Annotated in this window: 102 protein-coding genes, 1 tRNA gene and 2 pseudogenes (2 of these 105 cut by a window edge); 69 read left to right on the top strand and 36 right to left on the bottom strand. The window is 71.3% G+C overall.

Annotated features, from left to right (window positions below; genetic code table 11):
• The 6 genes from folP to H4W31_RS10780 form a co-directional block, all read left to right on the top strand.
• Positions 1–424 carry the 3' portion of a dihydropteroate synthase gene (gene folP, locus H4W31_RS10755; protein ID WP_192772000.1) on the top strand. 386 nt of this gene lie to the left of the window's left edge, so the window shows 424 of its 810 coding nt (coding positions 387–810); its start codon lies off the left edge, out of view; its stop codon occupies positions 422–424.
• Entirely contained in the window at positions 421–816 is a 396-nt protein-coding gene (folB, locus tag H4W31_RS10760; protein WP_192766525.1) for a dihydroneopterin aldolase, read from the top strand. Before folP ends, folB begins: the two co-directional genes overlap by 4 nt.
• Before the next feature lie 2 nt (positions 817–818).
• A complete protein-coding gene (gene folK / locus H4W31_RS10765; protein WP_192771999.1) occupies positions 819–1343 on the top strand; it encodes a 2-amino-4-hydroxy-6-hydroxymethyldihydropteridine diphosphokinase in 525 nt (174 codons plus the stop codon).
• A gap of 72 nt (positions 1344–1415) precedes the next feature.
• Positions 1416–1895 (top strand): DUF3180 domain-containing protein, encoded by a 480-nt coding sequence (locus H4W31_RS10770; RefSeq protein ID WP_192772001.1) that lies wholly within the window; start codon positions 1416–1418, stop codon positions 1893–1895.
• Between the two features lie 364 nt (positions 1896–2259).
• Positions 2260–3474: an ABC transporter permease gene (locus tag H4W31_RS10775; protein WP_404825703.1), complete on the top strand. Its 1215-nt coding sequence runs from the start codon at positions 2260–2262 to the stop codon at positions 3472–3474.
• 90 nt (positions 3475–3564) lie between these two features.
• Positions 3565–3873 carry a hypothetical protein gene (locus tag H4W31_RS10780; protein ID WP_192766527.1) on the top strand — a complete coding sequence of 103 codons (309 nt, stop codon included), beginning with the start codon at positions 3565–3567 and terminating at the stop codon, positions 3871–3873.
• Between the two features lie 67 nt (positions 3874–3940).
• Here the strand turns inward: H4W31_RS10780 and H4W31_RS10785 are convergent, their stop codons facing one another.
• Together H4W31_RS10785 and H4W31_RS10790 are read right to left on the bottom strand one after the other, a co-directional pair.
• Positions 3941–6331 carry an IPT/TIG domain-containing protein gene (locus H4W31_RS10785; RefSeq protein WP_192766528.1) on the bottom strand — a complete coding sequence of 797 codons (2391 nt, stop codon included), beginning with the start codon at positions 6329–6331 and terminating at the stop codon, positions 3941–3943.
• A 216-nt stretch (positions 6332–6547) separates the two neighbouring features.
• Positions 6548–7579 (bottom strand): ABC transporter ATP-binding protein, encoded by a 1032-nt coding sequence (locus H4W31_RS10790; RefSeq protein WP_192766529.1) that lies wholly within the window; start codon positions 7577–7579, stop codon positions 6548–6550.
• A gap of 2 nt (positions 7580–7581) precedes the next feature.
• On the opposite strand from H4W31_RS10790, the gene H4W31_RS10795 reads away from it, so the two are divergent.
• The 4 genes from H4W31_RS10795 to H4W31_RS10810 all read left to right on the top strand — a co-directional run bounded on the left by H4W31_RS10795 (position 7582) and on the right by H4W31_RS10810 (position 12965).
• Positions 7582–8274: an ABC transporter permease gene (locus H4W31_RS10795; RefSeq protein ID WP_192766530.1), complete on the top strand. Its 693-nt coding sequence runs from the start codon at positions 7582–7584 to the stop codon at positions 8272–8274.
• Positions 8271–9005, top strand: a complete 735-nt coding sequence (locus tag H4W31_RS10800; RefSeq protein ID WP_192766531.1) for an ABC transporter permease — start codon at positions 8271–8273, stop codon at positions 9003–9005. The genes H4W31_RS10795 and H4W31_RS10800 overlap by 4 nt, the downstream gene beginning before the upstream one ends.
• Positions 9006–9315: 310 nt before the next feature.
• Positions 9316–10329 carry a glycine betaine ABC transporter substrate-binding protein gene (locus H4W31_RS10805; protein WP_192766532.1) on the top strand — a complete coding sequence of 338 codons (1014 nt, stop codon included), beginning with the start codon at positions 9316–9318 and terminating at the stop codon, positions 10327–10329.
• Between the two features lie 155 nt (positions 10330–10484).
• The gene (locus tag H4W31_RS10810; RefSeq protein ID WP_192766533.1) at positions 10485–12965 is read left to right on the top strand and encodes a hypothetical protein; all 2481 of its coding nucleotides are present in this window, start codon (positions 10485–10487) and stop codon (positions 12963–12965) included.
• Positions 12966–13012: 47 nt separating this feature from the next.
• Here H4W31_RS10810 and H4W31_RS10815 read toward each other — a convergent pair whose 3' ends face one another.
• Positions 13013–14176: an NADH-quinone oxidoreductase subunit D gene (locus H4W31_RS10815; protein WP_192766534.1), complete on the bottom strand. Its 1164-nt coding sequence runs from the start codon at positions 14174–14176 to the stop codon at positions 13013–13015.
• A 66-nt stretch (positions 14177–14242) separates the two neighbouring features.
• Positions 14243–15280: an SAM-dependent methyltransferase gene (locus H4W31_RS10820; RefSeq protein ID WP_192766535.1), complete on the bottom strand. Its 1038-nt coding sequence runs from the start codon at positions 15278–15280 to the stop codon at positions 14243–14245.
• 228 nt (positions 15281–15508) lie between these two features.
• Between H4W31_RS10820 and H4W31_RS10825 the strand changes: the two genes are divergently transcribed.
• The 7 genes from H4W31_RS10825 (at position 15509) to H4W31_RS10855 (ending at position 22332) form a co-directional block, all read left to right on the top strand.
• Entirely contained in the window at positions 15509–16408 is a 900-nt protein-coding gene (locus tag H4W31_RS10825; protein ID WP_192766536.1) for a Rossmann-like and DUF2520 domain-containing protein, read from the top strand.
• Positions 16409–16496: 88 nt separating this feature from the next.
• Complete coding sequence (panC, locus tag H4W31_RS10830; protein ID WP_192766537.1) at positions 16497–17360, top strand: pantoate--beta-alanine ligase; 864 nt, start codon at positions 16497–16499, stop codon at positions 17358–17360.
• Between the two features lie 4 nt (positions 17361–17364).
• Positions 17365–17790 carry an aspartate 1-decarboxylase gene (gene panD, locus H4W31_RS10835; RefSeq protein WP_192766538.1) on the top strand — a complete coding sequence of 142 codons (426 nt, stop codon included), beginning with the start codon at positions 17365–17367 and terminating at the stop codon, positions 17788–17790.
• 120 nt (positions 17791–17910) lie between these two features.
• On the top strand, positions 17911–18816 hold the full coding sequence (locus H4W31_RS10840) for a septum formation family protein (RefSeq protein WP_225945475.1): 906 nt from the start codon (positions 17911–17913) through the stop codon (positions 18814–18816).
• A 65-nt stretch (positions 18817–18881) separates the two neighbouring features.
• The gene (locus H4W31_RS10845; protein ID WP_192772003.1) at positions 18882–20579 is read left to right on the top strand and encodes an L-aspartate oxidase; all 1698 of its coding nucleotides are present in this window, start codon (positions 18882–18884) and stop codon (positions 20577–20579) included.
• A complete protein-coding gene (nadC, locus tag H4W31_RS10850; RefSeq protein ID WP_192772004.1) occupies positions 20576–21469 on the top strand; it encodes a carboxylating nicotinate-nucleotide diphosphorylase in 894 nt (297 codons plus the stop codon). Before H4W31_RS10845 ends, nadC begins: the two co-directional genes overlap by 4 nt.
• A gap of 104 nt (positions 21470–21573) precedes the next feature.
• Positions 21574–22332 (top strand): type III pantothenate kinase, encoded by a 759-nt coding sequence (locus H4W31_RS10855; RefSeq protein ID WP_192766539.1) that lies wholly within the window; start codon positions 21574–21576, stop codon positions 22330–22332.
• Between the two features lie 34 nt (positions 22333–22366).
• Here the strand turns inward: H4W31_RS10855 and H4W31_RS10860 are convergent, their stop codons facing one another.
• Positions 22367–23113 (bottom strand): class I SAM-dependent methyltransferase, encoded by a 747-nt coding sequence (locus H4W31_RS10860; RefSeq protein ID WP_192766540.1) that lies wholly within the window; start codon positions 23111–23113, stop codon positions 22367–22369.
• Positions 23114–23256: 143 nt separating this feature from the next.
• Between H4W31_RS10860 and lysS the strand changes: the two genes are divergently transcribed.
• The 3 genes from lysS to H4W31_RS10875 all read left to right on the top strand — a co-directional run bounded on the left by lysS (position 23257) and on the right by H4W31_RS10875 (position 28233).
• Positions 23257–24711, top strand: a complete 1455-nt coding sequence (gene lysS / locus H4W31_RS10865; RefSeq protein WP_225946417.1) for a lysine--tRNA ligase — start codon at positions 23257–23259, stop codon at positions 24709–24711.
• A gap of 110 nt (positions 24712–24821) precedes the next feature.
• Positions 24822–25172, top strand: a complete 351-nt coding sequence (locus H4W31_RS10870; RefSeq protein WP_192766542.1) for a histone-like nucleoid-structuring protein Lsr2 — start codon at positions 24822–24824, stop codon at positions 25170–25172.
• 529 nt (positions 25173–25701) lie between these two features.
• Entirely contained in the window at positions 25702–28233 is a 2532-nt protein-coding gene (locus H4W31_RS10875; RefSeq protein WP_192772005.1) for an ATP-dependent Clp protease ATP-binding subunit, read from the top strand.
• A 127-nt stretch (positions 28234–28360) separates the two neighbouring features.
• Here H4W31_RS10875 and H4W31_RS10880 read toward each other — a convergent pair whose 3' ends face one another.
• Positions 28361–29248 (bottom strand): A/G-specific adenine glycosylase, encoded by an 888-nt coding sequence (locus tag H4W31_RS10880; RefSeq protein WP_192766543.1) that lies wholly within the window; start codon positions 29246–29248, stop codon positions 28361–28363.
• Between the two features lie 318 nt (positions 29249–29566).
• On the opposite strand from H4W31_RS10880, the gene H4W31_RS10885 reads away from it, so the two are divergent.
• The 3 genes from H4W31_RS10885 (at position 29567) to H4W31_RS10895 (ending at position 31506) form a co-directional block, all read left to right on the top strand.
• Positions 29567–30079 (top strand): glycine cleavage system protein R, encoded by a 513-nt coding sequence (locus H4W31_RS10885; protein WP_192766544.1) that lies wholly within the window; start codon positions 29567–29569, stop codon positions 30077–30079.
• Positions 30076–30639 (top strand): peptide deformylase, encoded by a 564-nt coding sequence (locus H4W31_RS10890; RefSeq protein WP_192766545.1) that lies wholly within the window; start codon positions 30076–30078, stop codon positions 30637–30639. The genes H4W31_RS10885 and H4W31_RS10890 overlap by 4 nt, the downstream gene beginning before the upstream one ends.
• A gap of 126 nt (positions 30640–30765) precedes the next feature.
• Positions 30766–31506 carry a hypothetical protein gene (locus H4W31_RS10895; RefSeq protein ID WP_192766546.1) on the top strand — a complete coding sequence of 247 codons (741 nt, stop codon included), beginning with the start codon at positions 30766–30768 and terminating at the stop codon, positions 31504–31506.
• A 156-nt stretch (positions 31507–31662) separates the two neighbouring features.
• Here H4W31_RS10895 and disA read toward each other — a convergent pair whose 3' ends face one another.
• The 4 genes from disA to H4W31_RS10915 form a co-directional block, all read right to left on the bottom strand.
• On the bottom strand, positions 31663–32847 hold the full coding sequence (gene disA / locus H4W31_RS10900) for a DNA integrity scanning diadenylate cyclase DisA (protein ID WP_192766547.1): 1185 nt from the start codon (positions 32845–32847) through the stop codon (positions 31663–31665).
• A gap of 235 nt (positions 32848–33082) precedes the next feature.
• Entirely contained in the window at positions 33083–34525 is a 1443-nt protein-coding gene (radA, locus tag H4W31_RS10905) for a DNA repair protein RadA (protein WP_192766548.1), read from the bottom strand.
• A 117-nt stretch (positions 34526–34642) separates the two neighbouring features.
• Entirely contained in the window at positions 34643–35389 is a 747-nt protein-coding gene (locus H4W31_RS10910; protein ID WP_192766549.1) for a hypothetical protein, read from the bottom strand.
• A 279-nt stretch (positions 35390–35668) separates the two neighbouring features.
• The gene (locus H4W31_RS10915; RefSeq protein WP_192766550.1) at positions 35669–36508 is read right to left on the bottom strand and encodes a UbiA family prenyltransferase; all 840 of its coding nucleotides are present in this window, start codon (positions 36506–36508) and stop codon (positions 35669–35671) included.
• 46 nt (positions 36509–36554) lie between these two features.
• Here H4W31_RS10915 and H4W31_RS10920 point away from each other — a divergent pair, with 46 nt between their 5' ends.
• From H4W31_RS10920 to H4W31_RS10935, 4 genes are all read left to right on the top strand, one after another.
• Entirely contained in the window at positions 36555–37439 is an 885-nt protein-coding gene (locus H4W31_RS10920; protein WP_192766551.1) for a methyltransferase domain-containing protein, read from the top strand.
• Positions 37440–37485: 46 nt separating this feature from the next.
• Positions 37486–38655 carry an acyl-CoA dehydrogenase family protein gene (locus H4W31_RS10925; protein WP_192766552.1) on the top strand — a complete coding sequence of 390 codons (1170 nt, stop codon included), beginning with the start codon at positions 37486–37488 and terminating at the stop codon, positions 38653–38655.
• Between the two features lie 122 nt (positions 38656–38777).
• Positions 38778–39884: a type III polyketide synthase gene (locus tag H4W31_RS10930; protein ID WP_192772006.1), complete on the top strand. Its 1107-nt coding sequence runs from the start codon at positions 38778–38780 to the stop codon at positions 39882–39884.
• A gap of 35 nt (positions 39885–39919) precedes the next feature.
• A complete protein-coding gene (locus H4W31_RS10935; RefSeq protein WP_192766553.1) occupies positions 39920–40408 on the top strand; it encodes a hypothetical protein in 489 nt (162 codons plus the stop codon).
• 11 nt (positions 40409–40419) lie between these two features.
• On the opposite strand, the gene H4W31_RS10940 is transcribed toward H4W31_RS10935, so the two are convergent.
• Entirely contained in the window at positions 40420–41184 is a 765-nt protein-coding gene (locus H4W31_RS10940) for a hypothetical protein (RefSeq protein WP_192766554.1), read from the bottom strand.
• Positions 41185–41513: 329 nt separating this feature from the next.
• Between H4W31_RS10940 and H4W31_RS10945 the strand changes: the two genes are divergently transcribed.
• The 8 genes from H4W31_RS10945 (at position 41514) to H4W31_RS10980 (ending at position 46780) form a co-directional block, all read left to right on the top strand.
• Complete coding sequence (locus tag H4W31_RS10945; protein ID WP_192766555.1) at positions 41514–41999, top strand: CarD family transcriptional regulator; 486 nt, start codon at positions 41514–41516, stop codon at positions 41997–41999.
• 60 nt (positions 42000–42059) lie between these two features.
• Positions 42060–42788, top strand: a complete 729-nt coding sequence (gene ispD, locus H4W31_RS10950) for a 2-C-methyl-D-erythritol 4-phosphate cytidylyltransferase (RefSeq protein WP_192766556.1) — start codon at positions 42060–42062, stop codon at positions 42786–42788.
• Between the two features lie 18 nt (positions 42789–42806).
• Positions 42807–43283 (top strand): 2-C-methyl-D-erythritol 2,4-cyclodiphosphate synthase, encoded by a 477-nt coding sequence (ispF, locus tag H4W31_RS10955; protein ID WP_192766557.1) that lies wholly within the window; start codon positions 42807–42809, stop codon positions 43281–43283.
• Positions 43284–43616: 333 nt separating this feature from the next.
• A complete protein-coding gene (locus H4W31_RS10960; RefSeq protein ID WP_192766558.1) occupies positions 43617–44030 on the top strand; it encodes a hypothetical protein in 414 nt (137 codons plus the stop codon).
• Positions 44031–44192: 162 nt separating this feature from the next.
• Positions 44193–44969, top strand: coding sequence for a helix-turn-helix domain-containing protein (locus tag H4W31_RS10965; protein ID WP_192766559.1), 777 nt, complete (start codon positions 44193–44195; stop codon positions 44967–44969).
• Positions 44962–45144 carry a DUF397 domain-containing protein gene (locus H4W31_RS10970; RefSeq protein WP_192766560.1) on the top strand — a complete coding sequence of 61 codons (183 nt, stop codon included), beginning with the start codon at positions 44962–44964 and terminating at the stop codon, positions 45142–45144. The genes H4W31_RS10965 and H4W31_RS10970 overlap by 8 nt, the downstream gene beginning before the upstream one ends.
• A 49-nt stretch (positions 45145–45193) precedes the next feature.
• Positions 45194–45379: a DUF397 domain-containing protein gene (locus tag H4W31_RS10975; protein WP_192766561.1), complete on the top strand. Its 186-nt coding sequence runs from the start codon at positions 45194–45196 to the stop codon at positions 45377–45379.
• A gap of 363 nt (positions 45380–45742) precedes the next feature.
• Positions 45743–46780 carry a tetratricopeptide repeat protein gene (locus H4W31_RS10980; protein ID WP_192766562.1) on the top strand — a complete coding sequence of 346 codons (1038 nt, stop codon included), beginning with the start codon at positions 45743–45745 and terminating at the stop codon, positions 46778–46780.
• 42 nt (positions 46781–46822) lie between these two features.
• Here the strand turns inward: H4W31_RS10980 and H4W31_RS10985 are convergent, their stop codons facing one another.
• The gene (locus tag H4W31_RS10985) at positions 46823–48007 is read right to left on the bottom strand and encodes a homogentisate 1,2-dioxygenase (RefSeq protein ID WP_192766563.1); all 1185 of its coding nucleotides are present in this window, start codon (positions 48005–48007) and stop codon (positions 46823–46825) included.
• Between the two features lie 94 nt (positions 48008–48101).
• On the opposite strand from H4W31_RS10985, the gene H4W31_RS10990 reads away from it, so the two are divergent.
• From H4W31_RS10990 to H4W31_RS11010, 5 genes are all read left to right on the top strand, one after another.
• Positions 48102–48959 carry a hypothetical protein gene (locus H4W31_RS10990; protein ID WP_192766564.1) on the top strand — a complete coding sequence of 286 codons (858 nt, stop codon included), beginning with the start codon at positions 48102–48104 and terminating at the stop codon, positions 48957–48959.
• A 64-nt stretch (positions 48960–49023) separates the two neighbouring features.
• A complete protein-coding gene (gene fahA / locus H4W31_RS10995; protein WP_192766565.1) occupies positions 49024–50229 on the top strand; it encodes a fumarylacetoacetase in 1206 nt (401 codons plus the stop codon).
• Between the two features lie 165 nt (positions 50230–50394).
• Positions 50395–50592, top strand: coding sequence for a DUF397 domain-containing protein (locus H4W31_RS11000; RefSeq protein ID WP_192766566.1), 198 nt, complete (start codon positions 50395–50397; stop codon positions 50590–50592).
• A 153-nt stretch (positions 50593–50745) separates the two neighbouring features.
• Positions 50746–51279 carry an SRPBCC family protein gene (locus tag H4W31_RS11005; RefSeq protein ID WP_192766567.1) on the top strand — a complete coding sequence of 178 codons (534 nt, stop codon included), beginning with the start codon at positions 50746–50748 and terminating at the stop codon, positions 51277–51279.
• 110 nt (positions 51280–51389) lie between these two features.
• A complete protein-coding gene (locus H4W31_RS11010) occupies positions 51390–52733 on the top strand; it encodes an outer membrane protein assembly factor BamB family protein (protein ID WP_192766568.1) in 1344 nt (447 codons plus the stop codon).
• A gap of 44 nt (positions 52734–52777) precedes the next feature.
• On the opposite strand, the gene H4W31_RS11015 is transcribed toward H4W31_RS11010, so the two are convergent.
• The 6 genes from H4W31_RS11015 to hppD form a co-directional block, all read right to left on the bottom strand.
• Complete coding sequence (locus H4W31_RS11015; RefSeq protein ID WP_192766569.1) at positions 52778–53806, bottom strand: COG1470 family protein; 1029 nt, start codon at positions 53804–53806, stop codon at positions 52778–52780.
• Positions 53799–54353 (bottom strand): hypothetical protein, encoded by a 555-nt coding sequence (locus H4W31_RS11020; protein WP_192766570.1) that lies wholly within the window; start codon positions 54351–54353, stop codon positions 53799–53801. Before H4W31_RS11020 ends, H4W31_RS11015 begins: the two co-directional genes overlap by 8 nt.
• Before the next feature lie 213 nt (positions 54354–54566).
• Positions 54567–55709 carry a histidinol-phosphate transaminase gene (gene hisC, locus H4W31_RS11025; RefSeq protein WP_192766571.1) on the bottom strand — a complete coding sequence of 381 codons (1143 nt, stop codon included), beginning with the start codon at positions 55707–55709 and terminating at the stop codon, positions 54567–54569.
• Positions 55706–56887 carry an RDD family protein gene (locus H4W31_RS11030; protein WP_192766572.1) on the bottom strand — a complete coding sequence of 394 codons (1182 nt, stop codon included), beginning with the start codon at positions 56885–56887 and terminating at the stop codon, positions 55706–55708. The genes hisC and H4W31_RS11030 overlap by 4 nt, the downstream gene beginning before the upstream one ends.
• A gap of 28 nt (positions 56888–56915) precedes the next feature.
• Positions 56916–57614, bottom strand: a complete 699-nt coding sequence (locus H4W31_RS11035) for an RDD family protein (RefSeq protein ID WP_318783132.1) — start codon at positions 57612–57614, stop codon at positions 56916–56918.
• A 116-nt stretch (positions 57615–57730) separates the two neighbouring features.
• The gene (gene hppD / locus H4W31_RS11040) at positions 57731–58948 is read right to left on the bottom strand and encodes a 4-hydroxyphenylpyruvate dioxygenase (RefSeq protein WP_192766573.1); all 1218 of its coding nucleotides are present in this window, start codon (positions 58946–58948) and stop codon (positions 57731–57733) included.
• Positions 58949–59089: 141 nt separating this feature from the next.
• Here hppD and H4W31_RS11045 point away from each other — a divergent pair, with 141 nt between their 5' ends.
• Positions 59090–59758, top strand: coding sequence for an Lrp/AsnC family transcriptional regulator (locus H4W31_RS11045; RefSeq protein ID WP_404825577.1), 669 nt, complete (start codon positions 59090–59092; stop codon positions 59756–59758).
• Here the strand turns inward: H4W31_RS11045 and H4W31_RS42660 are convergent.
• Positions 59725–60012: pseudogene (locus H4W31_RS42660) on the bottom strand (ArsR/SmtB family transcription factor); the annotation flags it as partial. The gene H4W31_RS11045 and the pseudogene H4W31_RS42660 sit on opposite strands and share 34 nt — an antisense overlap.
• A gap of 85 nt (positions 60013–60097) precedes the next feature.
• Here H4W31_RS42660 and H4W31_RS11055 point away from each other — a divergent pair.
• Positions 60098–61531: an outer membrane protein assembly factor BamB family protein gene (locus tag H4W31_RS11055; RefSeq protein ID WP_192766574.1), complete on the top strand. Its 1434-nt coding sequence runs from the start codon at positions 60098–60100 to the stop codon at positions 61529–61531.
• Between the two features lie 151 nt (positions 61532–61682).
• Positions 61683–63362, top strand: a complete 1680-nt coding sequence (locus H4W31_RS11060; RefSeq protein WP_192766575.1) for a fumarate hydratase — start codon at positions 61683–61685, stop codon at positions 63360–63362.
• A 238-nt stretch (positions 63363–63600) separates the two neighbouring features.
• On the opposite strand, the gene H4W31_RS11065 is transcribed toward H4W31_RS11060, so the two are convergent.
• Complete coding sequence (locus H4W31_RS11065) at positions 63601–63873, bottom strand: hypothetical protein (protein ID WP_192766576.1); 273 nt, start codon at positions 63871–63873, stop codon at positions 63601–63603.
• Between the two features lie 245 nt (positions 63874–64118).
• On the opposite strand from H4W31_RS11065, the gene H4W31_RS11070 reads away from it, so the two are divergent.
• From H4W31_RS11070 to H4W31_RS11080, 3 genes are all read left to right on the top strand, one after another.
• Entirely contained in the window at positions 64119–67112 is a 2994-nt protein-coding gene (locus H4W31_RS11070; RefSeq protein ID WP_192766577.1) for an AfsR/SARP family transcriptional regulator, read from the top strand.
• Between the two features lie 56 nt (positions 67113–67168).
• A complete protein-coding gene (locus H4W31_RS11075) occupies positions 67169–68578 on the top strand; it encodes a class II fumarate hydratase (protein WP_192766578.1) in 1410 nt (469 codons plus the stop codon).
• Between the two features lie 68 nt (positions 68579–68646).
• Positions 68647–69330, top strand: a complete 684-nt coding sequence (locus H4W31_RS11080; protein ID WP_192766579.1) for an HAD family hydrolase — start codon at positions 68647–68649, stop codon at positions 69328–69330.
• A gap of 57 nt (positions 69331–69387) precedes the next feature.
• Here the strand turns inward: H4W31_RS11080 and H4W31_RS11085 are convergent, their stop codons facing one another.
• The gene (locus H4W31_RS11085; protein WP_192766580.1) at positions 69388–70176 is read right to left on the bottom strand and encodes an IclR family transcriptional regulator; all 789 of its coding nucleotides are present in this window, start codon (positions 70174–70176) and stop codon (positions 69388–69390) included.
• Here H4W31_RS11085 and cysS point away from each other — a divergent pair.
• From cysS to H4W31_RS11135, 10 genes are all read left to right on the top strand, one after another.
• A complete protein-coding gene (gene cysS / locus H4W31_RS11090; protein ID WP_192766581.1) occupies positions 70163–71584 on the top strand; it encodes a cysteine--tRNA ligase in 1422 nt (473 codons plus the stop codon). The genes H4W31_RS11085 and cysS overlap by 14 nt on opposite strands.
• Positions 71584–72843, top strand: a complete 1260-nt coding sequence (rlmB, locus tag H4W31_RS11095) for a 23S rRNA (guanosine(2251)-2'-O)-methyltransferase RlmB (protein ID WP_192766582.1) — start codon at positions 71584–71586, stop codon at positions 72841–72843. The genes cysS and rlmB overlap by 1 nt, the downstream gene beginning before the upstream one ends.
• 186 nt (positions 72844–73029) lie before the next feature.
• Positions 73030–74391 (top strand): erythromycin esterase family protein, encoded by a 1362-nt coding sequence (locus H4W31_RS11100; RefSeq protein ID WP_192766583.1) that lies wholly within the window; start codon positions 73030–73032, stop codon positions 74389–74391.
• 101 nt (positions 74392–74492) lie between these two features.
• A complete protein-coding gene (locus H4W31_RS11105) occupies positions 74493–75089 on the top strand; it encodes a GNAT family N-acetyltransferase (protein ID WP_192766584.1) in 597 nt (198 codons plus the stop codon).
• A gap of 194 nt (positions 75090–75283) precedes the next feature.
• On the top strand, positions 75284–78175 hold the full coding sequence (locus H4W31_RS11110) for an Hsp70 family protein (protein WP_192766585.1): 2892 nt from the start codon (positions 75284–75286) through the stop codon (positions 78173–78175).
• A 202-nt stretch (positions 78176–78377) separates the two neighbouring features.
• A complete protein-coding gene (locus H4W31_RS11115) occupies positions 78378–79796 on the top strand; it encodes an ATP-binding protein (RefSeq protein ID WP_192766586.1) in 1419 nt (472 codons plus the stop codon).
• 27 nt (positions 79797–79823) lie between these two features.
• Complete coding sequence (locus H4W31_RS11120; RefSeq protein WP_225945476.1) at positions 79824–80228, top strand: roadblock/LC7 domain-containing protein; 405 nt, start codon at positions 79824–79826, stop codon at positions 80226–80228.
• Between the two features lie 22 nt (positions 80229–80250).
• Positions 80251–80622, top strand: a complete 372-nt coding sequence (locus H4W31_RS11125) for a DUF742 domain-containing protein (protein WP_192766587.1) — start codon at positions 80251–80253, stop codon at positions 80620–80622.
• Entirely contained in the window at positions 80603–81241 is a 639-nt protein-coding gene (locus H4W31_RS11130) for a GTP-binding protein (RefSeq protein WP_192766588.1), read from the top strand. Before H4W31_RS11125 ends, H4W31_RS11130 begins: the two co-directional genes overlap by 20 nt.
• The gene (locus H4W31_RS11135) at positions 81238–82512 is read left to right on the top strand and encodes a cytochrome P450 (RefSeq protein WP_225945477.1); all 1275 of its coding nucleotides are present in this window, start codon (positions 81238–81240) and stop codon (positions 82510–82512) included. The genes H4W31_RS11130 and H4W31_RS11135 overlap by 4 nt, the downstream gene beginning before the upstream one ends.
• 79 nt (positions 82513–82591) lie before the next feature.
• Here the strand turns inward: H4W31_RS11135 and H4W31_RS11140 are convergent, their stop codons facing one another.
• From H4W31_RS11140 to H4W31_RS11160, 5 genes are read right to left on the bottom strand one after another with little or no spacing between them, the layout of a single operon-like run.
• Positions 82592–83236: a hypothetical protein gene (locus tag H4W31_RS11140; RefSeq protein ID WP_192766589.1), complete on the bottom strand. Its 645-nt coding sequence runs from the start codon at positions 83234–83236 to the stop codon at positions 82592–82594.
• A complete protein-coding gene (locus H4W31_RS11145; protein WP_192766590.1) occupies positions 83233–84126 on the bottom strand; it encodes a carbohydrate ABC transporter permease in 894 nt (297 codons plus the stop codon). The genes H4W31_RS11140 and H4W31_RS11145 overlap by 4 nt, the downstream gene beginning before the upstream one ends.
• Entirely contained in the window at positions 84126–85109 is a 984-nt protein-coding gene (locus H4W31_RS11150) for a carbohydrate ABC transporter permease (protein WP_192766591.1), read from the bottom strand. Before H4W31_RS11150 ends, H4W31_RS11145 begins: the two co-directional genes overlap by 1 nt.
• 36 nt (positions 85110–85145) lie before the next feature.
• Positions 85146–86492, bottom strand: coding sequence for an ABC transporter substrate-binding protein (locus tag H4W31_RS11155; RefSeq protein WP_192766592.1), 1347 nt, complete (start codon positions 86490–86492; stop codon positions 85146–85148).
• An 18-nt stretch (positions 86493–86510) separates the two neighbouring features.
• Complete coding sequence (locus H4W31_RS11160) at positions 86511–87674, bottom strand: LacI family DNA-binding transcriptional regulator (protein WP_192766593.1); 1164 nt, start codon at positions 87672–87674, stop codon at positions 86511–86513.
• 243 nt (positions 87675–87917) lie between these two features.
• Here H4W31_RS11160 and H4W31_RS11165 point away from each other — a divergent pair, with 243 nt between their 5' ends.
• From H4W31_RS11165 to H4W31_RS11205, 9 genes are all read left to right on the top strand, one after another.
• A complete protein-coding gene (locus tag H4W31_RS11165) occupies positions 87918–89243 on the top strand; it encodes a Gfo/Idh/MocA family protein (RefSeq protein ID WP_192766594.1) in 1326 nt (441 codons plus the stop codon).
• An 86-nt stretch (positions 89244–89329) separates the two neighbouring features.
• Positions 89330–90766, top strand: coding sequence for a glucuronate isomerase (gene uxaC, locus H4W31_RS11170; RefSeq protein ID WP_192766595.1), 1437 nt, complete (start codon positions 89330–89332; stop codon positions 90764–90766).
• A complete protein-coding gene (locus H4W31_RS11175) occupies positions 90763–92073 on the top strand; it encodes an enolase C-terminal domain-like protein (protein ID WP_192766596.1) in 1311 nt (436 codons plus the stop codon). Before uxaC ends, H4W31_RS11175 begins: the two co-directional genes overlap by 4 nt.
• Positions 92064–93560, top strand: coding sequence for a mannitol dehydrogenase family protein (locus H4W31_RS11180; protein ID WP_192766597.1), 1497 nt, complete (start codon positions 92064–92066; stop codon positions 93558–93560). Before H4W31_RS11175 ends, H4W31_RS11180 begins: the two co-directional genes overlap by 10 nt.
• Positions 93557–94822 carry a Gfo/Idh/MocA family protein gene (locus H4W31_RS11185; protein WP_192766598.1) on the top strand — a complete coding sequence of 422 codons (1266 nt, stop codon included), beginning with the start codon at positions 93557–93559 and terminating at the stop codon, positions 94820–94822. Before H4W31_RS11180 ends, H4W31_RS11185 begins: the two co-directional genes overlap by 4 nt.
• A gap of 253 nt (positions 94823–95075) precedes the next feature.
• Complete coding sequence (locus tag H4W31_RS11190) at positions 95076–96446, top strand: pectate lyase family protein (protein ID WP_225945479.1); 1371 nt, start codon at positions 95076–95078, stop codon at positions 96444–96446.
• A gap of 88 nt (positions 96447–96534) precedes the next feature.
• On the top strand, positions 96535–98157 hold the full coding sequence (locus tag H4W31_RS11195; RefSeq protein ID WP_318783134.1) for a pectate lyase family protein: 1623 nt from the start codon (positions 96535–96537) through the stop codon (positions 98155–98157).
• Between the two features lie 242 nt (positions 98158–98399).
• Positions 98400–101009, top strand: coding sequence for a pectate lyase family protein (locus H4W31_RS11200; protein ID WP_192766599.1), 2610 nt, complete (start codon positions 98400–98402; stop codon positions 101007–101009).
• Between the two features lie 189 nt (positions 101010–101198).
• Positions 101199–102785 (top strand): pectate lyase family protein, encoded by a 1587-nt coding sequence (locus tag H4W31_RS11205; RefSeq protein ID WP_225945480.1) that lies wholly within the window; start codon positions 101199–101201, stop codon positions 102783–102785.
• Between the two features lie 119 nt (positions 102786–102904).
• Here H4W31_RS11205 and H4W31_RS11210 read toward each other — a convergent pair whose 3' ends face one another.
• A complete protein-coding gene (locus tag H4W31_RS11210; protein WP_192766600.1) occupies positions 102905–103996 on the bottom strand; it encodes an ABC transporter ATP-binding protein in 1092 nt (363 codons plus the stop codon).
• Positions 103997–104320: 324 nt separating this feature from the next.
• Between H4W31_RS11210 and H4W31_RS11215 the strand changes: the two genes are divergently transcribed.
• Positions 104321–104397: transfer RNA gene (locus H4W31_RS11215), tRNA-Thr, on the top strand.
• 49 nt (positions 104398–104446) lie between these two features.
• On the opposite strand, the gene H4W31_RS11220 is transcribed toward H4W31_RS11215, so the two are convergent.
• From H4W31_RS11220 to H4W31_RS11245, 6 genes are all read right to left on the bottom strand, one after another.
• Complete coding sequence (locus H4W31_RS11220) at positions 104447–105037, bottom strand: hypothetical protein (protein ID WP_192766601.1); 591 nt, start codon at positions 105035–105037, stop codon at positions 104447–104449.
• Complete coding sequence (locus H4W31_RS11225) at positions 105034–105342, bottom strand: hypothetical protein (protein ID WP_192766602.1); 309 nt, start codon at positions 105340–105342, stop codon at positions 105034–105036. The genes H4W31_RS11220 and H4W31_RS11225 overlap by 4 nt, the downstream gene beginning before the upstream one ends.
• A 3-nt stretch (positions 105343–105345) precedes the next feature.
• On the bottom strand, positions 105346–106173 hold the full coding sequence (locus tag H4W31_RS11230) for a hypothetical protein (RefSeq protein WP_192766603.1): 828 nt from the start codon (positions 106171–106173) through the stop codon (positions 105346–105348).
• 194 nt (positions 106174–106367) lie between these two features.
• The gene (locus tag H4W31_RS11235; protein WP_192766604.1) at positions 106368–107342 is read right to left on the bottom strand and encodes a COG1361 family protein; all 975 of its coding nucleotides are present in this window, start codon (positions 107340–107342) and stop codon (positions 106368–106370) included.
• Positions 107343–107557: 215 nt separating this feature from the next.
• Positions 107558–108781: a hypothetical protein gene (locus H4W31_RS11240; protein WP_192766605.1), complete on the bottom strand. Its 1224-nt coding sequence runs from the start codon at positions 108779–108781 to the stop codon at positions 107558–107560.
• Positions 108778–109284: a SigE family RNA polymerase sigma factor gene (locus H4W31_RS11245; protein ID WP_192772014.1), complete on the bottom strand. Its 507-nt coding sequence runs from the start codon at positions 109282–109284 to the stop codon at positions 108778–108780. Before H4W31_RS11245 ends, H4W31_RS11240 begins: the two co-directional genes overlap by 4 nt.
• 274 nt (positions 109285–109558) lie before the next feature.
• Here H4W31_RS11245 and lhgO point away from each other — a divergent pair, with 274 nt between their 5' ends.
• The gene (gene lhgO / locus H4W31_RS11250; protein WP_192766606.1) at positions 109559–110758 is read left to right on the top strand and encodes an L-2-hydroxyglutarate oxidase; all 1200 of its coding nucleotides are present in this window, start codon (positions 109559–109561) and stop codon (positions 110756–110758) included.
• Between the two features lie 73 nt (positions 110759–110831).
• A complete protein-coding gene (locus H4W31_RS11255; protein WP_192766607.1) occupies positions 110832–111074 on the top strand; it encodes a hypothetical protein in 243 nt (80 codons plus the stop codon).
• Positions 111075–111165: 91 nt separating this feature from the next.
• On the opposite strand, the gene H4W31_RS11260 is transcribed toward H4W31_RS11255, so the two are convergent.
• On the bottom strand, positions 111166–112707 hold the full coding sequence (locus tag H4W31_RS11260) for a hydroxysqualene dehydroxylase (RefSeq protein WP_192766608.1): 1542 nt from the start codon (positions 112705–112707) through the stop codon (positions 111166–111168).
• Positions 112708–112713: 6 nt separating this feature from the next.
• Positions 112714–113214, bottom strand: coding sequence for an MSMEG_6728 family protein (locus H4W31_RS11265; protein WP_192766609.1), 501 nt, complete (start codon positions 113212–113214; stop codon positions 112714–112716).
• Between the two features lie 94 nt (positions 113215–113308).
• Between H4W31_RS11265 and H4W31_RS11270 the strand changes: the two are divergent.
• A pseudogene (locus H4W31_RS11270) lies at positions 113309–115227 on the top strand (NAD-binding protein); the annotation flags it as partial.
• 68 nt (positions 115228–115295) lie between these two features.
• On the opposite strand, the gene H4W31_RS11275 reads toward H4W31_RS11270, so the two are convergent.
• On the bottom strand, positions 115296–115343 hold the 3' end of the coding sequence (locus tag H4W31_RS11275; protein WP_404825578.1) for a DUF4032 domain-containing protein. 1209 nt of this gene lie beyond the right edge of the window; the window shows 48 of its 1257 coding nt (coding positions 1210–1257); the start codon falls outside the window, past its right edge — the gene reads right to left on this strand; it ends in the stop codon at positions 115296–115298.

Genomic DNA, 115343 nt, shown 5'->3' on the forward strand with positions numbered 1-115343 from the left:
GCGGATGCAGGAGCTGGCCCGGTACACCGACGTGGTGGTGGACGTGAAGGCCGAGTTGGCCGAGCGGATCGCCGACGCCCTCGCGGCCGGGGTCGCCGCCGACCGCATCGTGATCGACCCGGGACTCGGGTTCGCCAAGCGGGCCGGGGACAACTGGCAGCTCACCGCCCGCTTTCCGGAACTGCTCGGCCTCGGCTACCCGGTGCTCGTCGCGGCCAGCCGCAAGTCGTACCTCGGTGTGCTGCTCGCCGGGCCGGACGGCACCCCCCGGCCGACCGGGGAGCGGACCGCCGCGACGATCGCCACCAGCGTTCTCGCGGTCGCCTCCGGCGCCTTCGGGGTACGGGTGCACGACGTACGGGAGACCGTGGACGCCCTCGCGGTGTGGGTGGCCAGTGGGCGGCCCCGGCTGGTGACCGGATGACCGGCACCGGTGGCGCCCCGACGCCCGGCCCGCCCGGCGACCGGATCGTCCTGACCGGGCTGCGGGCGCGCGGCCGGCACGGCGTCTACGACTTCGAGCGGGAGCAGGGGCAGGACTTCGTGGTCGACGTGGTCCTGGAGCTGGATCTCCGGCCGGCGGCCCGCTCCGACGACGTCACCGACACCGTCCACTACGGCGAACTCGCCGGCCGGTTGGTCGACATCGTGACCGGCGAGCCGGTGAACCTGATCGAGACGCTGGCGGATCGACTGGCCGTCGCGTGCCTGGCCGACCCACGGGTGGCGGCGGCCTCGGTCACCGTGCACAAGCCACAGGCGCCGATCCCGCACGACTTCGCCGACGTGGCGGTCACGCTGACCCGGCGGCGGTGACGGTGACCCAGGCCGTGCTCTCGCTGGGCAGCAATCTCGGCGACCGGTTCGCGCACCTGCGGACGGCGGTGTCGGAGCTGCGGGACGTACTCCTGGTGGTGTCCGGGGTCTACGAGACGCCGCCGTGGGGCGACCTGGACCAGCCGGCGTACCTCAACGCGGTGGTCCTGGTCCGGGGGGACGGTGTCGCCCCGGGCGACTGGCTCGACCGGGCCCGGGCCGCCGAGGCCGGCGCCGGTCGGGTCCGGGATCCGACGCGACGGTTCGGCCCGCGCAGTCTCGACGTCGACGTCGTCGCGGTGTGGACCGACGACGGCGAGCCGGTGGTCAGCGACGATCCCGAACTGACCCTGCCGCACCCCCGGGCCCATCTGCGGGCGTTCGTGCTGCGGCCGTGGATCGACATCCAGCCGTACGGGCGGCTGCCCGGCCACGGCTGGCTGACCGACCTGATGTCGACCGAACCGGTCGCCAGCGACGTACTGGAGCTGCGCCCCCAACCGGATCTGCGGTTAGAGTCGGACTGACCGACGAGGCGAGGAGGGGTCGTGACCGAGCGGAGGCCTCCGACGCGTGGGCCCGCACCCGAGCAGGGACGGATGGGCCCGACCAGGCCCGCGACCCTGGTGGTGGCCGGGTTGGCCGCGGCGGCCGTGGCCTGGCTGCTGGTCAGCAGCTTCTACAGCCGGATACCGCCCCTGCCATGGTTACCCATCGTGACGCTGTTGGGGCTCGCGGTGTTGGAAGGCTACGCGGCGGCGAACACCCGGGCCCGAATCGCGCGCAAACCGGGCCGGGATCCGGTCGACCCGCTCGCGGTCGCCCGGTTCGTCGTACTGGCCAAGGCGTCGGCACTGGCCGGTGCCATCTTCGCCGGCTTCTACGCGGGACTGGACGCCTGGCTGCTCATCGAGCGGACCAGGGCCGCCGCGAACGACGTACCGGCGGCCAGTGCCGGCCTCGCCGCCTCGCTCGCGCTGGTCGGCGCGGCGCTCTGGCTGGAGCGGTCCTGCCGGGTGCCGGACCGCCCGGACCAAGACCCGGACGAGGACGACCGGCGTCGCCCCGACGATCTCTGAGGGGTCCGTCGAGCTCGCATCGACCAACACCGGGGGTGACGGCCGGGCGTAGACGCGGGTACGGTGCCTCCGACCGGGCCAGATCCAGCCGCCTCGCCGGATCGGCCCTTCCGTTCGACCGCTCCGGTCCCGGAGGCCGCCCCGGGTCCGGGCCTGCTCCGCGGGACGACATCAGGAGGCGCGCGAGATGGCGTACGACGATTCGATCTATCGGCGACGCGAGACCGGCAGCATGGATCCGGCCGGTGCCGGTGGGCGGGAGGATCCCCGGTACGGCGCTGCCGACCCCGGGTACGGCACTGCCGACCCCGGGTACGACGACACCGACTCGCGTGCCTCGTCCGGCCACGTCATGGGCCGGTTCATGGATGGCCAGCCGGCCGAGCCGGCCGGGCGCTTCGAGCCGGACGAGCCGGTACGCCGACGGACCGTCCCGCCGGCCGCGCTGGAGAACGTGTTCGACGATCCGGCCCACGGCGAGCCCGGGCGGGACCGGATTGTCGTGCACCTGCTCTGGGAACTGGTGCTGCTGGTCGCGGTGGCGGCACTGGCCTTCCTGTGCAATCGGGACTATCCCGACCTGGTCCGGGGTGCGCGACTGGAGAGCCTGCTGGTCTTCGGTGCGGCGATCGGGCTGCTCACCCTCGCCGCCGCACTGACCCTGCGGTCTGGCGCGCCCAACCTCGCTCTGGGGCCGGTCGCCGTCGCCGCCGCGCTGCACTTCGCGGAGAACTCCGATCGCGGAGTGGTCGCGGCGATGCTGCCGGCGACCGTGGCGGCCGTGGTGCTCGGGCTGGTGGTGTCCCTGCTGGTGGCGGGATTCCACGTGCCGGCCTGGGCGGCGACCCTCGCCGCCGGGCTGGCGGCCATCGTCTTCATCGAGCAGCGGACCGCCCCCGTCGACGTGCAGGGCGACTACGACCCGACCCAGCACGCGATCTACCTCTTCGGCGGGTTCGCCGCGGTCGCCGTGCTGGCCGGCCTGTTCGGCACCCTCAAGACCGTACGCCGCACCGTCGGGCGGTTCCGGCCGGTCGGCGATCCGGCGCTGCGCCGGGGCACCGCGGCCGGTGTCATCGTCACGCTCAGCACGGTGATCTCGATGGTCTTCGCGGTGGTGGCCGGAATGCTGCTCGCCGCCGGCTCCAGCGGGCCGGTGGCGCCGACGACCGGTATCGAGTGGACCGGTCTGGCCATGGGTGCCGCGCTGATCGGTGGCGCCAGCGCCTTCGGCCGACGGGGCGGGATCGCCGGCGGACTCCTCGCGACCGTCGCCCTCACCCTGTTCATCCAGTACGCCGACGAACGCAACCTCGACATCGCGCTGAGCGCCGTCGCCGCCGTCGTGGTGGCGGTCGGCCTGCTGGTGACCCGCCTCGTCGAGACGTACGGCCGGCCCCGGCCGGTGGTCGGCCGAACCGAGGAGTGGGAGGAGGAGCCGGCCCCGGCGAGTACGACGAGTTGGGAGGCGGCCCGGACCCAGCCACCGGAGCCGTGGACCTCCTCGCTGCCGAACCAGCCGACCGACAACCGGGCCGACCGGTGGGGCGGCGACCGGTGGGGCGGCTCGGACCGCTGACGTTCCGGCCGGCCAGCGGTGGGGTGGCTCGGATCGCCGACCTTCCGGCCGGGCGAAGCCGTGGCGTTTCGGGCCGTTAGGCTCGGCGTTATGACCGAATCTGGTGCCGAGTCGCGTACCACCCCCACCTTTGCCGAGCTGGACGCGTTGTCCACCGAGGAGTTGCGTGAGCGGGCGTTCACCCTGGCTCGGGAGCGCCGCGACATCGGCTTCTTCTGGTCCGTCATCCGGCACCTGCCGAACGCCGACGAGGCGGCGGCGCTGGACGGCTCGCCCAACTCCGCCGGCCCGACCGTGGACGAGGCGGTCGCGCTCTGGCGCGAGTTCACCGGGCACGGGTACGAGGAGACCGCGCCGCTGCTCCGGGCCGCCTTCATCGACTACCTGCAGAAGCACTGAGCGGGCCCCAAGGATCATCGTTCCCTGAGGCCCGCGCTGTGCCTTCCGGCGTGTTTGTGCCGGTGTCTCAGCCGAGGACGTGGTTTCCGCGACGGCGGCGGCCAAGTAGCAGCAGGACGACTCCGATGACGACCGCACCGGAGCTGTACCTGACCAGTGTGATGGTGGAGCTACCGGTGACCGGGAGGTTCTGGCCGACGTACCGGAAGGTGACCGCGTTGGAGACGCCGTTCGGCGTGCTGACGCTGATCGTGGTGTCGCCGGCCGGGCAGGGCGGGGTACGGAAGGTCAACGACGTGCCGTCCTGATTCACCGTGATCCGGCTGGCCGGGATGGTCTGCCCGCAGATGGTGACCGTGGTCTGGCCCGGTACGAACCCGCCGCCGTCGATGGTCACGGTCGTGCCGCCCGTCCTGGCGCCCCGGGATGGGTCGACCGACTCGATGGCCGGCGCCACGGCAAGGTATCGGAAGCCGTTCGCCTCGACCGCGTCAGCGCCGGGGACCTGCACCCGTACGTCCGCCGGGCCGGCCAGCCCGGGTGGAGTGACCACGGTGAGCGAGGTACCGCTCGGGTCGACCACCAGGTTGGTCCCGGGGTTGCCGTCGAAGGTCACCCCGGTCGCCCCGGTGAAGCCCGTGCCGGTGATGGTGACGGTGGTGCCGCCGGCGGCGGGTCCGGAGGTCGGGGTCAGCCCGGTGACGACCGCACCGCTGCCGTCCGGCAGGTAGGTGTAGTCCAGCGGCGGCGCGGATCCGCCGGGCGTGGTGACCACCACCAGGGCCGGCCCGACCGGGTTCGCCGGGGTGACGGCGGTCAGCGAGGTGCCGCCGGGAGCCACGACGACGTTCGTCGCCGGTACGCCGTCGAAGCTGACGGTGCTGCCGGGTACGAAGCCGGTGCCGGTGATCGTGACCGTCTGCCCGCCCGACTGCGGGCCCGAGTCCGGTGAGATCGCCGACGCCGTCGGCGGCGCGGCCAGATAGGTGAAGCCGTTGGGGGCGACCGCGTCCGCTCCGGGGATCAGCACGGTCACGTCGACCGGTCCGGGCGCTCCGGGCGGGGTGAACACGGTCAGCGAGGTGCCGCTCGGGTCGACCACCAGGTTGGTGCCGGGGGTGTCACCGAAGTTGACCCCGGTCGCTCCGGTGAATCCGGTACCGGTGATCGTCACGCTGGTGCCGCCGGTGCTCGGACCCTCGTCCGGGACGATCGAGGTGATCGTCGGCGCGACGTAGGTGAACGGTGGTGCCGTCACCCGGCCCGCGGGGAAGACGACCTCCACCAGGGCCGGACCGGCGGGGTTCGGCGGGGTCACCACGGTGATCGCCGTACCGGCCGGGTTGATGGTGAAGTCGGTGGAGGGCAGCCCGTCGAAGTCCACGGCGACCGCTCCGGTCAGGCCGGTGCCGGTGATGGTGACGGTGGTGCCACCACCGGTGGGGCCGGTGGGCGGAGTCAGGCCGGTGATGTTGGCGCCGCTGCCGTCGGCCAGGTAGGTGTAGTCCAGCGGCGCCGCGGATCCGGCGGGGGTGGTGACGACGACGGCGGCCGGTCCGACCGGGTTCGCCGGGGTAACGGCGGTCAGCGAGGTTCCGCCGGTCGCGACGGTGACCCCGGTCGCGGGTACGCCGTCGAAGGTGACCGTGGTGCTGCCGGCCACGAAGCCGGTGCCGGTGATGGTGACGGTCTGGCCGCCCGACTGTGGGCCGGAGTCCGGTGCGATCGTCGACGTCGTCGGCGGGACCGGGGCCGGCGGGCGTTCACAGCTCGCCTGCGCCACGATCACGGTGCCGACCGGGATCGTCACCAGTTGCCCGTTGACGATGCCGGTCAGGGCGAACGTGGCCAGTACGGCGGTCGCCGCGGCACCGGCGGCGGTGGTCGTCTCGGTCCGGGTCAGCGAGGCGTTCAGGGTGGCGCCGATCATCCCCGCCACGGTGACGACCGCGCTGCCGGTGACGCTCGGGCCGTTCACGATCAGCGTGACGGTCGTACCGAACAGCGACAGGCCGGTGATGGTGGTGTCGGCGGTCTGTGCTCCGACGAGCGGGCAGGTGGCGGTGGCGGTGATCTCGGCTCCGTCGAGTACGTCGACGCCCAGCACCGCCAGGTTGAGCCCGTTGACGCTGGAGAACGCGGACGAGGCGGTTGCGCCCCGGGTGGCGGTGACCTGTTCGACCGTGCCGCTCGCGGTTACCCCGAGGGCGCCGGGCAGGGCGATGGGTATCAGGGTGGAGGTGTCGGTGCCGCCGCCGGCCGGCGCTGTCGCGCTGCCGATGGTGGCGTCGGCGCTGATCACCATGTTGCCGAGGACCTCTGCGGACAGGTCGACCACCACGCCCCGGGCGTTGGCGCTGCCCGGTTGTGCCACGGCCGGCGTCGGCGGGCCGACCACGACGGCACCTACGACCAGTACCGCCGCAAGGATGGACAGGCTCTTCCGAATGGATCCCACGGTTCCCCCGCTTCGCACGTCAGCTGACCGGACGGGCCGGGAGTTCGCCTCCGGGACTGTCCTCCGGCTGAACGATGGAATATCGGGGCAAGTTACGCGAATCGCCACGGAAGGTACTTACAGGGTTACTTGGAGCGACGTCGGGCGCGATGGTGGTGCCGGCGGGCCGGGGCCCGGCTGGCGACGGCGCTGGAGGAGCCGGACCGGTAGGTGGGACTATCCGCCGATCGGGTCGGCCGGATAGTCGATGCTGAGGATCCGGTGCCGGCTCAACAGGCCGACCGGCTCGCCGTCCTCCGTCGTCACCCGGGCGTCGTCGGAGTTGGTGGTGAGCAGCACCGCCAGCGCGTCGTAGAGCGACGAGCCGATCGGCACGGTCGGCAGCCCTGCGGGGACGTTCCCGTCGGGCGGCAGCGGTTGCAGCAGATCCGGTGTGATCGGGGTGACCGCGAGCCGCCGGATCGCCCGGTCCGTGCCGACGAACTCCCGGACGAACGCGGAGGCCGGCTCGCCGAGCAGGGTGGCGGGGCTGGCGTACTGCTCCAGCTTGCCGCCCTGGGAGAGTACGACGATCCGGTCGCCGAGCCGGACCGCCTCGTCGAGGTCGTGGGTGACCAGCACGATCGTCTTGCGTACCTCCGCCTGCAACCGCAGGAACTCCTCCTGGAGCCGCCCACGGGCGATCGGGTCGACCGCGGAGAACGGCTCGTCCATCAGCAGTACGACCGGATCGGCCGCCAGCGCCCGGGCCACCCCGACCCGCTGCCGCTGGCCGCCGGAGAGCTCGTGCGGATAGCGCGGGCCGAAGGTGGCCGGGTCGAGACCGACCAGCTCGAGCAGTTCCGCGGCGCGGGTCTGGATCCGGGCCCGGGACCAGCCGAGCAGCCGAGGCACGGTGCCGACGTTCGCCGAGATGGTCTGGTGGGGGAAGAGGCCGACATTCTGGATCACGTAGCCGATCCGCCGCCGGAGCTGGACCGGATCGGTCCGGGTGACGTCCTCGTCGCCGAGCAGGATCCGCCCGGAGGTCGGCTCGATCAGCCGGTTGATCATGCGAAGTACGGTCGACTTGCCGCAGCCGGACGGGCCGATCAGCACGACCAGCTCGCCGGCCTTGACCTCCAGGCTCAGGTCGCCGACCGCGACAGTGCCGTCGGGATACTGCTTGCGTACCTGGTCGAGGGTGATCGCGGCGGCACTCACGGCACCGGCCGGCCCGGCGGAGTCGCGCTCCGGGGTAACGTCCACGTATGTCCTTCCGCGTGATCGACCGGGCTGACCCGGGTAATCCGTGGTTCTCCTGGGATTATGTGCAGAGCAATTCGGAGACGATCCTCGCCGCGCTGCGGGAGCACACCTGGCTGACCGCCCAGGCCGTGCTGATCGCCGCCCTGGTCGCGATCCCGCTCGCCGTGCTGGCGTACTGGTTCCGGCCCCTCACCGGGCCGATTCTCGCACTCTCCGGCGCCCTCTACACGATCCCGTCGCTGGCACTGTTCGCCTTCGCGGCTCCGTACCTCGGCACCGGCACCGCGACCGTGCTCCTCGGTCTGGTCCTCTACGCCCTGCTGCTGATCATCAGGAACTCGCTCGCCGGGCTGAACCAGGTGCCGGCAGAGGTCCGGGACGCGGCCCAGGGGATGGGGTACGGCAGGTTCGCCCGGCTGATCCGGATCGACCTGCCGCTGGCGCTGCCCGGCATCTTCACCGGCCTGCGCCTGGCCACCGTCTCCACGGTGGCGCTGGTGACCGTCGGCGTGCTGGTCGGGCACGGCGGCCTCGGTCAGCTCATCCTCGGCGGATTCCGCAACAACTTCTTCAAGGCCGAGATCATGACCGGGACCATTCTCTGCGTGGTGCTGGCCCTGATCCTGGACCTGATCCTGGCCGGTCTGGGGCGACTGCTCACCCCGTGGGCCCGACGTCGGGGAGCCGCCGGATGAACCCGATCGACCAGGCCGTGACCTGGATCAACGATCCGCTGAACTGGACCAACCCCGGCGGCATCCTCGACCGGCTGGTCGAGCACCTCGGCATCTCCGCGGCGGCGGTCGCGCTCGGCTGCCTGGTCGCCTGGCCGCTCGGGCTCTGGCTCGGGCACAGCGGCCGGGGCGGCGGCGCCGTCGTGCTGGTCTCGAACATCACGCTGGCCATTCCGACCATCGCCCTGCTGACCATCCTGCCGCTCACCGCGCTCGGTTTCGGCAAGCCTCCGGTGATCATCGCGTTGGCGGTCTTCGCGGTGCCACCGCTGCTCGCCAACGCGTACACGGGGATCCGGCAGGTCGATCCGGAGGTGCGGGACGCCGCGCGTGGGATGGGGCTCTCCGGCGGGCAGTTGCTGCGCCGGGTGGAACTGCCGCTCGCGGTGCCGTACCTCGCCGCCGGGTTCCGTACCGCCGCGGTGCAGGTGGTGGCCACCGCCGCGCTCGCCTCGTTCGTGAACGGCGGCGGCCTCGGGCAGATCATCAGCGCCGGTTTCGGGTTGGGCATCTCGGTCGGCGGCGGTCAGATCCTGGCCGGCGGGCTGCTCGTCGCGCTGCTCGCCCTGGTGATCGAGCTGATCTTCGCCGGAGTGGAGCGGATCGTGACCCCCCGTCCGCTGCGCCGGACCCGGCGCCGCGTCGCCCGGCAGGCCGACCAGCGGGCCGCGGCGGCGATCACCGGCTCCTGACCGGTGGGGCGCGGCGGCGCCCGTCGGCTCCCGACCAGCGGGTTGCGGCGGCGCCCATCGGCTCCCGATCGGCGGGTTGCGGCGGCGCCCATCGGCTCCCGATCGGCGGGTCGAGTCACCCGGAGTAGGCGGGCGTGCGCGCCTCGTACCTTTTTGCGTGACGATACGGTGACGAAGGTCGCCTCAGATTGTCCCGCCGGGCGAGAGGATGTTTCGTGGGAGGTCGCGGGCGACCATCACGGTTCGTCGCCCGTCGGACACGCGGCCGGCCCAGCGGGGTCGCGCCGGGACACAGGAGGCGGGCGTTTTGATGCGCACACGTACACGTCTGGCAATCGGCGCCACCGGCGCCCTCGTCGCGGCCGGTTTTCTGGCCGGCTGCGGCGGCGCCGGCTCGTCCGGTACCGAGGCTCCGGCGACCGGCGCCCAGGGCGCCGGCTGCGCGCCGGTGGCCGGGTCGAGGCTGGTCGTGCTCGAGGACGACAAGAAGCTCCAGAACACCGACAACATCATTCCGGCGATCAACAGCAAGGCGGCCCAGCCCCAGTTGGTCGCCGCGCTCGACAAGGTCTCGGACAGCCTCGACACCACCAAGCTGATCGGCCTGAACAAGGCCGTCGACGTGGACCGGAAGACGCCGAAGGTGGCCGCCGAGGAGTTTGCCTCGGCAAACAACCTGACCGCCGGAATTCCCACCGGCGGCACCGGCTCGATCACCGTCGGCGCCGCGAACTTCAGCGAGAACCAGACCCTCGGCGAGCTGTACCGGATCGCCCTCACCGCGGCCGGCTACCAGGTCAAGGTCCAGCAGATCGGCAACCGTGAGCTGTACGAGCCGGCGCTGGAGAAGGGCGAGATCCAGGTCGTTCCGGAGTACGCCGCGACGATGGCGGACTTCCTGAACGACAAGGTCAACAAGTCGGGCACCGCGACCCCACCCCCGATCTCCTCCCCCGACCTCAACCAGACGGTGACCGGGCTGAAGGCCGCTGGCGAGAAGGTGGGCATCAGCTTCGGCAAGCCATCCGCCGCCCAGGACCAGAACGCGTTCGCGGTAACCAAGGAGTTCGCCGACCAGCACGCCGTGCGTACGCTCAGCGAGCTGGCCGCGAAGTGCTCCGGCACGGCGACCGTGCTCGGCGGCCCGCCGGAGTGCCCGCAGCGGCCCAAGTGCCAGGCCGGGTTGATCCAGGTCTACAACCTCAACGTGGGTCGGTTCAGCTCGCTCGACGCCGGTGGCCCGCAGACGAAATCGGCCCTGACCTCGGGCGCGATCAGTGTCGGACTGGTGTTCTCCTCGGACGGCGCGCTCGCCGCGGGCTGACCCCCTCCCGGTCGACCAGCGGAACCGGTCCGGTTCCGGGGGGCGGACGATCACCGGACATCGCGGCCGGCGTCACCATGGGTGGCGCCGGCCGCGCTCGGATCGACCACGCCGGCATTTCGGTGACCGACAAACTGTGGGTAGGCTCGACTGCCATGTCAGCTCGCGAGGCCCCCGAGGAGTCACGCCGCAAGCCACTGCTGACCGTGCTCTTCTGGGTCGGCGTCGGATTGGCTCCGCTGGCTGCCCTGTTACTCCTGCTGGGACAGGGGAACGGGCCGCTGCGGATCGCCGCCGTGCTCGCCGTACTGGCGGTGGTGCTCATCGGACTGTCGATCACACTGCGTGGCAATTCCGATGGCGCCGGGCTGGATCTGGAGGAGACCCTCCTCGAGGAACTCGACGATCTGCGCGGCGAACTCCGTACCGATATCGCGACGGCGGCTCGGGCCACGCACAAGGCCTTCGGCGAGAAGCTGGAGGTGGTGCAGGGCAACGTCGAGGCGCTGCGTGGCCAGCTCGATGCCGTACGGGCCAGCGTCGACGCCCCGCGCGCCGCGGCTGCCGTACCGACGGCGACCGCCGCCGGTTCGGTGGTGGCCGGCGCGGCGGTCGGCGGCGCTGCCGTTGCCGCCGTCACCCCGGCCGGCGCGGGCCAGCACGAATCCCCTGGACAGACTGGCCGGACGCCGAAGGAGGCGCCCTCGGCCGGCTGGAGTCCGGCTGGCGCGGCACCCGCCGGCCCGGTCCGGGGTGAGGCCGGGTCACGGTCACGCGACGACGGCTCCCGGGGCGACGGCTCCCGGAGCGACGGATCGCGGAGCGAGCGATCCCGGGGTGAGCGATCCCGGAGCGAGGGAGCGCGGGGCGAGGGAGCGCGGGGCGACGGACCACGGGGCGACGGACCACGGGGCGACGGATTACGGGGCGACGGATTACGGGGCGACGGATTACGGGGCGACGGATTACGGGGCGACGGATTACGGGGCGACGGATTACGGGGCGAGGCAGCACGGGGCGACGGGCCACGGCGGGCCGCCGGCCCCGGGCCGTCCCGGGGGGCCGAGCACGGCGGTCCCGGCCACTACCAGGCAGCGCCCGCTCCGGGCTACGACGACCGGGGCGGCTATCCCGACGACGACCGGGCCGGCCCTGGCCGGAGCTACGGGCGACCCGACGTCGACCCGGACGGGCCACCCGGGCAGTACGGCCGTCCCGGGGGACAGCCGTGGGGCGCGGGCGGACGTCCCCAGCACGGTGCGCCGAACATGCCATCCGGGCCGCATCTGGGCGCCGGCGTGGTCCGGCACACCGAGACCGTCCAGGTCACCACCCGCCAGACCATCGTCGGGGCGCACAGCGACGACCCACGCTCCGGCAGCGGTTACGGCACCGGCGGTTACGGCGGCGCCGGCCAGGGCGGCACCTACGGCGGCGGTAGCTACAGCGGCGGCGTCTACGGTGGCGGCGGTGGTCGGGACGGCGGCTACGGCGACGGCGGGTACCACGGCGGTGGCCGGGACGGCGACTACGGCGATGCCGGCGGCGGAGGCGGCACCTACGGCGGTGGCCGGGACGACGACACCGGCCGGGGTGCCGGCACCTACGGCGGCGGTGCCCGGACCGGTGGCACCTACGGCGGCGGCGCCGGCCCGGACGGCAACACCTACGGCGGCGGCGCCCGGACCGGTGGAACCTACGGCGGTGGCGAGCCGGACGGTGGAACCTACGGCGGCGGCGAGCGGGCCGGCGGTACGTACGGCGGCGGTGGGGGCGGCGGCGGCACGTACGGCGGCGGCGGTGGGGGCGGCGGCGGCACGTACGGCGGCGGCGGTGGGGGCGGCGGCGGTACGTACGGCAGCGGTGGCGGGCGGGATCGTGACGATGGCGCCGAGGACCGGAGCGACCGGGGCCGGCGTGCTGCCCGGGGTCGACGGTCGGACGAGCCCGTCGACGGTCCGGGAGACGACCGTCGGGGCGACGGCGGCGGCTGGCGGGGCCGGTCGGAGGACCCGGATCCGGGGGAGGTGACCGGCGACCCGGCCGACGACTCGTACTGGGCCGAGTTGCGGGCCGGTGACCGGTGGACGTCGGTACGCAACGACGAGCGGGGCCAGGAAGTCCGGATGGGCGAGCGGCGGGCGTCGATGCGGGCCGACGAGAGCGGTACGGAGCTCCGGGTCGAGGACCGGTGGGCGGCGATCCGCCGGGAGGAGCCGAGGCCGGACGACGACCGCCGGTCCGACCGGCGCTGGCCGGAGCCTCGCGAGGACGAGCAACGCTGGTCGGAGTCCCGGGACGACGATCGTCGACGGGGTGGTCAGCCGGAGTCGGCGGACTGGGCCGAGACCGACGACGTCCGGCGCCCGGAGCGGCGGGGCGGGGGTCGTGGCCTCGATCCGGGGGAGAGCCAGGGCTGGGAGCGGCACAGCGGTACGCCGGCACTGCCCGTCGGCGGCGTGGACCAGGCAGCGGTGTGGGGTCCTCCCGCCCAGGAACCGGAGCCCGAGCCGGCCCGCCGGAGTCGACGGCAGCGGGAGGACGAGGAGTACGGCTACCCGCCGTTGGACGAGGTGCCCCGGGCCGGTGGCACCCGGCGGTCCGAGTACGGCTACCCCGAGGACAACTGGCGCTGAGCCGGCCGGCACCGTGGCCGACCGCGCCGGCCACTTGTCGATGCCGGTTACTTGTCGATGTCGCCGACCACGAAGAACATCGAGCCGAGGACCGCGATCAGATCCGGCACCAGGCAGCCGGGCAGGAGCGTGGCCAGCGCCTGCACGTTGGCGTACGACGCCGTGCGCAGCTTCATCCGCCACGGGGTCTTCTCGCCCCGGGACACCAGGTAGTAGCCGTTGATGCCGAGCGGGTTCTCGGTCCAGGCGTAGGTGTGCCCCTCCGGCGCCTTCACCACCTTCGGCAGCCGGACGTTCACCGGTCCACTGATCAGGTCGACCTGTTCGAGGCAGCGCTCGGCGAGGTCGAGGGAGACGTACGCCTGGTCGAGCAGGATCTCGAAGCGGGCGTGGCAGTCGCCGGCGGTACGGGTGACCACGGGAACGTCCAGCGACCCGTACGCCAGGTACGGCTCGTCACGGCGCAGGTCGAAGTCGAGCCCGGAGGCCCGGGCGACCGGTCCGGAGGCGCCGAAGGCGGCGGCCTCGGCGGCGGAGAGCACCCCGACGCCGACCGTACGGGCGAGGAAGATCTCGTTGCGCCGGATCAGGTTGTCCAGGTCCGGCAGGCGTCGCCGGACCTCGCCGATCGCCTCCCTGGCCCGCCGGGTCCAGCCGATCGGCACCTCCTCCTTGAGCCCGCCGACCCGGTTGAACATGTAGTGCATCCGGCCGCCGGAGACCTCCTCCATGACCGTCTGCAACGTCTCGCGTTCCCGGAAGGCGTAGAAGACCGGGGTGATGGCGCCGATCTCCAGCGGATAGGAGCCGAGGAACATCAGGTGATTGAGCACCCGGTTGAGTTCGGCGAGCGCGGTGCGCAGCCAGACCGCCCGCTCGGGTACCTCCATCCCCATCAGCCGTTCGACCGCGAGGACCACGCCCAGTTCGTTGGAGAAGGCGGAGAGCCAGTCGTGCCGGTTCGCCAGCACGATGATCTGCCGGTAGTCGCGTACCTCGAAGAGCTTCTCCGCGCCCCGGTGCATGTAGCCGACGATCGGCTCGCAGGAGATCACCCGCTCGCCGTCGAGGACCAGCTTGAGCCGGAGTACGCCATGGGTCGACGGGTGCTGCGGTCCGATGTTCAGCACCATGTCGGCGGTGTCGAGGCCCGCCCCGGTGCCGACGGTCAGCTCCCGCAGCGTGCCGGTGTCGGCAGTCATGACCGACATCGTGCCACGCCGCGGCCGTCGCGGGCGCGGCGTGCGCGCTCCGTACCCGGTTAGGAAGGGGCCCTTCTACAACGGAAAGCGATAACAGGGGGCCCTTCCTTGCAGCCCGACGGGTTGGAGCAGCCACCAGTGTCCGCCGAGGCCGGCGGGGTCGGTCAGTTCGGCCGCTGTGGAGGCCCGGGCCAGCGCGCGGACGTACCCGGCGGGGTCCGTCGACGCCAGGGCCAGCGGTGGCCGGCGGCCGTCGGTCCCCAGGGCGCGCAGCGCGGTGCGCTGACTGACCAGCGTGTACGGCAGACCGCTGGCCCGCTCGCCGGCCGCCGCCACGGAGTCGATCGCCACGTGTGCGGTCAGGTCACAGCTGCCGTCGGGGATCGGGGCGACCTGCCGGCCGGACCGGAACCCGGTGAGCGTGCCATCCGGTGGCCGGCGTTCCCGCAGGTGGCCGTAGTCGACGGCGAGGGCGAGGCCGCGCTCCAGGGCGGCGAGCGCGCTGGCCCAGGCGAGGTCCCGGGCCAGCCCAATCTCGACCCGCCCGCCCTCGACCCGCCCGACCTCGACCCGCCCGACCTCGGCTGGCTGGTCCGGCCACCAGCGGTCGAGCCAGTCCACCTCGTCCGGGTCGAGCGGCCCGCCGAGCGATTCCGTACCGGTGGCGGGGTCGACCAGCATCCGAAGCCAGCCGTCCGGTCCGGGCACCGCCACGTCCAGCGGTACGTTGTCCAGCCATTCGGTGCCGACCAGCAGCCCGACCACCCGGTCGGGCAGGTCCGGCCGCCAGGCGATCGTCCCGGGCAGTTCGTCGGGGCGCGGGGCGAGTTCGACCGCGGTCAGCCGGAGCCGGGCGGCGAGTTCGGGCGGGGCGAGCCGGGCCAGCGTGGTCAGCAGCTCACCCCGACCGGCGCCGACGTCGACGACGTCCAGCGGATCGGGCCGGTCGAGCGCGGCGTCGACCCGGTCCAGCAGCGCCAGCAGTGCGTTGCCGAGCACCGGTACGGCGTGCGCGCTGGTCCGGAAGTGCGCGGCCGGTCCGGCTCCGGCGACGAAGAACCCCGAGCTGCCGTACAGCGCGGTGGAGATCGCCGATCGCCAGGAGATGGGCACCGGCACAGGTTATGTGCCACCGGTCACCCGGGCCCGTCCGCCGGTCGAACCGCCGCCGGTTCCGGTGCCGGGCGGGCCTTCCCGGGCCCGTCGCCGAGCGCTTTCCGGGCACCGCCGGAAGGCGCCGGATCGGCCGTGAACGTTTTCACAACCTCTTGTTCCAGGCATGTTCCGACGGCGCATACTTGCGATCGACCGGTACCACATTTCGAGGACTGGATCATCGCTATGAGCGCATCACCGCGCCAGCTCACCGTCGGCGTGATCGGCGCCGGCCGGGTGGGAGCCGTACTGGGTGCCGCCCTGGTCGCCGCGGGCCATCGGGTGGTCGCCGCCGCCGGGGTATCGGCCGCGGCCAAGGACCGGATCGACAGCCTGCTTCCGGGCACCGACGTCCGGCCGGCCCACGAGGTGGCCCGGGCCGCCACCGACCTGCTGCTGATCGCCGTACCGGACGACTCGCTCGCCGCGGTCGTGGCCGGGCTCGCCTCCACCGGTGTGCTCCGGCCGGGACAGGTGGTCGCGCACACCTCGGGGGCGCACGGGCTCGACGTACTCGCCCCGGCGGTCGCGGTGGGTGCCCGCCCGCTGGCCCTGCATCCGGCGATGACCTTCACCGGTACCGCCGACGACCTGACCCGACTACCCGGGATCTCGTACGGGGTGACCGCCCCGACGCCGCTGCGGCCGTTCGCCGTCCGGCTGGTCGCCGACCTCGGCGGCGTACCGGAGTGGGTGGCCGAACGGGACCGTCCGCTGTACCACGCCGCCCTCGCGCACGGCGCGAACCATCTCGTAACCCTGGTCAACGAGGCCGCCGACCGGCTCCGCGACGCGGGTGTGAGCCGGCCGGAGAAGGTGCTCGGGCCGCTGCTCCGGGCCGCGCTGGAGAACGCCCTGCGGCTCGGCGACGCGGCGCTGACCGGGCCGGTGTCCCGGGGCGACGCCGGTACGATCGCCCGGCACCTGGACCGGCTCGCCGCGACCGCCCCGGAGTCGGTCCCCGGCTACCTCGCGCTGGCCCGGCGGACCGCCGACCGGGCGATCGCCGCCGGCCGGCTCCGTCCGGCCGACGCCGAGTCGCTGCTGGGCGTGCTGGCTGACCGGGACCGCGAGGTCGCCGCATGACCGGGCGGGGGCGACGGAGGGCCATGACCGGGTGGAGCGGGAGCACCGGACAGCTCGGCCGGCGGAACGAACTGCGCGAGGAGAGAGCATGACCACGGTGTTGCGGACCCGGGCGGAGCTGGCCGCCACGCTCGCGCCGTTGCCGGGTTCGCTGGCGGTGGTGATGACGATGGGTGCTCTGCACTCCGGGCACGAGGCGCTGCTGCGGACGGCCCGGGAACAGGCCGACTTCGTACTGGCGACGATCTTCGTGAATCCGCTCCAGTTCGGTCCGAACGAGGACTTCGACCGCTATCCCCGGACCCTGGACGCCGACCTGGAGGTGTGCCGGGCCGCCGGGGTGCAGTACGTGTTCGCGCCGTCCCGCGAGGAGCTCTATCCGGACGGCGAGCCGATGGTCCGGGTCGACCCCGGCAGCCTCGGTGAGGAGTTGGAGGGGGCCAGCCGGCCCGGCTTCTTCGACGGCGTCCTGACCGTGGTGCTGAAGCTGCTCAACCTGCTCCGGCCGGACGTGGCGGTCTTCGGGGAGAAGGACTACCAGCAGCTCACGCTGATCCGCCGGATGGTCCGGGACCTGGAGCTGGACGTGGAGATCGTCGGGGTGCCCACCGTCCGGGAGCCGGACGGGCTGGCGCTGTCCAGCCGCAACCGCTACCTCTCGGCCGAGGAGCGGCTCTCGGCACTGCGCCTGTCGGCGGCGCTGCGGGCCGGCGCGACCGCCGCCGGGGCGGGCCGGGGCGCCGACGGTGCCCTCGCCGCCGCGTACCGGGCCTTCGGCGAGGGTACGACCGGCGCCAAGCTGGACTACCTGGTGCTGACCGACCCGCAGCTGGGACCCGCCCCGGTCACCGGCCCGGCCCGGATGCTGGCGGCCGCCTGGGTCGGCGGTACCCGATTGATCGACAACCTGCCGGTCGAGTTGGCTCCGGCAGCCCGCACCACGGAGGAATAGTCAAATGTTCCGCACCATGCTCAAGTCGAAGATCCACCGGGCCACGGTGACCCAGGCGGACCTGCACTACGTCGGCTCGGTGACGGTCGACGCCGACCTGCTCGACGCCGCCGACCTGCTGCCCGGCGAGCAGGTCGCGATCGTGGACATCACCAACGGCGCCCGGTTGGAGACGTACGTCATCCCGGGCGAGCGGGGCAGCGGCGTGATCGGCATCAACGGTGCCGCCGCCCGGTTGGTGCAGACCGGCGACCTGGTCATCCTGATCTCCTACGCCCAGCTCGACGATGCCGCCGCCCGGTCGTACCAGCCCCGGATCGTGCACGTGGACGCGGCCAACCGGATCATCGAACTGGGCGGCGATCCCGCCGAGGCGGTGCCGGGAATGGCCGGTGACCTGGTCCGGGGCGACCAGGTGCAGAACGCGTGACGCTGCTCCAGACGCGGATGGCCGTCCCGACGCCAGGATGATCTCTACGCTCCGGATGACCGCGCCGGTTAACGTAGGGTGCAGCCATCTGTGACTGTTGGTCGCCCTGGGGAGGACGCGATGCGCCGTTGGATGACCGCCCTGGCGCTGGCCGGAGCCGTTGGCCTCGGTGCGGGTGGGTGCGCCGCGCCGGGCGGCTCGGATGGGGACCTGACCGACGACTGGGCCCGGGTCGGCGAGCCGAAGACCTTCTCCCCGAAGGCCGACGCCTGCCACGCGGCAGACTTCTCCGAGACCGTCTACCTGTCGTCGTACCTCCCGGTCGACTGTCCGACCAGTCACCGGCTGGAGACCGTACACGTGGGAGCGTTCACGGCAGCGGCGGCGAACGCTGCCGCGCCGCCGGCCAGGGGCTCGGCCGACTTCGGCAAGGCCTATGCGGAGTGTGACGGCAAGGCGCGGGAGTTCCTCGGCGCGGACTTCCGGACCGGCCGACTCTGGCTCGGGGTGGCGACCCCCTCGCCACACGGCTGGAGCGGCGGAGCCCGGTGGTTCCGATGTGACGTGACCGAACTGTCCAACGTCGAGGACGACGGCGACACGGTCACCCGGACCGGCAGTCTCAAGGGCGCCCTGCGTACCCCCGGACCGCTGCACCTGGGCTGCTACGCGGCGACGCTGACCCGGACCGAGAACATCGACCGGATGCCGACGGTCGACTGCGGCAAGCGGCACAACAGCGAGTTCACCGGGGTGTGGCGGGCGCCCGCCGGACTGAAGTACCCGAGCGCCGAGCGGGACTGGGCGGCGTTCTACGACGGCTGCTACCAGGTCACCGCGAGGTACGTCGAGGTGCCGCAGAACAGCATCCGGTTCCGTACCGGCATCATGGCGCTGCCCTCCGGAGCGGAGGAGTGGCAGGCGGGCAACCGGGGGGTGCGGTGCTACCTGTGGATCTCCGACGGCAGGTTCACCAGATCGCTCAAGGGCGCCGGCACCGCTGGCCTGCCGCTGCGGACCGGATAGCGTCGCAGGCCACTTCCGGGGGCCCTGCCCGGACCGTCGCCACCGGTACGCGGTTGACTGGAATGATGCAGTTTCCGATCGTTGACCTGCCGGAGCTACCCCGGCTGCTGGCCGCGCCGGAGCCGGGCTGGGTGGAGACGACCGATGTGATCGTGATCGGGTCGGGCATCGCGGGGCTGACCGCCGCGCTGCACCTGCGCGAGGCGGGACTGCACGTGACGGTGGTGACAAAGGTCAACATCGATGACGGCTCCACCCGGTGGGCGCAGGGCGGCATCGCCGCCGTACTCGATCCGTTGGACACGCCCGCGGCGCACGCCTCCGACACCGAGTTGGCCGGGGTCGGGCTCTGCGACCCGGCGGCGGTCCGGGTGCTGGTGGAGGAGGGGCCGACCCGGCTGCGGGAACTGATCCGGACCGGTGCCGAGTTCGACCGCAACGCGGACGGCTCGTTGATGCTCACCCGTGAGGGTGGGCACCGGGCCGATCGGATCGTGCACGCGGGCGGCGACGCGACCGGCGCCGAGGTGCAGCGGGCGCTGCACGCGGCGGTCGGCCGGGACCCCTGGATCCGCCTGGTTGAGCACGCTCTCGTCCTCGACCTGCTGCGCAGCCCGGGGTCCGGGCCGGCGGACCCGGGTCGGGCCTGCGGGATCACCCTGCACGTGCTCGGCGAGGGCAGCGAGGACGGGGTCGGCGCGATCCTGGCCCGCGCGGTGGTGCTGGCCACCGGTGGGATGGGCCAGGTCTTCGCCGCCACCACCAACCCGGCGGTCTCCACCGGCGACGGCGTCGCCCTCGCGCTGCGGGCCGGCGCGGCAGTGACCGACCTGGAGTTCGTCCAGTTCCATCCGACCGCGCTGATCCGACCGGCCGGGGCCACCGGGACGGGTACGACGACCGACGCCCAGCAGCCGCTGGTCTCGGAGGCGTTGCGGGGCGAGGGCGCCCACCTGGTCGACGCCGACGGCAAGCGGTTCATGGTCGGCCAGCACGAGTTGGCCGAACTGGCCCCCCGGGACGTGGTGGCGAAGGGGATCCACCGGGTCCTGCTGGCCACCGGCACCGATCACGTCTACCTGGACGCCCGGCATCTCGGCGCGGACTTCCTGGCCCGGCGTTTTCCCACCATCGTCGCCTCCTGCCTGGCGGCCGGTGTCGACCCGGCGGTCGACCCGATTCCGGTGGCCCCGGCGGCGCACTACGCCTCCGGCGGGGTCCGTACCGACCTGTTCGGCCGTACCTCCATCCCGGGCCTGTACGCCTGCGGCGAGGTCGCCTGCACGGGCGTACACGGTGCCAACCGGCTGGCCAGCAACTCGCTGCTGGAGGGGCTGGTCTTCGCCCGGCGGATCGCCCAGGACATCGCCCGGGACCTGCCGGCCCAGGCCGAACCCGCACCGGGCGGCGCGTGGCGCGGCGGTACCGGTGCGGTGGTGGATCCGGCGGTGCGGGCCGGGCTGGCCCGGGCGATGACCCGGGGTGCCGGGGTGCTCCGGTCGGCCGGCTCGCTGCGGGCGACAGCGGCCGAACTGGTCGCCTTCGGCGCCACCCGGGGCGCTCCCCGGACGGCGAGCTGGGAGGCGACCAACCTGCTCACCGTCGCCTCGGCCCTGGTCGGCGCCGCCTACGCCCGGCAGGAGACCCGGGGCTGCCATTGGCGCGAGGACCACCCGGATTCGCGCGAGGATTGGCTCGGGCACCTGATCAGCTCGATCGGACAGACGGGCAGTTTCGAACAGGATTGGGAGGCACTGTGCTGAAACTCTCGACCACGCAGGCGTTGCAGGCCGCCGGGCTCGATCCGGTGGTGGTGGAACGGATCGTACGGGGGGCGCTGGACGAGGACCTGGGGCCGGAGCGACGCGACGTGACCACTGTGGCCACGGTGCCGGACGAGCAGGTCGACACGGTTGACGTGGTGGCCCGGGCCGACGGCGTGGTGGCCGGGCTGGCCGTGGCAGCCGCCGTCTTCGACCTGGCCGCCAGCCGTACGGTGCGGGTGCTGCCGGTGGCCGTCGACGGCGACCGGGTGGCCCGGGGCGACGTACTTGCGACGGTGACCGGGCCGACCCGGTCGCTGCTCACCGCCGAGCGGACCGCCCTGAACCTGCTCAGCCGGATGTCCGGGGTGGCCACCCATACCCGGGCCTGGGTCGAGGCGCTGGCCGGTACGAAGGCGACGGTGCTGGACACCCGGAAGACCACGCCGGGCCTGCGAATGCTGGAGAAGTACGCGGTCCGGGCCGGCGGCGGCGCCAACAAGCGCCTGGGCCTGTACGACGTCGCCATGATCAAGGACAACCACAAGCTGGCGGCCGGCGGCATCGGAGCGGCGTACCGGCGGGTCCGGGAGGCGTTTCCGGACGTGCCGGTCCAGGTGGAGGTGACCTCGGTAGCCGAGGCGGTGGAGGCGGTGGAGCTCGGCGCCGACTTCCTGCTCTGCGACAACATGACCCCGGCGCTGCTGACCGAGGTGGTCACGGCGGTGGGTGACCGGGCCGAACTCGAGGCGACCGGCGGGCTGACCCTCGACACGGCCGCCGAGTACGCCGCGACCGGCGTCGACTACCTCTCGGTTGGGGCCCTGACCCACTCCTCGCCTATCTTGGACATCGCACTTGACCTCCGACCGACGGACACCGGCCGGTAGGGGGACGGACCACCCGGTCGGTCGGCTCCGGCCGGCCGGTCGGCGACAGACCTCCGGCCGCGGGCAGTGGCCGGCCGGCAACACCTCGGGCCCGGGACTGACGAATGCTGCTCTGTATCGACATCGGTAACACCAACACGGTCCTGGCGACCTTCGAGGGCGAGAAGTTGATCCACTCCTGGCGGATCAAGACCGACGCCCGGTCGACGGCCGACGAACTGGGCCTCAAGCTGCGCGGCCTGCTGGCCGGTGACGCGGTCGAGGTGACCGGCGTGGCCGCCTGCTCGACGGTGCCGGCGGCGCTGCGGTCGCTGCGGTCGATGCTGGCCAGGTACTACGCGGATCTTCCCCACGTGATCGTCGAGCCGGGGGTGAAGACCGGCGTGCAGTTGGCGATCGACAACCCGAAGGAGGTCGGCGCCGACCGGGTGGTCAACACGCTCGCGGCGTTCACCCTCTACGGCGGACCGTCGATCGTGGTCGACTTCGGCACCACCACCAACTTCGACGTGATCAGCGGTCGGGGCGAGTTCCTCGGTGGCGCATTCGCCCCCGGCATCGAGATCTCGTTCGACGCCCTCGCCGCCCGGGCGGCCCAGCTCCGCAAGGTGGAGCCGACGGTGCCGCGTTCGGTGATCGGCAAGAACACCGTCGAGTGCCTCCAGGCGGGGATGTACTTCGGCTTCGCCGGCCAGGTGGACCGGATCGTCGAACGGATGGTCGAGGAGCTGGGCGAGGTGCGGGCGGTCATCGCCACCGGCGGGCTGGCGCCGCTGGTGATCGGCGAGTGCCGGACGATCACGCACCACGAGCCGATGATCACCCTGATCGGGTTGCGGATGGTCTACGACCGCAACCGGTAGGGCTCCGGCCCGGACCGAAATCCCCGGCCGGCGGTCAGCGGCGCCGGGCCCGGAAGACCAGGGTCCGGTACGGCAGCTCGAACGTCTCCCGCCCGGCCAGGTCCGGATGGGTCGCCGCCAGCTTCCGGATGGCCGCGTCGACCTCCCGCTGCCGCTGCGGCGTGGCAGTGATGTGGTGCGAGCGGGTGCCGATCATCCCGACCAGGGTCTCCGGGGTGTGCGTGACCTGGTGCCGGAACTCGGCCCGCTCCACCGGTCCGTAGTGCTCGTCGTGCTCGGCCATCGACGCGCCACCCTCCCGGATTCCGCGCCCGCCGAGCATGTCGACGGTGAGCGCGGTCAGCGCCGCCACCCAGGGCACGGACTCGTCCCGCTCGTTGAACACCGCGGCGTACGTCCCGCCCGGGCGCAGCAGCCGGGCCCCCTCGGCGTGCGCCACCGGATGGTCAAACCAGTGGTACGCCTGTCCGGCGACGATCGCGTCGACCGAGCCGTCCGGCAGGGGTATCTGCTCGGCCGTACCGGCCAGCGGGGTGACGCCCGGGGTGGCGAGGGCGAGTTGGGCCCGCATCCCCGGGTCCGGCTCGACGGGTACCGGGTGGTGGCCGAGGGCCAGCAGTACCCGGGTCAGGATGCCGGTACCGGCGCCGAGGTCGACGACCTGAGCAGGTGCGGGACGGTCGACGGCCCAGGTGATCGCGGGCTCGGGGTAGCTCGGCCGGTACCGGTCGTAGGCGGTCGCGGCGGCGCCGAAGGAGAGCGCGTGGATCTGATCAACCATGCCTGGAGGTTATCCAGTGCCGGACCCGGTGGGCACTTGAGTACGCTCGGGGCCGAACTCAGCCGACACAATTCCCGAGGAAGCATGCCGTGACCCAGGAGATTCCCAGCCCTGCCGATCCCGTTGACGACGTCCCCGAGCAGATGCGGGTCCGCCGGGAGAAGCGGGAGCGCATGCTCGCCGAGGGCGTTGAGCCGTATCCGTTGGGATATCCGCGTACGGCGACCCTCGCCCAGATCCGGGCCCGCTACGCGGACCTGCCCACCGACACCCCCAGCGGGGACGTCGCGTCGGTGACCGGCCGGGTGATCTTCGTCCGGAACACCGGCAAGCTCTGCTTCGCCACCCTCCGGGACGGCGACGGCACCGAACTGCAGGCGATGCTCTCGCTCGACCGGGTCGGCGCGGACCGCCTCGATGTCTGGAAGCGCCAGATCGATCTGGGTGATCACGTCGGAGTGACCGGCGAGGTGATTACCAGTCGGCGGGGTGAGCTTTCGGTGCTTGCCGATTCCTGGGCGTTGACCGCGAAGGCGCTCCGGCCGCTACCGGTGGCGCACAAGCCGCTTAGCGAGGAGGCGCGGGTCCGACAGCGTTATGTCGATCTGATCGTGCGCCCCCGGGCCCGGGAGATGGTACGCACGAGGGCGACGACGCTGCGTAGTCTGCGCGATTCGCTGCACGGCCGGAGTTTCATCGAAGTCGAAACCCCCATGCTGCAAGCGCTGCCCGGTGGTGCTACCGCGCGGCCATTCGTGACGCACAGCAATGCGTTAGACACGGATCTGTATCTGCGAATCGCCCCCGAGCTTTTTCTCAAGCGGGCGGTGGTGGGCGGCATCGACCGGGTCTTCGAGATCAACCGCAACTTCCGAAATGAGGGGACCGACTCTTCGCACTCGCCCGAGTTCGCCATGCTGGAGGCGTACGAAGCGTACGGGGACTATGACACCATGGCGACCCTCACTCGTGAGTTGGTGCAGCGTGCGGCACTTGCGGCCACCGGGTCGCACGTGGTCGCGCACGCCGACGGCACCGAGTTCGACCTCGGCGGCGAGTGGACGTCGACGACCCTCTACGGGGCGCTTTCCGAGGCCCTGGGCGAGGAGGTGACGGTCCGGACCGGGATGACCGACCTCCTCGGGTACGCCGAAAAGGTGGGGCTGGCGGTCGATCCCAAGTGGGGGCCGGGCAAGCTCGCCGAGGAGCTTTTCGAGGAACTGGTGGTGCCCACGCTGCGGCAGCCCACCTTCGTGCGGGACTATCCCGAGGAGACGAGCCCGCTGGTCCGGGAGCACCGGTCCGAGCCGGGGCTCACCGAGAAATGGGACCTGTACGTCCTCGGATTCGAGCTGGCCACGGCGTACTCCGAGCTGGTCGACCCGGTTGTGCAGCGGGAGCGTCTGGTGGTCCAGGCGCAGCGGTCGGCCAAGGGCGACGACGAGGCGATGCGGCTCGACGAGGACTTCCTGCGGGCCATGGAGTACGGAATGCCGCCGTCCGGGGGCATGGGAATGGGAATCGACCGGCTCCTGATGGCCCTCACCGGCCTCGGAATTCGGGAAACCATCCTCTTCCCGATGGTCCGCCCCGAGTAGTAGTCGGCCCCGGCCTGTCGCATAGTTTCGCGATCCTATTGACGAAGCAAGCATCTCGCGGGCTATTGTGCTCTTGTTTGCGGAGAACCTGCTCGAAAGGATAGCGACACGTGGCCAAGCAGATCATTCACAAGCTGGTCGATGACCTGGACGGCGGAGACGCGGACGAGACCGTCAAGTTCTCGCTCGACGGCGTTCAGTACGAGATCGACCTGTCGGACAAGAACGCCGGCAAATTGCGGGACCTATTCGCCCCGTACGTCGCGGCCGGCTCCAAGGTGGGTCGGGGCGGCGTCGTCGTCGGCGGTCGCGCCGCTCGCGGTCGAGGTGGCGCCACCGCCGACCGGGAGCAGAACAAGGCGATCCGGGCGTGGGCCAAGAAGGAAGGCAAGGACATCTCCGACCGCGGGCGCATCCCCCAGGAGATCGTGGATGAGTACCACGCGAAGGCGGGCCGCTAGTCGTAGTGCTTCTCGACGCCCCGGGCGGGGTGGGTGGACGGCCGGCCGTTCGCCCACCCCGCACGTTTCATCCCGATACTCTAGTTATTTGGCAAATGGGGTAATTCGCCCTAACGGCGCATCGGCGGCGAATCTCCTCCGTGCCGGGCCTGTGTCGGAGTGTGTGGCCAGGTGGGCCCGGCAACCGGCCCGGTCCCGGGAACAACCTGGCGGCCCAGACGTTGTCCACAACCAGTGGACGGAGTTGTCCACAGCCTGTGGACGATGCGGGTCCGCGTCGTCAGGGTAGGGGCCTGAAATTTCGCTCTGCGCGTACAGCGGGCGGTCTGGGAAGCATCGCTGAGCGTGGGCAGTTGGTAAAAACGTCGCGTACGTGGCTCATTCCAGGAACACACGACCTCAGGAGAGTCGGCTCGCGGCGATAGAGTAAGGGAGCACGGGCGTCCGCCTCGGACGTCCGGGTGGTGGCCCCGCCACGATGCTTGGCCATCAAGATCGAGTGCGCACGGCACGTGAGGAGCACGAGGGCATGTTCGAGCGGTTCACCGACCGAGCGCGGCGGGTTGTCGTCCTGGCTCAAGAAGAAGCCCGGATGCTCAACCACAACTACATCGGTACGGAACACATCCTGCTAGGTCTCATCCACGAGGGTGAAGGCGTCGCGGCGAAGGCCCTGGAGAGTCTGGGCATCTCGCTGGAAGGCGTCCGCCAGCAAGTCGAAGAGATCATCGGCCAGGGTCAGCAGGCGCCGAGCGGGCACATCCCGTTCACGCCGCGGGCCAAGAAGGTGCTGGAGCTGTCGCTGCGCGAAGCGTTGCAGCTCGGCCACAACTACATCGGCACGGAGCACATCCTGCTCGGGCTGATCCGCGAGGGTGAGGGCGTCGCCGCACAGGTGCTGGTGAAGCTCGGCGCCGACCTGAACCGGGTCCGCCAGCAGGTCATCCAGCTGCTCTCCGGCTACCAGGGCAAGGAGCCGGCCGCGGCCGGTACCGCCCCGGGTGAGGCCGCGCCGTCGACCAGCCTCGTGCTGGACCAGTTCGGCCGGAACCTGACCCAGGCCGCCCGGGAGGGCAAGCTCGACCCGGTCATCGGCCGGGAGAAGGAAATCGAGCGGGTGATGCAGGTGCTCTCCCGCCGTACCAAGAACAACCCGGTCCTGATCGGCGAGCCAGGGGTCGGCAAGACCGCGGTCGTCGAGGGCCTCTCCCAGCGAATCATCAAGGGTGAGGTGCCGGAGACGCTCAAGGACAAGCAGCTCTACACGCTTGACCTGGGTGCCCTGGTCGCCGGCTCGCGGTACCGCGGTGACTTCGAGGAGCGCCTCAAGAAGGTGCTCAAGGAGATCCGCACCCGCGGCGACATCATCCTGTTCATCGACGAGATTCACACCCTGGTGGGTGCGGGTGCCGCCGAGGGCGCGATCGACGCGGCGAGCATCCTCAAGCCGATGCTGGCCCGTGGCGAGCTGCAGACCATCGGCGCGACCACCCTCGACGAGTACCGCAAGCACCTGGAGAAGGACGCCGCCCTTGAGCGGCGGTTCCAGCCGATCCAGGTGGGTGAGCCGTCGCTGGCGCACACCATCGAGATCCTGAAGGGTCTGCGGGACCGTTACGAGGCACACCACCGGGTCTCCATCACCGACGCCGCCCTGGTGGCGGCGGCGACCCTGGCCGACCGGTACATCTCCGACCGCTTCCTGCCGGACAAGGCGATCGACCTGATCGACGAGGCCGGTGCCCGGATGCGGATCCGTCGGATGACCGCGCCGCCAGACCTGCGCGACTTCGACGAGCGGATCGCCCAGGTCCGTCGCGACAAGGAGTCCGCGATCGACGCGCAGGACTTCGAGCGGGCCGCGCAGCTCCGGGACAAGGAGAAGCAGCTCCTCGGCCAGAAGGCGCAGCGGGAGAAGGAGTGGAAGGCCGGCGACCTGGACGTGGTGTCCGAGGTCGACGACGAGCAGATCGCCGAGGTGCTGGCGAACTGGACGGGTATCCCGGTCTACAAGCTCACCGAGGAGGAGACCTCCCGGCTGCTCCGCATGGAGGACGAGCTGCACAAGCGGGTCGTCGGCCAGGAGGACGCGGTCAAGGCGGTCTCGAAGGCGATCCGGCGTACCCGGGCAGGCCTGAAGGACCCGAAGCGTCCGTCCGGCTCGTTCATCTTCGCCGGTCCGTCCGGTGTCGGTAAGACCGAGCTGTCCAAGGCGCTGGCGGAGTTCCTGTTCGGCAGCGAGGACTCGCTGATCCAGCTCGACATGTCCGAGTTCCACGACCGGTACACCGTGTCGCGGCTGGTCGGGGCGCCCCCCGGCTACGTCGGCTACGACGAGGGTGGCCAGCTCACCGAGAAGGTGCGGCGTCGGCCGTTCTCGGTGGTCCTCTTCGACGAGATCGAGAAGGCCCACCCGGACGTCTTCAACACCCTGCTCCAGATCCTGGAGGACGGGCGGTTGACCGACGGCCAGGGCCGGATCGTCGACTTCAAGAACACCGTCATCATCCTGACCACCAACCTGGGCACCAGGGACGTGGCCAAGGCGGTGTCGATGGGCTTCCAGGCCTCCGAGGACTCCGAGTCGAACTACGAGCGGATGAAGCAGAAGGTCAACGACGAGCTGAAGCAGCACTTCCGGCCGGAGTTCCTCAACCGGATCGACGACACGATCGTGTTCCACCAGCTCAAGCAGGGCGAGATCCTGCACATCGTGGACATCATGATCCAGCGGATCGAGACCCAGCTCCGCAACAAGGACATGGGGCTCGAGCTGACCGACAACGCCAAGAAGTACCTGGCGAAGAAGGGCTTCGACCCGGTGCTGGGCGCCCGACCGCTGCGTCGGACGATCCAGCGCGACATCGAGGACAACCTCTCCGAGCGGATCCTCTTCAACGAGCTCACGCCCGGTCAGATCGTCGTCGTGGACTGCGAGGGCGACCCGGAGGACATCGACAAGTCCAAGCTGGTGTTCCGCGGTGCGGAGAAGCCGGTTGAGGTGCCCGACGCGGTGCCGGCCGACCTGGGCAACACCGCCCCCGCTGGCGCGGACGAGTAAGCACGCGCACTAGAAGGTCCGGCCCGGCGACTTCGTCGCCGGGCCGGACTTTTCTATGCAGCAGTGCAAGGAAGGGCCCCTTCTTATCGTTTTCTGTAGAAGAAGGGCCCCCTCCTAACACCTCAGCTCAGTCGACGGCGTGATCGCCGGCAAGTACGCAGGTGTCGCCGACCATCTCGACCAGGCCGTCCTCGATCAGGCCGGCCAGTGCGCGGGACCGTTGCAGATCGTCGGCCCAGACCAGGTCCAGCCGGTCCCGGGGTACCGGCCCGGTGGTCTCCCGCAACACGGCCAGGAGCTTGCCCCGGACCTGCCGGTCGGTGCCGGCGTACCGCTGGGGACGCCGGGTCGGGCCGGGCGGCGCGGTTCGGCCGGACGCCCGCCAGGCACAGCGGGTGGCCAGTGGACAGTCGACGCACCGGGGGGACCGGGCCGTACAGATGAGCGCGCCCAGTTCCATGAAGGCGGCGCTGGCCCGGGCGGCCGTACCGGGATGTGCCGGCAGAAGTGCCTCGGTCGCGACCAGGTCGGCCGGTCGGGTCGCCGGACCGGCGTCCGGCTCACCGGCGACCGCCCGAGCGACGAGCCTTCGTACGTTTGTGTCCACTACCGGGTAGCGCTGGCCGTACGCGAAGGCCGCCACCGCCCGTGCCGTGTAGCTGCCGACGCCGGGCAGCGCCAGCAACTGCTCCAGGTCGGCCGGTACGGCGCCATCGTGCCGCTCCACCAGCGCCGAGGCGCACTCGTGCAGTCGCAGGGCCCGGCGTGGATAGCCGAGGCGTCCCCACATCCGGATCGCCTCGGCCGGAGTGTCGGCGGCCAGCGCTGCCGGTACGGGCCACCGGGTCAGCCACGCCCGCCAGGCCGGCAGCACCCGTACCACCGGGGTCTGCTGCAACATGACCTCGCTGACCAGGATCGGCCAGGCCCCGACACCGGGCTCTCGCCACGGCAGGTCGCGGGCGTTCTCGTCGTACCACCGGATGGCCGCGGCGGCGAGCTGTGTCTTCGACATCGCGCCGTCGATCCTGTCACGCCCGCCGGTCCGGCCGCGTGGCGGCATCCGGCGGGCCGCGCCGGAGTGCTGCGGAGAGTGGGACCTCCGCCGTCGGGGCCTCCATTCGTCGGGGCCTCCATTCGTCGGGGCTCCATCGTCGGGCCTCCGCCGTCGGGCCTCCGTCGTCGGGCCTCCCCCGTCGGGACGGCCAGCGTCGGCACCGACGCCGACGGCAGCCGGACCCGGTCGACGGTCCGGCGCACGGTTCCGTCCCGGAGCTTGGGCCGGTCGTCGGGTCGAGCCCCGGGGCGGGCGTGGATCGGGCAGACTGCCCGGATGAGCGAGCTGGCGATCACCGTCATCGGTCCGGACCGACCCGGCATCGTGGCTGACGTCGCGGAGGCCCTGGCCGAGGTCGGGGCGAACCTCACCGACTCGACCATGACCCGGTTACGTGGACACTTCGCGATGACGCTGATCTGCGTGGGCCCGTCCGGGCCGGAGGCGGAGGCGGCGCTGGCCCCGGTCGTCGCCGACGGACCACTGGTGGCGACGGTACGTCAGGTCGGCGCCGAGGCGTCGAGTACGCCGTTCGGCGAGCCGTACCTGATGGCCGTGCACGGGGCCGACCGGCTCGGGATCGTCTCGGCACTGACCCGGGTGCTCGCCGAGGCCGGCGGCAACGTCACGGACCTGACCACCCGGCTCACCGGGCCGCTCTACGTCCTCCTCGCCGAGGTCGAGCTGCCGCCGGGTACGGCGGAAAGCCTCGCCGACCGGCTGTCCGAGGTGGCCGTCGGGCTGGACGTGGAGGTCACCCTGCGCCGAGCCGACTCGGATCTGTTGTGACCGCCGAGCAGGACTGCGGTCTGGGCGGCTGGACGACGGCGGTGCTCGGCGATCCGGGTGAGGTGCGGTCGGTGGTCACCGCCCCGGCGGGGGTGCTGAGCCGGGCCGGCGCCGCCGTCGATCCGCTCGCCGAGGACGTGGTCCGGCTCGCCGCGGACCTGGTCGCCACCATGCGGGTGTCACCCGGCTGCGTCGGGCTGGCCGCACCGCAGGTCGGGGTCGGCGCCAGGGTCTTCGCCGTGGACGTGACCGGTCACCCCAAGACACTGACGTCGCACGGCATCTTCGTACTCTGCAACGCGGAGGTGGTCGAGGCCAGCCGGTGGCGGCTGGGCCGGGAGGGCTGCATGTCGGTCCCGGACCTGACCGGTGACGTCAAGCGGGCCAGCCGGGTGGTGATCCAGGCGGTGCTGCCGGGCACCGGTGCGGCGGTGCGGCTGGTCACGGACGGCTTCGAGGCGCGGGCCCTGCAACACGAGATCGATCATTGTCGGGGTCGGTTGTTCCTCGACCGGGTGGCCGGCGCGCACGCGGTCTACCAGCGCAAGGTCTACCTGTGACCACCGGCGGAGGAGGCGCCGCCGCCGGGTCCGCGCACCGGCACCCAGACCGATCGGGTACGCCTGCACCGGCGCCCGGCGCGTCGTGAGGGTCGGCGGCGCGGGTCCCGATACGGTGAGGACATTATGCGTTTGACGGTTGGCCCCCTGCCGCCCGCCGTGTACTGGCGGCGTCGAGCCGTCGTGCTCGGTGCCGGGCTGCTTTTCCTGATCGTGCTCCTGTACTCGTGCTTCGGGCCGGGCGACAAGGACAACACCGGTAAGGGCGCCGGTAGTGGTCAGTCGACCGAACCGACTCCGTTGCTCACGCCGGAGGTCGACCCCTCGCAGTCCGGCACGCCCGAGTCCGGTGCTCCGGTGGAGCCCGCGTCGAGCGGTGACCCGACGGGGGAGCCGGACGGTGGCGGCGACGAGGCTCCGGTCGCACCTGTCGGCGGTGGACAGGTGCCGACGGCCCCGCCTCCGGTGCAGAACGAGTGCACCGACGCGGAGATGTCGGTCATCCCGGTTCCGTCCCAGACGTCGGCGCAGCGTGGTGAGCCGGTCAGCCTGCGGATCAAGATCAAGAACCTGTCAGGGCGGACCTGCAACCGGGACGTCGGCGCCGACCTTCAGGAGCTCTACCTCAAGCTCGGCGCCCGCAAGGTCTGGTCGTCCGACGGCTGTAGCACCGTACGGGCCAACGACGTACGGCCGTTCCCGCCCAGCCACGAGAGCACGTACACGATCGACTGGAACGGCAGAGAGAGTTCCAAGTGCGACAACGGGCTCGCCGCGGGCAACTATCCGCCGGCCGGCACCTACCAGCTCTTCGGCCGGCTGGGCGACAAGCTCAGCGAACCGGTGCGACTCACCATCACGGGCTGAGCCGGGGACGCGGCGGGCCGGGATCGGGGTCCGGCGGACGCTAGGTCGAGGACGCGGCGGCCGAGTCGGGGGCGCGGCGGGCGCCGGGTCGAGGGCACGTACCCCACCGGGAGTCCCTCGGGGCTCATCGGATGAGCCCGAGGGTCCCGGGGTTGTTCAGACGTACCGCTCCAGGATGGACGCCTCGGCGAGCCGGGACAGCCCCTCCCGTACGCCCCGGGCCCGGGCGTCGCCGACCCCGTCGACGGCCTGGAGGTCTTCGACCGTCGCACCGAGCAACCGTTGCAGGCTGCCGAAGTGGCCGACGAGCCGGTCCACCACGAGGCCGGGCAGCCGGGGCACCTTGGCGAGCAGCCGGAACCCGCGTGGGCTGACCGCCGCGTCGAGCGCGTCCGAGGCGCCCGGGTAGCCGATCGCCTTGGCGACCGCGACCAGGTCGATCAGCTCGGTCGCGGTGAGCAGGTCCAACTCGACCAGAGCCTCGTCAAGGGTCCGTGCCTTGCGCCCGGTCGGCAGGTAGTCCCGGATGACCAGGGTCCGGTCCGCGTCCACGCCCGCCATCAACTCGTCGAGCTGGAGCGCGAGGAGTCGGCCGTCGGTGCCCAGTTCCACCACGTAGCCGGCGATCTCGTCGGCGATCCGACGTACCATTTCCAGCCGCTGCACCACCGCCACCGCGTCGCGGACCGTGACCAGGTCCTCGATCTCCAGTGCGGACAGGGTGCCGGAGACCTCGTCCAGGCGGAGCTTGTACCGCTCCAGGGTGGCCAGCGCCTGGTTGGCCCGGGACAGGATCGCCGCCGAGTCGTCAAGTACGTGCCGCTGGCCGTTGACGTAGAGGCTGATGATCCGCATCGACTGGCTGACCGAGATCACCGGGAACCCGGTCTGCCGGCCCACCCGCTCGGCGGTGCGGTGCCGGGTGCCGGACTCCTCGGTCGGGATCGACGGATCGGGCATCAGATGCACGGCGGCGCGGACGATCCGGGTGCCGTCACTGGAGAGCACCACGGCGCCGTCCATCTTGCACAGTTCACGGACCCGGGTCGCGGAGAACTCGACGTCGAGCGGGAAGCCGCCGGTGCACAGCGTTTCGACGACCTTGTCGTAGCCGAGCACGATCAGGGCCCCGGTACGGCCACGCAGGATGCGTTCGAGGCCGTCGCGTAGTGCCGTACCCGGCGCCATCAGCGCGAGATTGGCCCGCAACGGATCCCCGGTCAGCCCTCCGCCGGTCACGGTCATTCCGACGTTGACGGGGCGTGCCGCCGAACCGGCGGCGCTGGTGCGGACAGGGGAGGCCGCGCTGGCGGGTCGGTTCGCTTCGCGGTCGATCGGCACTCGGACATTCTACGGACCGCCCTGCGTTGGGTGCTGCCGCGGTTACTGTGACGTGCCACTGTGCCTGTTTCCTCCCATCGACGCGCCGTCGGTACCCCTTCGGAACCGGCTGCGAAGTGTCCAGTTTGCACCTTAATGGCGAGCCTTGTCGGGCATCGTGGTTCCTGTCGGCCCCGGGTAGCAACGGCCGTAAGCATGACACGGCGCGGCGTGCCGCAGCTCCGTGACCGTATGGTTACTCAGCCGATATCCGCGCCACGGATTGCAGCGCCGAGCGGACGTCGGTGACTTCCGTCACCCGCATGTTCTCCGGGCCCGCGCCGCTCGCCGCCGGCCCACAGCCGGTGGGCACCAGCGCGAAGCGGAAGCCGAGTCGGGCCGCCTCGGCCAGCCGTCGGGGTACGGCGGCGACCCGGCGTACCTCCCCGGTCAGGCCCACCTCCCCGATCGCCACCAGGTTCGGTGCGATGGCGAGGTTCAGGCCGCCCGAGGCGACGGCGAGCGCGACCGCGAGATCGGCGGCCGGCTCGACCACCCGGATCCCGCCGACCGTGGCGGCGAAGACCTCCCGGTCGTGCAGGGTCAGCCGCTCGGTCCGGCGTTGCAGCACCGCGAGCACCATCGCCAGCCGGGCACTGTCCAGGCCCGAGACGGTCCGGCGGGGCGAGCCGGCGACCGTGGCGCCGATCAGTGCCTGCACCTCGGTGACCAGCGCCCGCCGGCCCTCCATGGCGACCGTCACGCAGGTCCCGGGGACCGCTTCGGTGGACCGGGTCAGGAACAGCCCGGACGGATCGGCCAGGCTGCTGATCCCGCCCTCGTGCATCTCGAAGCAGCCGACCTCGTCGGCCGTGCCGAACCGGTTCTTGACGCCCCGGACCATCCGCAGCGAGGAGTGCTTGTCGCCCTCGAAGTGCAGCACCACGTCGACGAGATGCTCCAGCACCCTCGGACCGGCGACCTGGCCGTCCTTGGTGACGTGCCCGACCAGCACGGTCGCGACACCCCGCTCCTTGGCGATCGAGACCAGGGCGGCGGTGACCGCCCGGACCTGGGTCACCCCGCCGGGTACCCCCTCGGTACCGGGGGTGGAGATCGTCTGCACGGAGTCCAGCACCAGCAGGCCCGGTTTGACCGCGTCCAGGTGCCCGAGGACGGCCCCGAGGTCGTTCTCGGCGGCCAGGTAGAGCTGCTCGTGCAGCGTGCCCATCCGCTCGGCCCGGAGCCGGACCTGGCTCACCGACTCCTCGCCGCTGACCACCAGCGACGGGCTGCCGGCACCGGCAGCCCAGTGCTGCGCCACGTCGAGCAGCAGGGTCGACTTGCCGACGCCGGGCTCGCCGGCCAGCAGGACCACCGCACCGGGCACCAGACCGCCGCCGAGCACCCGGTCCAGCTCGGGCACGCCGGTGGGGACGGCCCGGGCCGGTGCCGCGCTGATCGTGGCGATGGGGCGGGCCGGCTCGGCCGGAGCCCGGGAACTCACTACCCGGCCGGAGACGGTGGGCCCGGTGAGCGTCGACTCGACGACGGCACCCCACTCGCCGCACTCCGGGCAGCGCCCGACCCACTTGGGCGGCTGGTGGCCGCAGGCGTCGCACTCGTAGGCGGGCCGGGGCTCGCGGGTGGCGGCCCGGGTGCGCCCGGCGGCGGGACGTGGTGTGGCTCGGCTGGTCACCTCAGCACGCTATCCAACTCGTACGACGAAACGCGTTCCGACCGCACGCCAACCTCGCCAGTACGCCAGGAGGTGCCGGTACGCCAGGAGGTGACCGGGCCGGACGGAGGCCGGTTGTCAGCCGCCGTGGCCCTCTTCGCCTTCTTCGCCCTCACCGGTGACCGGCGTGCCGACCGGCGCCGGGGTCATCGGCACCGCGACGGGCGCGTCGACCTGCACCTTGCTGCCGCCGAAGTCGAACGTCAGCGGAACCGACTCGCCCGGGGGCAGCGCCTCGGTCAGCCCGGCCAGTTGGAGCCAGCTGCCGACGGTCTTGTTCAGGATGACGAACCCGCCGGCAGGAAGCCGGATCTCGGCCGCCGACTCCTGAACCGGAGTGGGGGTCGGGGTCGGGGTGGCCGACGCGCCCCCGGTCGGCGTGGCGGAGGCCGAGCCGCCCGGCTCGGGGCTGCCGGAGGTCGTTCCGGGGGACGGGCTGCCGGAGGTGGCGGTCGCCGACGGGCTGGGCGAGACCGTACCGCCCGGGGTGGGAGCGGCCGAGGGTCCGGTGAGCACCACGGCACGGGCACCTTCGGGCATGATCTTGACCGTCACGGGCTGGCCGGAGTCGTTGTAGAGGGCGACGTTCATCGGCGCGTTGCCGCCGGCCGGGTAGCCCTCGAGACTCAGGTAGTCGATCGACAGGTTGCGGACCTTGAAGTTGTTGTCCGCCGACTGCGCGTTGGCGCCGACGCTGGTGGGCACCTTCGCGGCGGTCTCCGCGATCTGGCCCGTGCCGCACCCGGACAGCAGCAGGGTGGTGGCGGCTGCCGTACCGGTCAGCATCGCCGCGGCTCGCCGGGCCCCCCAGATCGAGCGCGTCACCTGGTCCTCCTCGTTGCGAATCCGGTCGCCCTAGCGATCTCCGGCTGGGCGGAACGGGCACGGTCGTCGTACCCGGGCCCAACGGGCTCCAGGGTAGTGGGCGGTGATCGCCTCCCGTACGCCGACCCGGTATCCCGGCCGCGTCCCGACCCCGTCCCGACCGCCCGGCTCAGGCCACCCGACCGCTCCGCTCAGGCCACTCGACCGCTCCGCTCAGGCCACTCGACCGCTCCGCTCAGACCACCCGAGCGCCCGGCTCAGACCACCCGAGCGCCCGGCTCAGACCACCCGACCGCTCGCGACCAGCAGCACGACGTCGATCAGCGCGACCAGCATGACGGCCCGGAAGACGGCCACGGGGCGGTCGCCCCGGGCGGCGGCGGCCCGGCTCGCGTACCAGCCGGCCGGCGGCACCACGGCAGCGACCGCGATGGCGGTCAGCCCGGCCCAGGACGGCGGGCCGGGCGGCCCGAGGACCAGCGTCGCGGTCGCCGCCAGGAGCAGCCCGGCGGCGGCCACCCGGGACCCGGTCGGACCCAGCCGGTGCGGCAGCCCACGTACCCCGGTCCGTTCGTCGTCGGCCAGGTCCGGCAGCACGTTCGCGAAGTGCGCCCCGGCGCCGAGCAGCGCCCCGGCGGCCACCAACCAGGCCGGCGGGGCCGGCGCGCCGGGCAACGCGAGTACGACGAAGGCCGGCAACGTCCCGAACGAGACCGCGTACGGCAGCACCGAGGCCGGGGTGGACTTCAGCGGCCAGTTGTAGAGGAGCGCGGAGACCAGGGCGACGGTGGCCCAGACAGCGGCGGTGGGATTGAGGGTGAGCGCGGGCAGCGGGGTCAGCACGGCGGCCACCGCGCCGGCCAGCCCGACCGCGCGTCGACTGATCATGCCGCTCGCCACCGGCTTGTCCCGCCGGCCGACCTCGGCGTCCCGGTCGGCGTCCAGGCAGTCGTTGACCCAGCCGATGGCGAGCTGACTGGCCAGCACGGTGAGGCCCACCGCCACGATCCCGGCGGGTGGATGCCCGATGCCCCAGGCGAGCAGGGCCGACACCGTGGTCACCGCGACCGCCGGCTCCGGGTGACTCGCCCGGACCAGCCCTAACACCACATGCGACATATGGGAAGTCTGGTTGTTACCGCTCGGTCGTGCCAGGCTCGACCGCATGCGGTACGAACGGGCCGGGCAGGGAACTGGGCACCCGACGCCCGGCGTCCCGGGCCGTACCCTGCCGCCCAACGATCCACGCCAGTACGACGACCTGGCCGACGAGTGGTGGGATCCGGACGGCGCCTTCGCGATGCTGCACTGGCTGGCCGAGGCCCGGGCGGCGCTGGTGCCGCCGGCCACCGGTCCCGGGGCGACCCTGGTCGACCTCGGCTGCGGTGCCGGCCTGCTCGCCCCCCGGATCGCCGGCAAGGGCTACCGGCACGTCGGGGTCGACCTGGTCCGCTCCGCGCTCCGGCAGGCCGCCGCGCACGGGGTCCAGCCGATCAACGCGGACGTCGGTGCCGTGCCGCTGGCGGACCGGTGTGCCGACGTGGTCGCCGCCGGCGAGGTGCTCGAACACGTTCCGGACTGGCCGAGGGTGGTGGCCGAGGCGGGCCGGGTGCTCCGGCCCGGCGGCACGCTGGTGCTGGACACCCTCAACGCCACCGCGCTGAGCCGGCTGTTGGCGGTCCGGGTGGCCGAGCGGCTGCCCGGGGTGCCCCGGGGGATCCACGATCCACGGCTGTTCGTCGACTCGCGGGCGCTGGTCCAAGAGTGCGCCCGGCACGGGATCCAGCTGCGGATCCGGGGCGTACGGCCCGGGGGTTGGTCGGTGGCGCGCTGGCTGGTCGGCCGCGCTCTGCGGCGCTCCGGGCCGGGGCCGTCCGCGCGGGCACCGCAGGGCCGTTCGGATCTGCCGGGTCAGGGCGCGGTCCCCGGGCGGATGGCCACGGATCGGGAGGTGGCTTCCGCCCGGACGGCCGGGCGGAACCTGCCACGGATCGTGCCGACCTGGTCGGCGGCGGTGCTCTACCAGGGGTGGGGGACCAAGGAGCGGTAGCGCGAGCGGCAGCGCCGGCTCTGGGCCGGTGCGGAAAGGGACACGGATGACAGTGGATGCCCTCGCAGCGGCGCGTCGATTGGCGCCGCGACTGGCGGCCAGGGCGGCCGAACACGACCGGGACGGCAGCTTTCCGGTCGAGGACTTCGCCGACCTGCGGGCCGCCGGACTCTTCGGCCTGATGGTCCCGCCGGCCCTCGGTGGTCTCGGTGCCAGCTTCGCCGGGTACGCCGGGGTCGCCACCGAACTCGCCCGGGGCAACGGCGCGACCGCGCTGGTCTTCAACATGCACGCCTCGGTGACCGGGGCGCTGGGCGCGCTCACCCAGGAGCTGGCCGAGGCGCTGGGCGTACCGGACGAGGCGCTGGCCGCCCGGGACCGGCTGCTCGCCGAGGCGGCGGCCGGTGCCTGGTACGGCGTGGCGATGAGCGAGCGCGGCGCCGGGTCCCGGCTGTCCAAGCTGACCACCACGTACGAGGCGGTGGACGGCGGCTACCACATCAAGGGCGCGAAGACGTTCTGCTCCGGTGCGGGTCACGCCGACGCCTACCTGGTGGCGGCGCGCAGTGCCGCCGACGGGTCGATCGTCTCGCAGTTCCTGGTGCCGGCCGGCCGGGACGGGCTGCACGTCGAGCCGACCTGGGACTCGCTCGGCATGCGGGCCACCGCCTCGCACGACCTGCACCTGGACGTGACGGTGCCGGCCGACCGGCTGCTCGGCGGGGTGGAGGGACTGGCCCTGGTGGTCGCCCAGCTCATGCCGCACTGGCTGGTGGCCAGCTACGCGGCGGTGTACGTCGGGGTGGCCCGGGCGGCGGTGGACGCCGCGGTCGAGCACCTGACCGCCCGGGGGCTGGACGGCCTGCCGGCGGTACGGGCCCGGGTGGGGCGGGCCGACGCCGCGACCGCCGCCGCCGAGTTGGCGGTGGCCGAGGCGGCACGTCGGGTCGACGAGGCGCCGGGGGACGTCGAGACGAACCGTTGGGTGTGGCGGGCCAAGCTGCTGGCCGGTACGACCGCCGCCGAGGTGGCGGCCTCGATGGTGGAGGCGGCCGGCACGTCGGCGACCCGGCGGGGGCATCCGCTGGAGCGGCTCTACCGGGATGCCCGTTGTGGATCTCTGCATCCGGCGACCTCGGACGTCTGCGCCGACTGGCTCGGCATCGCGGCGCTGGGCGGCGACCCGGACCGGGACGGTTCGGCCCCGCGATGGTGACCTGCCCGGTGCCGTTCGCGAGTCCCGGAGTCACGCTCGGGGGTTGGGCTCGGTGAGCGCGCCAAGCGCGGGCGGGTCCGCAGTCGCGATCGGAGGGCGGCAAGGTGAGTGGTCGTAGGGAGATCGGATCTGGAGTGATCGTCGGTCTGGGCGTGGCGCTGCCGCCGGGCGCCAGGCAGGACGAGCTGTGGAAGGGGTACTTCGCCCAGCACTTCTCCGGTACCACCCGGGCGCTCGCCCAGCGGATCTTCGCGAACTCCGGCGTCACCCGGCGGCACGCGGCGGTCAATCCGCTCCTGGAGGACGTCTCCGACTGGCCGACCGAACGCCGGATGCGCCGCTACCAGATCGAGGCGCTGCCGCTGGGCAAGGAGGCGGTCGAGCGGGCCCTGACCGATGCCGGCCTGCGGGCCGGGGACATCGGCCTGTTCGTGGTCTGCTCCTGCACCGGGTACGCGACTCCGGGCCTGGACATCCTGCTGGCCCGGGACATGGGGATGGCGGCCGACACCCAGCGGATGTTCGTCGGCCACATGGGGTGTTACGCCGCGCTGCCCGGCCTGGGTGCCGCGAACGACTTCGTGGCGGCCCGTGGCCGTCCGGCGCTGCTGCTCTGCGCCGAGCTGACCAGCCTGCACATCCAGCCGTCCTCGGCCCGGGTGGACACCCAGCAGATCGTCTCGCACGCGCTCTTCTCCGACGCCGCCGTCGCCGTGGTGGTCGCGCCCGGGCACCGACCGGGGTACGCGGTCCGCGAGGTCACCGCGGTGACCGACACCTCGACGGCCGACCACATGACCTGGGAGCTGACCGACACCGGCTTCCGGATGGGGCTCTCGCCCCGGGTGCCGCAGGTGCTCGCGCTGCACGTGAGCGGTCTGGTGACCTCGCTGCTGGCCCGGCACGACCGGCAGATTTCCGACGTGGACGGCTGGGCGGTGCATCCGGGTGGGCCCCGGATCCTGAACGTCGTGGAGGAGGAACTCGGCCTGCCACCGGAGGCTCTGGCCGCGTCCCGGGCGACCCTCGACGAGTACGGCAACTGTTCTTCTCCCACATCCCTGCTGATTCTGGAACGACTCCGGCGTTCCGCCGCTCCACCCCGTACCGTGGTAATGCTCGCGTTCGGACCCGGGCTGACCCTCTACGCGGTACTGCTGGACCTCTCCTCCGGTGCCGCGCCGACGGGTGGCCCGTTGCCGGGCGAGGTTGGGCGGGGTGACTACTAGGACGTACCCGCTGGACCGGCGAGGGAGGCGGTCGAGTGCGCAGGTTGGCGTTGACGATGGTGGCCGTGGTAACCGTCGGAATCGGCGGCTGGTGGTGGGCGAGGTCGGCACCAGCGCCGATCGCTCCGGCGCGGGGCGTGACCGGTGCCTCGAAGGTCGCGCCCGGGGTCGGTGGTGCGAACCCACCCGTCGAACGGGGCGCCGCGATCGCCCTGTCGGCCCTGCCGCGCTTCCCCGACACGGTGTGGCGGGAGACGGCGACCCTCAACGAGCGCAGGTTCGTCACCTGGTCGATGGCTTCCCGGCCGGGTGGCCGCTATCTCCTCCAGTACGTCTGCCTCACCCAGGGGGAGTTGCACGTCCGGGTACGCGGCGCGATGGACAGCTGGTCGAAGTCGGTCAGTTGCCCGGGACCGTTCCGCAGCGTCCGGGTCGTCGCGTCCGGGGACTACCTGACCATCATGGCGAGGCGGTTGAACCACCGGCATGTCGAGGTCGCGTTGCAGGTGGTGGCGCTCTCCTGACTTGGTCGGCGTCAGCGGACGGTGGTTGTCGCCAGGCGGTCCAGGTCGGCCTGGTAGTCCGCGACCGAGGTCAGTGCCGGTACGGTCCGGACGATCTCCCCGGTCCGGCTGACCAGGATGGCGGTGGCCGCTCCCGGCCGCTGTACCAGTTGGATCGTGCCCCGTATCTCCGAGGTCGGATCGGTCAGGTAGCGGGGTGTGCCACCGGTGCCGGGCGGTCGCATCGTCTGTGGGCTCGGCACGGTCCGGCGCCCGCTGACCGCCACCACGCTGACCCCGGGCGGTACGGCCCGTACGGCGGCCTCCAGTTCGTCCGCGCAGGTGCAACCGTCGATCAGGATGACCACGGCCGGTAGCAGCCCGCGCAGCGGTACCAGTCGGCCGTCCTCACCGACCAGGTCCAGGGCGGGCAGGGTCCGGCCGGGCGGGTTGCTCGGAGTCGTACGACCGGTGGTGGCCGGACGTGGCTGGCCGGGCCAGGCGATCGCGAAGAGGCTGGTCAGGGTCGCCAGTAGGGCGATCGAGATGACGAGCAGGCAGATCCGCAGCGGCGACGGGCCGGAGGTGGCCGAGGGCAACCCGAGGCGGCGGCGCCAGTCCTCGCGGCGGGCCTGCTGCCGCAGCTCGCGGCGTACCTCTGCGGCCTCGGTGGCGAGTTCGGCGGGATCGTCGGGGATCACGATCCGGCCCCACTCGGCCGGCAGGTCGGGCACGCCATCGAGCGGGCCGTGCTCCGGGCCGTTGTCCGGCCGGCCGTCGTCCGCAGACGTGCTCATAACGCACCCCCTGGCCGGTCACCTGAGGTGTGAATCGGGCTCTGCTCCAGCCTCCCCCACCGAGGGTCGTATGGCCAGTGGCCGGCTCGGTTCGCGTCGAAGAGATATGCTGGTAGAACCGCAACGCCCTACATCCGATTTTTCCGATCCGCCTTGCCGGCCGGTGATCCGCACGTCACACAGCGTGGCGAAATCTACGGATCACTGTCCTGTCAAGCCGAAGAAAGACCTCTCACAGGGCCTCTGAGCTGCGCTAACGGTCAGGACTGCGGTGGGACATCGGTGCCTGAGCGTGTTACCCTAGACACAGCGAAAGGGGTTTCGAACCTATGGTTTTCAGTGTCGGCGAGACCGTTGTTTACCCCCACCACGGGGCCGCACTCATCGAGGCAATCGAGACTCGGGTCATCAAGGGCGAGCCCAAGCAGTACCTCGTCCTCAGGGTCGCTCAGGGTGATCTGACGGTCCGGGTGCCCGCAGAGAATGCCGAGATCGTGGGCGTGCGCGAAGTGGTCGGCGAAGAGGGCCTGGGCAAGGTCTTCGATGTCCTCCGTGCTCCGCACACCGAGGAGCCGACCAACTGGTCGCGACGTTACAAGGCAAATCTGGAAAAGCTGGCCTCGGGTAACCCACTCAAGGTGGCGGAGGTTGTTCGCGACCTCTGGCGCCGCGAGCGGGAGCGGGGCCTGTCGGCGGGTGAAAAGCGGATGCTCGCCAAGGCCCGCGACATCCTGGTCGGTGAGGTCGCACTCGCCGAAAAGAGCACCAAGGACGAAGCGGAATCCCTGCTCGACAAGGTGCTCACCGAGGCATAGCCCCCAAGCTGGCACGTTCCGCCCGTGCCTGCGTATCGGAGAAAGTCCGAGGACCGCGACGTGACCGCGCAGCTCAATCCGCGCGGTGACGTCGCGGTCCTCGTTCCGGCTGCGGGTGCCGGCGTACGACTCGGTCCCGGCGGCCCCAAGGCACTCCGTCGGATCGGCGGCGAACCACTGCTGGTGCACGCCGTACGGCGGATCGCGGCGGCCCGCTCGGTACACACCATCGTCGTCGCGGCGCCGCCCGGCGACGTCCGGGCGGTCCGGGAGCTACTCGCACCGGTCGCCGAGTTGATCGTGGTGCCCGGTGGCGCCACCCGGCAGGAGTCGGTCGCCGCCGCGCTGGCCGCGGTGCCACCCGGCCCCGAGATCGTCCTGGTCCACGATGCGGCCCGGGCGTTGACCCCGGCAATACTGGTCGAATCGGTGGCCGCGGCCATCCGGGGCGGCGAGGACGCCGTGATCCCGGTGCTGCCGGTCGTCGACACGATCAAGGAGGTCTCGGCCGACGGAGTCGTGCTCGGCACCGTCGACCGGTCCGCGCTGCGCGCGGTGCAGACTCCGCAGGGCTTCCGCCGCTCGGTCCTCGCGGCCGCACACGCCGCCGCCGTCGACCCGCTCACCGACGACGCCGGCCTAGTCGAGAAGCAGGGCGTCCGGGTGGCCTGCGTTCCCGGTTCCGAGTACGCCCTGAAGATCACCCGTCCGTTCGACCTGGCGCTGGCCGAGCACCTGCTGAACGCCGAGCACCTGCCGGATGTGGCGCCGGCTGCCGAGCGCGGCTGATCGCCTACGCTTCCGTACATGATCCTTCCGCTGGTCGGCGTCGGCACCGACGTACACGCCTTCGAGTCCGGGCGGGCCTGCTGGGTGGCCGGCCTGCACTGGCCGGGGGTTGACGGGCTGGCGGGCCATTCCGACGGCGACGTCGCCGCGCACGCGGCCTGCGACGCGCTGCTCTCCGCCGCCGCGCTCGGGGATCTCGGCAGCAACTTCGGGGTGGCCGAGCCGGAGTGGGCCGGCGCGGCCGGGGTGACCCTGCTGGCCGAAACCGCCTGCCGGGTCCGGGCCGCCGGATTCGAGATCGGCAACGTCTCGATCCAGGTGATCGGGGTACGCCCGAAGATCGGCCCGCGCCGGGCCGAGGCGCAGCAGGCGCTCACGGCGGCGGTCGGCGCCCCCGTGACGGTCTCCGGCACCACCACCGACGGGCTCGGACTGACCGGCCGGGGCGAGGGCCTGGCCGGCATCGCCGTCGCCCTGATCCACCCGCAGCCCTGATCACACGTCTGGTGTCCCCTTGCGATAGCTGACTATCGTTCCTTCCGATGCGCAGACGGACGTTGCTGGCGCTGCCGCCCCCGACTGACCGTACGAATTGATCGGTTGTCGCCTGCCCGGCCCGGATTGAACGACGACGGCATAGGGATCTTGGAGAGTTCTGGTTCGCTACGAACCCTTAATCAACAAGAATCTTGGTGAGGTCGGTGGCGGGGTACCCAATAGACGATCCGGGCGGACAATTCGCGGGGGTCGGTGGTGGGTAGATCCTGTAGGGCGCGCTGGAGTTGGCTCGCGAGATAGATCAGGAGCCCGATCCGGTTGTTCCGGTAGATGTGCAGCAGGCCGAGTCGGGCCGGCTGGCACGGCCAGGGCGCCCCGCAGGCCCGGCACCGGAACGACGGACGCGCGGGCGTGTGTGGCCGGAACCGGCTGTGCGGACGGTACGACACGACACGGCCACCCGACTACCGGTACTCGACCTGGCGGGCGTGGCTGTCCTGGTCGGGTGCCGGCCATCCGGCCCGGCTGTTCCCGGCGCGGGTCCGCAGGGGCGTACCCCATGAGGCACGGCTGTTGGTGTGGCGGGTGCGGGCCGGTGGCGACGGGATGGCCGGAGGCACCATGGCGAGCGCGGTCCGGGGCGCCGGACGTGGGCCGGGGCGGCGTACGGCAGCCCGGGTACGGGGACAACGCCAGCGGCGCCCACAGGCGCAGAAGATCCATAGGAAATACCAGGCGCGGTGATGCCGGATACGGGCGCGGTGTCGTCTGGACATCGGTCGGCCTTTCCGTCGATGGCACGGTTTCGCTCTCTCCACCCTGGACCGCCGGACGGAAGAGGAGAAAAATGGACCGACGGCAATAGCCAGAGATAACGAGTGGCGAATCCTTACTAAGGGGGAATAGGTGAGTGACCTCCGGCAAATTCTCAGAAGGCTCCGGTCCGCGAAGAAGATGACCCAGGACCAGACCGGCGCGGCGATCAACGTCAGCGGATCACTGATCGCGGCGATCGAGTCCGGTCGACTGGTGCCACAGCCGGACACCGCCGAACGGCTCGACGCGTTCTTCGGCACCGGCGACGAAATCCAGCGGGCGGCCGACGCCGTACGGGAGGACGCGCAGGCACCGTGGCTGCGCCCATGGACCGAGAACGAGCGCCGAGCCGTACTGCTGCGGGCGTTCCAACCCAATCTGATTCCCGGTCTGCTCCAGACCGAGGCGTACACCAGGGCGGTGCTGAGTGGGGGCCGGCTTCCGGACGAGGCCGTCGAGCGGACCACTCAGGTTCGCAAAGAGCGGCAGGCGGCAACCGTTGATCGGCCCGAGCCACCCATGGTGACCGCAGTGCTCGGCGAGAGCGTACTGCGGTGCGGGCCGCCGGAGGTGATGAAGGACCAGCTCGAACATCTGGTCGACATCGGCCACCGAAACCGGGTACAGGTGCTGGTGGTGCCGCGCACCGCCGGGCTACATATCGGAATGTCCGGTCCGTTCGTGTTGGCGGCGCTACCCGGTGGGGTGCGGGCTGGCTACCTGGACGACCAGTTGCGCGGCCGAGTGGTGACCGATCCGGCGGAGTTGACCGGGCTAGAGTTGGCCTGGGAGATAGTGACCGGGCTGGCTCTACCGGTCGACCAGTCGCGAGACCTGATCGTGAAGGCGGTTGAGGAGCATGGCTGAGCAGCCGATCTGGCGTAAGAGCAGCCGCAGCAGTGCTAACCAGGGGGACTGTGTGGAGGTTGCCGGCAACCTTCCGGGCCGGGTGTTGGTGCGGGACAGCAAGGACCGACAGGGGCCGGTGCTGGCCTTCGGTCCGGGGGCGTGGCGGGCGTTCGTTAAAGACGCCGCCAACTGAGCGTAGGTCGACCAGTCGCGGGACCTGATCGTGAAGGCGGTTGAGGAGCATGGCTGAGCAGCCCATCTGGCGTAAGAGCACCCGCAGCAGCTCGAACCAGGGCAACTGTGTGGAGGTTGCCGGCAACCTTCCGGACCGGGTGCTGGTGCGGGACAGCAAGGACCGGCAGGGGCCGGTGCTGACCTTCGACCCGGCGGGATGGTGGGCCTTCGTCCGGGCCGTTCCGGCCAACTGATCCCGGAGAAAGTCACGGGTAGCTGACCGGGGACGTCACGGGTAGCTGATCCGAATCGAGCAGACCGCCCCCACGCCCGTGTGGCAGCACGGTGTGGGGGCGTAGCTCTGGGCGGGATCGGTACCGAGTCCACCGGCTGGCAGTAGCCCTGTCACCAGTGGGAATTTAGGGACCAAGCCTGACGCCACGGGGGGAGCGCCAGGCTTGGTCCCGTCTACGGTACCGCGCATCACCGCGCCTGGGGAGTGGGCATTCGGCGGGTCGCCGTCAACCCGCCGGAAGTCGACGGTTGTCCGGCCGGCGGGGGTGTGCACCGGGTTGGGCGTGAACATCGGACGGGACAGCGCCGGATAGGCTCGGGCCGTGTCCAGCGACGCCGAATCCGACCAGTCCTCGTCCGCCGAAGGGTACGTCCAGCGCGCCGAACTGCTTGCCGAACTCGGCCGGTACGACGAAGCTGCCGCCGAAGTCGGATTCGCGATCGCGCTCGAGCCCGACAATGTGCCAGCGCTGGTGATGCTGGCGATGGTCAAGCTCGCGGCCGGCAAGTCGGAGGAGGCGTTGACCGCGGCCGACATGGCGATCGCCGCCGCGCCGGCACTGGTCCACGCACTGGTGCTCCGGGGGCACGCCCTGGCCGACCTGCGCCGCTTCAAGGAGGCGGCGGCGGTGGCCGACGAGATCCTGGCGCTCGGCCCCGACGACGCGTACGCCCAGCGCAGCGCGGCGGCGATCCTCGCCGAGTCGCGCAACGGCCAGCAGGCGATCAACGCCGCGTGGCGGGCTGTCGAGCTGGCGCCGGAGGAGCCGCAGGCGCATCTGGTGCTCGGCCTGGTGGCGGCCCGGATGCAGTTGTTCGACCTGGCCGAGCGGGCGTACCGGGAGGCGCTGCGGCTGGACCCCGAGCTGGCCGAGGCGCAGCACAACATCGGGGTGATCCGGCTGGAGCAGCGGCGCTACTCGGAGGCGCTGGAACACCTCGCCGACGCCGCCGCGATCGCACCGACCAGCAGCGACAGTCGTCAGACGATCGGCGACGGCCTGCGCCGCCTGGTCATGTACGGCGCCGGCTACGTCATCGTGGTGTCGGTGCTGATCGCCTGCATGGCGGCGATGAGCCCGGTGTCGTCCCGGCTCTGGGCCGGGATCGCGGCGGCGACCGGCGGGGCGCTGCTGTGGCGGTTCAGCCGCCGGGTGCCGAACCTGGCCCGGGGACAGCTGCCCGCCCTGATGCGCGCCGACCGGACCCTGGGCCTCGCCGTGTACGCGGTGGCCGCCGGGCTCTGCCTGCTCCTGCTCTACGCGCTCGTCGGCTCGCCCTGGCCGCTGGTGCTCGCGATCGTCACCACCACCGCCGCCGAACTGGCGGTGCTCTTCGGCGGGTCCCGGGATCGCGACTGACGTGGTGACCGACGGGCACCCGTCGTACCCAGGAGGCGGGTCCTACGACCGGTCGGTGCCGGACGTACGACCGGCCCAGGTCCAGGCGTACCCGGTGTCCTCACAGGAGAGCGCGGGGGCGCAGAGGTCGAGTGGGCGGAAGGTGTCGACCATGACCGCCAGCTCGTCGAAGCTTTCCGCCCCGATCGCTCGCTCCGGCGCACCGGGCTGGGGACCGTGGGTGAAGCCGGCCGGATGCAGCGAGATCGACCCCTGCTCGATTCCGGAACCGCGCCGCGCCTCGTAGTTGCCGCCCGTGTAGAAGAGCATCTCGTCGGAGTCGACGTTGTGGTGGTTGTACGGCACCGGGATGGCCAGCGGGTGGTAGTCGACCTTGCGGGGCACGAAGGAGCAGATCACGAAGTTCGGGCCCTGGAAGGTCTGGTGCACGGGCGGTGGCTGGTGCACCCGACCGGTGATCGGCTCGAAGTCGTGGATCGAGAATGCCCACGGGTAGAGGTGGCCGTCCCAGCCGACCACGTCGAACGGGTGGTTGGCGTACACGTGACGGGTCCAGCCCCGGCGGTGCTGGACGTACACCTCGACGTCGGTCTCCTCGACCAGCAGCGGCGCCTCCGGCCCGCGTACGTCCCGTTCGCAGTACGGCGAGTGTTCGAGGAACTGGCCGCGTACCGAGAGGTAGCGCTTGGGCGGGCCGATGTGCCCGGACGCCTCGATGGCGAGCAGTCGGAGCGGGTCCGGGGCGACCGGCACGATCCGGTACACCACCGAGGTGGGGATGATGACGTAGTCGCCGGCGGTGACCCCGAGCACGCCGAAGGCGGACTCGATCCGGGCCGCGCCGGACTCGACGTAGAGGCACTCGTCCCCGACCGCGTTGCGGTAGAGCGGGCTGGGCCGGTCGGCGACGACGTACGAGATCCGGACGTCGTCGTTGGCGAGCAGGTGCTGCCGGTCGAGAATCGGGTCGGCACCGGTGCCGTCCAGCTTGTGGGTACGCAGGTGCCGGGGCTTGAGCGGCAGGTTCGGCACCCGGGACCAGGTCGGTGGCGTGTACTCCTCGGCGGCGACGATCGCCGTCGGCAGGTAGCGGTGGTAGAGCAGCGACGAGTCGGACGAGAAACCCTCCTGCCCCATCAGCTCCTCGGCGTACAGGCTGCCGTCGGGTTGCCGGAACTGGGTGTGGCGCTTGCGGGGTACCTCGCCGACGCTGCGGTAGTACGGCATGATCGCCTCCGTTTTGTCCCAGTCACCGGCCGGAAACGTCCGATAATCGGACGCTGTTGTCCGCTAGTCGTAGCGTCCCGTAAGTTCTCTGTTCGTGTCAACGCAGGTGCCCCGGCTCTTCGACGGGCTGGTCGACGATGCCGCCGTCTTCCCGCCCGGCAACGCCACGCTGCCCGACGCGCTCGCCGCGCACCGCCGGCACCGGACCGCCTGGTACGCCGACCTGGTCGGACCGTTGCTGCTGCCCGCCTCCGCCCTGGCCGACCTGCCGGCGCTGCTCGGCGCGCAGGAGCGGATCGAGGTCGGAGTGATCGGCGACGTACCGATCCCCGACCTGTACCCGCTGCGGGACCGGGTCGACCCACGAATCCGGATCCGCCAGGTCGAGGCGGCCGTGGCCAAGCGCGGCGAGGACCCGCTGCCCGGCCTGGCCGCGCTTGCCGGGCTGCCGGCCCACCTCGACGACGCCGACGTCTACGCCGAGATCCCGCTGACCTGGGGACTGCTCGGCGCGCTCGACCGGCTGGCCGGAGAACGGGCCGCCGGCAAGCGGATCGCGGCGAAGTTCCGGACCGGCGGACTGGCCGCCGAACTCTTTCCCACTCCGGTCGAACTGGCCGCCGTCATCGGCGCCTGCCGGGACCGGAACCTGCCGTTCAAGCTCACCGCCGGGCTGCACCACGCGATCCGGCACATCGACCCGGAGACCGGCTTCACCCACCACGGCTTCGTCAACGTCCTGGCCGGCGCCGCCGTCGCGCAGACCGGTGCCGAGGTGGCCGAGGTCGCCGAGGTGCTGGCCGCCACCGACCCGTTGCCGCTGGTCGAGACGGCCCGGTCCCGTCGGGACCAGGCACGTCCACTCTGGATCGGGTTCGGGTCGTGCAGCGTGATGGAACCGCTGATCGACCTGGTCCGGCTGGGCCTGGTGAACGGCGGCTACCAACCGTGAGCCGCACGGGCGTGAACAAGACGAGCGTGACGAGCGCGACGGGCGAGAAGAGCGAGGAGACGGCGTGAGCTGGGTCGAGGGTGCGGCAGGTTCGCCGTACGGGGTGCACAACCTGCCGTACGGGGTGTTCGTACAGCCGGGCCGGGTGCCCCGGATCGGCGTACGGATCGGGGATCTCGTCCTCGACCTCGACGGCGCGGAGGCGGCCGGGCTGATCCTGGCCGGCGGCGCGCTGCGCGGTCCGACGCTGAACGCGTTCCTGGCGCTCGGCCATCCCCAGTGGACGACGGTACGGCGGCGGATCGTCGAACTGCTGACCGACGAGGAGCATCGGCCGGCCGTGGCGCCGCTGCTGATTCCGCTAGACCGGATCGACCTCGTCCTGCCGTTCGAGGTGGCCGACTACGTCGACTTCTACTCCTCCGAGCAGCACGCCGGCAACGTGGGGAAGATCTTCCGACCCGGTGCGGCGCCGCTGCTGCCGAACTGGCGGCACCTGCCGGTCGGCTACCACGGCCGGGCCGGCACCGTCGTGGTCTCCGGTACGCCGATCGTCCGACCGCAGGGCCAGCGGGCCACCCCGGACGGGCCGGCGTACGGTCCGTCGACCCGGCTGGACATCGAGGCGGAGGTCGGCTTCGTGGTCGGCGTACCGTCCGCGCTCGGCGGGCGGGTCGGGGCCGAGGACTTCGCCGCGCACGTCTTCGGGGTGGTACTGGTCAACGACTGGTCGGCCCGGGACATCCAGGCGTGGGAGTACCAGCCGCTCGGGCCGTTCCTCGGCAAGTCGTTCGCCACCTCGGTCTCGCCCTGGGTGGTGCCGCTTGAGGCGCTGGCGGACGCCTGGGTGCCCGCCCCGAACCAGGAGCCCGAGGTGCTCGACTACCTCCGCGACGTACCGCACCTGGGGCTGGACCTGCGGCTGACGGTGGACTGGAACGGCGACCGGGTCAGCGAGCCGCCCTTCGAGGGGATGTACTGGACGCCGGCCCAGCAACTCGCCCACCTGACCGTGAACGGGGCCGCACTGCGTACCGGAGACCTGTACGCCTCCGGCACCGTCTCCGGGCCCCGGCGCGACCAGGTCGGCTCGTTCCTCGAACTGACCTGGGGCGGGGCCGAGCCGGTGAAGCTCTCCGACGGGACCGAACGGACCTTCCTCCTCGACGGCGACACCGTGCGGATCGGCGCCACGGCACCGGGACCGGACGGCACCACCGTCGGACTCGGTGAGGTCGCCGGCACCATCGCTCCCGCTCAACCGTCCTGAGCCGCCGGCTTCCGGGCAAGGCGGCGGTGTTCGAGTTCTGCGTCATCGGACGGACTGTGCGATCGATGGGCCGGAGGGAGTAACAGGATCGGTTCATGACGCGTTGAGTTACCCGGGCGGGGACAAACCCGTCATCAAGTGTGTTTGACCTTGAAAGGGTACAAAATGTTCAACGCGGATGCTGCGGTGTGGCGTAAGAGCAGCCGATCCAACGACCAGGGTCTGTGCGTCGAAGTCGCCGACAACCTCCCCGGGGTCGTCGGTGTGCGCGACTCGAAGGACCCCGACCCGGTGCTGGCGTTCCCGCCGGCCAACTGGGCGGCATTCGTCGCCGCGACCAGGACCGGTCGCTTCGAGAGCTGATCGGGGCAGGGTTGCCGATGGAGCGGTTCCGGCCGGTTGCTGTGGGGGCCGGAACCGCACCTGTGTCGACTCGTCACTTTCTGGTCACTCTGCGGCGGCGCGGGCGTGACCAAGCCTGCTCCGCGTCGTACCGTGGTCCTGGGGGAGGCGCCCATGTCGACGGTGGCGTTCAGCCGGCTGATCGAGGCACCCGCAGACGAGGTGTGGCGGGTCTTCACGGACCTGCCCTCCCGCCCTCGGTGGCTCTGTCCGGTCGACGAGGTCGAGGTGCTGCCCCCGAGCGTGCCGCCGAGCCCGGCCGGGGTCGACGCGGTGCCCAAGTTCGGGGTCGGAACGGTCTGGCGGGAGAGTCGTACCGGACCGGGCGGCAGCCGGATGGTCGAGGAGTTCTCGGTGGCGGAGGTGGCGCCGCCGCAGCATCTCGTCGTCATCTCGTCCGGGGACGGGGTGGACTACCGGACGACGTACACGTTCAGCGCGATCAAGGCACGACGGCCGGATCGTGGCCGAACGGTGGTGACCGTCAGCCACGAGGGCGTGCCCACCGCCCGGTACGGCCGGTTGCTGGCGGTGCTCTTCGGCGGACTTGCCGCCAGGGCGGGTGAGGGCGCGTTGCGCCGGGATCTGGACGACCTCGCCGCCGCCACCGAACCCGGCCGCCGGATCGGTCCGGCCGCTGCCGCCTGACCAGCACCCCAGCTCCCGAACCACCAGCGGACTCCCGAGGTCCGGCGCGCACACCTGCCAGCCGTCGGCCGGGCGCTGGTCGGTAGGGTGCCCGACGGAGGTGTGCGGGCATGCAACGCCGAACGGGTGTGTCTGAGCGCAGCGAGGGCACCGGCTGGCGCGGTCGTGGTGGCCACGACGAGGAGCCCGGCGAGGCAGCGGCGCCGCGCTGGCTCCGGCGGGCACTCGCCGCCGCCGTGGCGGTGCTGGCCGTGGTCGCGTCCGCCGTGATCGTGCACCGGGTCCTGGCGCCCGCCGAGGTGATCACCCCGGCGCGGGCCGGATATCCGGCTCCGGTGACCGTCCAGCCCGGCGTGATCGGCACCCTGAACGCGGCACCACTGATCGTCGACGGCCGGCTCCGGGTCTACGCCACCGCCCGGCAGGTCCGGGCCGACCAGCCGCTCGACGCCCCGACCAGGCGTACCCCGTACTGGTCGTTCCGGCGCTGGCCGGCCGAGGTGACCGGGTTGGTCGCGGACGGCGGCATGGTGGTCACCCGGTGGTCGGACGGCGAACTGGTCGCCCTGGAGGCCCGCACCGGCCTGGTGCGGTGGCGGGCCGGCGGACCCCGACCGGAGCACGGATATCTCGGCCGGCGCACCGGCGGCGCCACCGTCTACACGCCCAGCGGGCTCTATCCGGCGCAGACCCGGGACGGCACCTACGTGCTGGTGGTGATCGGCACGACCGAACGTCGCGGGTTCGACCTGGCGTCGGGCCGGGAGCTGTGGCGGGCCGACGTCGACCCGGCCTGTCGGGCCGTCGACCCGGCCGAAGGGCTCACCACCACCGCCGGTCAGTTCGTCGTGGTGGACAGCTGCGCCGGGTCGCCCGCCGTCGGCTTCTACGACGTGCGGACCGGCGCCCCGATCACCCGCTGGCAACCCGATCCCGCGACCTCGGCGGTCGAGGTCACTCCGGTCGGCTGCGCGGTGGGCCGGTTCCGGTGTCCGGCGATCCGGACCAGCGGCGGCGGTGTCATCCGGGGCTGGCTGGTCGGCGGTCCGAGCCCGGTGCCGGCCCCGACCCTGGACGCCCCGGAATCGGTGCTCGTCGGCGAGGTCGCGGTGGCGTCGCGGGGGACCGGGCTGGTGGCCCGGTCGGTGCGTACCGGTGCGGCGCTGTGGCAGTGGTCCGGCACCGGACCGGCCCGCATCCTCGCTGCCCAGTCGGGGCGGGTGCACCTGCGTACCGAGGCGGGGGAACTGCTCACGCTGGACTCGGAGACCGGCCGGGAGCGGTCCAGGTTCCCGTTCACGTACGGACGGGACTCGACCACGTGGTCACCCGGCCTCGTCTACGCGGCCAACGGGTTCGTGGCGGTGGAGCGGCTCACCGAGCCGGTGGACCCGGCCGCCGCCGACAGCCGCTACTACCTGGCCGCCCAACCGGTCATCCTCGCCGCCACCTGACCAGGGCACCGGCTTCGCGTCGGACCACTCCACAGCCGGTCCGATCAACCGACTCCGACCTTTGTCCTGCGGCGCGACCGGCGGGCGGCGATGACCAGCCCGGCGGCGATCAGTAGCCCCACCACCAGTGACGTCGCGATCAATCCCCATGGTGTGGTCAGTCGGTCGTACAGGGTGCTGGCCTCGCCCACCTGACCCGGGTCGGGGAAGGTGACCTGACCGGTGGCGCTGTGTTTGACCATGCCGCTCTGTAGGTCCACGTCGATCCGCCATGGTCCGTTCGGCACTTCGCGGGGGAACCTGGCGGTGACCGTTCCGGTCTCGCCCGGTGCCAGGGTGGTGCCCTTCAGCACCTCGAACGGGCCGGCCCGCATCCCGGCCGGGCCCTCGGAGAGGCGCACCTGCCCGCCCATGTCCAGGGCCCGTTCCCCGGTGTTGCGGACCTTGATGGCGACCGACGGCACCCCCTGGGTGTCACGGGCCGGAACCAGGTCTCCGATGGCGAAGTCCGAGGCCGGCTCGCCGCCGGGGCCGATGTTCAGATACAGCCGGATGCCAGCCCGATGGGTCCTGCCGACGTTCGCGCTCGAGGTCGCCTTGGCGGTGACCGACGCCCAGACCATCCCATACCGTTCGCCGGCCGAGGCGGTTGGCGGTACCTGGACAGTGACCTTGATCGGGGCCTTCTGACCGGGATTCAGATCCACGTGGTCACGCTCGACCGATATCCATGAGGTCAGCTCGTTGGTCGCCCGGCCCTCGGCCGGCTGGAACCGCTCTTTGCCGATGCTCGCGGCAGCCGGATAGACCTCGATCCGAAGCCGCCGGTCGGTGTGGTTGGCGAGCTGCACCCGGCGCCGGATGACGGTGCCGGGCGGGAGGTGGTCCACGATGGAACGCCGGGCGCGCGGATCCTTTCGCCGCTCGGCCGGGGCCTCCATCAGCTGGACGCCGAAGCCGCCCTCGTCGAGATCCGGATCCGGCGCGCTGGCCTGGGCGGGAACGCCCAGGCCAGCGACGCAGAGGACGATGAGGGCAGCGAGATCTGCCCATCGTCGATGAGGCTTACGCATCTGCCACCGAATGGGTGACCGTTCCGGTGTAGGTGCCGGCCTGGTTTGTGACGGCGGTCTGGATCTCCAGGGTCGGGTTCCAGGAGACCGAGTTGATACCCGTGCCACCGTCGTGGCTGAATGCCACCGGCGCGGTGGAGAGCGGAACCGCGTCCGTGGCGTCCGTCTGGCCTTCGGTGAAGGTCCCGTCGCCGACCGGCGGGGCAAGTTCCACCCCTGACCAGTAGAGGACGGCGCTCGCTGGCACCGTCAGGCTGGGGTCGGCCCCGCAGACTCCGATACAGAAGGCGGTGGAGCTGACGGTGGCGGTCCAGGTGGCGTCCGCGGCGCCCCGGTTGTCGGTGACCGTGACGACTCCCATCTGCCCCGCAATGAGGCTGCCCGGTGGCTGTGAGTCGCCATCGACGTCGCCGAGAGTCACGGCCGCAGGCGCACTGATCTCCAGCAGGCCTTCCTCCAACAGGAATGTCACGACGGTGTCCGCGGTGTCGGTCACCGCCGCCTTCGCGGGGGCCGCCATGAGCCCGACCGCTGCAATGGCGGCCACGCCGCCCACGAGGATTCTGCTGATTCGCACGTCGTCCGTACCCTTCTCGAAGTGATGACCCCCCGCCGCGCGCCGGTATCCCGACGCCACGGGTCACTCCGAAATATAGGGCGACTCACTCATAAGCAGGTCGAAAACGTCTAAATCCGACATCGTCCTTGTTGTGCCTGAAGCGCGGAATGGGCGCCGTCGAACTGATATCGCCTTGAAGCGCTACAGGACGGACTCGGCAGCGGCCAGGAAGGCGTCGTTCTCGGCCGGCGTGCCGATGGTGACCCGTACGCCCTCGCCGGCGAACGGGCGGACGATGATCCCGCGCGCCTCGCAGGCCTGCGCGAACGACACCGACCGGTCACCCAGCGGCAGCCAGACGAAGTTGGCCTGGCTCTCCGGCACGGTCCCGCCGATCGGTCCGGCCGGCAGCCGCTTGCGCAGCGCCTCGGTCACCCGCTCCCGCTCGGCGATCACCAGCGCGCAACGTCGGCGTACCTCGTCGGCCTGGGTGAGCGCGGCCAACGCCCCGGCCTGGGCGGCCAGGCTGGTGGAGAACGGGGTGACCACCTTGCGGACCGCGGCGGCCACCTCCGGCTGCCCGACCAGGAAACCGATCCGCAGCCCGGCCAGCCCCCACGCCTTCGACAGGGTGCGCAGCACCACCACGTTGGGCCGGTCGCCGTACGCCGTCAGGCCGTCCGGCACCTCGGCGTCGGTGACGAACTCCCGGTACGCCTCGTCGAGCACCACCAGCACGTCGTCCGGTACGGCGTCGAGGAACCGGTCGAGTTCGGCGCGGCGCAGACTGGTCCCGGTCGGGTTGTTCGGGTTGCAGACCAGGATCAGCCGGGTACGGTCGGTGACCGCCGCCGCCATCGCGGACAGGTCGTGCCCGTGGTCGGCGGTGTTCGGCACCCGTACGCTGGTCGCGCCGCTGGTCGCCACGATGATCGGGTACGCCTCGAAGGAGCGCCACGAGTACACCACCTCGTCACCGGGCAGGCAGGTTGCCCGGACCAGGTGCTCGGCCAGCGCCACTGATCCGCAGCCGGTGGCGATCCGGTCCGCGTCGACCCCGTACCGCTCGGCGAGAGCGTCCCGCAGTGCCAGCACGCCCATGTCGGGGTACCGGTGTACGCCCGCGACCGCCTCGGCGACCGCCTCGACCACCCCGGGCAGCGGGCCGTACGGCACCTCGTTGCTGGCCAGCTTGATGGCCTCGGGCAGGCCCAGTTCCCGGGCCAGGTCGGCCGGACTGCGCCCGGGGACGTAGTTGGGCAGTGCGTCGAGGTCGGCGCGGGTCAGCCGGGGTCTGCGGGGGCGCCGGTCGGGGCCGGGGGTCGAACTGGTGGAGCCGGTCATGACGCGGTGCCTCCGGTGCGGTCGTTCGGGGTGTCGGTCGAAGTGTCGGACGGGCCGGGCTGGTTGTCGGACGGGCCGTTCGAGGAGTCGGACGGGCCGTCCGAGGTGACGGACTGCCGGGGCATCCGCACCACGACGGTCTGGCCCCGCTTGTCGTGCAGCGCCTGCCGGAGCGGCCGGTCGAAGAACGGCAGCGCACAGTCGACCAGTTGGATCAGGAAGCCGATGCCGCAGCAACTCCAGAGGAACACCGGCAACCCGAGCATGTTCCAGCGCCGGAAGGACCGGCCGAAGCCCAACTGCTCGGTCTCGGCCAACGCCACGACCTTGATCCCCATCACCCGCTTGCCGAAGGTCTGCCCGCCGTTCGCCACCGACGGCACCTCGTACGCGAACCAGAGCGCGACCGCGATCAGCAGGATGACCACCTGGAGCCCGTCAGCCTGGGCACTCGCCTGGGGCAGCCCTTCGGTGTTGGATTCGCCGTTCAGCAGTCGCCGGGTGATCTCCCGGGAGACCGGCTCGATCTCCTGCACGAAGCGCCAGACGAACCAGCCGTTGACCAGCACGTTCAGCAGGAACACCAGGCCGATGTCGATCAGCCGGGCGACCACCCGGGCACCGAGCGGCGCCAGTTCCAGCCCGTGTGGCCGGGGCGGTGGCGGCGGTCCCCAGTACGGCCCCGGCCAGCCCGGCGGCGGCGTTCCGTAGTGCGGTGTCCCGGGCGGCGGCATCCCGTACGGAGGCATCCCGGGGGGCGGGGCCTGTCCGGGGTACGGGGGCATTCCGGGGGGTGGCGCCTGTCCGGTACCCGGCCAGCCTGTCCCGGCCGGCCCCGGCTGCCCGTACGGAGCCGGTGGCGCGCTCGACGGTGCTCCGCCGGCCGGTGGGCCGCTCGACGGGGGGCCACCAGTCGGCGGCGTACCCCAGGTCGGCGGCTGCCCGGTCCAGGGCGCCGGGGAGGCGCCCGGAGCTCCGGGCGGGGCGGACGAGCTGGCCGGGCTGCCGACACCGCTTGACGGCGGAGGGGCTGGCTCGGGCTCGGGCTCGATCGGCGGCGGGCCCTCTGGCGGGGTGGCGTCGACCGGCAGCGGCGCGCCGAGCCAGCCCTCACCGTCCCAGTACCGCTGGGTGGTCGGTTCGGCGGGATCGGCGTACCAGCCCGGTTGTACCGTCACCGGAACGACCTCGGTTGCGTCCTGACGTTCACGCTGGAACCTTAACCACCACGGTTTTGGCGAACTTGTCGTGGAGGCACTGCTGGTACGGCTTGTCCCAGAGTTGCCACAGGCCGTCGAGGTAGGTCAGGCCCGGTATCAGGCTGCCGCCCCACTGCACGAGGAAGCGCTTGGCGAGGAAGGCCCGGCTGATCGAGCCGGCCGGATCGAGCGGAGTGATCTTGACTTTCATGATCCGTTTGCCGATGGTCTGGCCGGTGCGCTTCGCCATCTCGACGTGGTAGACGTACTGGAGGATCATGGCGACCAGGAGCAGGCCGGCCTCCATCAGCAGCAGCGGCACCAGGATATCGAGGAAGTCCGGTGCCGGATATGTGCCGTCCGGACCGGGGGTGGTGGTGAAGAAATCCGACCCGGCGGTGGCGAAGAAGATCACGAACGCGGGAATCGCGAGCACCATGACGGTCCCGCCGAGAATCGCCCCGTCGATCAGGACGGCCAGCAGTCGGTCGGTGAACGAGGCGAGCGGCAGACCGGCCGGGCTGGTCGGCTGCGGCGCCGCCAGCTGGTAGCCGGGCGGCGGACCGTACCCGGGACGGAGGTACCCGGGCGGGACCGGTGCGGCCGGCGGCGGCCCGTACCCGGGCGGGCCGTAGCCGGACGGCCTCGGCGGGCCGGCGTATCCCGGCGTCCCCTGACCGGGCTGGCCAGGCTGACCGGGCGGCACACCGTAGCCAGGCTGACGTGGCTGCGGAACGGGTCCGCCCTGGGGAGAGCCGGCGACTGGCCGATTCTCCCCGGACGGCGGCATGGGCGGAGGCTGCTGGGTCACGCAGGACAGTGTTACAGGTTTCCCCTGGCCTCTTGTTCCCGCTCGATGGCTTCGAAGAGCGCCTTGAAGTTCCCCTTGCCGAATCCGAGCGATCCGTGCCGCTCGATAAGCTCGAAGAACACCGTCGGCCGGTCCTGTACGGGCTTGGTGAAGATCTGCAACAGGTAGCCGTCCTCATCCCGGTCGACCAGGATCTTCCGGGCCTTCAGCTCCTCGATCGGGGCCCGCACCTGGCCGATCCGGGCCCGCAGCTCCGGGTCGTCGTAGTACGAGTCGGGCGTGTCCAGGAACTCCACCCCGGCCGCGCGCATCGCGTCGACGGTACCCAGGATGTCGTTGGTGGCCAGGGCGATGTGCTGGGCGCCCGGACCGCCGTAGAACTCCAGGTACTCGTCGATCTGCGACTTGCGGCGGGCCACCGCCGGCTCGTTGAGCGGAAACTTGACCTTGCGGGTGCCGTTGGCCACCACCTTCGACATCAGCGCCGAGTAGTCGGTGGCGATGTCGTCGCCGATGAACTCCGCCATGTTGGTGAAGCCCATGACGCGGCGGTAGAACTCCACCCACTCGTCCATCCGGCCCAGTTCCACGTTGCCGACCACGTGGTCGACGGCCTGGAAGAAGCGCTTCGGCTGGAGGCCGGCGTCGATCATCGGCTGCCGGTCGACGATCGGACCCCGGGCGACGAAGTCGGGCAGGAACGGACCGGAGTACCGGGACCGGTCGACCAGGGAGTGCCGGGTGTCGCCGTACGTGGCGATGGTGGCGACCCGGACGGTGCCGGAGGAGTCGGTCACGTCGTACGGGGCGGCGAGTCCGGTGGCGCCCTGTGCGATGGCGTGCGCGTACGCCGCGTCGACGTCCGGAACCGCCAGCGCGATGTCCAGTACGCCGTCGCCGTGCCGGGTCACGTGGTCCGCGTCCGGAGCGTCCGGGCGGACCGCACCGGTGAAGACGAACCGGGCGGAGCCGCTGGTCAGCACGTACTCGGCGTGGTCCCGGTGCCCCTGCTCGGGACCGCGGTACGCGACCATGGTCATCCCGAACGCCGTCGAGTAGTAGTGCGCGGTCTGCTTGGCGTTGCCGACCATGAACCGGATGTGGTCGATGCCCTGCACCGGAAAGGGGTCGTCGGTGCTGCCCTGGTCGACGGCGCCGACGAGTCGGTCGACATCGACGTCGAGGTCCAGATCCGAGCCGGTGGGCGGCGGGTGGAGCGCGCTGGTCATCGTCGTACCTCCCTGGCGTCCTCGGCCGATGCCCGTGGTGTGTGGCACGGCCGTCTTCCCGAAGCATCTCGGCCCGGCGTCCCCTGGGCAACCCATTCGAAAAACGCTGGGCAGGTTGTGCATCTAGTACGGTCATCAACCATGACCGCTGTACAAGTTGTCCAGCTTGATGCGCTCGACGTGAAACTGATCGACATGCTCGCCGCCGAGCCCCGGATCGGGGTCCTGGAGTGCTCGCGCCGGCTCCAGGTCGCCCGGGGCACGGTGCAGGCCCGACTGGACAAGCTGTTCGCCCGGGGAGTGATCCGGGGACTCGGGCCACAGCTCGACCCGGCGGCCATCGGGTTCGGGGTGACGTCCTTCGTCACGCTGGAGATCAACCAGCGGCCGGGCCACGATCCGGTGACCGCACACCTGCGGGCCATCCCGGAGGTGCTGGAGGCGCACACCATCACCGGCTCCGGCGACGTGCTCTGCCGGATAGTCGCCCGGTCGAACGCCGACCTGCAACGGGTACTGGACCGGATCGTGTCGCACGAGGGCATCGCCCGCGCGTCGAGCATCATCGCGCTGGCCGAGAAGATCCCCTACCGGGTACTCCCACTGGCCCGAGCGGCCGCAGACGGATTGCCGGCCGAGGACCGGCCGGGCACCACCGCATCCGTGGACTCGTCGAGCACCACCGCGTCGCCGGCCGAGGACCGGTCGGGCACCACCGGATCGCCAGGCGGGGACCGGTCGGGTTCCGCCGGCTCGCCGGGCGGGCCGCGAACGGCGGCCAGTGCCTCGCCGAGCGAGGTGCGTTCGTAGCGGACCGATCGGCCCAGCCGGGTCCGGCTGACCAGGCCGGCGTCCCGGAGCACCGCGAGGTGTCCACCGACGTTGCCCAGACCCGTACCGAGCTGGGCGACGAGCTGACTGGTGGTGGCGGGGACGGCCAGCGCCCGCAGGATCGCCGCCCGGGACGGCCCGATCAGCCGGTCGACGGCTTCCGGGGTACGGCCGGCCGGCGGTGGGCCGAGCAGGTCGGCGACGCCCCGGGCCGGGTAGACGATCGCGTACGGCGGGACGACCCGGTGCCAAAATAATTCGCGACACGGACATAACGCCTTAGCGGCATTGCCAGATCGCGTCGTCTACGGTAGCCGAATGGCGAAGGGGAGCGCCCGGGGCCTGGGCGCCAAGTCCGCCCTGGCCATCGCGCTGATCGTGGTGATCGTCCTCGCCGCGACCAACGTCTGGAACCCCTTCCCCGGAGTCTGGGACTGGGTCAACCGTGACGACCCGTTGTCCGAGCCGGACGTGGTCTGGCAACAGCGGGTCGGCGGCACCCCGCAGAACGTGAACATCGCCGGCAACACCGTGGTGATCCGCTACCGGACCAGGGTCGAGGCGCGCAGCCTCGCCACCGGGGTACGACTCTGGGAGCGCAAGGCAGACTGGGCCGCCGTCGCGGGCGGCGAACGGGACTCCGTCGTCGCGGTCGGCAAACTGCTCAGCAAGGGCTACGAACTGCTCGACCCCGAGACCGGGGCGGTACGCCGGAAGGACACCTCGGCGGTCGGCGTCTGGACGTACCGCAACGCGCTGCTCGACGTACGCTGCCGGGAGCCCAAGGACTGCACGCTGACCGCACGGGATCCACGGGGCAGCGATCCGATCTGGACGGCGTACCTGCCGGGCGTGCAGACCGGCCCGCTCGCCGGCAACCCCGAGGTGCTGGGTACCCGGGAGTTGACCGCCCGACAGGTACACGAGGACGCCGCCGGTCCGGTCGAGATGCCACCGCTGATCGGGCTGCCCGTGGACGGCCGGGTGCACATCGTGGACACCGCCACCGGCCGGGTGATGCAGGACCTGAAGCCGGGGCAGGAGGACCGGATCGTGGTGGTCGGTGGTCGGATGCTCCGGATCGAGGCCCGCAGCGCGGACGGCAACTGCTACTTCACGGTGGTGGCCCGGGACCCGGCGACCGGGCAGGAGGTGTGGCGCCGGGACGGGCTCAACCTGCGTACGGCCGACGGTGCCGGCTGCGCGCAGCGGGAGGACCCGCAGGGCGGGGAGAACGTCTTCGTCGGGGTCGCCCCGGACTCCCGGGAGACGGTCGTCGACGCGTACGACGGGCGGCTGCTCTGGGTCGGTCCCAAAGGCGAGAAGCTGCTCGCCGTCGACGACCGGTACACCCTGTCCCGATCGGCCGACAAGAAATCGATCATCGGCAGTGAACTCGCCATCGATCGCCCTCGGTGGACCCGCCCGGTCAACCCGGAGGGCGGTGGTGTCCTCACCCCCTTCGCCGCCGTGCTGATCGACCGCAGGCCCGACCGGATCGTGGCGCTCGACCCGCGTAGCGGACGCGAACTGGCGAACGTCCGGTCCCGGGCCGAGGTCCTCGCGGTCGGCCCCGGCGGCATGGTGATCGGCGAGGGCCGCGATCTCGGGTACGTCCGGTTCAACGGCGTCGCCGCGCCGCCCGGATCGGGACCGAGCGCCGGCCCGGGCGGCCAGAACCCGGAACCCGGCGTGGACTGCGGTGGTCCGAAGCAGCCGGAGTGCCCGGCGGCCAACGGCAAGGCCGGCTGAGCACCCGCCCGGCTGACTGGCATCGGGGGCCGCAGCGGCGTCGGAGTTGATCATCGCCGGAGCGCGGCGGAGAGGGTCGGATGAGAGCGGCATCGCACGGTGTACCCGGCGGGTGGGCCGGGCACGGTCGGCTGGCCTAGGCTTGCCGGCTATGAGCAGTGGCGCCCCGTTCTCGTACTCCCCCCTGTTGCCCGTCGGCGCCGACCAGACCGAATATCGCCTGGTCACCGACGAGGGCGTCGACGTGGTCCACGGGCCGGGCGGCCGCCGCTTCCTGACGGTGGAACCCGCGGCGCTGACCGCGCTGACCGCCGAGGCGATGCACGACATCGCCCACTACCTGCGCCCCGCGCACCTCGCCCAGCTGCGGGCGATCATCGACGACCCGGCGGCGTCGCCGAACGACCGGTTCGTCGCGCTCGACCTGCTGCGCAACGCCAACATCGCCGCCGGTGGCGTACTGCCGATGTGCCAGGACACCGGTACGGCGATCGTGATGGGCAAGCGGGGCCGGCACGTGCTGACCGACGGGGCCGACGACGAGGCGCTCTCCCGGGGGGTCTACCAGGCGTACACCCGGCTCAACCTGCGGTACTCGCAACTCGCTCCGCTCACCATGTGGGAGGAGCGGAACACCGGTAGCAACCTGCCGGCCCAGGTCGAGATCTTCGCGGAGGACCCGGACGGGCACCCCGACGCGTACAAGTTCCTGTTCATGGCCAAGGGCGGCGGGTCGGCGAACAAGTCGTACCTCTACCAGGAGACCAAGGCGCTGCTCAATCCCACCCGGATGATGCAGTTCCTGGAGGAGAAACTGCGGCTGATCGGCACCGCCGCCTGTCCGCCGTACCACCTGGCCGTGGTGATCGGCGGCACCTCCGCCGAGTACGCCCTCAAGACCGCGAAGCTGGCCTCCGCGAAGTACCTCGACAACCTGCCCACCAGCGGGTCGATGCTGGCGCACGGCTTCCGCGACCTGGAGCTTGAGGCCGAGGTGCTGGAGCTGACCCGACAGTTCGGAATCGGCGCGCAGTTCGGTGGCCGGTACTTCTGCCACGACGTACGGGTGGTCCGGCTGCCCCGGCACGGCGCGTCCTGTCCGGTCGCGATCGCCGTCTCCTGCTCGGCCGACCGGCAGGCGGTCGGCAAGATCACCCCGTCCGGGGTGTGGCTGGAGCGGTTGGAGACCGACCCGGCCCGGTTCCTGCCCGACGTCACCGACTCGCACCTCGACGAGGGCGCGGAGGTGATCCGGGTCGACCTGAACCGGCCGATGTCCGAGATCCGGGCCGAGCTGTCGAAGTACCCGGTGAAGACCAGGCTGTCCCTGACCGGCCCGCTGGTGGTCGCCCGGGACATCGCGCACGCGAAGATCGCCGAGCGGCTGGACGCGGGCGAGCCGATGCCGCAGTACCTGCGGGACCACGCGGTCTACTACGCCGGGCCGGCCAAGACACCGGAGGGTTACGCCTCCGGCTCGTTCGGACCGACCACGGCCGGCCGGATGGACGCGTACGTGGCGAAGTTCCAGGAGGCCGGTGGCTCGCAGGTGATGCTGGCCAAGGGAAACCGATCGAGCCAGGTGACCACGTCCTGCCATGAGCACGGCGGCTTCTACCTCGGCTCGATCGGTGGGCCGGCGGCCCGGCTGGCCCAGGACTGCATCAAGCACGTCGAGGTCCTGGAGTACCCGGAACTCGGCATGGAAGCGGTCTGGAAGATCGAGGTGGAGGACTTCCCCGCCTTCATCGTGGTCGACGACAAGGGCAACGACTTCTTCGCCGAGGTGATGAAGCCCAAGAGTGTCCTTCGGATCGGCGCTCGACCCTGATCTTCCGGCGCTCGTTCCCTCGCCGATGGCGGGGACCGAGGCGGCGATCGGTCCGGCCGGACGCTGTACAGGTGTTGACATCACGTAGCGCGGTTGAATTTGCCCTGCGTGATTTAACGTCGCGGGCAGAAAACTTCAAATCTTGGGCGCCGCATGAGGGTGCACGTGAAAAGCCAGGCCTACTTTTCAAGCTTCCTGTGCGCGGCGTTGACCGGCGGGCCGTGGCGGGCGGTTCGGGTCAGGCGGTCCGGGGCAGTACGCCGGTGCGGGGCAGGGCGCTCGTCCGGACCAGCACCTGCCGCTCGGGGCCGGTGCTGCCGTCCCGGCGCAGTTCGACGCCGCGCAGCGACAGCCACTCCAGTTGCGGGTACCTGCCGAGGTCGGCACCGACCCCGGTGACCCGGAGGACGAGCGGACCGATTCCGTAGCAGTAGTCCGATTCGGCGAATTGCAGTACGTCGCCGGTGCTCGGTACCGGACCTGACGGCGGGGCTGCGCTAGAGGCGTCCATCTCCTGGCGTCTCCTCAGGTGTGGGAGGCGGCGAAACCGCTGCTCCGACACGGTGCGTCCGTCGCCCGGTACGGGCCGCCGGACGCACCGCCCCCGTCGATGCGTTTCACCTGCTCTGTTGCATCCGTCGGAAAGTTTGTTGCCTGCCGCTCTCAATCCGCTGCCACCTCACTCTCAACCCGTTTCTGCCGCGAGTGATTGTCGGGTTACTCTGCTGCCGGACGCGACCTCGGTCAGGAGCTGACATGCGGTTCGGGATCCTTGGGCCGCTCCAGGTGGGCGGCGGAGAATCGACGGTTACGGCCGGCCGGGACAGGGTGGTTCTGGCGGTTCTACTGCTGCATGCTCGTCGGGTGGTGCCGGTCGACGAGCTGGTCGACGCCGTCTGGGACAGCGATCCACCGGCGACGGCCCGGGGCCAGTTGCAGACCTGTGTCTCGCGGCTGCGCCGGCTGCTCGCCGCCGCCGGGGTGCCGGGCGAGACCATTGTCACCGGACCGGCCGGCTACCGCGTCGTACTCGAATCCGACGACCTCGACGTCCAGCTGTTCGAGCGGTTGGTCATCCGGGCCCGGGCCGCCGTGGCCGAGCAGAACTGGCCCGACGCGCGAGCGGAGTACCAGGCGGCGCTCGCCCTGTGGCGTGGTCCGGCGCTCGCCGGGATCAGCGGTACGGCGGTCCGGCGGGCCGCTGCCTCCCTCGACGAGCAGCACATGCTGGCGCTGGAGGACAGCTTCGAGGTGGAGCTGCGGCTCGGCCGGGCCGGCGACGTCGTCGCCGAACTGACCGACCTCGTCGATCGGCATCCACTCCGGGAGCGGCTGCGCGGCCAGCTGATGCTGGCGCTGGCCGACAGCGGTCGGCGCGCCGAGGCCCTCACCGTGTTCCGGAGCGGGCGGGAGATCCTGGCCGGAGAACTGGGGATCGAGCCCGGCGCGGCCCTGGCGGAGATCCAGCGGCGGGTGCTCGCCGGTGAGGTCGGGTCCGTTGGCGTCAACCTGTCGATCAGGCCGCCGGTGCGCTGCCTGCCCCGGGCCATCGAGGACTTCACCGGCCGGCTCGAGACGGTCACCCGGCTGCGGAAGGAGATCGAGGATATCGGTCCGGACTTCTCCGCCGTGTACGTCATCGACGGCATGCCGGGCAGCGGCAAGACCGCACTCGCCGTACATCTGGCCACCGTGCTCGGCAACGAGTATCCGGACGCCCACCTCTTCGTCGACCTGCACGGGCACAGCCTGCACAGCCCGCTGCCGCCGGCCACCGCCGTCGGCGCGCTGTTGCGCCAACTCGGCGTACCGGGAGAGCGGTTGCCGTCCGACCTCGCCGACCGGCTGGCACTGTGGCGTACGGAGCTGGCGGGCCGGCGTGCCCTGCTGGTACTGGACAACGCGGCCAGCGCGGCTCAGGTGGGCCCGCTGCTGCCGGCGGCTGCCGGCTGTCTGACCGTGGTGACCAGTCGGCGTCGGCTGATGGGACTCGACGGGGTCCGGGCGCAGTCGCTCACCGTGCTGGAGCCCGCCGAGGCGATCGACCTGCTGGCCCGGATCGTCGGCGTGGAGCGGGTCCGGGCCGAGCCGACGGCCGCGGCCGAGGTGGTACGTCGGTGCGGCTACCTTCCGTTGGCGATCCGGCTGGCCGGGGCCCGGCTGGCGCACCGGTCCCGCTGGCGGGTGGCGGATCTGGCGCAGCGGCTCGGCGACGCGGACCGGCCGGTTCTCGCCGAGTTCGCGGTCGAGCACCGGAACCTGGCGGACGCGTTCGCGCTGTCCCACGCGCAGTTGCCGGAACCGGTCCAGCGGACCTTCCGGTTGCTGGGCCTGCATCCCGGCGAGGAGTTCGACGAGTACGCGGTGGCGGCGCTGACCGAGCTGCCGATGACCGTGGCGCAGGAGCATCTCGACGAACTCGTCGACGCCCATCTCGTGGACGAGGTGGGCGCCGGACGGTTCCGGTTCCACGACCTGATCCGGGAGTACGCCGCCGAACTCGTCACCGTCGTCGGCGGCGAGCCGGAGCGGCGGCGGGCGCTACAGGCACTGCTCGACTTCTACCTGCACGCCGCCGCCTCGGTCAGCCAGGCCTTCGAACCGACCGGGAACCTGCGGGTCGCCATACCCGGTGAACCGGCCCGACCCGATCTGGTCGAGGCGGCGGCCGGGGGCGGCCGCGACTGGCTGGAGGGTGAACGGCGCAACATGGTGGCGCTGGTCCGCACGGCGGTCGAGCAGGGCCTGCACCGGTACGCCTGGCAGCTAGCCCGGGCCAACTGGCGGTCGCTCTTCGTCGGTGGACATCTGGACGAGCTGATCCAGACGCACACCGACGGGCTACGCGCCGCGGAGGCGCTCGGCGACGACTTCGGCATCGCCACCATCCAGAACTACCTGGCGTCGGCGTACTTCCGGCTCGGCGAGTTCCAGCGGTCCGCCGACGCGCTCCGCGTCGTCATCGCGCTGTGGGAGCGGCTCGGCGACCTCCCGGGACAGTCGGTGGCGACGGTGAACCTCGGCCTGCCGCTGATGATGCTCGGCCGGGTCCGCGAGGCCGTGGAGTGCCTGGAGCACGGGATGTCGCTGGCCCGCCGGATCGAGGAGTGGCACTCGATGCCGACCGTCCTGGTCAACCTGGGCACCGGCTACCTCCAGTTGGGCCGCTATCCCGAGGCGTTGCGGGTGCTGCGGAACCGGCTGTTCATGGCCCGCCAGTGGGGCAGGATCATCCTGGTCGCGGACACCATGGGCGCCCTCGGCGCGGTCTACAACCGGCTGGGCAGGTACGACCTGGCGTTGCGCCGGATGTACCTGGCGCTGCGGCTACAGCGGCTCCGGGGCAATCCGTACGCCATCGCCGACCTGCTCAACGAGATCGGATATGCGGAGCGGGCGTGTGGCCGTCCGGACGTGGCGGTGGACCTGCACCGGCAGGCGCTCACCACGATGCGGGACGCCGGGGACCGGGGCGGGGAGTGTGCCGCCCGCAACCACCTCGGGCGGGCGCTGCTGGACCTGGGAGACACCTCGGCGGCGCTGGAACTGCACCGGCAGGCCCTGGTCGGCGCGACCCGGATCCAGCACCTGTTCGAGCAGGCCCGCGCACTGGACGGGCTCGCCAGCTGCCTCCGGACGACCGATCCGGCCGCCTCCCGGTCGTACTGGACCCGGGCGCTGGCACTGCTGATCCAGATCGAGTCACCGGACCAGCACGCGGTACGGCAGCGGCTGGCCGAACTCGACTGATCGGAGCCCGGCCGGGTGACGGCGATCATCTGCGGACCGGGCCGGCTCGGGGCAGGATGGTACGCGTGACCAGATCAGAGGCGACCGGTTACCGGATCGAGCACGACACCATGGGCGAGGTCGAGGTGCCCGTCGACGCGCTCTGGCGGGCCCAGACGCAGCGTGCGGTGCAGAACTTCCCGATCTCCGGACGAGGGCTGGAGCCGGCACACATCCGGGCCCTGGCCCAGATCAAGGGCGCGGCGGCGATGGTCAACGCCGAGCTGGGCGTGATCGGCGCGGATGTCGGCGCGGCGATCGCCACCGCGGCCGCGCACGTCGCCGACGGCGGGTACGACGACCAGTTCCCGATCGACGTCTTCCAGACCGGCTCCGGCACCTCGTCCAACATGAACGCGAACGAGGTCATCGCCACCCTGGCCGCCCGCGAGCTGGGTCGCGAGGTCCATCCGAACGACGACGTCAACGCCGCCCAGTCCAGCAACGACGTCTTTCCGTCCTCAATCCACCTGGCGGCCACCCACGCGGTGGTGCACGACCTGCTGCCGGCGCTGCGGCACCTGGAGTTCGCGCTGGAGTCCAAGGTGGACGAGTTCGCCGAGGTGGTGAAGGCGGGGCGTACCCACCTGATGGACGCCACGCCGGTGACGCTGGGGCAGGAGTTCTCCGGGTACGCCACCCAGATCCAGTACGGCATCGAGCGGCTGGAGGGCTGCCTGCCCCGGCTGGCGGAGTTGCCGCTCGGCGGCACCGCCGTCGGCACCGGGATCAACACTCCGGCCGGCTTCGCGCCCGCCGTGATCGCGAAGCTGTGCGAGATGACCGGGCTGCCGCTGACCGAGGCGCGTAACCACTTCGAGGCGCAGGGCGCCCGGGACGCGCTGGTCGAGGCGTCGGGCCAGCTGCGTACCGTCGCGGTGGGGCTTTACAAGATCGCCAATGACATCCGCTGGATGGGTTCGGGGCCCCGGGCCGGCCTGCGGGAGCTGGCCATCCCGGACCTGCAACCCGGCTCGTCGATCATGCCCGGCAAGGTCAACCCGGTGGTCTGCGAGGCGGCCCGGCAGGTCTGCGCCCAGGTGATCGGCAACGACGCCACGGTGGCGTTCGCCGGCTCACAGGGCGACTTCGAGCTGAACGTGATGCTGCCGGTGATGGCCCGCAACGTCCTGGAATCGGTCCGGCTGCTCTCCTCGGTCAGCCGGCTCTTCGCCGACCGCTGCGTGGTCGACCTGGTCGCGAACGTCGACGTCTGCCTGGCGTACGCCGAGGGGTCGCCGTCGGTGGTCACCCCGCTGAACCGCTACCTGGGCTACGACGAGGCCGCGTCGATCGCGAAGGAGGCGCTGGCCAAGGAGTTGTCGATTCGGGCGGTCGTGGTCGCCCGGGGGCACATCGAGGCGGGCCGGCTGACCGAGCAGCAGCTCGACGAGGCACTCGACGTCCTGCGGATGACCCACCCCTGACCGGGCCGGCCCGCCCGGCACCTGCGGCGTGTTCCGGCCGTCGACCGGGGCTCGAATACCCTCGTCGGATGCTGACCACCGTGGTGTTCGACGCGGACGAGACCCTGATCGACCTGCGTCCGGCGGTGGACGCCGGGCTGCGCGTGGTGCTGGCCGAGATGCGTCGGCTGACTCCGGCGGCGGACGAGGTGTCGTTCGCCGACATCGCGGGGGACTGGGACGCCGTCTACGCCGACCTGGTCGACGAGCCGGTCATGCGGATCCGCCGGGCCGCGCTGGCCCGGTCGCTGGCCAGGGTCGGGCTGACCGACGAGTTGGACCGGATGGCGGAGCTGTTCTTCGCCCGCCGGTTCGCGCTCAGCCGGCCGTTCGACGACGCGCTGCCGATGCTCGGCACACTGCGCCGGTCGTACGTGCTCGGCTTCGCCACCAACGGCAACAGCCGGGCGGACCGGTGCGGGCTCGCCGCCGAGTTCTCCTTCGAGGTCTACGCCCACGTCCGAGGGGTACCGAAGAAGCCCTCGCCGGCCTTCTTCGCCGCGGTGCTGGCGGAGGCCGGGGTGGCGCCGTCGTCGGTGGTGCACGTGGGCGACTCGCCCGACAAGGATGTCCAGGCCGCCCAGGAGGCCGGCCTGCGCGGGGTGTGGCTGAACCGCGACGGCCTGCCGCGCCCTCCCGGCCTGCGGCCCGACGCCGAGGTGCGTTCGCTCGCCGAACTGCCGTCGGTGTTGGAGCGCTGGCAGTACAGCTAGGGCAGGCCAGCGGGACGATCAGGATGATCGAGGCGGACCTCGGCGTTGTGGCCGGCGTCAGGCCAGCGCGGCGGTGATCTCGGCGGCTGCGGCGGCGACCTGCGCGCCGACCAGCGCGACGTCGAGCGGTGCCAGCGCCACCACGCCCACGCTGGCCTCCAGCCCCGGCACCCCGAGTACGGGCGCGGCCACCCCGAACGCGCCGGCCTGTAGTTCGCCGCTGGTCGACACCGGGTCGGCCCGTCCGGCCCGGCCGGCCAGGATCGCCCGTCCGGCGGCGCCCCGCTCCAGGGGATGCCGGGCCCCGGTCCGGTACGCGACGTGGAACGCGGTCCAGCTCGGCTCGACGACCGCGAGCGCCACCCCCTCGCCGCCGTCGACCACGGTCAGATGGGCCGTCGCGCCGGTCTGCTCCGCCAGTCGGCGCAGGGCCGGTAGCGCCCCGTCGGCGAGCAGTGGCTGGGCCCGCCTGGCCAGGTGCAGCAGCCCGGCACCGAGGCGCAGCCGGCCGGTGCCGTCCCGGCGAACCATGCCGTGTTCGGTGAGCGCGCCGAGCAGCCGGTACACCACCGCCCGGCCGACGCCCAGCCGCGTCGCCGCCTCGGTCACGGTGAGTCCACCGTTCGCGTCCGCGACGAGTTGCAGCAGCCGCAGTCCCCGGTCCAGGGTCTGCGCCGTCTCGCCGGGCCGGCCAGCGGTTCCGCCTGCCGTACCGGCCGTACCGCCTGCCGTCGTCGCCACACCAGGGAGCGTACGACCGGGCGCCGGCCCGGCGGCACCGCGGCCGGCCGCGGGGCGAGCCCGGACAGGGCGCAATCGGTACCCTTGTGCGGTGACGCTACGCATGTATGACACCGCCACCCGATCGGTACGGGACTTCGTCCCGAAGGAAGCCGGCAAGGTGGGGATCTACCTGTGTGGTCTCACCGTCCAGTCCGCGCCACACATCGGTCACCTTCGAGGTGGCGTCAACTACGACGTACTGCGTCGCTGGTTGACGCGGAGCGGTTTCCAGGTGACCTTCATCCGCAACGTCACCGACGTCGACGACAAGATCCTCATGAAGTCGATCGACCAGCAGCGCGCCTTCTGGTCCATCGCGTACGCCAACGAGGTGATCCTCGGTGCCGCCTACCGCAGCCTCAACGTGCTGCCGCCGACGTACGAGCCCCGGGCGACGGGGCACATCCCGGACATGCACGAGCTGATCAAGAAGTTGATCGCGGACGGGCACGCCTACCAGGCCGACGACGGCTCCGGCGACGTCTACTTCGACGTCCGGTCGTACCCGGAATACGGCGCGTTGTCCGGTCAGCGGCCGGACGCCACCCAGACGCAGATCGCCGACGAGGTCCTGGAGCGGGGCAAGCGGGATCCGCACGACTTCGCGCTCTGGAAGGGCGCCAAGCCCGAGGAGCCGGCGGACGCGACCTGGCCGTCGCCCTGGGGACCCGGCCGTCCCGGCTGGCACATCGAGTGCTCGGCGATGTGCTGGCGCTACCTCGGGGCGGAGTTCGACATCCACGGCGGCGGACTCGACCTGACCTTTCCGCACCACGAGAACGAGTTGGCCCAGTCCAGGGCCGCCGGCCTGCCGTTCGCCCGCTACTGGGTGCACAACGGCCTGCTCAACCTCGGCGAGGCCAAGATGAGCAAGTCGCTGGGGAACGTCGTCGACCTCGACCACGTCGCCTCGATCGGCGTCCGTCCGGTCGAGTTGCGCTACTACCTGGTGGCCTCGCACTACCGCTCCCGGATCGACTACTCGGACGAGTCGCTGCGGGAGTCCGCCGTGGCGTACCGGCGGATCGAAGGTTTCGTACGCCGGGCCGGCGAGCGGGTCGGCGCCGGGACGATCGGGGAGATTCCCACCACCTTCGCCGAGGCGCTGGACGACGACCTCAACACCTCCGCCGCGACCGCCGTACTGCACGAGACGGTCCGGGAGGGCCAGGTCGGCCTGGCCGGCGGCGACGACGAGGTGACCCGGGCCACGCTGGCACAGGCGCGGGCGATGCTCGACGTACTCGGCGTCGACCCCCTCGACGTAGCCTGGGCCGGGTGCGGGCAGGATGATGACCTGCGAGCCGTGGTCGACTCGCTGGTGGCGCTGGCCCTGGAACAGCGGGCGCAGGCCCGTGGTCGTAAGGACTGGGCCGCCGCCGACTCGGTACGTGACCAGCTCAAGCATGCCGGCGTGGTGGTCGAAGACACCCCGCACGGCCCGCGTTGGACGATCGGAGAACAGGACTGATGGCCGGAAACTCGCAGCGTCGGGGTCGGCGGGTCACCCCGAAGAGGGGCGCCGCGAGCGGCTCGGGCGGCAAGAACCGGGGCAGCCTCGTGGGCCGGGGTAAGACTCTGCCCGCCGACGAGCGCCCGTGGCACAAGGGCTACTCCGGCACCGAGGACCTGCCCCGACGTACCGCCTGGAAGCAGGAGAAGGAGCGTCGGAGCGCCGCCGAGGAGGGCCGGGTGCCCAAGATCGGCATGCCGGGCAGCAAGGACACCACCTGGGGCGCCGGTGGTGGTAGCGCGAAGAAGAAGGGCGGCCGTCCGGCCGTCTCCGCCGGTCGGGGCGCCGACACCGCCGGGCGGAGCACCGCCGGCCGGGGCGCCGCGACCGCTGGCCGGAGCACTGCCGGGCGGAGCGCCGCGACCGCCGGGCGGGGTACTGCCGGGCGGGGCGCCGGTGGTCGTACCGGAGGCAAGCCGGCACCCCGGTCCGGGCCCCGGGTGGCGCCCGGCCGTCGCTCGACGCCGGGTCGGGAGGCCGCCGAGCTGCTCGTCGGCCGGAATCCGGTGGTCGAGGCGCTGCGCGCCCACGTGCCGGCGACCGCGTTGTACGTCGCCCAGGGCATCGACATCGACGACCGGGTGAACGAGGCGCTCCGGACCGCCGCCGACCGGGGCATCGCGATCCTGGAGATCAGCCGGGCCGAGCTGGACCGGATGACCGGTGGAGTGCTGCACCAGGGCATCGGGGTGCAGGTGCCGCCGTTCGCGTACGAGCCCTTCGAGGACATGCTGGCGATGGCGCTGGAGCAGCCGGCACCACTGCTGGTCGGGCTGGACGGGATCACCGATCCGCGCAACCTCGGTGCCGTGATCCGTTCGGCCGCCGCCTTCGGCGCCCAGGGGGTCTTCGTACCGGAGCGGCGGGCCGCCGGGATCACCGCCACCGCCTGGCGGACCAGTGCGGGTGCGGCGGCCCGGGTTCCGGTCAGCCAGGTGACCAACCTGACCCGGTCGCTCAAGCTCGCCCAGCAGGAGGGGTTCCTGGTCGTCGGCCTGGACGCCGACGGCGAAACCGACCTCTACGACCTGGAGGCGGCGGTCGGGCCGCTCGTGGTGGTGGTCGGTTCCGAGGGACGCGGTCTGTCCCGGCTAGTCGGCGCCACCTGTGACCTGCGGGTGAGCATCCCGATGGTCTCCGAGGTCGAGTCGCTGAACGCCAGCGTCGCGGCGGCGGTGACCCTCGCCGAGGTGTCCCGGCGCCGGTCGGCCGCCTGACCTGACCTGACCGCCCGACCGTCCGTCCGCCCGGCCTACGTCGAGTTGCGTACCGCGATCGTCGTCGCCGGGCGGACGCGTCGGCACCGTCCGATCGCGACGATTCCGGATGACAGCACGTCCGTCGCGAACGGACGGGCGACGCCGGGCTCACCGACGTGTCGCCCGTCGGTGAGGAGACACATCATGGTCACCCGACGCAGCATTCTGACCGGTCTGGGCGGGGTCGCGGCCTCGGTCGGCGCGGCGACACTCGTACCGGGCCGGCAGCCGGCGTACGCCCGAGCCGTCGTACCGGCTGGCGGGGTGCGATCGGCCGGCGGGGCCGTACCGTCCTGGATCGACCGGTACGCCGTCCCGTTGTCGAGCATCGAACCCGGCGCCCCGCTCGACGACCTGGCGCCGCTGGGCCGGACGGTCGGCGACGCACTGGTCGTCGGGCTCGGCGAGTCGGTACACGGTTCACACGACCAGTTCACCCTCAAGCACCGGGTGCTGCGGTACCTCGTCGAGCGGCGGGGCTTCCGCACCCTCGCCCTGGAGGAGGACTTCGCCTCCGGGGTGGCCCTCGACCGGTACGTGGTCTCCGGTGCGGGCGACCCGGCGGCACTGGTCGGGGTGACGTCGCACATCTGGCGTACCGAGGAGATGCTGACGCTGGTGCGCTGGATGCGGGCGTACAACTTGAGGCACCGGGAGAAGCTGCGGTTCCTCGGCACCGACATCACCCAGTTGCGCGCCCTCAGCTTCGACGAGGTGACCGGTTTCGTCCGGCGGGTCGCGCCGGACCGGCTCGCCGAACTGGAGCAACATCTCGGGCCGATCCGGCCGCAGGGCGATCCGTGGGAGCACATGGCCTGGTACTTCCAGCAGCCGGACCGGCAGCCGTACGTCGACAGTGCCCGCCGGGCCGAGGAACTGGTGGCGGGGCTGCGGGGAGGATCCCGGCTCGACCGGGCGTACGCCCAGCGGCACGCGGCGGCGGTGCACGGCTGGTACACCTTCTACGCCGACGGCCAGGTCCGGCACCGGGACCTGTTCATGGCCGACACGATCGGCTGGTGGCACCGGCTCGGCGGAGGAAAGGCCGTCTACTGGGCGGCGAACGCACACACCGCCGCCACCCCGACCGTGACGTTCACCCTGCCGCCGGTCACCAGGACCGAGGTGATGGCCGGATCCCTGCTGCGCCAGCGGTACGGCCGGTGCTACGTCTCGATCGGTACGGTCTTCCACCAGGGCGAGATCTTCACGGGGTGGACGGCGCCGAGCGGTCCGTCGCCGCACCGGGTGGGTCGACCCGCCCCGGGAACCGTCGACGAGATCCTGGGCGGCGCGCGGCTCGCCGACTACCTGCTCGACCTGCGTTCCCCGGCGTCCGGGCCGGTCGACGCCTGGCTGCGGGCACCGGGCACGATCCGGCTGATCGGCCACGAGTACGACGCGGCGAACGATCCGGCGCACAACATGGTGGTCGACCCGCTCGCCGGTGCCTTCGACGCGATCCTGCACCTGGGGACGACCACGCCGACCCGGCCGTTGCGGTAGCCCCCCCGAGCACGGCCGCCCCGATCGCCGTAGGCCCGCTGTCCGGTGCCGCTGTGGTCAAATGAGCCGTGACCAGCCAACCCCCTCCGGCAAGCAGCGAGATGACCGTCGTCCTGCGAGCCGAGGCGACCCCGTCCGCGCCGGCCCTGCTGCTGCGCCCCTGGCAGGACGAGGACGTCGTACCGTTGATCGAGGTGTATCGCGACCCGGCGTTGCGGCGCTGGACGAGGGTTCCGGTGGAGAGCGTCGACGACGCGTACCGGTGGCTGGCGCTTCAGCGGGTCGGCTGGGAGAGCCGGAAGCGGATCAGCTTCGCCGTCCTGGCCGACGATTCGGAAGGCGGTCCGGACGACGGTCCCGGCGGCGGTCCGGGCGGCGATCGGAGGCGCCTGCTCGGCAACGTGGTGCTGAAGTCGGTCAACCCGGCCGTCGGGTCCGCCGAGGTCGGCTACTGGACGGCGGCGTACGCCCGGGGTCAGGGGGTGGCTCCGCGCGCACTCGAAGCGCTCACCGGCTGGGCCTTCGACACCTTCGGCCCGGAGGGACTGGACCGGCTCGCGCTGCTGCACCAGGTGGACAACCCCGCGTCGTGCCGGGTGGCGGAGAAGACCGGCTACCGGTTCGACCGGCTCATGCCGGCCCGGCCGCCCTTCCCCCGGGACGGCCACCTCCACGTCCGGTCGATCCGGCCGGTCTGACGGCGGCAGGTCCAACGCGCCGTACGTCCGGCCCGCGCACCGGTTCGGCGGTGAGGCGATCGGGACTCTCCGTGACCGGGTACGGGGTGCTGCCGCGCGGGCTGGCGAAGGGGCACCGGCGTCCCGGCCGGTGCTGGGCACTGCCCCGTAACATGCAGGGCCGGGCAACCCCTCGCCTGCGGAGGAGTCGGTACATGGCAGGGCAGGACGCAGGCTTCGGGCTCGGCGTCGATCTCGGAACCTCACACACCGTGGCGGTGCTGCGCTGGCCGGACGGGCGTACCAGGCCACTGCTCTTCGACGGGCAGCCGATCCTGCCGTCCGGCGTGTTCCTCGACTCCGCCGGGCGGGCGCACGTCGGGCGGGACGCCCAGCGGCTGGCCCAGGCCGATCCGGCCCGGTACGAGCCGAATCCCAAGCGACGGATCGACGAGTCGGCCGTACTTCTCGGCGACCGCGAGTTTCCGACCGTCGACCTGCTCGCCAGTGTGCTGGGCGCGGTGGCGAACGCGGCGGTCGAGGCCGTCGGCTTCCTGCCACCGGCCGTGCTCAGCTACCCGGCCACCTGGGGCGCCCGTCGGCGCGAGGCGCTGGCCGCCGCCGTCGGCCGGGCCGGCTGGCCGCCGGTGACCGGTACCGACGCGTCGTCCCGGCCCTCCGACAGCGACCCGTCGTTCCGGTCCACCAACGGAACCCTGCTGGTGCCGGAGCCGGTCGCCGCCGCCCGCTACTTCGCCGACGTGCTGCGCCGACCGGTGCCGGTCGGTTCGGCCCTCGCGGTCTTCGACTTCGGCGGCGGCACACTGGACATCGCGGTGGTCCGCAACGAGGGCATCGACGAGACGGGCCGCGCCCGGTTCGTGGTGATCGGCTCGGGCGGGGTCGCCGACCTCGGCGGGCTCGATCTCGACGCGGCACTGGTCCAGCACCTCGGTGGGGTGATCGGCACCGCACACGGACCCGTCTGGCAGCAGCTCAGCCAACCGGTGACGGCCAGTCAGTGGCGCAGCCGCCGGCAGTTCTGGGACGACGTACGCGGGGCCAAGGAGATGTTGTCCCGGGCCACCACCGCCCCGGTCCCGGTACCCGGTGTCGAGCAGGCGTTGCACCTGACCCGGGACGAGCTGGAGAGCGTGGTCACCCCGCTGCTGCGCCGGGGCGTCTACGAGGCCGCCTCGGTGCTCGCGAACTGCCGGTTGAGCGTCGACCAGCTCGCCGGGCTGTTCCTGGTCGGCGGATCGTCCCGGGTACCGCTGGTGGCCCGGCTGCTGCACGCCGACCTCGGGATCGCGCCGACCGTACTCGAACAGCCGGAACTGCCGGTCGCCGAGGGCGCGCTCGCCGAGCTGTCCGGTACGGCGCTCGCGACCGTCGCGGCGCCGACGGTCCGGGATGCGGCCGGGGTGCCGACCAGCCCGGCCGCGCTCGGTACGGCGGCCCTGTCGGGGCAGGCCGGGCCCTACCAGGGCGGCCCGGTCGCGACCGTCTCCGCCCCACCGTCACAGAGCCCCGGTCCGCACCAGCAGGGCACCGGTCCGCACCAGCAGGGCGCCGGTCCGCACCAGCAGGGCACCGGTCCACACCAGCAGAGTCCTGGGCCGTACCCGGCGGGAGTGCCGGCCGGCCATTCGGGACGGCCGGACGGCTCGCCGCCGTACGGGGCCGGCTCGGCGCCCTCGTCCCCGAGCGGGCTGGCCGGGCTGGTCAAGCGCCCGCCACCCCGGGCGATCTGGATCGGCGCGGCTGCCCTGGTCGCGCTCCTCGCAGTGGTCGGCGCGGCGGCGTTGTACCTGACCCGCGACCGTCACCCCGCCATCGACTTCGCGCCGTTCGCGGAGATCTCCCGGGTAGCCGCCCGCGTCGAGAACCCGACGTCACCGTTCACCGCGATGGCCGGCGACCGCGCGTACGTCGCCTATCAGCGGGAGGACCAGCAGCTGGACATCGCGGTGGCGCAGGTACAGGCGGATACGGCGGAGGTGTCGCGCTGGTTCACGACGGGCGCCCGTGCGGAGCGCTGGGACGGGATCAAGGCGCTGCCGGACGTACTGCTGGTCCGGGCGGACGCGGCCAGTACCAGCGCCCTCCGGGACCTGATCGCGTTCGACCCGGACAACGGCAAGCAACTGTGGAGCCGGCAGGTCCGCGGGGACGACCCCGTCTACTACTTCGACCAGTACGTCGTACTGCTCGACAGGACCGCCGCGACGGTGGTCGGGATCAACGCCCGTACCGGGAAGGAATGGAGCCAGCCGAGCCCCCAGGGCCAGTACGACAACGCCTCGGAGATCTATGCGATGAACACCGCCGAAGAGGTCGGCGGGGCGGCATTGAACCCCAACGGTGATCCGGCGTTGCCCAACCGGGGCGACGACCCACGGCTGGTCCAGATCGGCGCGGACGGCTCGATCCGGGTGCTCGACGTGACGAACGGCCGGGTGCTCAAGACCCGTGCCAACGCGGCCGACACCGACGACTTCGTGCTGGCGTACGACGGTCAGCTCTTCGTGGCCTCGCCGACCGACGGCTACGGACTCGCCCGGTACGACCTGGCAACCCTCGGATCGCCGACGAACGTCTACACCGCACCGGACAAGAGCCGTCGGCCCCGGGCATTGGAGCCGTGCGGCGAGGAGCAGGTCTGCCTGCTGGAGGGGACCGGTTCGGACGACGAGTCCACCGAACTGGTGGCGGTCCGGACCGACGACCGGGCGGACAGCCAGGAGCCGGCCTGGCGGAAGAAGGTGCCGCAGGCGCAGGGCCTCGTGCCGGTCGGCGAGAACATCCTGGTCCGGATCGGCTCGTCGGACCGGTCGTCGAGGCTCTTCACCCCGGACGGCGAGAACACGCTGACCCGGGACGGCGTGGCCGTACGCGTCGACGGTGGCAACGTGCTGGCGTTCGACGCGGAACTCACGACGTACGCCGACGACGCCAGCGTCGCCGGGGTGAACGTCGGCTCCGCCAAGACGACCGAGCTGGGCCAGCTCAAGAAGATCATCCCGGCTTCCTGCTCGTGGAACAGTTCGGTCATCGTCTGTCCTACCGGGTCCGAGTTCGTCTTCGCCCGGTTCACCGGTGGCTAGACGACTCCCGCCGGCTTGCCGTCGACGCTTCGCCCAGCGATATCTGTCCAGTTAGGGGCCGGCGGTCCAGGCGTAATCGGGTACGATCCTGATCCACCACGTGCCTGAAGTGCGGTTCGTCGCTCCGTCCCGCCTGGATCTTCGCTCGAAGGTGAAAATGACCCCTCTTCTCTCGTCCGGCCGCCCTTCGCCGGAGGGTCGCTTGCTGTGGTCGGCCACCTTCGCGGTCACGGCCCTCGCCGCAGCGGCGGGGGTGGCCGGCGTGGTGCTCAGCACCAGTCCGCGCGGGATGTCGGTCAGCGTGCTGGCGGCGGCGGTCGCGCTGCTGCTGTTGACGCTGCTGGGGATGCTGCGTCGCCGACAGGGGGCCGCCCGGGCCGCGTTCGCGCAGCACCAGCGGGAGACCGAGCGGCTGGTCCTGCGGCACCAGCAGCAGTTGGTGGAGCGCGAGGCCCAGTGGGCCGAGCGTGCCGAGGCGCGATCCGAAGCGGTGAACAAGGCCCTGGAACACCTCCTCCGGGTACGGCTCTCGGCAGCGTTGGCCGGTTCACCGGTGCCACCCGCCTACGACGACTCCGCGCTGGACGAGGTCGCGGCCAGCCTCGTCGACGGGGTGCTCGCCGAAGCGGCGAGTGCCCTGAAGCGGGCGGACGAGCGGGAAGAGTCGTTGCGGCTCGCGGTGGTGGCACTGTCCCGGCGGGTGCAGACGGCGGCACACTCCATCCAGGAGTCGGTGTCGCTGATGGCCGATCGGCATCAGCACGACCCGGACGTGGTGGAGTCGAGCATGCGGGTCGACCATGCCGCCGCCCAGCAGGCACGGCACGCCCAGAGTCTGGCGGTGCTGTGCGGGGAGTGGCCGGGACAGCAGTGGCAGGAGCCACTGGCGATGGTGGACGTCGTCCGGGCCGCCTCGGCGCGGATCCTGGCGTACCAGCGGATCGAGGTCTCCGGCGACCAGGACGTGGCGGTGGCCGCCGAGGTGGTCGAACCGGTGATCCACCTGGTGGCGGAGCTGCTGGCCAACGCCACCCAGTCGTCGCCGCCCGCGACGAGCGTGCCGGTGACCGTGCGGAGGGTGCAACGCGGCGCCGTGATCGAGATCGACGACGGCGGTGTGGGGATGGACGCGCACCGGCTGGAGCAGGCTCGGGAAACGGTCTCCGGGCGCCGTCGGGCCGGGCTGAGCGACCTGGGCGAGATTCCGCAGACCGGCCTCGCCGTCGTCGGGCACTACGTCCGCCGGCACGGGTTCCGCGCGGATCTGAGCGAGTCTCCGTACGGTGGGCTGCGGGCAGTGGTCCTGATTCCGGCGAAGGCCGTGGAAACCGTGGAACCTCCGGAGGCGGTCGCCACCCGTCGGCCCGACAGCCCGCCGGCCGGCCCGGTACGGCAGTCGGAGCCGGCGACGGCAGCCGAACCCGAAACCGCCGGTACACCGGCATCCGGCGCGACGCTTCCGCAGCGGCGCTCACGCAGGGGGCAGGCGGTTGCCGCCGTCCCGGACGAGCCGGCATCGACATCCGCCGCCCCGACACCGGAGCAGGCGGGCTCCTGGATGGGCGCTTTCATCGAAGGCGGCCGGACCGGCGAGGAACCGGGCCTGGCGGGTACCACCTGACCGCCGACAACCGAAGGATGACGAACGATGACGACGAAACAAGACCAGAACTGGATGCTGGCCGAGGTTGTGTCGGTGCCGTACGTCCGGCACGCCGTGGTGCTCTCCGCCGACGGCCTGGCGATGGTCCGCTCGGAGCACACCGATCCGGATGTCGCCGATCGGCTCGCGGCGGCCTGCTCCGGACTTCAGTCCCTCGGCCGGAGCGTGGGCCGGGAGTTCGGGTCGGGCGGGCGCTCGCTTCGTCATCTGATGGTCGAGTTCGATGGCGGGTACCTGTTCGTCCGGCGGGCCGGGGACGGCTCACACCTGGCGGTGGTGACCGAGCCGACCGTCGACCCGGCGCTGATCGCCCACCAGATGCAGACCCAGGTGAACAGGATCGGTGAGCGAAACCTCGCCACGACGGCACGCCACGGTTCCGGGGCATGACCGGACGGCGCGAGGGGCGGCGATGACCTCTCCCGACCCCCGGGGCGGTGCCTACCGTGACTCGGCGCTGCGGCCGTACGTGCTGACGAAGGGCCGGGGTCGCCCGTCGCGCAACACGATCGGCATGGACACGCTGGTGATCGCGACGGATCCGGCACCGTCGCTACCACTCTCGGCCGGCCGTCAGGAGCGTGCCCTGCTGGCCATGTGCCGAGGGCTGCTCTCCCTCGTCGAGGTCGCCGCCCGGCTGGAGTTGCCGGTGAGCGTCGTACGCGTGCTGGCGAGCGACCTGGTCGACTCCGGTCACCTGACCGCGCGGGCCGGTAGCCCGGGTGCCGCCCAACCATCCCGGGAACTACTCCAAGAGGTGCTGAATGGACTCCGTGCCCTCTGACGGGTACCTGCCCGGCAGTGTGACCAAGTCGGTGAAGATTCTCGTGGTCGGCAGTTTCGGAGTCGGCAAGACGACCCTGATCGGCGCGATCAGCGAGATCACCCCGCTCCGGACCGAGGAGATCCTGACCCAGGTCAGCGAGGGCGTGGACGATCTCACCGGCGTGGCCGGCAAGCGCACCACCACGGTGGCGATGGACTTCGGCCGGATCACGCTCAACGAGAGTCTGGCCCTGTACCTGTTCGGTACGCCCGGACAGCGGCGGTTCTGGGACCTGTGGGAGGGGCTGGCCTCCGGCGCCGCCGGCGTGCTGGTGCTGGTCGACACCCGACCGGGTCGGTTGGAGGCCAGTTTCGAGGTGTTCGACCAGTTGGAGCTCGGCACCCAGATGCCGTTCGTGGTGGCGGTCAACCACTTTCCGGACACGGTCCGGCACAGCGTCGACGAACTGCGTACCGCGTTGGATCTGCTGCCGGAGACGCCGATCCTGGACTGCGACGCCCGCGACCGGGCCTCGGTGCTGCACGCGTTGACCACTCTCGTCGAGTACGCCGTCGAGTCTGCCGGCGGCTCGGCTCCGGCCCAGAATGTTCCGGCCCCTCAGGAGGTGGTCTCGTGACAGCCGCGACCTTTCGCCGGGAGCCGGGTGCTCCCACGTCTCTCGACGACATGACCGGACTGACGCCGCTGGTGTCGACGACGATGTGTCCGGAGCCGCAGCATGTCTTCACGAAGCTGCGGGAGGAGTACGGGCCGGTGGCGCCGGTCGAACTCGAACCGGGAATCAACGGCTGGCTCGTCCTGGGTTACCAGGAGGTCCTGACGGTTGCCCGGCAGGAACAGGCGTTCGCCGCCGACCCGGTCAACTGGTCGGTAAACCGGGACGACAGGCTCGCGCCGGACTCGCGGATCCGCGCGATGATGACGCCGTACGACAACGCCTTCTTCACCGACGGCGAGCGGCACCGGCGGCTGCGTGCCCCGATCGATGCCGGGCTCGGCCGGATCGACCAGCGGCAGTTGCGGCGCGCCGTGGCGGCCCTGTGCACCGACGTGATCGCCGACTTCGTGGGTCGGGGCGAGGCCGACCTGGTCGCCGACTACGCCGCGATCATCCCGGTGCTCTCGATGGCGGACGTGTTCGGCCTGGACGCCGCCCAGGGGCGTGCCCTCTACAAGGGCCTGCTGGAGCTGTACTCCTGGGAGGGCGACGCCGCAGCCGCCTACGGACGGGTCGTGGGGCTCATCGCCGAGGCGGTGGCGGCACGCCGGACGGCACCGACGCAGGACCTGACCAGTTTCCTCACCGAGCATCCGGACCTGCACAGCGACGCCGAGATCTACGACACCATGCTGTTGCTGATCGTGGGGGCGAACGAGAACGCCATCAACTGGATAAGCCAGACGCTGCGGCTGATGCTCACCGACGCGCGGTTCGGTGGGCGCCTGCGGGGCGGCCGGCTCGGGGTGGACGACGCGCTGGACGAGGTGCTGTGGCGGGACCCGCCCTTCACCAACGTGGCGGCCCGGTACGCGCTGAAGGACATGGAGCTGGGTGGGCAGTCGATCCGGCGTGGTGACGCGCTGATCCTCGGGCTGGCCGCCGCCAACGCCGATCCTCGGATCCATACCGGAGGTGGGACCTCCGCCGAGGTCGGCAACCGGGCGCACGTTTCCTGGAGCGCCGGTCCGCACTCCTGTCCGGCTCGGCTCCCGGCCCGGCTGATCGTCCGTACCGCCGTCGAGACCGCCCTGCATCGGCTGCCGGGAGTCCGGCTGGCGATTCCGGCCGAGGAGGTGGCGCCGGTCGACTCGGCGTGGACCCGTGGCCCGGCGGCGCTACCGGTGCGCTTCACGCCCGTCCAGCAGTTCGGCTCCGACCAGCCCTGACCACTCGTTCCGGCTCGCGGGCGCCGGCACTTGACGGTACGTCGCCCGGGGCGAGCGTCGGCACCGGCCGGCGTACGGGTCAACCGGAGGCAGGCTCCCGGGTGAGTCGGCGGGTGGTGGCGTGCAGCCCGAAGAGGGTGTAGCCGACCAGGATCGGGGTCAGCAGGGGCAGGATGAGTGCGCAGAGTACGGCCGCCAGTGCGACCGTACCGGCGGTGCCGATCAGCGTGGCCGGCCGGGCCAGCACGATCCGGCCGGCTGCCCGGGCGGCGACGCGCCAGCCCTGTCCCGCCTGCCGGCCGAGTTGCACCACGGTCAGCCCGGCGAAGCCGCCGGCCGCCGCGGTCAGGACGGCGGTGACCGCGACCAGCACCGTGCCGCCCGGTACGACGCCCCGACTGAGCGCCAGCAGGTTCACCGTGAGTACGGCGGCAGCGGCGACGCCGATCACGGTCGCCACGATCCCGGGCAGCAGCGCCCGGCGCAGGTCGTGCAGCACCGGTCGTACGCCGGGCCAGCTTCCGTTCTCGATCCAGTGGTGCAGCGCGGCACTGCCGGTGGCGACCGCGGCTCCCGCGGTGACCACCGGCAGCGCGGCGAGGGTGACGACGATGCCGAGCAGCGCCAGGTCGGTGGCGTTGCGCAGAGTGTCCCGCCAGTCGGGTCGGGTCGCGGCCGGGCCGGCCGGCTCCTCCGGCCAGTTCGGGGCGGGTTGTCCGGTCACCCCTTGAGCCCACTGGTGTTGATGCCCTCGACCAGCATCCGCTGGAAGGCGATGAAGAACAGGAACACCGGCAGCAGCGACAGCAGCGACATCGCGAACATCGGCCCGACCGCGCTCTGGCTGGTCGAGTCGATGAACAGGGTCAGCGCCACCGGCACCGTGTAGTCCTCCAGGTCGGAGAGGTAGACCAACTGTCGGAAGAAGTCGTTCCAGGTCCAGATGAACGAGAAGATAGCGGTCGTGACCAGCGCCGGTCGGCTCAGCGGCAGAATCACATGCCGGAAGATACCGTACGAGGTCGCGCCGTCGATCTTGGCTGCTTCGTCCAGTTCGCGAGGGATGCCCCGCATGAACTGCACCATCAGGAAGACGAAGAACGCCTCGGTGGCGAGGAACTGTGGCACCACCAGCGGCAGGTACGGCCAGGCCGCCCCGACCATCTGCGTCTTCTGGAACAGGATGTACTGCGGCACGATCAGTACGTGACCGGGCAGCAGCAGCGTACCGATCATGATGGCGAACCAGAACCCGCGCAGCCGGAACCGCAACCGGGCGAAGGCGTACGCGGCGAGCAGGCAGGAGACGGCGTTGCCGACCACGGTGAGCAGGCTCACCACCGCGCTGTTCAGGAAGAACCGGCCGAAGCTGACGTCGAAGTTGCCCCAACCGTTGCTGAAGTTGCCCGGGGTGAACTCCCGGGGCAGCAGCCCGATGTTGCTGACGATCTCTTCCTGCGACTTGAACGAGGTGCCGATCATCCAGAACAGCGGATAGAGGACCACCGCCAGGATCGCGATCAGGACGAGCAGCCGGCCGACCTGCCGGCCGGCGCCACGGCGACGGCCGGCGACCGTACCGCGCTGGGGAAGGGTCGGAGTCTGGGCGACCATCAGTTTCCGTCTCCGTCCGAGTAGTGCACCCAGAACCGGCCGGTGCTGAAGAAGAGCGCGGTGATCAGGGCGATGGCGAGCAGGAACACCCAGGCCATGGCGGAGGCGTAGCCCATCTCCAGCTCGGTGAAGCCGGTGATGTAGAGGTTGAGCGTGTACATCAGGGTCGCGTCCACCGGACCGCCGGTGCCGTTGCTGAGCACGAACGCGGCGGTGAAGCCCTGGAACCCGTTGATCGTCTCCAACACCAGGTTGAAGAAGATCACCGGGGAGAGCATCGGCAGGGTGACGCTGACGAACTGCCGGAACCGGCTGGCACCGTCGACCGAGGCGGCCTCGTACAGCTCGGTCGGGACCTGCTTGAGCCCGGCCAGGAAGATCACCATCGGTGCGCCGAACTGCCAGATGGCGAGCACCATCAGGGTCTCCAGCGCCCAGCCCGGGTCGTTCACCCAGGGCTTGCCCTCGACTCCGAACAGCGAGAGGAACGAGTTGAACGCCCCGTCCCGGTTGAACATGCTGACCCAGACGATGGCCAGCGCCACGCTGCCGCCGAGCAGCGACGGCAGGTAGAACAGGCCCCGGAACAGGCCGACGCCGCGCCAGGCACGGTTGAGCAGCAGCGCGACGCCGAGCGCGGCGGCGAGCTTGAGCGGTACGGCGATCAGCGCGAACGACAACGTCACCTGCACCGAGTGCCAGTACGACGGGTCGGCGGTGAACATCCGCTCGTAGTTCGCCAGTCCCACCCATTCGACGTCCGACAGGTCGGTCAGGATGTCGTAGTTGGTGAAGCTGAGGTAGAGCGACAACAGCATGGGGATCGCCGTGATGGCCATCAGGCCGATCAGCCACGGCGACAGGAAGACGTACCCGGCCAGACCCTCGCCGTGCCGCATCCGTCCGGACCCGCGCGCCTTGGCGGGGGTCCGGACGGATGACTTGGCCGGCGGAGTCGGGTTCGGCGCCGTGGTCAACGCCACGAGCCAACTCCTCTCCGAACGTGTGGGCCGGACCAGTCAGGCGATCGCGGACTTGCAGATCTCCAGGAAGGCGGCCGCGGCCTGCGCCGGGGTCTGCCGTCCGTACTGGACCTCCTCGGCGGCCTTGATCAGCTCGGCCCGGATCTTGCTGTGCCCCTTGAGCGGCACCTGCGGTGACGGGCCGAACTTGGCCCCGAGCTCGTTCTCGACCTGGATCGACAGCTTCATCGCCGGGTCGGTGACGGACTCGCTCACCGTCTTGCGGACGTCCATGTTGGACGGCAGGCCCCGGTCGGTACCGAGGATCTTGCCGGCCTCCGGGTCGTTGGCCAGGAAGTTGATGACGTCCACCGCGGCGTCGGCGTTCTTGGTCTTCTGGAACACCGAGAAGTACATCGAGGCCCGGGCCCACTGCGCGCTCGGGTCACCGGGGTACGCGACGACGCCCAGCTCGTCCTTGGTGTTCTTCTTCAGCTCCGGCAGCTGGTTGGCCCAGACGAAGGAGGTGCCCGCCTTGCCGGTGACCACGAGCTGCTTGGTGATGTCGGTGGCGTTGCCCTCGTGGATCACGTCCGGGGTCGGGGTGGCCCCCTGCGCCCGGGCGCCCTTCCACAGCTCGAACCACTTGGTCACGTCGTCGGCGGTGAAGCCGAGTTCCTTGTCCTTGTAGAGGTCCTTGCCCTGCTGGCGCAGCCAGACCCAGAATGCCTTGTAGTCCGCGCTCGGGTCCATGGTGCCGGGGACCTTGGCGGTCCTGCTGACGTTCGCGGCCCAGGCGATGAACGCCTCCCAGGTCATCCCCGTCGTCGGCTCCGGCAGGCTGTGCTTCTGCAGCAGCGACTTGTTGTAGACCAGGCCCTGGGTGTTCTCGCCGAACGCGACGCCGGAGAGCTTGCCGTCGACCACGCCGTACTGCCAGAGGCTCTCCGGGAACTTGGAGACGTCCAGCTTGCCGTCGTCCTTGTACTTGTTCAGGTCGAGCGTGGTCTTCCTGGACGCGTACTCGGTCAGGTAGTTGTCGTCGATCTGGAAGATGTCCGGCGCGTCACCGCCGGCGGTCAGCGTGGCGAGCTTGTCGAAGTAGCCCTGGTTGGCCTGCCAGGTCTTCTTGAAGGTCACGTTGGGGTGCTTGCTGGTGTAGAGGGCGAGGGCCTCCTCGGTGAGCTTGGCCCGCGCCTCACCGCCCCACCAGAAGATCGACAGTTCGACCTTGGCGTTGGGGTCGGCACTCTCCTCCTCGCCGCCGCCGCAGGCAGCGGCGCCGAGGAGCAGGGGGACAGCCACCGCTGCGGCGGTGAGACGGCGGAGCAGGCTGCGCCGCTGGAGAGTACGGTGGCCACGCGCGGCAGGCGCGTTTGCCGTCGGGGATGTGGCGGGGTGCATTGCGCTCACTCCTTGGCGTTAGGAGGCGACAACTTCGGGGGTGGCCGCGGTCGCGTCGCCCGGATCCGCATGGCCGTGCGAACCCGGGTCAGCGGAGGATGCCGCGCCCGGGCGGTCGGCTGGTGCCGCCGTTCCGGGCCGGTCGGCCGGGGCCGCCGGACCGACGCCCGTCGAGTCGCGGATGACCAATTCGGTCTGGAGCGTTACCTGTGCGGTGGTACGACGGTCGTCGGTTGTAGTGGTTCTTCCGCCGCCGCGCCCTGCGCGTGCGAAGAAGGAACCGTCGTGTTGCAGGAGCATGTCGACGGCCGTCCGGCCGGCGGCCGCGGTTGGCGTGGCCACCGTCGTCAATTTGGGTCGGGTGAGTCGGCTCAGCGCGATGTCGTCGATGCCGACGACACTGACGTCCTGGGGCACCCGTAGCCCGAGCGTGTCCAGCCCTTCGATCAGGCCGATCGCCATCAGGTCGTTGTAGGCGAGCACTGCGGTGGCGCCACTGCGGCGTACCTGTTCCGCCATGGCGATGCCGCCGCCCTCGGTGGGCGGGTTCGGGCCGAGCACGGTCAGGGCCGCGTCGGCGGTCCGGGCCGCGGCCGTCGCCGACCGGCGGATCTCGCGGTTGGTCCAGGAGCCGCGGGGCCCGCCCAGCAGGGCCAGCTCCCGGTGCCCGAGCCCGGTCAGGTGTTCGACCGCGAGCCGGGCACCCTGGCCGACGTCCATCACCACCGCCGGCAGGCCGGTGACCTGACGGTTGATCACCACCAGCGGCACCTCGCGGCTGAGCTGCTCGATCAGGCTGTTGCTCATTCGCGGGCTGCACAGCAGTACGCCGTCGACCTGCTTGGCCAGGGCGTGCACCAGGTCTTCCTCGGCCGCCGGGTCCTCGTTCGTGTCGGCGATGAAGATGTGGTAGTCCCGTTGCCGGGCCTGGCTCTCCGCCGCCTTGATCAGCGGCGGGAAGAACGGGTTGGCGATGTCGGCGATGATCAGGCCGATGTTGTGGGTGCGTCCGGTGATGAGTGCCCGGGCCGCCCGGTTGGGGCGGTAGCCGAGGTCCTCGGCGCAGGCCAGCACCCGGTTCCGGGTCTCCGGGTTCACCAGGTGTGGGGCCGAGAACGTGCGGGACACAGTGGAGATGTGCACACCGGAGGCTCGCGCGACGTCTCGAATTGTGGCTGGCACGCGAGTCCCTTCTGCGGTCGCCGGTGTGTGTCTGCCGTCACTTGGTTGGCCAATTAATGCAAACGGTTGCTCAGGTGTCAACGGGCCTCGGTTACGGGTTTGTTGCGGTGCGCAGCCATGGGAGCCCTTCCATAGTTGCAAATGCGGATAAAGTGCGCAGGATTGCTACAAGTCGTTGACGTCCGGCTGGCGCACATGGTTACTTCTCCTGCAAACCTTTGCAGCCAACGGAGGCGAGCTGGGATGTCGGGAACACCTGGAAGGCAACGCTTCGCTCTGGTCGGTACGGGCGCGCGGGCGGAGATGTTCGTCCGGGCGCTGGTCCTGGACCACCCGAACACCGCTGAACTCGTCGCCTTCGCCGACGTCAACCAGGCGCGGATGAACGCGCACAACGACTGGCTGGCCGAGCTGGGCTTCGATCCGGTGTCGACGTACCCGGCCACGGACTTCGGCGAGATGCTGGCCAAGGAGCGCGTCGACGTGGTCCTGGTGACCACCGTCGACCGGACCCACGACGAGTACATCGTCGCCGCGCTGCGGGCCGGCTGCGACGTGATCACCGAGAAGCCGATGACCATCGACGCGCCCCGGTGCGAGCGGATCCTGCGTGCCGTGGCCGAAACCGGCCGAAAAGTTTCAGTCGCTTTCAACTATCGCTACAACCCTTTGCATGAGAAGGTTCGCGAGGTCATCGCCGAGGGCACCATCGGCGAGATCGGCTCGGTCCACTTCGAATGGCTGCTCGACGTCCGGCACGGCGCCGACTATTTTCGGCGCTGGCACCGGGACAAGGCCAACTCCGGCGGACTGATGGTGCACAAGGCGAGTCACCACTTCGACCTGGTCAACTGGTGGCTGGACGCGACGCCGGTCGAGGTCTACGCCGCCGGCCAGCTCTTCTTCTACGGCGAGACCGGACGCCGGCACGGCTACGCCCGCCCGTACGAGCGGGCACACGGCGCGCCGGACGCCGCCGACGATCCGTTCGCGCTGCACCTGGCCGAGCATCCGCGACTGCGGGCGCTCTACCTCGATGCCGAGGCCGAGGACGGCTACCACCGCGACCAGAACGTCTTCGGGCCCGGGGTGAGCATCGAGGACGACATGGCGGTACTGGCCAAGTACTCCAGCGGCGCCAGCATGAGCTACCACCTCACCGCGTACGCCCCGTGGGAGGGCTACCGGGTGATGTTCAACGGCAGTCGGGGGCGGCTGGAGCTGGAGGTGGTGGAGAGCGACTTCGTCAGCCCTCAGGCCGCCGGCGAGCTGAAGGGCGCCGCGCTGCACGGCGTACAGGCCGCCGTCGAGGAGGGTTGGGCGAAGCTGACCGTACGGCCGTTCTGGGAGCCGCCCCGGGAGGTGCCGGTCTCCGGCTACACCCGCAGTGGTCACGGCGGCGCGGACGCCCGGATGACCGCAGTGCTGTTCGGCGGCCACACCGACCCGATGAACCGGGCCGCCACCGCCCGGGACGGCGCGCTCGCCCTGCTCACCGGCCTGGCCGCGAACCGTTCCTTCGAAACCGGACAGGCGGTCCGCGTCGCCGACCTGCTGACCATCCCCTGACCAAGTGTTAGGAAGGGCCCCCGCTACAACAGAAAACGATAGGAAGGGGCCCTTCCTTACATCTCTGACCAGCCTAGGAGCATCTGGTGTCTCCCCAGTCCGACCGGCCCGACCTGCTCTTTCCCTCGGAGCCCAGCCAACGGGCGATCGCCCGCGAGCTGTACGCCCTGGTTCGGGACCGGCCGCTGATCTCGCCGCACGGGCACGTCGACCCGGGCATGCTCGCCGACGACGTGGCTTTTCCGGATCCCGCGCGCCTGATCATCGTTCCGGACCACTACCTGACCCGGATGCTGCTCAGCCAGGGTGTGCCCCCGGCGGAACTGGGCGTGCCCTCGGTGGACGGCGAGCCGGTGGAGACCGACGGGCGGACCATCTGGCGGCGGTTCGCCGGGTACTGGCACCTGTACCGGGGCACCCCGTCCCGGCTCTGGCTGGAGGAGACCTTCGCGAACGTCTTCGGTGTGCGTACGGCGTTGTCGCCGGCCACCGCCGACGAGATCTACGACGCCATCGCGGCGCAGCTCGCCCAGCCCGAGTTCCGGCCCCGGGCGCTGTTCGAGCGGTTCAACATCGAGACGCTGGCCACCACCGAGTCGCCGCTGGACGACCTCGGCCGGCACGCCAAGCTGGCGGCCGACGGCTGGGGCGGGCCGGGCGGCCGGGTTCTCACCACGTTCCGGCCGGACAACGTGGTGGACATGGAGTTCGACGGCTGGGCCGGCAACGTCGAGCAGCTCGGCCAGATCACCGGCGAGGACACCGGGCGGTACGCCGGGTATCTCGCCGCGTTGCGTAAGCGGCGGGAGGCGTTCATCGCCGCCGGTGCCACCTCGACCGATCACGGGCATCCGACCGCGCTGACCCTCCGGCTCAGCGAGGCCGAGGCGGCGACCCTCTACGGCCGGGGCCTGCGCGGCGAGGCCACCCCGGAGGACGCCGAGGCGTTCCGGGCGCACATGCTGGTCGAGTTCGCCAAGATGTCCATCGAGGACGGACTGGTGATGCAGCTGCACCCCGGTGCGGTGCGTAACCACAACCGGTGGCTGTACGCCCGGCACGGCCGGGACGTCGGCGGCGACATCCCGCAGGCCACCGAGTACCTGCACGCGCTCACCCCGCTGCTGGACGCGTACGGCAACGACCCCCGGCTGCGGCTGGTCGTCTACACCCTGGACGAGTACACCTTCACCCGCGAGCTGGCCCCGCTGGCCGGCGGCTACGCCGCGCTCTACCTCGGTGCGCCGTGGTGGTTCCTGGACTCGCCGGAGGTGCTGCGCCGGTTCCGGGAGGCGGTGACCGAGACCGCCGGCTTCTACAACACCGCCGGGTTCGTCGACGACACCCGGGCGTTCTGCTCGATCCCGGTCCGGCATGACGTCTCCCGTCGGATCGACGCCGGCTTCCTGGCCCGGCTGGTCGCCGAGGACCGGCTGCCGCTGGACGAGGCCGCCGAGACGATCGTCGACCTCGCGTACCACCTGCCCAAGAAGGTCTTCAAGATCGGGAGCTCGATCAAGTGACGGTTACCATCACCGGCGTCGACGTACACGACGTGCGGTTTCCGACGGCCGCCGCCGGGGACGGCTCGGACGCGATCAACCGGGGCGACTACTCGGCGACCTACGTCGAGCTGCGTACGGATGCGCCGGGCGGGACCTTCGGGGCCGGCTTCACCTTCACCAACGGCCGGGGCAACGAGATCACCTGCGCGGCGGTACGTGCCCTGGCGCACCACGTCGTCGGCCGGACCGTCGAGGAGATCGTGGCACAGCCGGTGGCGTTCTGGCGGTCGTTGACGGCGGACGTGCAGCTGCGCTGGCTCGGGCCGGAGAAGGGCGTCATCCACATGGCGACCGGTGCGCTGGTCAACGCCGTCTGGGACCTGCGGGCCAAGCTGGCGGAGAAGCCGTTGTGGCGGCTGCTCGCCGAGATGCCGTCCGAGGAACTGGTCCGCAACATCGACTTCCACCACATCATCGACGCGCTCAACCCGGCCGAGGCCGCTGCCATCCTGGAGAAGGGGCAGATCGGCCTCTCCGACCGGTTGGCCGAGTTGGAGCGGGACGGGTTCCCGTCGTACACCACCTCGGTCGGCTGGCTCGGGTATCCGGACGACAAGGTCCGGGCGCTGACCCGCGAGGCGTACGGCCAGGGCTGGCGGGCGATGAAGATGAAGGTCGGCGGCCCGATCGAGGACGACGTACGCCGGGCGCGGATCATCCGGGAGGAGATCGGCCCGGACGCGTTGCTGATGATGGACGCCAACCAGGTCTGGGACGTCGACGAGGCGATCGAGAACATGTCCCGGCTGGTCGAGTTCGACCCGTACTGGATCGAGGAGCCGACGCACGCCGACGACGTACTCGGGCACGCCCGGATCGCCGAGGCGGTGACCGGGCTCTCCGGTGGACGCTGCCGGGTCGCCACCGGCGAGGTGGCGGCGAACCGCGTCATCTTCAAGCAACTCCTCCAGGCCGAGGCGATCGGCGTCTGCCAGATCGACGCCTGCCGGATCGGCGGGGTCAACGAGGTGCTGTCGGTGATCCTGATGGCGGCCAAGTTCGGGGTGCCGATCTGCCCGCACGCCGGTGGTGTCGGCCTCTGCGAGTACGTCCAGCACCTGGCGATCTTCGACTACCTGCGGGTCGGCGCCTCGCTCGACGGCCGGATGGTCGAGTACGTCGACCACCTGCACGAGCACTTCGTCGACCCGGTACGCACCCGTGGCGGCCGGTACCTGCTGCCCGACCAGCCCGGCTACAGCTCGACGATGAAGCGCGCCTCGATCGCCGAGTTCTCCTTCCCGGACGGCCCGGTATGGGCGTGACGATCGGCGCGTCCCGGCTGGGCCTCGGCGCGCTGCGCCGGCTGCCCGAACCGAGCCGTCCGCTGGTGCGGCCCGGCACGGTACCGGCCGGGATCGTGCACCTCGGGCTGGGCGCGTTCCACCGGGCCCACCAGGCGGTCTACACCGAGGCGGCGATCGCCGCGGCGGGTGGCGACTGGGGCATCGTGGGGGTGGCGCCGCGCAGCACCGACATGGTGACCAAGCTCGCCGCCCAGGACTGCCTGTTCAGCGTCACCAGCACCTCCGGCGACGGCAACCTGACCCGGGTGGTCGGGGCGCTCGGGCAGGTCCGGCACGCCGCCAGTGACCCGGCGGCGATCGTGGCGCTGCTCGCCGACCCGGCGATCCGGATGGTCACGCTGACGGTGACCGAGAAGGCGTACCAGATGGATCCGGCGACCGGTCGGCTCCGTCCGGACGAGGCGGTCGTGGCCGACCTCACCACCGACCGGCCGCCGCTGACCGTGCCCGGCCTGCTGGTCCAGGGGCTGCTGGCCCGCGTCGCCGCGGACGCCGGCCCGATCACGCTGCTGAGCTGCGACAACCTGCCGTCCAACGGCATCCGCCTGGCCGGCCTGGTCACCCAGTCCCTGGAGTACGCCGACGGCCGGGTGCCGACGGCCGCCGTCGACTGGGTACGCGACAACGTCAGCTTCCCCTGCTCGATGGTGGACCGGATCGTTCCGGCGAGTACGGAGCAGACCCTGGCGGACGCGCGGACGGCGCTCGGGGTGACCGACCTGGCGGCGGTGGCCGCCGAGCCGTACCGGCAGTGGGTGATCGAGGATCGGTTCCCCGGTGGGCGGCCGGCCTGGGAACGGGCCGGTGCGGTGCTCACCGACGACGCCGGCCCGTGGGAGCGGCTCAAGCTGCGGGCGCTGAACGGGGTGCACTCGGCCACCGCCTATCTGGGCGCGTTGGCCGGCCGGGAAACCATCGCCGAGGCGCTGGAGATCCCGCACCTGCGGGACGTGATGCGTCGGCTGATCGCCGAGGACGTGGCGGCCAGCTTCACCCCGCCGGACGGCGTCTCGGTGGTCGACTACGGCGAGGAGGTGCTGGAGCGGTTCGCCAATCCGGTGATCCGGCACCGCACCATCCAGATCGCCATGGACGGCTCGCAGAAGCTGCCGCAGCGGGTGCTGCACACCATCGAGGACGTGCGGGCGGCCGGTGGTCGGCCCCGCTGGGCGGCCCTGGTCGTCGCGGCCTGGATGCGCTTCACCCTGGGCCGGGCCGACGACGGTACGGCGCTGCCGCTGGACGACCCGCTGGCGACGCGGATCCGGGCGGCGCTTGCCGCCGGCAAGGACTCCCCGGCCGGGGTGGTGGACGCGCTGTTCGGGCTGACCGAGGTCTTCCCGGCGGAACTGGCCGCCGACGACGAGGTACGCGAACTCGTCGTCGAGTGGCTCACCGCACTGGACCGGCACGGCGTGGAGAAGACCCTGGCAGGTGTGGCATGACGGAACGGGACCGGAACGGGGCGCCGCCGAGGGTGGCGCTGATCGGCGCGAGCGGGCACGGGAACTGGCACCGCCGGACCATGGCGCCGCTGCACGACGCGGGCCGGCTGGAGCTGGTCGCCCTGGTCGACGTACGGCCGGTGGAGGCCGCACCGGACGCGCCGATCCCGCCCGGTACCCGGGTCTTCACCGACCATCGGGAGATGCTCGGGGCGGTACGCCCGGACGTGGTGGTGATCTGTACGCCGCCACACACGCACCTGCCGATCGCACTGGACGCGCTGGCGGCCGGGGCGGACCTGCTGCTGGAGAAGCCGCCGGTGCTGTCGCTGGCCGAGCACCGTACCCTGGCCGCCGCCCTGGCCCGGACCGGCCGGGTGGCCCAGATCGGCTTCCAGGCGCTCGGCTCGGCGGCGCTGCGCGAACTGACCTCGGCGGTCGCCGACGGCCGGCTCGGCCGGGTCACCGGGATCTCCACAGTGGCGTCCTGGCAACGCACCGACGGCTACTACGCCCGGTCGCCGTGGGCCGGCCGGCGCAGCCTGGACGGGCGTCCGGCGCTGGACGGCGTACTGGTCAATCCGCTGGCGCACGCGGTCATGCAGTGCCTCGCGGTGGCGCAGGCGGCGGTGGCCGCCGGAGTTGCCGCGCCGACGGTCGGCGCTGCCGGGCCGGTCGACGACGGGACCGACGGTGCCGCACCGGACTGGCCGGTCCAGGCCGAACTGGAGCGCTACCGGACCCGGCCCATCGAGGTGGACGACACCGCGTCGCTGCGGGTGACGCTCGGCTGCGGCCTGCCGGTGGTGGCCGCGGTGACGCTCGCCGGTGAGGACTTCATCGCGGGCGAGGTGATCGTGCACGGTACCGCCGGACGGGCGGTGCTGGAGTACCCGACGGACCGGTTGACCCTGCCGGGCGATCCGGGACCACGGGAGGTGTCCGGCCGGGCCGGACTGCTGGAGAACCTGCTGGACCATCGGGACGACCCGGCCGGCGTGCCGCTGATCGTGCCGCTGGCCCGTACCGCGGGCTTCACCGCCCTGGTCCAGGTGATCCAGGCCGCTCCCGAACCGGCGCTGGTCGCCGGGGAGCGGGTGGTGGCGAACGGGGAGCCGCCGGACCGGGTGCTCACCATCCGGGGGATCAACGCGGTGCTGCGGCGGGCGGCGGCCGAGGGCGCGCTGCTGTCGGAGCTGGGCGTGCCCTGGGCGGTGAAACCGCACCGGACGACGGTGGAGGGGGAGATCGGCGGTGAGTGACATGCGGGTTCGGTGCGCGACAACGGAGAACATGCTGCAAATCACGGGGACAACTGCCAGCTAGAAATCGGACCGAATACCCCTCTTCTCGGCAATGGGTGGCCGAGGTAATCGCCATTGCCCCCATTTAATGCAACATATCTGCAAACGCTACTCATTGACACTTTTAAGTGTTCCTATCTACCTTTCATAACAAGAGGATTTCGTACCCGTTACGAGATCCGGCGAACGGTAGACAGACACGGAGAGTGCGATGCGATCGAGCAGGTTGACCGCCACCGTGGTCGGCAGTCTCCTCGTGATGGTTTCCGGCGCCGCCCTGGTGGTGCCCGGTACGGCCAGCGCGACCGGTGGAGACGACGACCGACTGTCCTGGGGAGCCCGTTCGCTGGGCCGGCAGGTGTTGCCGGCCGGTGACGGCTGGGCCGCCGCCGGGCCCGGCACCACCGGCGGATCGACGGCGACGCCGGAACAGGTGCACGTGGTGCGGAGCCGGACCGAGCTGGTCGCGGCCCTGGGCGGCGACAACGCCACCAACCGCGGCAACGCGACGCCGAAGATAATCTACGTTCAGGGCCTGGTGGACGGCTACGAGGACGCCGACGGGCGCCTGACGAGCTGTGCCGACCTGGCCGATCCCGAGTACTCGCTGGACGCCTACCTGGCCGCGTACGACCCGGCGACCTGGGGCCGGGTGGCGCCGTCCGGGCCACTGGAGCAGGCCCGGGTGCGGTCGGTGGCCAACCAGACCCGGCAGACCCAGATCAACGTCGGGCCGAACACCACCATCGTCGGACTGCGCGGGGCGACCCTGCGGGGGCTGACCCTGATGGTGGACACCGCGAACAACGTGATCGTCCGGAACCTGCACTTCGCCGACGCCCGGGACTGCTTTCCGGCCTGGTCGCCCACTGACGGCGACGCCGGCAACTGGAACTCGCAGTTCGACCTGATGTCGGTACGACGCAGCGAGAACGTCTGGGTCGACCACAACACCTTCACCGACGGCGACAACCCGGACAGTGAACTGCCGGTCCACTTCGGTCGGCCGTACATGGTGCACGACGGATCGCTCGACGTCACGCACACCGCGAGCCGGGTGACCGCCTCGTACAACCGGTTCGTCGCCCGGGACAAGGTGATGCTGATCGGCTCGTCGAACACCGTCGGCCCGGACGTCGGCCGGCTGAACGTGACGCTGCACCACAACCTGTTCGAGGGCACGATGCAACGCCTGCCGAGAGTGCGGTTCGGCCAGGTCGACATCTACAACAACCACTACCGGCTCTCCGGTACGGGCTTCGGCTACGCCCTCGGCGTCGGGGTCCAGTCGGCGATCCACGCCGAGAACAACTACTTCGCGCTCGGCTCCGACATCACGGCTGCGGACCTGCTCTACGACTGGGACGGCACCGTGATCACCGTACGCGGCAACTGGGTCCGTACCGGTAGGGCACCGGCGCGCCCGGTCGACCTGCTCGCCGCGTACAACGCCGAACACGACCCCGACCTGTCTCCGGACGCCGGCTGGACGCCGATGCTCCGCGCCGGACCGGTCCTGCCCGCCCCGCTCGTACCCCTGGTGGTCCAGGCCCTCGCCGGCGCCGGCCGCCTACCGGTGTAAGGAAGGGCCCCCTGTTATCGCTTTCTGTAGAAGAAGGGCCCCTTCCTAACACCTCAGATCCCTCCCACCACCACAAGGAGGCTCAACTGTGCACGCCAACCAGCCCCACGCCCGGCCCCGGTGGCGACTGCTCGCCATCGCGGGCGCGGCCGGAATGCTCACCGCCGCCGCCCTGACCGTCGCGGTACCGGCCGCCTTCGCCGACACCCTGTTGACCGACAACTTCGAGGACGGGAACTCCACCGGCTGGTCGACCTCCGGCGGAAGCTGGTCGGTCGCCACCGACGGCAGCCGGGTCTACCGGCAGTCGGGGCAGAGCAGTGACGCCCGTACCCTGACCGGGACGACGTCCTGGAGCGACTACGCGGTGCAGGCCCGGGTCAAGCCGACCGGATTCAACGGCGCCAACCGGCACGTCGGGGTGATCGCCCGGGCGCAGAGCAGCAGCCGCTACTACGCGCTGGTGGTGACCAGCGGCGGCGGGGTGCAACTGGTGAAGCGGGACGGATCGGCGCCGGTCGCGCTGGCCAGCGGCTCCGGCGCGGTGCCGGTGAACAGCTGGGCGACGCTGCGGCTGGAGGCCACCGGCAGCTCGCTGCGCGGGTACGTCAACGGCAGCCTCGCGGTCCAGGCCACCGACTCCGTCCTTCCTGCCGGCCGGGTCGGCCTGGCCGCCTCGTACGCCAGCGCGTCCTTCGACGACATCGAGGTCGCGACCGTCACCGGTACGCCGCCGACCGGTGGACCGACCGGCGGGCCGACGCTGCCGCCGACCGGGCCGCCGCTCGATCCGGGTGCACCGCCGATCGGCTTCGCCTCGGTGAACTCGCTCGGCCAGAACGGCACCACCGGTGGGGCCGGCGGCCCGACCGTGACGGTCAGCAACGCCACCGACTTCCTCACCGCGGTCAGTCAGTCAGGCCCGCTGAACATCCGGGTGAACGGCATGATCGCGCTGCCCGGCCCGATGCACGACGTGATGTCGGACAAGACGATCGTCGGGGTGGGCGCCAGTTCGGGGATCACCGGCGGCGGGCTGAACATCGGCCTGCCGGTCAGCGACGCGACCAGTCCGCCGGCGAACGCCGTACACAACGTGATCGTCCGTAATCTGAACTTCCGGAACACCGTGGACGACGCGATCAACGTGCAGATGTTCTCGCACCACATCTGGATCGACCACAACGACCTGTCGGCCGGCTACGACGGTCTGATCGACATCAAGCGCGGATCGAGCTACGTGACGGTGTCGTGGAACCACACCCACCATCACACCAAGAACATGCTGCTCGGCCACGACGACAGCAACGCGGCGCAGGACACCGGTTACCTGAAGGTGACGTACCACAACAACTGGTTCGACCGGACGCCGCAGCGCAACCCCCGGGTCCGGTTCGGCGACCCGGTGCACGTCTTCAACAACTACTTCGTCTACAACACCGACGTCGGCGTGGCCTGCCAGCTCAACTCGGGCTGTGTGGTCGAGGGAAACTACTTCGAGGACGTCGAGGTGCCCTGGTCGATCAGCTACGCCGGATCCCGGGGCCGGCTGGTCGCCCGCAACAACGTGCTGGCCGGTACGAGTGAGCAGGGCGACTCGGGTGGTTCGGTGACCGAGCCGAGCACCTACTACCCGTACACGGTCGCCGACCCGAACGGCGTGCGGGCGGCGGTCATGGCGGGCAGCGGCACCGGGAAGCTCCCCTTCTAGTCCGGCGGGTGCCGCCGACGCCCCGGCGGCACCCGCCCCCTTCGGTCCTTTCTGGAAAGCGCTATCCCAGGCGGTGCGGCACCGACGCCCGCTCCGCCGCCGACGGCCCACCCCGCGCGGCCGCACCACCCGTGGCCACCGCCCCCTGATCCTCCTGATCCGGGGAGGCCGCGACGCTCAAAGATCGACGGATGTCGATCAAGATGCCCGGCCCGGGCAGTCGTACAACCGAGGAGGAATTCGTGAGTACCACCACCGACACCCGGCGGAGACATCGCCGCGGTCTCCTGCTCGCGACGGGGGCCGCGCTCACGGCGGTCGCCCTCGCGATCGGGATGGGCGCCGCCGCCCACGCGGCGACGCTCTTCACCGACGACTTCGAGGACGGCAACTCGACCGGCTGGACGGCGTCCGGTGGCACCTGGTCGGTCGCCGCCGACGGAAGCCAGGTCTACCGGCAGGCCGGTACCAGCAGTGACGCACGGGCGCTCGCCGGCACGACGAGCTGGAACAACTATTCCGTACAGACAAGGGTCAAGCCGACCGCGTTCAACGGGTCGAACCGGTTCGTCGCGGTACTGGCCCGGGTGCAGAGCACCACCAGCTACTACTACCTGGCACTGCGCAGCAACAACACCGTCGAACTGAAGCGGCTCAGCAGCGGCACCTCGACCACCCTCGACACGGCCAGCGTGACGGTCGGCCTGAACAGCTGGTACACGCTGCGGCTCGACGTCTCGGGCACCTCACTGCGCGGGTACGTCAACGGCTCGCTGCTCACCGAGGGCACCGACAGCCAGTACAGCACCGGCCGGATCGGCGTGGCCACCTTCAACGCCACGGCCAACTTCGACGACGTCCTGGTCAGCGACAGCGTGACGAGCCCGACGACGCCGCCGACGACCGGCCCGACCAACCCGACCCCGACCCCGACCGGCAACCCCGGCCAGAACGTGGCCGACGGCTGGGCCTCGGTGAACGCGCTGGGCCAGAACGGCACCACCGGCGGCGCGGGCGGCTCGACCGTCACGGTCACCTCGGCGTCACAGTTCATCACCGAGGCGGCCTCGGCCGGACCGAGGATCATCCAGGTCAACGGGATGATCGACCTTCCCGGCCCGATGCACGAGGTCAGCTCGGACAAGACGATCGTCGGGCTCGGATCCAACTCCGGCTTCACCGGCGGTGGCCTGAACATCGGTCTGGCGATCGACGACGACATCACCTCGCCACCGTCCAACGCGGTGCACAACGTCATCCTGCGGAACCTCAACTTCCGGAACTGGGACGACGACGCGGTCAACGTGCAGATGTACTCGCACCACATCTGGATCGACCACAACACCTGGACGACCGGCGCGGACGGCGGCGTCGACGTCAAGCGCGGCTCGTCGTACGTGACGATCTCGTACAACCACGCCGACGGCACCGACAAGAACATGCTGCTCGGCCACGACGACGGCAACGCCGCCCAGGACGTCGGGTACCTGAAGGTCAGCTACCACCACAACTTCTTCGACAGCACCAACCAGCGCAACCCGCGGGTCCGCTTCGGCGACCAGGTGCACGTCTACAACAACTATTACCTCAACACCGGCAGCTACGGTGTCGCGTCGACCGAGAACGCGGGCGTCATAGTCGAGGGCAACTACTTCGAGAACGTCGACGACCCGTACCACCTCGGTGAGGGGGACTCCGGCGACGGCCGGCTGGTGGCCCGGAACAACTGCCTGATCAACTCGGGCTCCGGCCAGACCGGTGGCAGCGTGAGTAACCCGTCGTACTCGTACACCATCCAGACGGCCTGCGACATGAAGGCCGTGGTGACCGCGCAGTCCGGCGTCGGCCGGGTCGGGCTGCCCAGCGGGCCGACCCCGCCCCCGACCACCCCGGCGCCGACCACCGACCCGCCGCCGACCCCGACCACCCCGCCGCCGACCACCGGCCCGCCGCAGAACGGACTGGTCGGCTGGGCCGCCCAGGCCGGCGGCACCACCGGCGGTGCGGGCGGTTCCACGGTGACCGTGTCGAGCTGGGCCGACCTCCGGACCCAGGCGCAGGCCTCCGGTGCCCGGACCATCCTGGTCAACGGCATGCTCAGCGGCTCGGGCACCATCGAGGTCACGGCCAACAAGACGATCCGGGGCGTCGGCGCGAACTCCGGCTTCTCCGGTACCACCCTCAACATCGAGGACATGGAACCGGCGAACGTCATCGTCCAGAACCTCAACATCCGTGGCGTACCCGGTGGGGACGCGATCCAGATCGAGAACGCCACCCACATCTGGATCGACCACAACACCCTCTCCAGCACCATCGAGGACGACGTCGACTTCTACGACGGCATGGTCGACATCACCCACGCCGGTGACTACATCACCCTGTCCTGGAACGTCGTCCGCAACCACTGGAAGACCTCGCTGGTCGGCCACTCCGACGGCAACTCCGGCGAGGACGAGGGTCACCTGCGGATCACGTACCACCACAACTGGTTCGACCGGACCTTCGAACGCAGCCCCCGGGTGCGCTTCGGCGAGACGGTCCACGTCTTCAACAACTACTACTCCAACGTCAACAACAACTCCGACTCGTACGCCATCGCCTCGACCATGGACGCCGGCGTACTCGTCGAATCGAACGTCTTCGAGAACGTGCAGCAGGCGTGCTGGTCGGCGAGCGGGTACGCGGACTCCGATCCCGGCCGGCTGGTGGCCCGCAACAACTCGCTCACCAACTCCGGGCCGTGTGAGGTCAACGGGTCCGTGGCCGCGCTCCCGTACAGCTACAGCGCCGAGAACGTCGCCACGGTCAAGGCGTCCGTCACGGCGAATGCGGGCGCGGGCAGGATCTGACTCCGCAACGGCACAGGCACAGCCAGCGTTAACAGGCAATAGCTGAAAGGCACAGGCGTAGGTGGAGGCCGGCGACCGGCATCGGTCGGTCGCCGGCCCCCACGACGTCGGCACAGCGCGAAGCGGCAGCCGCCGCCCCACCACGGCACGTCGCGCGCGACGATGCGCGCAGCGAAACTGGAGGCAGAGATGCGAACCAGAACCCACCGCCGCGGCCTGCTGGCCGCAGCCGGCGCCGGCCTGTTGGCCGTCGCGCTCACCGTCGGGGTGCTGACCAACCCGGCCCAGGCGGCCACCCTGTACTCGGACGACTTCAACGACGGCAACGCCGACGGATGGTCGAAGTCCGGTGGCGACTGGTCGGTGGCCACCGACGGAACGCCGGCGTACAGGCAGGACAACTCGGGCAGCGAACTCGCCCGAGGCTTCGCCGGGGACACCGGCTGGACCAACTACCAGGTGCAGGCCAGGGTCAAGCCGTTGTCGTTCAACGGCGCGAACCGGCTGGTCGCGGTCGCGGCCCGAGCCAACAGCTCGACCCGGATGTACCGGCTGGCGCTGGTCAACGCGAACCGGGCCGAGTTGCAGGCGGTCAACGGCAGCGCGGTCACGGTGATCGGCTCGGCGTCGGTATCGGTGTCGACGGGTAGCTGGTACACCCTGCGCCTGGAGGCGAACGGCAGCACGATCCGGGGCTTCGTCAACGGCACCCAGGTCGGTTCGGGCAGCAACTCGGCGCAGGGGACCGGGCGGATAGCCCTGGTCACGGTCTTCGCGAGTGCGGTCTTCGACGACGTCAGCGTGGACACCGTCGGCTCGAACCCGCCCACCACTCCGCCCGGCTCGACCACCGGCCCGCCCAGCCCGACCGGAACCGGCACGCCGCCGCCGACCACCGGCCCGACGCTCCCGCCGCAGACCGGACTCGTCGGCTGGGCCACCCAGAACGGCGGCACCTCCGGCGGCGGCAGCGCCGGCTCGACGACCGTGACCAGCGCCTCGGCGCTGACCAGCGCGCTCGGCTCCAGCAGCGCGGCGGTGATCCGGGTCTCCGGCACCATCTCCTGCTCCGGCATGCTCCGGGTCCGGTCCAACAAGACCATCCTCGGGGTCGGCTCGAACGCCACCATCTCGGGCTGCGGCTTCACCGTCAACGGCGACCGCAACGTCATCATCCGCAACCTGAACTTCCGGGGCTGGGACGACGACGCGATCAACGTGGAGACCGGGGCCACCAACATCTGGGTGGACCACAACAGCTTCACCGACGGGTACGACGGTGCCGTCGACGTCAAGCGCGGCTCCGACTTCGTGACCATCTCCTGGAACCGGGTGTTCGGCCACGACAAGTCGATGCTGCTCGGGCACAGCGACGACAACGCCAGCCAGGATGTCGGGCACCTGCGGGTCAGCTACCACCACAACTGGTTCGACGGCTCCGGTACCCGGCACCCCCGGGTCCGGTTCGGCAACCCGGTGCACGTCTACAACAACTACTACTACGACAACGAGTACGGCGTCGCCTCCACGATGAACGCCGGGGTCCTGGTCGAGGGGAACTACTTCGAGAACGTCGACGAGCCGACCCTGGTCGGTTACGCCGGTTCCGACCCGGGCGCGATCGTGCAACGCAGCAACCACTTCGTCGGCTCCGGTTCACCGCAGAGCGGCGGCGGCAGCGTCTCGGGTATCCCGTACTCGTACCAGCTCGACAACGCCAGCAGCGTCAAGTCCATCGTGACCGGCGGCGCCGGCACCGGCCGCATCGGCCTCTGAGTGCAAGGAAGGGCCCCTTCTTATCGCTTTTTGTAGAAGAAGGGGCCCTTCCTAACACCGTAGGAACAACGACAGGGCGCCGCCTCCCTCAGAGGGAGGCGGCGCCCTGTCGTTGTCTGCTAGATCCGGTTCCCGGTGACGGCGTGGAACGCGTGGTTCCGGCCGGTACGCGGCTTCACGTAGACGGTGTCACCCATGCTCGGCATGTGCCGGCGGTCGGTACGGACCACGAACCGCTCCGAGGAACCGTCGATCGCGGCGTGGCCGTAGACGTTGGCGTCCGAGCCGAGGTCCTCGACCAGCTCGACGACCAGGGGCAGGCCGCCCTCGCTCTCCGAGACCAGGTCGCAGTCTTCCGGCCGGAAGCCCACGGTCACCTTGCCGTTGCCGTCCTCGGCCTTGGCCGCGGCGATCTGCTCCCGGGTCAGCGGGATGGCCAGGGTGTCGAACATCGCCCCGTTGTCGGTCAGCCCCACCGTCTTGATGTTCATCGCGGGGGAGCCCATGAAGCCGGCGACGAAGACGTTGGCCGGAGCGTCGTACAGCTCACGGGGGGTGTCGACCTGCTGCAGCACGCCGTCCAGCATGACCGCCACCCGGTGGCCCATCGTCATGGCCTCGACCTGGTCGTGGGTCACGTAGACGGTGGTGACGCCGAGCTTGGCCTGCAGGGTCGCGATCTGGGTACGGGTCTGCACCCGGAGCTTGGCGTCCAGGTTGGACAGCGGCTCGTCCATCAGGAAGACCTGCGGCTCGCGGACGATGGCCCGGCCCATGGCGACCCGCTGGCGCTGACCGCCGGAGAGCGCCTTCGGCTTGCGGCTGAGGTAGTCCTCGAGCTGGAGCAGCGCGGCGGCTTCCTTGACCCGCCGGTCGATCTCCGACTTCGAGGTCTTGCGGAGCTTCAGCGCGAACGCCATGTTCTCGTAGACCGACATGTGCGGGTAGAGCGCGTAGTTCTGGAAGACCATCGCGATGTCGCGGGCCTTCGGCGGCAGGTGGGTGACGTCGCGGGTGTCGATGTAGATCGAGCCGTCGTCGACGTCTTCCAGCCCGGCGAGCATCCGCAGGCTGGTTGACTTGCCGCAGCCGGAGGGGCCGACCAGGACGAGGAACTCGCCGTCGCCGATCTCCAGGTCGAGGTGATCGACCGCTGGGCGCTCGGTGCCCGGGTAGACCCGGGTGGCCTTCGAGTACGTGACCGTAGCCATGGTGAAGCGCTTCCTTCCACCGGCAGGAACGTGCCGGACGATCCGAGTGAAAGAACGACCGGTGCGATAGCGCACCGGTCCGTGGAGGGCGCCCGGGCGGCCGCGAGGCAGCACCGGGTTGTCATCCGCGTCACGCCACGGTAAACGTGTTTTTCTCACATGCCAAGGTGGGGACCCGTGGTTGGGATCTATCTGACGAACATTTCGGGCATCCGGGCACGATCCGCCGCCACGGGCTCCAGGGGCTGTGGACTGTCGGGTTTCGGAATCGGTGCCGGCCGTGGTAGCAGGGTCCCGGTGGCTATGCTGACCACGAACAATCGCGCCCCTGTAGCTCAGTTGGCCAGAGCACTCGCCTTGTAAGCGAGATGTCGCCGGTTCGAGCCCGGCCGGGGGCTCCAAATACCCCGCGGAGCTGACCGCGACCCAACCCTGACGGTGGGGCGCTGCCTACTCCGGTTCGGGTGTCTGGCCGTCGGCGACGCAGGCGGCGACCTGTTGCGGGCCCTCGGTCGTCGTCACGGTGAGGACGCGCAGGGTCGTACCGGTCGGGCAGGTCGGGCCGGGTGACCCCGGTTCGCCCGACGGACCCGGCTCGCCCGGCGGACCGGTCCCGCCCGCAGGGCCCTCCGGTCCGGCGGGACCCTCCGGTCCGGACGCCCCGTCCGCCCCGCTGACACCCGGTGCACCATCCGCGCCGGTCGCGCCGGGCGGCCCGGGATCACCGTTCCGGCCGTCCCGACCTTCCAGACCGGGTACGCCAGGTGGCCCGGGTGGACCCTCCGGCCCGGCCGGGCCGCGCAGGTTGGCGGGGTCGACCACACAGTTGCCGCCGAGTTGGCGTACCTGCTGGCAGAGCTGTTCGGCGCCGGAGACGGCGGTGTCCGCGCGGCGTTGCTCGACGGCGGCCTGTTCGCCCAGGCTCGCCCAGCCCCAGCCGGCCCCGGCGGCGATCAGCGCGGTCGCCGCCACCACGACGATGAACCGGCGCCGGATACGTCGGTCCATCCGCTGCCGGAACTGCACGGTCTCATCGTTCATGTCGTACCGTCCGCGCGGTGCCGGGCCAGTTCGCGTTCGATGAGGGCGAGCCGGTCCTCGACGGCGCGCCGGGCGGTCCGGGCCTCGTCGACGGCCTGTTGCAGTCCTTCGGCCCGCTGCTCGGCGGCATCCGTCCGACGTGCCGCGTCGTCCGCGCGCCTCTCGGCGCGGTCGATCGCCTCCTGGTACTCCTTGCGATCGGCGCGGTTGGCGTTGAGCAGGTACGCCACGACAGTGACGAGCAGGCTGCCGACCCCGACCGCGCCGAACCCGCCGGCCGGCAGGAAATTTGCCAGTTCGCCCACACGTCAGCTCGCCGGAGCGCCCAGTTTCGCCGCCAACTCCGCCGCACGGTCACCGAACGCGGTCCTGAGTGCTGCGGCGACGCTGTCCATGTCCCGGGTGCCGAGCCCGGCCAGAACGCCGTCGACGATGGCCCGCTCGTCGGTGGGGTCCCGACCGACGGCGTCGAGCAGGCTGGCCTGGTTGGCCGTCAACTGCTGTACCCGGGCGAGCAGTTGCTGGATGCCGGTGTCGGCCATCACCTTGGTCTTCGTTCGCGTTGCGATCTTGTCAATGGTCGCGTCGTCCACGTCTTCCTCCTCAGGGTCTCCGAGCGCGATCGCCAGGATCCGCTCCATCAGGTGCTTGTTGGCGCAGTGTCGCCGGTCGAGGGTCAGATGCCAGTGCCAGAGATGGCTGGAATCGCTGCTCGCGACCCGGTTGCGTACGTTGTCCCAGCCGTCGACGACCTTGTTTCCGTCGATGTTGCCGTAGAACTCGCGTACGTCTTCGAGTTGGCCGGCGCGCATGGCGGCGTAGATCCGCTTGCACTGGGCGATCATCTGGTTGGTCGAGCCCGGCGTGAAGTCGACCCCGGCGATGTGTCGCTGCTGGACGGCGGTCAGTCCGGACTGCACGGTGTACGTCCGGGACGTCGCGTACCGGGACTTGAGGATCCACTCCTGCGAGCGGTGGGCGCCGCGCACATGGTTGTTGTCGCCCTTGTTGCCGAAGGCTCCGCGTGGGCGCTTGGTACGGCGGCACAGTTCGTCGCCGAGCCAGTCGAGTTCCGGGGTCAGGATCTCGCGGCTCCACCACGATTCAGCCTGTAGCTGGGCATAGGTCGGCATCATTCCCCCTATAGCTGAATAGGTTTATAAATCGGGCGAGCCAGACCCAGCATTGATATTCGTCTGATTAACTGGCATCAGGGGAAAATCGTCGGAAACCCGACAGTCGGCGCGCTGCCCCGAACAGCCGGCGGCCCCGCTCGACACGAGGTCGGGCGGGGCCGTCCGGGGTTGGTGACCGGTCAGGGCCGAAGGTGTCAGACCGGCTCGGGGATGCGGACCAGGAACCTGGAGAGGTTGTCCGAGTAGTCGTCCTCATCCACGACCGCATGCTGCCACGACGCGCTGACCATGGCGGTGGCCTCGTACAGGCCCGGAGCGGCGTCCGCTGCGGCCGAGAAGATCAGGCCGAAGGTGCGGGACTCGCCCTCCATGAACTTGCGGCCCGGCACCGGACAACCGCGCGAGCAGGGGACCTCGGCCGGGTCGGTGTCGATGAGGATGGCCCGGTCCTCCGCCACGTAGGTGTCGAGATCGAGGGAGCCGTGCGCGGCGTCGCCACCGTACGCAACGGTGGCCTCGATCCGTCCGGTGTACCGGCCGTTCGGACCCATGGTAAGGGTCACCTCGTCGGCGACCACGATGGACGACTTCGCCTTGGTGTCCTGCCGGTACGGCCGCGGGTCACGCAGCGATCCATCGGTCGACCGGAACAGCGTCTCGAACGGCTTGAACTTGCTCAGCGGCGCGTTCAGGGCGTAGTCGTCCGAGATGGCGATCCGACCGCCGGCCGCCGTCATCGGGAACGACTTCGTCGCGGTGGGCACCGCGAAGGCGATCGAGAAGGTCAGGCTCCCGCCCGGCGCGATCTGGCTGAGGAAGCAGCCGAACGTCTCCCGGTGTCCCGAGTAGCCGACCTCGGTCTGGCAGAACTGCTCCGGCGAGGTCGGCAGGATCGCCGATCCGGCGACGGGCTCCCGGAACAGCAACCGGAAGTTGCCGGCGTCCGTGCCCTGGTTCCGGACCGTGACCTGAAGGCTGCCCTGGTATCCGCGCTCGGTCGGTTCGAGCACCAGGCGGCCGAAGGAGGCCGACGCGTCGCCCTGCGTGACCTTGACGGTGGCGGGTGCCGGCGCGGCCGACGCGGCCACGGCGGGGGCCATGATGCCGAGGGTCATCGCGATCGTGCCGGTGGCGGCGAGCGCAACCCGTCGGCGAGAAGTCTTGAGCATTTCCATCCTCCCGTTGTCGGCTCCGTTTGGAGCACGTCGGTAACACCTGCGGGATAGGGAAAGGGTTTCAGAGATTCGGTGTCGCCAATCGAACAGATGACCTTGAAACCAAACACCCTTCTCAAACGTTGGCCGGAGCCGGGCCGGGCCGATACCTGTCTCCACACAACGAAACCGCCCCCGCCGGATATCCGGCGGGGGCGGCGCTGTCGAGGTCAGGAGCCGGCGACGGCCTGGATCGTCGTCTGGTTGCCGGAGTTCGGCAGGAGGACCTTGGTGTCGTGCTCGGCGGCGATGTCGGCGCGTACCGTCACCGTCCTGGCCGGACCAGTGTCGGTGGTGAGGAACCCGAAGGCGATGCTGCGGCGTTCACCGGGACCGAGGGGCCGGGTGATGCAGACCATCCGGTCCGGGTAGCCGTAGGCGGTCGGGCAGCCGGACCAGATGGCGTGTTCGGCGGTGTCCTTGCCATTGTCGACGAACGTGATGGCCGGGAACCCGACGGTCGCGTCGGTCGGGTTGACGATCGTCACCGTGCTGGCGGCGCGTCGCACGCCGTCCTCGTTCGCCGCCCCGTACACCAGGTCGGTGGCGGTGAGGGTGAGCCGGCCTACCGTTCTCGCCGGTGGCGCCGTGGTCGGGGTGCCCTTCGTCGTACTCGGGAAGTTGGTGGGCCCGGCGGTCTGGCGGAACCGTCCGTCACTCCACGAATAGCTCCGCCACTGTGTCTGCGCCGGGTTGGCGCCACAGCACTGGTCGGCCACCCGGACCCGGACCGCACCACCTTCGACCCGGAACTCCCGCAGGTCGGCGGCTCCCGGGCCGGTCCGGGTCACCTGACCCAGGACGACGATCCGGCCGGTGGTGTCGCGGTCGAAGGCGACGATCTGCCTCGGCCAGTCGATACTGGACCGGCATTCCAGTCGGGCCAGCGTCTCCACCGTGCCATCGGAGTCCACGTCCCCGTGAGCCAGGTCGAGCAGGGCCGGCACCTCCTCGTTGACCGGGCCGGAGCGGAGCCGGACCGCCGACCCGCCGCACACGCTGGACGCACTCTGTGGCCAGTCCGGCAGGTCGAAGGCGGTGCCGAGGAGTTCCTCCCGGGTGAGCCGGCCGTCCTTCGCCACGGGCGTACCGGTCGGGGTCGACGAGACGGTCGGCGAGACCGAGGAGGTCGGTGCGAGCGACGGCGGCGGAACGACGTTTCCGGTCGGCGGTGCCTCGCGGTCCATCAGCAGGCCGTAGCCGGCCACCGGCAGGGCGAGGGCCGCCACCGCGACCACCGACATCACCACGGCGGTCCGCTGACGGCGCCGCCGCACGGTGTACCGGACCGCGTCGGGACCGACCGGGTGTACGTCGGACAGCAGTCGTTCCCGAAGGGCGCTGAACTCGGCGTCCAGTAGGTCCGGCTGCTCGACGCTGTTGTCCAGGTTCACGCCGCACCTCCTTGCTTCTCGGACAGCTGGGCGGCCAGCGCGGCGCGGGCGCGATGCAGCCAGGACTTGATGGTGCCCTCCGGGACCCCTTCCTGCCGGGCCACCTCCGGCACCGTCAGGTCCGCCAGGTAGTGCAGCACCACCGCCCGACGCTGGTTGGCCGGCAGCCCCGCCAACGCGGCGGTCAGCGCCACCCGGTCGGGACTCGGGCCAGGGGAGTGCTCCTCACGCTGCCGGGCGAGAAAGAGCTGGGCGGTACGCAACCGTCGCCACCGGCTGGTGGCGAGGTTCCAGGCGACCCGGCGGACCCAGGCGAGTGGATCGTCGTACCGGCAGATCCGGGACCAGCGGGCGAACGCGCGGCAGAAGGCTTCCTGGACCAGATCCTGCGCCTGGCCCAGGTCGCCGCTGTAGGCGGCGAGCTGCACGGTCAACGAACGGTAGTGCGCGTGGTAGAACTCGTCGAAACTGAGGCCGGCGTCGACGGCCGGCGCGGACGACACGACGCTGCCGACGGCCGGCGGCTCGTCGACTCTTTCCGCTACCCCCACAGATCCTCCCCGCTGCCGTCGCGGAAGAGACCGCGACCGGGGTTACACGCATCGGGCGGGGCAACGGTTGCGGCAGATTTCGAATATTTTTCCGGGTTCTCGGCCGAGGCGTAACGGGCCCGCCGGCACCGGCCCGCCCGGCAGGTGGTCGGGTTTCGTCGTAGGCCACGACGCGACCGTCCGGACGCATACCATCGATGCCGGTGCCAACGGGCAGAGGAGCGCTGTGACCAGGTACGTCGTCGTGGGTGGCGGGATCCTCGGCCTGGCGGTCGCACACCGCCTCCGGACCGATCGGCCCGGTGCCGAGGTGACGGTACTGGAGAAGGAAGCGGGTTGGGCCGCCCACCAGACCGGACACAACTCCGGGGTGATCCATGCCGGGGTCTACTACCGACCGGGCAGTCTCAAAGCGACTCTCTGCCGGGCCGGCAGCGTCTCGATGGCCCGGTTCTGCGCCGAGCAGGGGCTGCCGTACGAGATCTGCGGAAAGCTGATCGTCGCGGTCGAGGCGGACGAACTGCCCCGACTGCACGCCCTGCACGAACGGGCCGTCGCCAACGGGCTCCCGGTCAGCCTGATCGGTGCGATCGAGGCGGCCGAGTACGAGCCGAACGTCACGGCGGTGGCCGCCCTGCGGGTCGACTCGACCGGGATCGTCGACTTCGGCGCGGTCTGTCGCCGGCTCGCCGAGTTGCTCGCCGAGAGCGGTGCCGAGCTGCGGCTGAACACCAGGGTCACCGGGATCCGGGCCTGGCGCGGCGGCGTACTGGTCAGCACGAGCGCGGGCGAGGTGACCGGCGACGTACTGGTCAACTGCGCCGGGCTGCACGCCGACCGGATCGCCCGACTGGCCGGGGTCGACCCGCCGGCCAGGATCGTGCCGTTCCGGGGCGAGTACTACGAACTGGTCCCCGGCCGGCGGGACCTGGTACGCGGGCTGATCTATCCGGTACCCGACCCGCAGTTCCCGTTCCTCGGCGTACACCTGACCCGGATGATCGACGGGAGCGTGCACGCCGGGCCGAACGCCGTACTCGCCACCGCCCGCGAGGGCTACTCCTGGCGCCGGTTCGACCCGCGCGACGTCTGGGAGCAGGCCAGCTACCCGGGGCTGTGGGCGCTGGCCCGCCGGCACTACCGGTACGGGTTGACCGAGGTGACCCGGTCGCTGTCCCGGAGGCGGTTCGCGGCCAGCCTGGCCCGGCTCGTACCCGAACTGACCGAGGCGGACATCGTGCCCGCCGGTGCCGGGGTACGCGCCCAGGCGATCCGCCCGGACGGCGGGCTGGTGGACGACTTCCTGCTCGTCGAGGCGGATCGGCAGGTGCACGTGCTGAACGCACCGTCCCCGGCCGCGACCAGCTCGTTCGAGATCGCCCGGTACATCGTCGACCGGTTGCCCGCCGACGGCTCGCCGAGATGACGCGGGCATCGGTCACCCTCGTCATCACATTGGGTGATACCGGTCGTCGGTGTTCGGCGGCCAGACTGGCCGGGTGGACGACCGGCCCGTACCCGCCGCGGCACTCCTGCTCGGAGTGGCGCTCGGGCTCTTCGCCGGCATCGGGTACGCGGTCGCCCGGCGGGCCTGGACCGACTACCGGAAGACGAAGGCGAGCCTGCCGGGGATGCGCACCGCGGCCTGGGCGGTGACCCGGATCGCCACCAGCCGGGCCGGCATCGTGCTGCTGCTCTGCCTCGCCGCCGTCGGCTGGGCGGCGGCCGGCGGCGAGCCCTAGCTCGGATTCCGCCTCGGCCTCCGTTGGAGCGGTGGATGATCCTCGGATCGGGCGTGGCGGCTTCCCACCGAGGCGGTAGCTCGGCGCCCGGTCAGTCGTGGTCGGTGCGGTGCCGGGTCAGCAGACCGTACCGGCGGATCGACCGGACCGGTTCGGTGCCGGCGCCCTCCCGGCGCAGGATGTGGTTCGCGGCGAGTACTCCGGTCAGCGCGGCCCGCTCCATCAGGGCGCTGGGCAGCTCGGTCCGGATCCCGTCGCCGGCCAGGTAGAGCCCGTCCGCGTCGGTGAGTACACCGGGACGGTCGGCGTGGTCACCCGGGCGGAAGGCCGGGGCCTGGCGCTCGATCCGGGACCGCGATTCCCGTACCGGCAGGCCGGCCACCTCCGGCCAGAGGCCGACCAGCTCGGCCCGCATCCGTTCGGCCAGCTCCGGGGCGGGCACGCCGGCCGGGCAGGCGTACGCGTGCAGTTCCAGCACCGACCCGCCGGTCCGTTCCGCCCAGCGGCCCGCCTCCGCCTCCAGCCGGTGGTACAGCGTCACCGAGTCCAGCGTGGGCTGTCGGGACACCCCGCTGAACACCGCCCGGTCGGCGGCGACGTCCCCGCCCAGCCAGTACCGGGCGACCGCGTACGGCGGGCCGGTGCCCAGCCCCGCCACCCGCCCGGCGAGTACGGGCGCCGTGGCGGCCAGTTCCGGCGAGCCCGCCAGCAGCCGGGTCAGGGCCGGCGGGTCCACCGCCAACACCAGGTAACGGGCCCGGTGGCGCTGCCCGGAGTCGGTCTCCGCGACCCAGCCGGCATCGTCGGGCCGCAGTGCCGTCACGGGCGTACCGGTGTGGATCCGGGTCCCGAGCCGGTCCAGGTATCCGGCGAGGGGCCGCCAGATCGCCGACTCGTAGTCCCGGTCGGGAGCGTCGAAGGCGAGCCCCTCCGGATTGCCCAGGAAGTAGAAGTGGAAGCTCGCCACCAACTCGGCGGCGGACAGCTCGGCCTCGTGGTTGAAGAACGAGTGTGAGAAGACCTCGAAGAGCATCGCCCGGGCCCGGTCCGGCAGCCGCAGCGCGTCGAGCAGCTCCTCGGCGGTCGTACCGTCGAGTTCGGCGTAACTGCGCACCGGGTGGTACGCCAGCAGCGGCAGCGCGGCCCGGCCGTCCATCCGGTACAGGTCCCGCAGCCGCAGGCTGGGACTCCGGGCGACCAGGGCCAGCAGGCTCCACGGCGGCGCGGCCGGCAACCGGCCGAACTCCTCGGCCGGCCAGCCGGTGTGCAGCACCGGATAGCCGGCCACCGGCCGGAGCAGCCGCAGTGCCGGGTCGATCCGGCGCAGGATCGACCGCCAGTTGTAGTACTGCCGGAAGAACGCGTGGAAGCCGTGGTCGACGGGCTGCGGCGTACCGTCGGCCAGCCGTTCGGGCCGGGTGTCGAGACGGCCGCCGAGCCCGGGACGTCCTTCGAGCACGGTGACCCGTACGCCGCGCTCGGCGAGCACCACCGCCGCCGAGATGCCGGCGATCCCGCCGCCCACCACCAGTGCGTCGACGCCGTCCGGTACCCCGGCCGGGCCACCTGCGCCGGGTTCGGCACGCTCCGGGCGTACGCCGGTCAGCCGGGACAACCAGCCGGAGGGCGCCATCGGGGGTTACCCGTTCCCGGTCGACGGAGGCGGCAGGCATCCGGGTGGGCGGTCGGAGGGCGGCCAGACGTACGGCAGATCCGCCGGCACGTCACCGAAGATCGGACCATAGTGGATCGGATCCTTGCGCAGCAGCGAGGAGCGGTGACTGAGGTGCAGGTCCTCCCGGCCGAGCCAGGGCGGCAGCTCACCGGCCGCCGCCAGTTCGTCCTGGCGGCGTACCCGCTCCAGGCCACAGCCGGCGGTGAGGTCGGCGACCAGGGTGTCGGCGCAGGTGTCCGCCCGCCCGGTCGAGCACCACTGCACGCAGATGTCCAGCCCGTACCGGACGAGCGCCTCCTCGTATCCGGCCCACATCTTCACCGCCGGATGGTGCCGCCAGCCGTACCCGGGACGGATCAGCCCGCGCAGCACCTGGATCGCCTCGACGCGTTGCTTGCCCAGCCGCAACTGGTCCAGGCTCCGGGCGGTCCGTCCGAAGTCCGGGTACGGCAGGAAGGTCTGCATCAGCCTGCGCTTCCCGAAACCGACGCTGTCATGCCCACATTGTCCGGTAATTTCGGAGGCTGCGTCGGGTGATCACACTGACTACCATCCGAGCATGGCGGATCTTTGGCGGACCCGAGCCAGGCGTGCGTTCGAGACCCGGCTGCGGGACGGCCTGCGGACCAACGGCGACAACCGCCCGCACTACGTGATCTGCGGCCAGGACGCGCTCGCCGTCCACCTCGTCGAGGAACTGCTGGGCAACGATCCGCAGGGCAACGGGGTACGGGTCACCGTCATCGTGCCGAACCAGCGCCGGCAGGACGGGCCGGACATCCGGTCGATCCGGGGAGTCCGGTCGATCCAGGCGGACCGGCTCGACGAGGAGACGTTCCGGGCGGCCGGGCTGGTCGGGGCGAGCGGTCTGGCGCTGCTGCACCAGGACGACGTCGGCAACATCCACGCCGCGCTCTGTGCCCAGGAGGTCGAACCGGACCTCCGGGTGGTGCTGCGGATGTTCAACATGAACCTCGGCAACGGGATCCGGCAACTCTTTCCGAACAGCGCGGTCCTCTCCGACGCGTCGATGGCGGCACCCGCGTTCGTCGCGGCGGCGCTCGGCGAGGTCGCGCCGACGTACTTCCGGCACGGTGGGCGGACCCTGCACGTCGCCCCGCGTACCGATGTCCGGCCGGAGCACGTGATCTGCGGGCTGGCCGACACCCAAGATCCACACCATCCGCTGGTGCTGCCCGCCGACGAGTCCAGCGCCGACCTGGTGCTCGCCGAGGCGACCGGGCAGGTCGGCCCGGAACTGGCCACCCGGCGATGGCTGCTGCGGTCCCGTCGGGGGCCCCGTCGACGGATCTCCGTGCTGTTCCGGGCGATGCGGTCGTTCGCCACCCGCAAGATCGGGATGGCCACCATCTCGGTGCTCGGGGTGGTCGTCGTACTCGGCTTCCTGCTCTCCTTCGCCGAGGAGACCAGCATCGGGAACGCGCTCTACCTGACCATGGTGACCACCATTGTCGGCGCCGACCCGGACATCGAGAAGGGTGCGGCGGCGCAGGTACTCCAGGTGGTGCTCAACCTGGCCGGCCTCGCGCTGATCCCGCTGATCACCGCAGCGGTGGTGGACGGGATCGTCAAGGCCCGGCTGGCGCTCGACGCCGGTGCGCTGCCGAGCGAGCGCAACGGGCACGTGGTGGTGGTGGGTCTGGGCAACGTCGGTACCCGGGTGATGTGGCAGCTCAACGACCTCGGGGTCGAGGTGGTCGCGATCGACAAGGATCCGGAGGCCCGGGGCGCCGCCGTCGCCCGCCGGCTCAACGTTCCGTTGATCATCGGGGACGTCGCCCGCGAGGAGACGCTCGACGCCGCCTCGGTCGGTACCTGCCAGTCCCTGGTGGTGGTCTCCACCGACGACGTCAGCAACCTTCAGGCGGCCCTGCACGGCCGGGCGCTCCGCGCCGACCTGCGGGTGGTGCTGCGGCTGTTCGACGGGGACTTCGCCCAGCGGATCCAGAAGACGTTCAAGATCGGCATTTCCCGCAGTGTCTCGTACCTGGCCGCTCCCTCCTTCTCGGCGGCCCTGCTGAACCGGGCGGTGATCGCGACCATCCCGATCGCCCGGCACGCGCTGCTGGTGGCGGAGGTACCGATCATGACCGGGGCGAACCTCGCCGGTCAGCAACTGCGGGTGGTGAGCCAGGCGGAGTGGGTACGGGTCATCGCGGTGACCCGGGCCGGTCAGCCCCGTACCGAATGGGCACTTCCGCCGGAGCAGCGGCTCCGGCCCGGGGACCGGCTGACCGTGGTGGTCCGCCGGGCCGGACTGAACCGCCTGCTCCGCGAGGCGAGTACGCCGCCACCACATCCGCCGCACGGAACCGACGGGCCGGACCAGGCGGTCCGGACGGGCGTACCCCGGCAGTCGGGCCGCCCCGGTCAGCGGGACCGAGCCGGCGACCAGCCGGCCCAGCCGGTACGCGGCACCACCCGGAGTACCGTCGCCCGCCCCCTCCGCCGTACCCCACCGACCCTGTGAGGAAGGGCCCCTTCTTATCGCTTTTTGTAGAAGAAGGGGCCCTTCCTAACATCTGTCAGTTCAGGGCCGCGCCGAGTACGGCCTGCTCGTCCGGGCGGTGCAC

Source organism: Plantactinospora soyae (assembly GCF_014874095.1).
Lineage (GTDB): Bacteria > Actinomycetota > Actinomycetes > Mycobacteriales > Micromonosporaceae > Plantactinospora > Plantactinospora soyae.

Bases quoted from the DNA above. Each gene is read 5' to 3' on its own strand.
- folB (WP_192766525.1), top strand. From the start codon at position 421: ATGACCGGCACCGGTGGCGCCCCGACGCCCGGCCCGCCCGGCGACCGG.
- H4W31_RS10770 (WP_192772001.1), top strand. From the start codon at position 1,416: ATGGGCCCGACCAGGCCCGCGACCCTGGTGGTGGCCGGGTTGGCCGCG.
- H4W31_RS10775 (WP_404825703.1), top strand. From the start codon at position 2,260: ATGGATGGCCAGCCGGCCGAGCCGGCCGGGCGCTTCGAGCCGGACGAG.
- H4W31_RS10780 (WP_192766527.1), top strand. From the start codon at position 3,565: ATGACCGAATCTGGTGCCGAGTCGCGTACCACCCCCACCTTTGCCGAG.
- H4W31_RS10795 (WP_192766530.1), top strand. From the start codon at position 7,582: ATGTCCTTCCGCGTGATCGACCGGGCTGACCCGGGTAATCCGTGGTTC.
- H4W31_RS10800 (WP_192766531.1), top strand. From the start codon at position 8,271: ATGAACCCGATCGACCAGGCCGTGACCTGGATCAACGATCCGCTGAAC.
- H4W31_RS10805 (WP_192766532.1), top strand. From the start codon at position 9,316: ATGCGCACACGTACACGTCTGGCAATCGGCGCCACCGGCGCCCTCGTC.
- H4W31_RS10810 (WP_192766533.1), top strand. From the start codon at position 10,485: ATGTCAGCTCGCGAGGCCCCCGAGGAGTCACGCCGCAAGCCACTGCTG.
- H4W31_RS10815 (WP_192766534.1), bottom strand. From the start codon at position 14,176: ATGTCGGTCATGACTGCCGACACCGGCACGCTGCGGGAGCTGACCGTC.
- H4W31_RS10825 (WP_192766536.1), top strand. From the start codon at position 15,509: ATGAGCGCATCACCGCGCCAGCTCACCGTCGGCGTGATCGGCGCCGGC.
- panC (WP_192766537.1), top strand. From the start codon at position 16,497: ATGACCACGGTGTTGCGGACCCGGGCGGAGCTGGCCGCCACGCTCGCG.
- panD (WP_192766538.1), top strand. From the start codon at position 17,365: ATGTTCCGCACCATGCTCAAGTCGAAGATCCACCGGGCCACGGTGACC.
- H4W31_RS10840 (WP_225945475.1), top strand. From the start codon at position 17,911: ATGCGCCGTTGGATGACCGCCCTGGCGCTGGCCGGAGCCGTTGGCCTC.
- H4W31_RS10845 (WP_192772003.1), top strand. From the start codon at position 18,882: ATGCAGTTTCCGATCGTTGACCTGCCGGAGCTACCCCGGCTGCTGGCC.
- H4W31_RS10855 (WP_192766539.1), top strand. From the start codon at position 21,574: ATGCTGCTCTGTATCGACATCGGTAACACCAACACGGTCCTGGCGACC.
- H4W31_RS10860 (WP_192766540.1), bottom strand. From the start codon at position 23,113: ATGGTTGATCAGATCCACGCGCTCTCCTTCGGCGCCGCCGCGACCGCC.
- lysS (WP_225946417.1), top strand. From the start codon at position 23,257: ATGCGGGTCCGCCGGGAGAAGCGGGAGCGCATGCTCGCCGAGGGCGTT.
- H4W31_RS10875 (WP_192772005.1), top strand. From the start codon at position 25,702: ATGTTCGAGCGGTTCACCGACCGAGCGCGGCGGGTTGTCGTCCTGGCT.
- H4W31_RS10880 (WP_192766543.1), bottom strand. From the start codon at position 29,248: ATGTCGAAGACACAGCTCGCCGCCGCGGCCATCCGGTGGTACGACGAG.
- H4W31_RS10885 (WP_192766544.1), top strand. From the start codon at position 29,567: ATGAGCGAGCTGGCGATCACCGTCATCGGTCCGGACCGACCCGGCATC.
- H4W31_RS10895 (WP_192766546.1), top strand. From the start codon at position 30,766: ATGCGTTTGACGGTTGGCCCCCTGCCGCCCGCCGTGTACTGGCGGCGT.
- H4W31_RS10915 (WP_192766550.1), bottom strand. From the start codon at position 36,508: ATGTCGCATGTGGTGTTAGGGCTGGTCCGGGCGAGTCACCCGGAGCCG.
- H4W31_RS10920 (WP_192766551.1), top strand. From the start codon at position 36,555: ATGCGGTACGAACGGGCCGGGCAGGGAACTGGGCACCCGACGCCCGGC.
- H4W31_RS10925 (WP_192766552.1), top strand. From the start codon at position 37,486: ATGACAGTGGATGCCCTCGCAGCGGCGCGTCGATTGGCGCCGCGACTG.
- H4W31_RS10940 (WP_192766554.1), bottom strand. From the start codon at position 41,184: ATGAGCACGTCTGCGGACGACGGCCGGCCGGACAACGGCCCGGAGCAC.
- H4W31_RS10945 (WP_192766555.1), top strand. From the start codon at position 41,514: ATGGTTTTCAGTGTCGGCGAGACCGTTGTTTACCCCCACCACGGGGCC.
- ispF (WP_192766557.1), top strand. From the start codon at position 42,807: ATGATCCTTCCGCTGGTCGGCGTCGGCACCGACGTACACGCCTTCGAG.
- H4W31_RS10960 (WP_192766558.1), top strand. From the start codon at position 43,617: ATGTGCAGCAGGCCGAGTCGGGCCGGCTGGCACGGCCAGGGCGCCCCG.
- H4W31_RS10970 (WP_192766560.1), top strand. From the start codon at position 44,962: ATGGCTGAGCAGCCGATCTGGCGTAAGAGCAGCCGCAGCAGTGCTAAC.
- H4W31_RS10975 (WP_192766561.1), top strand. From the start codon at position 45,194: ATGGCTGAGCAGCCCATCTGGCGTAAGAGCACCCGCAGCAGCTCGAAC.
- H4W31_RS10985 (WP_192766563.1), bottom strand. From the start codon at position 48,007: ATGCCGTACTACCGCAGCGTCGGCGAGGTACCCCGCAAGCGCCACACC.
- H4W31_RS11000 (WP_192766566.1), top strand. From the start codon at position 50,395: ATGTTCAACGCGGATGCTGCGGTGTGGCGTAAGAGCAGCCGATCCAAC.
- H4W31_RS11005 (WP_192766567.1), top strand. From the start codon at position 50,746: ATGTCGACGGTGGCGTTCAGCCGGCTGATCGAGGCACCCGCAGACGAG.
- H4W31_RS11010 (WP_192766568.1), top strand. From the start codon at position 51,390: ATGCAACGCCGAACGGGTGTGTCTGAGCGCAGCGAGGGCACCGGCTGG.
- H4W31_RS11015 (WP_192766569.1), bottom strand. From the start codon at position 53,806: ATGCGTAAGCCTCATCGACGATGGGCAGATCTCGCTGCCCTCATCGTC.
- hisC (WP_192766571.1), bottom strand. From the start codon at position 55,709: ATGACCGGCTCCACCAGTTCGACCCCCGGCCCCGACCGGCGCCCCCGC.
- hppD (WP_192766573.1), bottom strand. From the start codon at position 58,948: ATGACCAGCGCGCTCCACCCGCCGCCCACCGGCTCGGATCTGGACCTC.
- H4W31_RS11045 (WP_404825577.1), top strand. From the start codon at position 59,090: ATGACCGCTGTACAAGTTGTCCAGCTTGATGCGCTCGACGTGAAACTG.
- H4W31_RS11055 (WP_192766574.1), top strand. From the start codon at position 60,098: ATGGCGAAGGGGAGCGCCCGGGGCCTGGGCGCCAAGTCCGCCCTGGCC.
- H4W31_RS11060 (WP_192766575.1), top strand. From the start codon at position 61,683: ATGAGCAGTGGCGCCCCGTTCTCGTACTCCCCCCTGTTGCCCGTCGGC.
- H4W31_RS11065 (WP_192766576.1), bottom strand. From the start codon at position 63,873: ATGGACGCCTCTAGCGCAGCCCCGCCGTCAGGTCCGGTACCGAGCACC.
- H4W31_RS11070 (WP_192766577.1), top strand. From the start codon at position 64,119: ATGCGGTTCGGGATCCTTGGGCCGCTCCAGGTGGGCGGCGGAGAATCG.
- H4W31_RS11075 (WP_192766578.1), top strand. From the start codon at position 67,169: ATGGTACGCGTGACCAGATCAGAGGCGACCGGTTACCGGATCGAGCAC.
- H4W31_RS11080 (WP_192766579.1), top strand. From the start codon at position 68,647: ATGCTGACCACCGTGGTGTTCGACGCGGACGAGACCCTGATCGACCTG.
- H4W31_RS11085 (WP_192766580.1), bottom strand. From the start codon at position 70,176: ATGCGTAGCGTCACCGCACAAGGGTACCGATTGCGCCCTGTCCGGGCT.
- rlmB (WP_192766582.1), top strand. From the start codon at position 71,584: ATGGCCGGAAACTCGCAGCGTCGGGGTCGGCGGGTCACCCCGAAGAGG.
- H4W31_RS11100 (WP_192766583.1), top strand. From the start codon at position 73,030: ATGGTCACCCGACGCAGCATTCTGACCGGTCTGGGCGGGGTCGCGGCC.
- H4W31_RS11105 (WP_192766584.1), top strand. From the start codon at position 74,493: ATGACCGTCGTCCTGCGAGCCGAGGCGACCCCGTCCGCGCCGGCCCTG.
- H4W31_RS11110 (WP_192766585.1), top strand. From the start codon at position 75,284: ATGGCAGGGCAGGACGCAGGCTTCGGGCTCGGCGTCGATCTCGGAACC.
- H4W31_RS11120 (WP_225945476.1), top strand. From the start codon at position 79,824: ATGACGACGAAACAAGACCAGAACTGGATGCTGGCCGAGGTTGTGTCG.
- H4W31_RS11125 (WP_192766587.1), top strand. From the start codon at position 80,251: ATGACCTCTCCCGACCCCCGGGGCGGTGCCTACCGTGACTCGGCGCTG.
- H4W31_RS11130 (WP_192766588.1), top strand. From the start codon at position 80,603: ATGGACTCCGTGCCCTCTGACGGGTACCTGCCCGGCAGTGTGACCAAG.
- H4W31_RS11145 (WP_192766590.1), bottom strand. From the start codon at position 84,126: ATGGTCGCCCAGACTCCGACCCTTCCCCAGCGCGGTACGGTCGCCGGC.
- H4W31_RS11155 (WP_192766592.1), bottom strand. From the start codon at position 86,492: ATGCACCCCGCCACATCCCCGACGGCAAACGCGCCTGCCGCGCGTGGC.
- H4W31_RS11165 (WP_192766594.1), top strand. From the start codon at position 87,918: ATGTCGGGAACACCTGGAAGGCAACGCTTCGCTCTGGTCGGTACGGGC.
- H4W31_RS11180 (WP_192766597.1), top strand. From the start codon at position 92,064: ATGGGCGTGACGATCGGCGCGTCCCGGCTGGGCCTCGGCGCGCTGCGC.
- H4W31_RS11185 (WP_192766598.1), top strand. From the start codon at position 93,557: ATGACGGAACGGGACCGGAACGGGGCGCCGCCGAGGGTGGCGCTGATC.
- H4W31_RS11190 (WP_225945479.1), top strand. From the start codon at position 95,076: ATGCGATCGAGCAGGTTGACCGCCACCGTGGTCGGCAGTCTCCTCGTG.
- H4W31_RS11205 (WP_225945480.1), top strand. From the start codon at position 101,199: ATGCGAACCAGAACCCACCGCCGCGGCCTGCTGGCCGCAGCCGGCGCC.
- H4W31_RS11210 (WP_192766600.1), bottom strand. From the start codon at position 103,996: ATGGCTACGGTCACGTACTCGAAGGCCACCCGGGTCTACCCGGGCACC.
- H4W31_RS11220 (WP_192766601.1), bottom strand. From the start codon at position 105,037: ATGAACGATGAGACCGTGCAGTTCCGGCAGCGGATGGACCGACGTATC.
- H4W31_RS11230 (WP_192766603.1), bottom strand. From the start codon at position 106,173: ATGATGCCGACCTATGCCCAGCTACAGGCTGAATCGTGGTGGAGCCGC.
- H4W31_RS11235 (WP_192766604.1), bottom strand. From the start codon at position 107,342: ATGCTCAAGACTTCTCGCCGACGGGTTGCGCTCGCCGCCACCGGCACG.
- H4W31_RS11260 (WP_192766608.1), bottom strand. From the start codon at position 112,707: ATGGCGCCCTCCGGCTGGTTGTCCCGGCTGACCGGCGTACGCCCGGAG.
- H4W31_RS11265 (WP_192766609.1), bottom strand. From the start codon at position 113,214: ATGCAGACCTTCCTGCCGTACCCGGACTTCGGACGGACCGCCCGGAGC.